This is a genomic window from Thioclava sp. F42-5 (assembly GCF_002213195.1).
GTDB lineage: Bacteria > Pseudomonadota > Alphaproteobacteria > Rhodobacterales > Rhodobacteraceae > Thioclava > Thioclava nitratireducens.
Window position 1 is genome coordinate 1 of sequence record NZ_NBNZ01000010.1, and the last position, 93,815, is coordinate 93,815.

Annotated in this window: 92 protein-coding genes and 2 tRNA genes; 54 read left to right on the top strand and 40 right to left on the bottom strand. The window is 64.5% G+C overall.

Going from position 1 to position 93,815, the window contains the following annotated elements:
- Positions 1-557 precede the first annotated feature (557 nt).
- From B6V74_RS17805 to B6V74_RS17815, 3 genes are all read right to left on the bottom strand, one after another.
- Positions 558-631, bottom strand: a tRNA-Gly gene (locus tag B6V74_RS17805).
- 155 nt (positions 632-786) lie between these two features.
- A complete protein-coding gene (locus tag B6V74_RS17810; RefSeq protein WP_075775733.1) occupies positions 787-1,341 on the bottom strand; it encodes a fasciclin domain-containing protein in 555 nt (184 codons plus the stop codon).
- Between the two features lie 175 nt (positions 1,342-1,516).
- Positions 1,517-3,535, bottom strand: a complete 2,019-nt coding sequence (locus tag B6V74_RS17815) for an ASKHA domain-containing protein (protein ID WP_088723583.1) — start codon at positions 3,533-3,535, stop codon at positions 1,517-1,519.
- A gap of 159 nt (positions 3,536-3,694) precedes the next feature.
- Between B6V74_RS17815 and B6V74_RS17820 the strand changes: the two genes are divergently transcribed.
- The 6 genes from B6V74_RS17820 to B6V74_RS17845 all read left to right on the top strand — a co-directional run bounded on the left by B6V74_RS17820 (position 3,695) and on the right by B6V74_RS17845 (position 9,329).
- The gene (locus tag B6V74_RS17820) at positions 3,695-4,510 is read left to right on the top strand and encodes a TIGR00282 family metallophosphoesterase (protein ID WP_088720254.1); all 816 of its coding nucleotides are present in this window, start codon (positions 3,695-3,697) and stop codon (positions 4,508-4,510) included.
- A 133-nt stretch (positions 4,511-4,643) separates the two neighbouring features.
- Positions 4,644-6,422 (top strand): SLC13 family permease, encoded by a 1,779-nt coding sequence (locus B6V74_RS17825; protein ID WP_075775551.1) that lies wholly within the window; start codon positions 4,644-4,646, stop codon positions 6,420-6,422.
- A gap of 12 nt (positions 6,423-6,434) precedes the next feature.
- Positions 6,435-6,830 (top strand): hypothetical protein, encoded by a 396-nt coding sequence (locus B6V74_RS17830; protein WP_088723584.1) that lies wholly within the window; start codon positions 6,435-6,437, stop codon positions 6,828-6,830.
- 108 nt (positions 6,831-6,938) lie between these two features.
- A complete protein-coding gene (locus B6V74_RS17835) occupies positions 6,939-7,679 on the top strand; it encodes a YebC/PmpR family DNA-binding transcriptional regulator (RefSeq protein ID WP_075775549.1) in 741 nt (246 codons plus the stop codon).
- Between the two features lie 193 nt (positions 7,680-7,872).
- Complete coding sequence (locus B6V74_RS17840; RefSeq protein ID WP_075775548.1) at positions 7,873-8,304, top strand: peptidylprolyl isomerase; 432 nt, start codon at positions 7,873-7,875, stop codon at positions 8,302-8,304.
- Positions 8,305-8,555: 251 nt separating this feature from the next.
- Positions 8,556-9,329, top strand: coding sequence for a transglutaminase family protein (locus B6V74_RS17845; protein WP_075775547.1), 774 nt, complete (start codon positions 8,556-8,558; stop codon positions 9,327-9,329).
- Between the two features lie 10 nt (positions 9,330-9,339).
- Here B6V74_RS17845 and B6V74_RS17850 read toward each other — a convergent pair whose 3' ends face one another.
- Both B6V74_RS17850 and B6V74_RS17855 read right to left on the bottom strand, forming a co-directional pair.
- Entirely contained in the window at positions 9,340-9,675 is a 336-nt protein-coding gene (locus B6V74_RS17850) for a cupin domain-containing protein (RefSeq protein ID WP_088723585.1), read from the bottom strand.
- A 135-nt stretch (positions 9,676-9,810) separates the two neighbouring features.
- Positions 9,811-10,665, bottom strand: coding sequence for a LysR family transcriptional regulator ArgP (locus tag B6V74_RS17855; protein WP_088723586.1), 855 nt, complete (start codon positions 10,663-10,665; stop codon positions 9,811-9,813).
- A gap of 95 nt (positions 10,666-10,760) precedes the next feature.
- Here B6V74_RS17855 and B6V74_RS17860 point away from each other — a divergent pair, with 95 nt between their 5' ends.
- Together B6V74_RS17860 and B6V74_RS17865 are read left to right on the top strand one after the other, a co-directional pair.
- A complete protein-coding gene (locus B6V74_RS17860; RefSeq protein ID WP_088723587.1) occupies positions 10,761-11,372 on the top strand; it encodes a LysE/ArgO family amino acid transporter in 612 nt (203 codons plus the stop codon).
- Positions 11,373-11,425: 53 nt separating this feature from the next.
- Positions 11,426-12,331 carry a DMT family transporter gene (locus tag B6V74_RS17865; protein WP_075775544.1) on the top strand — a complete coding sequence of 302 codons (906 nt, stop codon included), beginning with the start codon at positions 11,426-11,428 and terminating at the stop codon, positions 12,329-12,331.
- Between the two features lie 117 nt (positions 12,332-12,448).
- Here the strand turns inward: B6V74_RS17865 and choV are convergent, their stop codons facing one another.
- The 4 genes from choV to B6V74_RS17885 are packed head-to-tail and all read right to left on the bottom strand — an operon-like array spanning position 12,449 to position 15,974.
- Complete coding sequence (gene choV, locus B6V74_RS17870) at positions 12,449-13,501, bottom strand: choline ABC transporter ATP-binding protein (protein WP_075775543.1); 1,053 nt, start codon at positions 13,499-13,501, stop codon at positions 12,449-12,451.
- Entirely contained in the window at positions 13,498-14,334 is an 837-nt protein-coding gene (gene choW / locus B6V74_RS17875) for a choline ABC transporter permease subunit (RefSeq protein ID WP_075775542.1), read from the bottom strand. The genes choV and choW overlap by 4 nt, the downstream gene beginning before the upstream one ends.
- Before the next feature lie 18 nt (positions 14,335-14,352).
- The gene (locus tag B6V74_RS17880) at positions 14,353-14,994 is read right to left on the bottom strand and encodes a hypothetical protein (RefSeq protein ID WP_088720258.1); all 642 of its coding nucleotides are present in this window, start codon (positions 14,992-14,994) and stop codon (positions 14,353-14,355) included.
- A gap of 35 nt (positions 14,995-15,029) precedes the next feature.
- A complete protein-coding gene (locus B6V74_RS17885) occupies positions 15,030-15,974 on the bottom strand; it encodes a choline ABC transporter substrate-binding protein (RefSeq protein WP_075775540.1) in 945 nt (314 codons plus the stop codon).
- 118 nt (positions 15,975-16,092) lie between these two features.
- Here B6V74_RS17885 and betI point away from each other — a divergent pair, with 118 nt between their 5' ends.
- The 3 genes from betI (at position 16,093) to betA (ending at position 19,881) form a co-directional block, all read left to right on the top strand.
- Entirely contained in the window at positions 16,093-16,674 is a 582-nt protein-coding gene (gene betI / locus B6V74_RS17890; protein WP_075775539.1) for a transcriptional regulator BetI, read from the top strand.
- Entirely contained in the window at positions 16,671-18,122 is a 1,452-nt protein-coding gene (gene betB, locus B6V74_RS17895; protein WP_088723588.1) for a betaine-aldehyde dehydrogenase, read from the top strand. Before betI ends, betB begins: the two co-directional genes overlap by 4 nt.
- 103 nt (positions 18,123-18,225) lie before the next feature.
- Positions 18,226-19,881: a choline dehydrogenase gene (gene betA, locus B6V74_RS17900; protein WP_088723589.1), complete on the top strand. Its 1,656-nt coding sequence runs from the start codon at positions 18,226-18,228 to the stop codon at positions 19,879-19,881.
- 1 nt (position 19,882) lies between these two features.
- On the opposite strand, the gene B6V74_RS17905 is transcribed toward betA, so the two are convergent.
- Positions 19,883-20,266, bottom strand: a complete 384-nt coding sequence (locus tag B6V74_RS17905; RefSeq protein ID WP_088723590.1) for a DoxX family protein — start codon at positions 20,264-20,266, stop codon at positions 19,883-19,885.
- 79 nt (positions 20,267-20,345) lie between these two features.
- Between B6V74_RS17905 and B6V74_RS17910 the strand changes: the two genes are divergently transcribed.
- Both B6V74_RS17910 and B6V74_RS17915 read left to right on the top strand, forming a co-directional pair.
- Positions 20,346-20,984: a thermonuclease family protein gene (locus tag B6V74_RS17910; protein ID WP_088723591.1), complete on the top strand. Its 639-nt coding sequence runs from the start codon at positions 20,346-20,348 to the stop codon at positions 20,982-20,984.
- A 71-nt stretch (positions 20,985-21,055) separates the two neighbouring features.
- On the top strand, positions 21,056-21,301 hold the full coding sequence (locus tag B6V74_RS17915) for a YdcH family protein (protein ID WP_075775534.1): 246 nt from the start codon (positions 21,056-21,058) through the stop codon (positions 21,299-21,301).
- Between the two features lie 61 nt (positions 21,302-21,362).
- On the opposite strand, the gene B6V74_RS17920 is transcribed toward B6V74_RS17915, so the two are convergent.
- Positions 21,363-22,757: a helix-turn-helix transcriptional regulator gene (locus B6V74_RS17920; RefSeq protein WP_075775533.1), complete on the bottom strand. Its 1,395-nt coding sequence runs from the start codon at positions 22,755-22,757 to the stop codon at positions 21,363-21,365.
- A gap of 236 nt (positions 22,758-22,993) precedes the next feature.
- Here B6V74_RS17920 and B6V74_RS17925 point away from each other — a divergent pair, with 236 nt between their 5' ends.
- The 5 genes from B6V74_RS17925 to B6V74_RS17950 all read left to right on the top strand — a co-directional run bounded on the left by B6V74_RS17925 (position 22,994) and on the right by B6V74_RS17950 (position 29,056).
- Positions 22,994-24,526: an acyl-CoA carboxylase subunit beta gene (locus tag B6V74_RS17925; protein WP_075775532.1), complete on the top strand. Its 1,533-nt coding sequence runs from the start codon at positions 22,994-22,996 to the stop codon at positions 24,524-24,526.
- 8 nt (positions 24,527-24,534) lie between these two features.
- On the top strand, positions 24,535-25,056 hold the full coding sequence (locus tag B6V74_RS17930) for a DUF6497 family protein (protein WP_240497143.1): 522 nt from the start codon (positions 24,535-24,537) through the stop codon (positions 25,054-25,056).
- Between the two features lie 895 nt (positions 25,057-25,951).
- Entirely contained in the window at positions 25,952-26,344 is a 393-nt protein-coding gene (locus B6V74_RS17940; RefSeq protein ID WP_088723593.1) for a hypothetical protein, read from the top strand.
- 349 nt (positions 26,345-26,693) lie between these two features.
- Positions 26,694-26,900 (top strand): hypothetical protein, encoded by a 207-nt coding sequence (locus tag B6V74_RS17945; RefSeq protein ID WP_075775530.1) that lies wholly within the window; start codon positions 26,694-26,696, stop codon positions 26,898-26,900.
- A 152-nt stretch (positions 26,901-27,052) separates the two neighbouring features.
- A complete protein-coding gene (locus tag B6V74_RS17950; protein ID WP_088723594.1) occupies positions 27,053-29,056 on the top strand; it encodes an acetyl/propionyl/methylcrotonyl-CoA carboxylase subunit alpha in 2,004 nt (667 codons plus the stop codon).
- A 98-nt stretch (positions 29,057-29,154) separates the two neighbouring features.
- On the opposite strand, the gene B6V74_RS17955 is transcribed toward B6V74_RS17950, so the two are convergent.
- The gene (locus tag B6V74_RS17955) at positions 29,155-29,631 is read right to left on the bottom strand and encodes a DUF4174 domain-containing protein (RefSeq protein ID WP_075775528.1); all 477 of its coding nucleotides are present in this window, start codon (positions 29,629-29,631) and stop codon (positions 29,155-29,157) included.
- A gap of 378 nt (positions 29,632-30,009) precedes the next feature.
- On the opposite strand from B6V74_RS17955, the gene scpA reads away from it, so the two are divergent.
- From scpA to B6V74_RS17975, 4 genes are all read left to right on the top strand, one after another.
- Positions 30,010-32,139, top strand: a complete 2,130-nt coding sequence (gene scpA / locus B6V74_RS17960; RefSeq protein WP_088723595.1) for a methylmalonyl-CoA mutase — start codon at positions 30,010-30,012, stop codon at positions 32,137-32,139.
- Positions 32,140-32,347: 208 nt separating this feature from the next.
- The gene (locus tag B6V74_RS17965) at positions 32,348-33,034 is read left to right on the top strand and encodes a TerB family tellurite resistance protein (RefSeq protein ID WP_075775730.1); all 687 of its coding nucleotides are present in this window, start codon (positions 32,348-32,350) and stop codon (positions 33,032-33,034) included.
- On the top strand, positions 33,034-34,041 hold the full coding sequence (locus B6V74_RS17970) for an endonuclease/exonuclease/phosphatase family protein (protein ID WP_075775526.1): 1,008 nt from the start codon (positions 33,034-33,036) through the stop codon (positions 34,039-34,041). The genes B6V74_RS17965 and B6V74_RS17970 overlap by 1 nt, the downstream gene beginning before the upstream one ends.
- A 45-nt stretch (positions 34,042-34,086) precedes the next feature.
- Positions 34,087-34,515 carry an AAA+ family ATPase gene (locus B6V74_RS17975; RefSeq protein WP_240497144.1) on the top strand — a complete coding sequence of 143 codons (429 nt, stop codon included), beginning with the start codon at positions 34,087-34,089 and terminating at the stop codon, positions 34,513-34,515.
- Here B6V74_RS17975 and B6V74_RS17980 read toward each other — a convergent pair.
- The 4 genes from B6V74_RS17980 to B6V74_RS17995 are packed head-to-tail and all read right to left on the bottom strand — an operon-like array spanning position 34,512 to position 40,137.
- Entirely contained in the window at positions 34,512-36,062 is a 1,551-nt protein-coding gene (locus tag B6V74_RS17980; protein ID WP_075775524.1) for a Ppx/GppA family phosphatase, read from the bottom strand. The genes B6V74_RS17975 and B6V74_RS17980 overlap by 4 nt on opposite strands.
- 39 nt (positions 36,063-36,101) lie before the next feature.
- Positions 36,102-38,267: an RNA degradosome polyphosphate kinase gene (locus tag B6V74_RS17985; protein ID WP_075775523.1), complete on the bottom strand. Its 2,166-nt coding sequence runs from the start codon at positions 38,265-38,267 to the stop codon at positions 36,102-36,104.
- 50 nt (positions 38,268-38,317) lie between these two features.
- A complete protein-coding gene (locus tag B6V74_RS17990; RefSeq protein WP_075775522.1) occupies positions 38,318-38,992 on the bottom strand; it encodes a DnaA/Hda family protein in 675 nt (224 codons plus the stop codon).
- 2 nt (positions 38,993-38,994) lie between these two features.
- The gene (locus B6V74_RS17995; RefSeq protein WP_088723596.1) at positions 38,995-40,137 is read right to left on the bottom strand and encodes an AI-2E family transporter; all 1,143 of its coding nucleotides are present in this window, start codon (positions 40,135-40,137) and stop codon (positions 38,995-38,997) included.
- A gap of 235 nt (positions 40,138-40,372) precedes the next feature.
- On the opposite strand from B6V74_RS17995, the gene proS reads away from it, so the two are divergent.
- The 5 genes from proS to B6V74_RS18020 all read left to right on the top strand — a co-directional run bounded on the left by proS (position 40,373) and on the right by B6V74_RS18020 (position 44,655).
- Positions 40,373-41,710 (top strand): proline--tRNA ligase, encoded by a 1,338-nt coding sequence (gene proS / locus B6V74_RS18000; RefSeq protein ID WP_075775521.1) that lies wholly within the window; start codon positions 40,373-40,375, stop codon positions 41,708-41,710.
- Positions 41,697-42,221, top strand: a complete 525-nt coding sequence (locus B6V74_RS18005; RefSeq protein WP_088723597.1) for a hypothetical protein — start codon at positions 41,697-41,699, stop codon at positions 42,219-42,221. The genes proS and B6V74_RS18005 overlap by 14 nt, the downstream gene beginning before the upstream one ends.
- Positions 42,222-42,366: 145 nt before the next feature.
- Complete coding sequence (locus B6V74_RS18010; protein ID WP_088723617.1) at positions 42,367-43,659, top strand: lipoprotein-releasing ABC transporter permease subunit; 1,293 nt, start codon at positions 42,367-42,369, stop codon at positions 43,657-43,659.
- A complete protein-coding gene (locus B6V74_RS18015) occupies positions 43,652-44,335 on the top strand; it encodes an ABC transporter ATP-binding protein (protein WP_075775518.1) in 684 nt (227 codons plus the stop codon). Before B6V74_RS18010 ends, B6V74_RS18015 begins: the two co-directional genes overlap by 8 nt.
- Positions 44,332-44,655 (top strand): ArsC/Spx/MgsR family protein, encoded by a 324-nt coding sequence (locus B6V74_RS18020; protein ID WP_075775517.1) that lies wholly within the window; start codon positions 44,332-44,334, stop codon positions 44,653-44,655. The genes B6V74_RS18015 and B6V74_RS18020 overlap by 4 nt, the downstream gene beginning before the upstream one ends.
- Before the next feature lie 92 nt (positions 44,656-44,747).
- Here B6V74_RS18020 and B6V74_RS18025 read toward each other — a convergent pair whose 3' ends face one another.
- The 5 genes from B6V74_RS18025 to phaC all read right to left on the bottom strand — a co-directional run bounded on the left by B6V74_RS18025 (position 44,748) and on the right by phaC (position 50,499).
- On the bottom strand, positions 44,748-44,954 hold the full coding sequence (locus tag B6V74_RS18025) for a cold-shock protein (RefSeq protein WP_075775516.1): 207 nt from the start codon (positions 44,952-44,954) through the stop codon (positions 44,748-44,750).
- A 228-nt stretch (positions 44,955-45,182) separates the two neighbouring features.
- Positions 45,183-47,132 carry a threonine--tRNA ligase gene (thrS, locus tag B6V74_RS18030; RefSeq protein WP_075775515.1) on the bottom strand — a complete coding sequence of 650 codons (1,950 nt, stop codon included), beginning with the start codon at positions 47,130-47,132 and terminating at the stop codon, positions 45,183-45,185.
- A 281-nt stretch (positions 47,133-47,413) separates the two neighbouring features.
- Positions 47,414-47,962, bottom strand: coding sequence for a polyhydroxyalkanoate synthesis repressor PhaR (gene phaR, locus B6V74_RS18035; protein ID WP_075775514.1), 549 nt, complete (start codon positions 47,960-47,962; stop codon positions 47,414-47,416).
- A 150-nt stretch (positions 47,963-48,112) separates the two neighbouring features.
- Positions 48,113-48,562, bottom strand: coding sequence for a phasin, PhaP (locus B6V74_RS18040; RefSeq protein ID WP_075775513.1), 450 nt, complete (start codon positions 48,560-48,562; stop codon positions 48,113-48,115).
- A gap of 143 nt (positions 48,563-48,705) precedes the next feature.
- A complete protein-coding gene (gene phaC, locus B6V74_RS18045; protein ID WP_075775512.1) occupies positions 48,706-50,499 on the bottom strand; it encodes a class I poly(R)-hydroxyalkanoic acid synthase in 1,794 nt (597 codons plus the stop codon).
- Between the two features lie 110 nt (positions 50,500-50,609).
- Here phaC and phaZ point away from each other — a divergent pair, with 110 nt between their 5' ends.
- On the top strand, positions 50,610-51,920 hold the full coding sequence (gene phaZ, locus B6V74_RS18050; RefSeq protein WP_075775511.1) for a polyhydroxyalkanoate depolymerase: 1,311 nt from the start codon (positions 50,610-50,612) through the stop codon (positions 51,918-51,920).
- Positions 51,921-52,014: 94 nt separating this feature from the next.
- Entirely contained in the window at positions 52,015-52,662 is a 648-nt protein-coding gene (locus B6V74_RS18055; protein ID WP_146694580.1) for a hypothetical protein, read from the top strand.
- A gap of 97 nt (positions 52,663-52,759) precedes the next feature.
- Here the strand turns inward: B6V74_RS18055 and B6V74_RS18060 are convergent, their stop codons facing one another.
- The 6 genes from B6V74_RS18060 to pepN all read right to left on the bottom strand — a co-directional run bounded on the left by B6V74_RS18060 (position 52,760) and on the right by pepN (position 60,228).
- Positions 52,760-53,470 carry an alpha/beta hydrolase gene (locus B6V74_RS18060; RefSeq protein WP_075775509.1) on the bottom strand — a complete coding sequence of 237 codons (711 nt, stop codon included), beginning with the start codon at positions 53,468-53,470 and terminating at the stop codon, positions 52,760-52,762.
- 97 nt (positions 53,471-53,567) lie between these two features.
- Positions 53,568-54,311 (bottom strand): alpha/beta hydrolase, encoded by a 744-nt coding sequence (locus B6V74_RS18065; protein WP_088723599.1) that lies wholly within the window; start codon positions 54,309-54,311, stop codon positions 53,568-53,570.
- Positions 54,312-54,383: 72 nt separating this feature from the next.
- The gene (locus B6V74_RS18070; protein WP_088723600.1) at positions 54,384-55,355 is read right to left on the bottom strand and encodes a DUF808 domain-containing protein; all 972 of its coding nucleotides are present in this window, start codon (positions 55,353-55,355) and stop codon (positions 54,384-54,386) included.
- A gap of 143 nt (positions 55,356-55,498) precedes the next feature.
- Positions 55,499-57,016 carry an Asp-tRNA(Asn)/Glu-tRNA(Gln) amidotransferase subunit GatB gene (gene gatB / locus B6V74_RS18075; protein WP_088723601.1) on the bottom strand — a complete coding sequence of 506 codons (1,518 nt, stop codon included), beginning with the start codon at positions 57,014-57,016 and terminating at the stop codon, positions 55,499-55,501.
- A gap of 86 nt (positions 57,017-57,102) precedes the next feature.
- Entirely contained in the window at positions 57,103-57,516 is a 414-nt protein-coding gene (locus tag B6V74_RS18080; RefSeq protein ID WP_075775505.1) for a hypothetical protein, read from the bottom strand.
- A 141-nt stretch (positions 57,517-57,657) separates the two neighbouring features.
- The gene (gene pepN, locus B6V74_RS18085; protein WP_088723602.1) at positions 57,658-60,228 is read right to left on the bottom strand and encodes an aminopeptidase N; all 2,571 of its coding nucleotides are present in this window, start codon (positions 60,226-60,228) and stop codon (positions 57,658-57,660) included.
- Positions 60,229-60,546: 318 nt separating this feature from the next.
- On the opposite strand from pepN, the gene B6V74_RS18090 reads away from it, so the two are divergent.
- The 9 genes from B6V74_RS18090 (at position 60,547) to B6V74_RS18130 (ending at position 69,376) form a co-directional block, all read left to right on the top strand.
- The gene (locus tag B6V74_RS18090; protein WP_088723603.1) at positions 60,547-60,885 is read left to right on the top strand and encodes a hypothetical protein; all 339 of its coding nucleotides are present in this window, start codon (positions 60,547-60,549) and stop codon (positions 60,883-60,885) included.
- A 208-nt stretch (positions 60,886-61,093) separates the two neighbouring features.
- A complete protein-coding gene (locus B6V74_RS18095) occupies positions 61,094-63,259 on the top strand; it encodes a malate synthase G (protein WP_088723604.1) in 2,166 nt (721 codons plus the stop codon).
- Positions 63,256-63,678 carry a heme-binding protein gene (locus tag B6V74_RS18100; protein ID WP_075775501.1) on the top strand — a complete coding sequence of 141 codons (423 nt, stop codon included), beginning with the start codon at positions 63,256-63,258 and terminating at the stop codon, positions 63,676-63,678. Before B6V74_RS18095 ends, B6V74_RS18100 begins: the two co-directional genes overlap by 4 nt.
- Positions 63,679-63,823: 145 nt before the next feature.
- Positions 63,824-65,569 carry an arginine--tRNA ligase gene (gene argS, locus B6V74_RS18105; protein ID WP_088723605.1) on the top strand — a complete coding sequence of 582 codons (1,746 nt, stop codon included), beginning with the start codon at positions 63,824-63,826 and terminating at the stop codon, positions 65,567-65,569.
- A 74-nt stretch (positions 65,570-65,643) separates the two neighbouring features.
- A complete protein-coding gene (locus B6V74_RS18110; RefSeq protein WP_075775499.1) occupies positions 65,644-66,708 on the top strand; it encodes an SPOR domain-containing protein in 1,065 nt (354 codons plus the stop codon).
- The gene (locus B6V74_RS18115) at positions 66,708-67,709 is read left to right on the top strand and encodes a glycoside hydrolase family 3 N-terminal domain-containing protein (protein WP_088723606.1); all 1,002 of its coding nucleotides are present in this window, start codon (positions 66,708-66,710) and stop codon (positions 67,707-67,709) included. The genes B6V74_RS18110 and B6V74_RS18115 overlap by 1 nt, the downstream gene beginning before the upstream one ends.
- Positions 67,702-68,484 carry a ScpA family protein gene (locus B6V74_RS18120; protein WP_088723607.1) on the top strand — a complete coding sequence of 261 codons (783 nt, stop codon included), beginning with the start codon at positions 67,702-67,704 and terminating at the stop codon, positions 68,482-68,484. The genes B6V74_RS18115 and B6V74_RS18120 overlap by 8 nt, the downstream gene beginning before the upstream one ends.
- Entirely contained in the window at positions 68,481-69,146 is a 666-nt protein-coding gene (gene scpB / locus B6V74_RS18125; protein ID WP_075775496.1) for an SMC-Scp complex subunit ScpB, read from the top strand. The genes B6V74_RS18120 and scpB overlap by 4 nt, the downstream gene beginning before the upstream one ends.
- 14 nt (positions 69,147-69,160) lie before the next feature.
- On the top strand, positions 69,161-69,376 hold the full coding sequence (locus B6V74_RS18130) for a hypothetical protein (protein ID WP_075775495.1): 216 nt from the start codon (positions 69,161-69,163) through the stop codon (positions 69,374-69,376).
- A 68-nt stretch (positions 69,377-69,444) separates the two neighbouring features.
- Here B6V74_RS18130 and B6V74_RS18135 read toward each other — a convergent pair whose 3' ends face one another.
- The gene (locus tag B6V74_RS18135) at positions 69,445-70,446 is read right to left on the bottom strand and encodes an aldo/keto reductase (protein WP_088723608.1); all 1,002 of its coding nucleotides are present in this window, start codon (positions 70,444-70,446) and stop codon (positions 69,445-69,447) included.
- A 61-nt stretch (positions 70,447-70,507) separates the two neighbouring features.
- Complete coding sequence (locus B6V74_RS18140) at positions 70,508-71,350, bottom strand: MoxR family ATPase (protein WP_088720281.1); 843 nt, start codon at positions 71,348-71,350, stop codon at positions 70,508-70,510.
- Between the two features lie 238 nt (positions 71,351-71,588).
- On the opposite strand from B6V74_RS18140, the gene dksA reads away from it, so the two are divergent.
- Together dksA and B6V74_RS18150 are read left to right on the top strand one after the other, a co-directional pair.
- The gene (gene dksA, locus B6V74_RS18145; protein WP_075775492.1) at positions 71,589-72,011 is read left to right on the top strand and encodes an RNA polymerase-binding protein DksA; all 423 of its coding nucleotides are present in this window, start codon (positions 71,589-71,591) and stop codon (positions 72,009-72,011) included.
- Positions 72,012-72,134: 123 nt separating this feature from the next.
- Positions 72,135-73,307, top strand: coding sequence for an FAD-dependent monooxygenase (locus tag B6V74_RS18150; protein ID WP_088723609.1), 1,173 nt, complete (start codon positions 72,135-72,137; stop codon positions 73,305-73,307).
- 146 nt (positions 73,308-73,453) lie between these two features.
- Here the strand turns inward: B6V74_RS18150 and B6V74_RS18155 are convergent, their stop codons facing one another.
- The 8 genes from B6V74_RS18155 to B6V74_RS18190 all read right to left on the bottom strand — a co-directional run bounded on the left by B6V74_RS18155 (position 73,454) and on the right by B6V74_RS18190 (position 79,397).
- Positions 73,454-74,536, bottom strand: coding sequence for a 2'-deoxycytidine 5'-triphosphate deaminase (locus B6V74_RS18155; protein WP_075775490.1), 1,083 nt, complete (start codon positions 74,534-74,536; stop codon positions 73,454-73,456).
- A gap of 61 nt (positions 74,537-74,597) precedes the next feature.
- Positions 74,598-74,675: transfer RNA gene (locus B6V74_RS18160), tRNA-Pro, on the bottom strand.
- 87 nt (positions 74,676-74,762) lie between these two features.
- Entirely contained in the window at positions 74,763-75,740 is a 978-nt protein-coding gene (locus B6V74_RS18165; RefSeq protein ID WP_088723610.1) for a MerR family transcriptional regulator, read from the bottom strand.
- A 27-nt stretch (positions 75,741-75,767) separates the two neighbouring features.
- Positions 75,768-76,067 carry an integration host factor subunit alpha gene (gene ihfA, locus B6V74_RS18170; RefSeq protein WP_075775489.1) on the bottom strand — a complete coding sequence of 100 codons (300 nt, stop codon included), beginning with the start codon at positions 76,065-76,067 and terminating at the stop codon, positions 75,768-75,770.
- 145 nt (positions 76,068-76,212) lie between these two features.
- Complete coding sequence (locus B6V74_RS18175; protein WP_075775488.1) at positions 76,213-77,187, bottom strand: beta-ketoacyl-ACP synthase III; 975 nt, start codon at positions 77,185-77,187, stop codon at positions 76,213-76,215.
- A complete protein-coding gene (gene plsX / locus B6V74_RS18180) occupies positions 77,184-78,305 on the bottom strand; it encodes a phosphate acyltransferase PlsX (protein ID WP_088723618.1) in 1,122 nt (373 codons plus the stop codon). Before plsX ends, B6V74_RS18175 begins: the two co-directional genes overlap by 4 nt.
- Positions 78,306-78,383: 78 nt before the next feature.
- On the bottom strand, positions 78,384-78,590 hold the full coding sequence (gene rpmF, locus B6V74_RS18185; protein WP_075775487.1) for a 50S ribosomal protein L32: 207 nt from the start codon (positions 78,588-78,590) through the stop codon (positions 78,384-78,386).
- A gap of 216 nt (positions 78,591-78,806) precedes the next feature.
- Entirely contained in the window at positions 78,807-79,397 is a 591-nt protein-coding gene (locus B6V74_RS18190) for a DUF177 domain-containing protein (protein ID WP_075775486.1), read from the bottom strand.
- A 170-nt stretch (positions 79,398-79,567) separates the two neighbouring features.
- On the opposite strand from B6V74_RS18190, the gene bamE reads away from it, so the two are divergent.
- The 9 genes from bamE (at position 79,568) to proB (ending at position 88,242) form a co-directional block, all read left to right on the top strand.
- Complete coding sequence (gene bamE / locus B6V74_RS18195) at positions 79,568-80,020, top strand: outer membrane protein assembly factor BamE (RefSeq protein WP_088723611.1); 453 nt, start codon at positions 79,568-79,570, stop codon at positions 80,018-80,020.
- Between the two features lie 49 nt (positions 80,021-80,069).
- Positions 80,070-80,786, top strand: a complete 717-nt coding sequence (locus B6V74_RS18200) for a GNAT family N-acyltransferase (protein WP_088723612.1) — start codon at positions 80,070-80,072, stop codon at positions 80,784-80,786.
- 141 nt (positions 80,787-80,927) lie between these two features.
- Positions 80,928-82,757 carry an ATP-binding cassette domain-containing protein gene (locus B6V74_RS18205; RefSeq protein WP_088723613.1) on the top strand — a complete coding sequence of 610 codons (1,830 nt, stop codon included), beginning with the start codon at positions 80,928-80,930 and terminating at the stop codon, positions 82,755-82,757.
- Between the two features lie 154 nt (positions 82,758-82,911).
- Complete coding sequence (locus B6V74_RS18210) at positions 82,912-84,030, top strand: CaiB/BaiF CoA-transferase family protein (RefSeq protein ID WP_088723614.1); 1,119 nt, start codon at positions 82,912-82,914, stop codon at positions 84,028-84,030.
- A 192-nt stretch (positions 84,031-84,222) separates the two neighbouring features.
- Entirely contained in the window at positions 84,223-84,855 is a 633-nt protein-coding gene (locus tag B6V74_RS18215; protein ID WP_075775481.1) for a 50S ribosomal protein L21, read from the top strand.
- 12 nt (positions 84,856-84,867) lie between these two features.
- The gene (gene rpmA, locus B6V74_RS18220) at positions 84,868-85,137 is read left to right on the top strand and encodes a 50S ribosomal protein L27 (RefSeq protein ID WP_075775480.1); all 270 of its coding nucleotides are present in this window, start codon (positions 84,868-84,870) and stop codon (positions 85,135-85,137) included.
- A gap of 209 nt (positions 85,138-85,346) precedes the next feature.
- A complete protein-coding gene (locus B6V74_RS18225; RefSeq protein ID WP_075775479.1) occupies positions 85,347-85,883 on the top strand; it encodes a GNAT family N-acetyltransferase in 537 nt (178 codons plus the stop codon).
- 224 nt (positions 85,884-86,107) lie between these two features.
- The gene (gene obgE / locus B6V74_RS18230; protein WP_075775478.1) at positions 86,108-87,136 is read left to right on the top strand and encodes a GTPase ObgE; all 1,029 of its coding nucleotides are present in this window, start codon (positions 86,108-86,110) and stop codon (positions 87,134-87,136) included.
- On the top strand, positions 87,124-88,242 hold the full coding sequence (gene proB / locus B6V74_RS18235; protein ID WP_075775477.1) for a glutamate 5-kinase: 1,119 nt from the start codon (positions 87,124-87,126) through the stop codon (positions 88,240-88,242). Before obgE ends, proB begins: the two co-directional genes overlap by 13 nt.
- Before the next feature lie 6 nt (positions 88,243-88,248).
- Here the strand turns inward: proB and B6V74_RS18240 are convergent, their stop codons facing one another.
- Positions 88,249-89,037, bottom strand: coding sequence for an enoyl-CoA hydratase (locus B6V74_RS18240; RefSeq protein WP_088723615.1), 789 nt, complete (start codon positions 89,035-89,037; stop codon positions 88,249-88,251).
- A gap of 63 nt (positions 89,038-89,100) precedes the next feature.
- Between B6V74_RS18240 and B6V74_RS18245 the strand changes: the two genes are divergently transcribed.
- The 3 genes from B6V74_RS18245 to rpsI all read left to right on the top strand — a co-directional run bounded on the left by B6V74_RS18245 (position 89,101) and on the right by rpsI (position 90,734).
- On the top strand, positions 89,101-89,529 hold the full coding sequence (locus B6V74_RS18245) for a PaaI family thioesterase (protein WP_088720288.1): 429 nt from the start codon (positions 89,101-89,103) through the stop codon (positions 89,527-89,529).
- A 240-nt stretch (positions 89,530-89,769) separates the two neighbouring features.
- A complete protein-coding gene (gene rplM / locus B6V74_RS18250; protein ID WP_075775474.1) occupies positions 89,770-90,231 on the top strand; it encodes a 50S ribosomal protein L13 in 462 nt (153 codons plus the stop codon).
- Positions 90,232-90,233: 2 nt separating this feature from the next.
- Positions 90,234-90,734 carry a 30S ribosomal protein S9 gene (rpsI, locus tag B6V74_RS18255; RefSeq protein ID WP_075775473.1) on the top strand — a complete coding sequence of 167 codons (501 nt, stop codon included), beginning with the start codon at positions 90,234-90,236 and terminating at the stop codon, positions 90,732-90,734.
- A gap of 155 nt (positions 90,735-90,889) precedes the next feature.
- On the opposite strand, the gene bfr is transcribed toward rpsI, so the two are convergent.
- The gene (gene bfr / locus B6V74_RS18260) at positions 90,890-91,375 is read right to left on the bottom strand and encodes a bacterioferritin (RefSeq protein WP_075775472.1); all 486 of its coding nucleotides are present in this window, start codon (positions 91,373-91,375) and stop codon (positions 90,890-90,892) included.
- On the bottom strand, positions 91,359-91,616 hold the full coding sequence (locus tag B6V74_RS18265) for a (2Fe-2S)-binding protein (protein ID WP_075775471.1): 258 nt from the start codon (positions 91,614-91,616) through the stop codon (positions 91,359-91,361). The genes bfr and B6V74_RS18265 overlap by 17 nt, the downstream gene beginning before the upstream one ends.
- 178 nt (positions 91,617-91,794) lie before the next feature.
- On the opposite strand from B6V74_RS18265, the gene B6V74_RS18270 reads away from it, so the two are divergent.
- Both B6V74_RS18270 and pssA read left to right on the top strand, forming a co-directional pair.
- The gene (locus B6V74_RS18270; RefSeq protein ID WP_088723616.1) at positions 91,795-92,493 is read left to right on the top strand and encodes a phosphatidylserine decarboxylase; all 699 of its coding nucleotides are present in this window, start codon (positions 91,795-91,797) and stop codon (positions 92,491-92,493) included.
- Between the two features lie 21 nt (positions 92,494-92,514).
- On the top strand, positions 92,515-93,261 hold the full coding sequence (pssA, locus tag B6V74_RS18275) for a CDP-diacylglycerol--serine O-phosphatidyltransferase (protein ID WP_075775469.1): 747 nt from the start codon (positions 92,515-92,517) through the stop codon (positions 93,259-93,261).
- Positions 93,262-93,815 lie beyond the last annotated feature (554 nt).

Sequence of the window (93,815 nt, forward strand, 5' to 3'; positions counted from 1 at the left end):
ACAGGCAGGATCAAGGCATTGACGCCACCCGCGAACAGCAAAAACGCTGAACCCAGAAACAGGGCGCCGAGAGAGAACAAGCTCTTCACCATGCGACGGAACTGCTCCTTCTTGGTTCTTCATTGAAAATCTGGATTCGAAGGGGCCAACGTCAAGAAATTCGGTGCTTTCCGGAGAAGAATATCTCCAAATTTGAGAACTGCGCCAGTGCAGGCATGACGGACAGTCTGCCGGTGGCCACGTCGACCTGTCGGCACGGCATCCTAGGTCATCTCGGGGTCAAACCAGATCGTCAGCGAACCCCGCGACCATCGCGACCGCCGGTAGGCTCAACCGAGCGACGCTGCCACCGGCTTACTGTAGGCTGGCCAGCTCTTGGTTTTGTAGGTCGGGCGCATGGGGTCCATCCGCTTCGGGAGTTTCTTCGGGACTCTTCGGGAATTTCCGTCGTTTTATGTCCTGAATTGGCTTCTCAGTCAGCAAAACAGTCGAAAGCTCTTCTCCGCCGTAGAGCGGGGATAGCGCATTCAAAACAGCAGCTTATCGTCTCGGAAGCTTGGAGCGGGTAGCGGGAATCGAACCCGCGCGTTCAGCTTGGGAAGCTGACAGGCTACCATTACATCATACCCGCATGGTGCGAACGCAGAGGTATTCCAGCCGAAAGCCACGGTCAAGAGGGATCGCGCGGGGCCTCGCGCCCTCCCATGAAAAAGCGCCCGGCGAGGATCGGCTCACCGGGCGCCAGGCGCCGCGCGAAAAAAGGGAGACGAGGCGCGCGGGGGGTAGTTACATCTTCGGCTGAAGCACCGTGTCGATCACGTGGACCATACCGTTCTTCTGTTTCACATCGGCGGTCTGAACCGTCGCGACATCGCCTTTCGGGTCCTTAAGCATCACCATGCCGTCCTTGACCATCGCGGTCAGATCACAGCCGCCGAGCGTCTTGATCGTGGCCATGCCGTTACCCTTCTGAACGGTCGCGATGATATTCTCGGCGGTGATCACGCCCTTGGCGACGTGGCAGGTCAGGATATGCGTCAGCATCTCCTTGTTCTCCGGCTTCACCAGCGTGTCCACGGTGCCCGCGGGCAGCTTGTCGAAGGCCGCGTTGGTCGGCGCGAAGACGGTGAACGGGCCGGGGCCCGCCAGCGTGTCGACGAGCCCTGCGGCTTTCACGGCTGCGACGAGCGTCGTGAGGTTCGGAGCGGCCGAAGCGTTCGCCGCGATCGGCTTGCTCTCATACATTTTCGCGCCACCGACCATCGGGTTCGCCAGCGCGGGCAGGGCGAGGCCCAAGGTTGCGGCTGCGGTGAGCGACGCGGCGAATGCGCGGAATTTCATGGACATAGGTTTTCCTTCCCTGTTGAGCGACGGTTGTCCCCGCCAAAGCAAGAGGGTTACGGCGCGCCGGGGGCGAGCCGATCACTTACGTCTCATCACGAAATCGTGTGCAAGCCGATCCGGCCCGAAATCGGGCCGCTCGCAGCGCGGCTGAAGCGAGGCCCGCAGGCCTGCCTCAGCCGCGCCTGCGCCGTCTGCGCCCGCCATCCTCGCCCGAGCCGCCGGTGTTGAAGCTGACCTCCGGAAGCGGCGCAATCTTGCGCAGCTCGGGGAAGGGGGCGGTGGCGTGCGGCAGCGCGTTCGCGGCCACGAAATGCTCCTGGAAGCGCGGCTCGATCGCGGTCTCGACCTTGGTGATCTGATGCACCTGCGCCTCGATCTCGCGCCGCGCCTTCACCGAGCACAGCGCCATATGCGCGCCGGTGCCCGCTGCGTTGCCCGCCGAGGTGACACGATCGAGCGGCGCATCCGGGATCATCCCCAGCACCATCGCGTGTTTCGGAGAGATATGCGCGCCGAACGCACCCGCGAGCACCACGCGGTCGACCGTGTCCACGCCCATCTCGTCCATCAGCAGACGCGCGCCCGCGTAGAGCGCGGATTTCGCCAGCTGGATCGCACGAATATCGCCTTGGGTGACGGTGATGCGCGGGCCTTCCTCACCACCGTTGTAGATCACGTATTCATGGGTGCGCCCGTTTGGCTCGCAGCGCGGGGTACCGACCTGCTCGGCCGAACCGATCAGCCCTGATGTGTCCACGATCCCGGCCGTCCGCATCTCGGCCACGGCCTCGATGATGCCCGAGCCGCAGATGCCGGTGATCCGCGGAGTGCCGAATTCGGGATCGGTCGACCAGTGATCGTTGCCGATGATCTTGAAGCGCGGCTCCTTGGTCTCCGGGTCGATCTCGATACGCTCGATCGCGCCTGGCGCGGCACGCTGACCGCTGGAAATCTGCGCCCCCTCGAAAGCGGGGCCGGTGGGTGAAGAACAGGCCAGAACCCTTTGTTTATTCCCGAGAATGATCTCGGCATTGGTGCCGACATCGACGATCAGCGACAGGTCGTCGCGCTTCTGCGGAGCCTCGGACAGCGCCACCGCCGCCGCATCCGCGCCGACATGGCCCGCGATCAGCGGCAGGATATAGGCGCGCGCGCCAGCGCTGGCCTCGATGCCGATCTCGCGTGCGGCGAATTCAAGGCTCTCCGAGGTCGCGAGCGCAAAGGGCGCCTGACCCAACTCCACCGGATCGATGCCCAGCAACAGGTGGTGCATCACCGGGTTGCAGACGACGACCGCCTCGACGATCTCGCACGTCTCGACCTTCGCCTCTTCCGCCAGTTGCCGCGCCAGATCGCCCATCGCATCGCGCACGGCGTTGGTCATTTCCTGATCGCCGCCGGGGTTCATCATCACGTAGGAGACCCGGCTCATCAGGTCTTCTCCGAAGCGGATCTGCGGGTTCATCACGCCCGCGCTCGCCAGCACCCGCCCGTCGTCGAGCGCGACCAGATGCCCCGCAATCGTGGTCGAGCCGAGGTCGATCGCCAGCCCATACAGCGGCACTTCGCGCACGCCGGGGAAGATGCCCGTCACGCGCGGCCCGTCGCCCGCATCGTGGATCGCGACCGTGACCTTCCAATCGGCCTTGCGAAGCGCGGGCTGCAGGATTCGCAGAACATCAAGATCGGCGCGCACGCCTTTGATCTGCCATTGCTTTTCGAGGGCCTGCGAGAGCCGCTGCAGGTCGCCCTCGGGGCGGTGCATATCCGGTTCCGCGACTTCGACATAGACCGGGCGCGTCGCCGGATCCATCTCCATCACGCGTTCGGAAGCCGCCTTGCGCACGACCTGTTTGTGCACCTGACTTTCGGGCGGCACGTCGATCACCACGTCGTCGAGGATTTCGGTCTGGCAGCCCAGCCGCCGCCCCGGTTTCAACCCGCGAATCCGGTCATAGCGTTCCTCGACCGCGTTGATCGGGCTGACCGCGCCGGGCTCCACATGCAGGCCGAGTTTAGGGAAATCGCCGAAGGACGGCGTGCACTGGCATTTCGAGCACACGCCGCGCCCGCCGCAGACGGAATCGAGATCGACACCCAGCTTGCGCGCCGCCGCGAGCACCCTTGTGCCACGCGCCACGCGCCCCCGCTTGCCAGAGGGGGTGAAGATTACCTGCACGTCTTCGGTCATATCGCGCTCCCGTTTTCCTTGCCCCTCGTTCTAGGGCCCATGCGGGGCAGAGCAAAGCCCGCAACCGACGCGCCTGCATGAGAAATCGTCATCATCATCATGCAGCCGATGCGCGCCGCCCATTGCTCTCGCTGGCGCCGCGCTCTATCTAATCGGGCCATGAAGATACTCTTTCTAGGCGATGTGATGGGCCGCGCGGGCCGCGCCGCGATCACCGAAACCCTGCCGAAACTTCGCGAGGAGTGGCGCCTCGATTTCGTCGTGGTCAATGGCGAGAACGCCTCGGGCGGCATGGGGCTGACCGGCGATCACGCGAAGCTTCTGCTGGATGCGGGCGCGGACGTGGTGACGCTGGGCGATCACGCCTTCGATCAGAAAGACATGCTGCGCTTCATCGAGAGCGAGCCGCGCATCATCCGCCCCGTGAACTACGCCAAGGAAGCGCCGGGCAAGGGCGCGCGGGTGTTCCAGGACCGGCGCGGGCGCAAGGTGCTGGTGGCGCAGGTGCTGGGCAACGTGTTCATGAAACGCGCCTTCGACGATCCCTTCTCGGCCATCGAGGCGGAACTGAAACGCTACCCGCTGGGCGGGGCGGTGCAGGCCGCGCTGGTGGATGTGCATTGCGAGGCGACCTCGGAGAAGATGGCGATGGGCCATTGGTGCGACGGGCGTGCGAGCGTCGTCGTGGGCACCCATACCCATGTCCCCACGGGCGATGCGCAGATCCTAGAGAAGGGCACGGCTTATCTCAGCGATGCGGGAATGTGCGGCGATTACGACTCCGTCATCGGCATGGCCAAGGCCGAACCGATGCGGCGCTTCGTGACCGGCATGTCGAAGGAACGCTTCTCGCCGGCGCGCGGTCCGGTGACGCTCTGCGGCTTCTATGTCGAGACCGACGACAAGACCGGCCGCGCCACCCGCTGCGAAGCGGTGCGCACCGGCGGCAGGCTCGCGCAATCGGTGCCGCTCTGAGCGCCGTTCGCGTCCCGATTTGCCCGAACCTCATGCCGTTGCGTGCAAATTTCCTTTGCTGCGGGCAGAGCGCGCTTGCTCGTGCATCGCGTGTCGATAGTATCGGCCCGATGCGCCTTCGCGAGAGCCTGACATGATCCAACTGCCCTTCACCGGCACCGAGACGGCAGTCGCGGCCCTTCTCGTCGTGGGCTGGATGTTCGCGATGTTCGTCCGCGAGACTTGGCCGCCAGAGGTCACCGCGATCGCGGGCGCGGCGCTGATGCTGATCTTCGGCTTCGTCCCCTACGAGAACGCGGCCGCCATCCTGTCGAACCCGGCGCCCTGGACCATCGCCTTCATGTTCCTGATTGTGGGGGCCTTGGTGCGCACCGGCGCGCTCGACGCGATGACGCGCTACGCGGAATCGCGGATCGACCAGAACCCGAAGCTCACCGTGCTTCTGATGTTCGCGATCACCATGTTCGCCAGCGCGGTGATGAACAACACGCCGGTCGTTGCGGTGATGATCCCGGTCTTCATTCAGGTCGCGCGCAAGCTGAACCTCTCGCCGTCGCGCCTGCTGATGCCACTGAGCTACGTCACGGTGATGGGGGGCATGATCACCCTGATCGGTACCTCGACCAACATCCTCGTCGACGGCGTCGTGCGCGGCCGCGGCATGGAGCCCTTCACCATCTTCGAGATCGCGCCGTTGGGCTTCGCGATCTGCCTGGTCGGCGGGGCGTTCCTGATGATCTTCGCGCCGAAACTGATCCCCGAGCGGCAATCGCTGTCCTTCATGCTCGGCGATCGGCCGAAGATGAAATATTTCACCGAGGTCGCGATCCCGGAGGAGAGCGGCTTGATCGGCGAGAAAGTGCAGGAGGCCGACACTTTCAAGCGCGAGGGCGTACGGGTGATCGACGTGCTGCGCGGCGATGCCTCGCTGCGCCGAGATCTGGCCTCGGTCGAGCTGATGGCGGGCGACCGCGTCGTGCTGCGCTCCGAGATGGAAGAACTGCTCGGGATGCAGAAGAACCGCGACCTTCGCATGGTCGACAAGCTGTCCTCGGTGCAGACCGAGACGGTGGAAGTGCTGATCTCGCCCGGCTGCCGGATGATCGGGCAGCGTCTGGGCGACATGCGCCTGCGCCGCCGCTATGGCGTCTACACGCTGGCCGCGCACCGCCGGAACCAGAATATCGGTCGCCAGCTCGACGATCTGATCGTGGTGGTGGGCGATACGCTGCTGCTTGAAGGCGCGCCCGAGGATATCGCGCGTCTGGCCTCTGATATGGACCTTGTGGACGTGTCGAAACCGCAGGCGCGCGCCTATCGCCGCTCGCATCTGCCGCTCGCGATGGGTGCTTTGAGTGCGGTGGTTATCTTCGCAGCGCTTGGCGTGGCCCCAATCCTCGCGCTCGCGATGGTGGCGGTGGCGGGCATCCTCGTCAGCCGCTGCATCGATACCGACGAGGCCTTCACCTTCATCGAGGGCCGCCTGCTCGCACTGATCTTCGCGATGCTCGTGGTCGGCGCGGGGCTCGAGCATTCCGGCGCAGTCGAACTGATCGTCTCGGGCGTGGCGCCCTTGCTGAAGATGCTGCCGCCGCAGCTTGCGCTGTTCGTGGTCTATTTCCTCGGCCTGTTCATGACAGAGCTGCTGTCGAACAACGCCGTGGCGGTGATCTACACCCCGATCGCGATCTCGCTGGCCGCCGCTCTCGGGCTCGATCCGCGGCCCTTCGCCGTGGCTGTGATGTTCTCCGCCTCGGTGGCTTTCGCGACCCCGATAGGATATCAGACCCATATGATGATCTATGGCCCCGGTGGCTATAAGTTTACCGATTTCCTGCGCGTCGGCATCCCGATGGATATCGTGACCGGGGTGACCGCCTGCCTGCTGATCCCGCTGATCTGGCCCTTCTGAGGAGGTTCCCCCATGCGCTTTGCCGCTCGTCTCGCCGCCCTGTCGCTTCTCGCGCCGCTCGCGCTCGCCGCATGCGTGCCGGGACCGGGGACCCGCGCACCGTCCTGGCCGGACAAGATCAGCTTCCGGGGTACGGTGATGCAGGTGTCGTTCAATGACGGCACAAACTGCCAAGCCAATATCTCGGGCCAGTATACCGGCGATCTTGTGGATTGCCCCTATCCGATGCGCTACCAAGTGACCCGCTTCGAGCCGAGCTATCTCGCGGGCAGCGGGGTGGGGGACCTGTTCCAGCCCTATGCCGAGGTGACGCTGAAAGACGCGGCCGGTCGGCGCTGGCACTTCAAGACGCCTCGTGACGTGCCGCCGCATGCCCGCGGCGAGGGCCAGATCCAGCTGCCGCAGTAACCTCGCCCCGGCGGGCACGGAGCCGGCCCGCATCCATCGATCTTGAATAATCCCCCCGTTGCGCACTATACGGGGTCGATTTCGCGACTATTCCGAACGGAGATACCCATGGCAGGCCACTCAAAATGGGCCAACATCCAGCACCGCAAGGGCAAGCAGGATGCGGCGCGCTCGAAGATGTTTTCCAAGCTCTCGAAAGAGATCACGGTTGCCGCGAAGATGGGCGACCCCGATCCCGAGAAGAACCCGCGCCTGCGCCTCGCCGTGAAAGCGGCCAAATCCCAGTCGATGCCGAAAGACGTGATCGACCGCGCGATCAAGAAATCTCAGGCGGGCGACGGCGATGACTATACCGAAATCCGCTACGAGGGCTACGGCCCCGAGGGCATCGCGGTGATCGTCGAGGCGATGACCGACAACCTCAACCGCACCGCGTCGAACGTGCGCTCCACCTTCACCAAGAACGGCGGCAATCTGGGCACTACCGGCTCGGTGTCCTTCATGTTCGACCGGATGGGCGAGATCATCTATCCCGCGTCCGTGGGCGATGCCGAGACCGTGCTGATGGCCGCGATCGAGGCGGGCGCCGAAGACGTCGAGAGCGACGAGGAAGGCCACTGGATCTACTGCGCGATGGAAGACCTCTCGGATGTCTCCGACGCGCTGGAGAAGGAGCTGGGCGAGGCCGAGGAGGCCAAGTTGATCTGGAAGCCCCAGAACCGCACCGAGGTCGATCTGGAGACCGCCCAGAAGCTGATGAAGCTGATCGACACGCTCGAAGACGATGACGACGTGCAATCCGTCACCGCCAATTTCGACGTGCCCGAAGATGTTGCAGCGCAGCTGTAACGCGTTTCGCCGAAAAAATAGGAAAAAGCGCCCTCCGGGGCGCTTTTTGCATGAAAAACGCGTGAAATTGCGCCTTTTCCCGTGCCCCGGTTTACATTCCGGGCCATAACCCCCACGTTGTCGCGTGACGCTCCGAGCACCCGCGAACCCCCGCGGCCTCGGCAAATTCATCTGCCCGCGAAAGGATATCACCATGACCCAGGCAAAGGCTGGCGACACCCTGCATCTGCATTACACCGGCAAGCTCGATGACGGCTCCGTCTTCGACAGCTCGCAAGGCCGCGAGCCGCTCTCCTTCACGCTCGGCTCGGGGCAGATCATTCCCGGCCTCGACAAGGGCGTGACCGGCATGGAAGAGGGCGAAAAGCGCACCGTGCGTGTCGAGCCCGAAGAAGCCTATGGCGAGCACCACCCCGAGCGCATGCAGGCCGTCGACCGCGCGAACATTCCCGACGACATCCCGACCGAGCCGGGCACTCAGCTTCAGGTTCAGACCCAGGACGGCCAGACCGTGAACGTGACCGTCGCCGAGGCGAACGAGAAGGAACTCGTCCTCGACGCGAACCACCCGCTCGCCGGCAAGGCGCTGACCTTCGACGTGGAACTCGTCAAGATCGACGCGTAAGTCGGCACGCACCTGGCGTGACTTCAACGGCGGCTGTGCCTTCCCGGCGCGGCCGCCGTTAATTTTATCCGGAGCAGGGCGGACGGTCGCTCCGACCACGATACGTCCCTTGCGACAGGCAATTCGCTGCGGGCGCATCCTGCGCCGGAACCAAACACTCTCCGCCCCCCCCTTTTCCCATCGACGTGTCTCTGTTACGCGGCGCGCTCCATCCCAGTGACACCACCTGAAACCCGAGAGAAGGAGCCGCCATGCGCATTTCCGTCGACGTGCAGATGCAATACCAGTTCCCGCAGCCCAATACGGTCGCGCTGGTGCTCGAAGCGGCGCATGCTCCGGGGCAGGAGATCGTCAGCGCGTCGATGAACCTCGGCGATGCGACCGTCGACCGGATCGCGGGCGATTGCGGCGTGGGCGAGCGGATCTGGGCCCGGGTCGGCACACAGATGACGCTGCATTATCAGGCGCTGATCGACATCACGCGCCCGGCGATCGACCTCAGCCAGATGCGAGCCGCGCAGCTGCACGAACTGCCCGCCGAGGCCGCCCCCTATATCCGCCCCTCGCGCTACGTGCAGTCCGACAAGTTCGTCTCCTTCGTGGGCAAGCGCTTCGGCGATCTGCAGGGCGGCGCGAAAGTGGCCGCGATCCGCGACTGGATCGAGAAGAACCTCTCCTACGTGCCCGGCGCGTCGGACAGCGACACCAATGTGCTCGAGACTTTCGCGGGCCGGGCAGGGGTTTGCCGCGACTACGCGCATCTGTTTTGCGCGATGGTGCGTGCGGCGCAGATCCCGGCGCGGATGGCTTCATCCTACGGGCCGGACGTGAGGCCGCAGGATTTCCACGCCGTGGCCGAGGTCTGGCTCGATGGCGCGTGGCATATGGTCGATGCGACCGGCATGTGCGGGGCCGAGAACATGGCGCTGGTCGCGGTGGGGCGCGACGCCTATGACGTGGCTTTCATGGAATCGCAGGCGCCCGCCACGCTGATCAACCAGAGCGTCTCCGTAATCCGGGTCTGAGCGCGTTCCTTCAGCGCTTCAACGGATAGCGATCGGCCTCTTCGAAGACGTCGATCACTTTCGTTCCGGCCTTGAGCCGCGCGGAATGTTCCGCGCCCGAAGGGATGTTGTAGGTCTCGCCGGGGCGATAGACCCGGGTCTCGCCTGCGATGGTCAGCTCCGCCTCGCCTTCGATCACGGTGCCCCACTGGCCCTTGTGGGAATGGGCCGGAAGGTCGAAATCGGTGAGGAAGTGCAGAAACACCACCAGCCCCGTCTCCGAGCGGACCGCGTGGCTGCGCACCTGATCTTCGGGAAACGGCAGATCGAGGGCGGGGAAGGCCTGAATGAAATCGGGTAGCTCCATGGGTGTCTCTCCTCCTGACGGGCCTGCGGGACATGCGTCACTATGCGCGCCGCGCAGGCCGCGGGCAATGCGCGCTCAGCCCGGGGAGCCGCTCAGACCGGAACAAGTCGCGCGCGACGCCCTGTTCCCGGCCCCTTACAGCAACACCACCTTCGCCGCCTTCCGCAACGCTTTGGTCAGCGGCGCGAGCGGGGCTTTCAGCCGCCTCGCGCTTTGCCAGTAGAGCGGCACGTCGATCGGCGCCGGGCCCAGCTGTTCCAGCGCGCCGCTTTCTAGATGCGCCTGCACCAGCACCTCGGGGTTCAGCCCCCAGCCCATGCCGCGCAGACAGGCCTCTACGAAGCCTTCGGTCGAGCCGATACGATGCGCCCGCAACCCCATCGGCATGCCCGCGATCATCGAGGCCCAGCGGTCCTGCAAGCGATCCTTCGCGTTGAACTGCAGAGCAGGGGCCGCGCGCAAGCTGTGCCGGTCGATCCGGTTCGGAAAATACCGCGCGACGAAGTCCGGACTCGCCGTCGCGATATAGCGCAGCCGCCCGAGGCTCACGCTGTCGCAGCCCGCGATCGGCCCCGCGTCGGCGGTGATCGCCCCCACGACCTCGCCGCGCCGCAACAGCCCCGCCGAATGGTCCTGATCGTCGATCACCAGATCGAAACGCACGCCCTCCACCTCGGCCAGCGCGGGCAGCACCCATGTCGCGAGACTGTCGGCATTGACGGCGATACGCAGAACCGGCGGGGTCTCGGAGGGCGCAAGCTCGGTCTCCAGAAGCGCCACCTCGCGCAGATGGGCGATCAGCCGCGCCCCATCCTCGGTCGCGCGGCAGGGCGTGGCGCGGATCACCAGAACGGCGCCCATGCGTTCCTCCAACTGGCGGACGCGTTGCGAGACGGCCGATTGCGACACCCCGAGCCGTGCGCTCGCGGCCTCGAAGCTTCCGGTCTCGATCACGGTGGCGAGCGCATCCAGCGCGGCATAGTCGAACATAAGTTTTACTTATACAGAGTTAGTTTAATTAAGTTGAACTTATACGCGCGCCCCGGCACTGAGAAGCGTCTCCGAGCAGACTGGGGGTGAGGCGGATGGAATTGTCGGCATTCTGGGCAGGGCTGAAACTGGGCCTCGGGCTGATCGTGGCGATCGGCGCGCAAAACGCTTTCGTGCTGCGTCAGGGGCTGCGGCGCGAGCATGTCTTCGCGGTGGCGCTGTTCTGCGCGCTTTCCGACGCGGTGCTGATCGCCATTGGCGTGTCGGGCTTCGCCGCCGCGTCCACCGCACTGCCATGGCTGGCCGAGGCGCTGCGCTGGGGCGGTGTCGCCTTTCTCAGCTGGTATGCGATCCGTTCCGCTTTGGCGGCGATCCGGGGCGGCGAGCATCTCGACCCGAGCGCGGGCAGCGCGCCATCCTTGCGCGCGGTCCTCGTGACGGTGGCCGCTTTCACATGGGCGAACCCCCATGTCTGGCTCGATACGGTGGTGCTTCTGGGCGCGGTCTCGGCGCAGTTCGCAGGCGCGCGGATCAGCTTCGCCACCGGCGCGATCGTGGCCTCCTTCGTGTTCTTCTTCGCGCTGGCCTATGGCGCGCGGCTGCTGGCGCCGCTTTTCGCCAAGGAGAGCGCCTGGCGCGTGCTCGATGCGCTGATCGCGGTGCTGATGGGGTCGATCGCCTGGAAGCTCGCCGCGGGCGGATTATAACCGACACAAAACCGCCCCTTGCGCGCGGTGCCGATCCAGCGTCCAAGAGAGCCATGACCGCGCAAGACAAACCTAACAAACCGCTGATCGGCATCCTGTGGATGCTCGCCACCACCGCCTGTTTCGTCATGGTGAATATCATCGTCCACTGGCTGGGCGATCAGGTACCCGCCGCGCAATCGGCCTTCGTGCGCTTCACCTGGGGGCTGATCTTCTTCGCGCCGGCACTGGCCCGCATCCTGCGCCAGAACTTCCCGCCGCAGGTCTGGGCGCTGTTCGGTGTGCGCGGGGCGCTGCATGCGGTGGCGGTGGGGCTGTGGTTCTTCGCGATGAGCAATATCCCGATCGCCGATGTCACCGCGATCAACTACCTCAACCCGATCGTGGTGACGGTGGGCGGTGCGCTCCTGTTGGGCGAGGGGCTGGCGTGGCGGCGCGTGACGGCGGTGATCGTCGCGCTGATCGGGGCGCTGATCATCCTGCGCCCGGGGATGCGCGCGATCGAGCCCGGCCATATCGCCCAGCTTGGCGCGGCGCTGTTCTTTGGCGGCGCCTATCTCGCGGCGAAGCGGCTGACCGATTACGTGCCCGCGGGCACGGTGGTGGCGATGATGACGCTGGTAGTGACCGTCGCGCTCGCTCCGGTGGCGATCTGGAAATGGGAGCCGATCACGCTGTCCGAGACGCTCTGGCTGGGCGCGGTCGCGGTGTTCGCCACCGGCGGGCATTACTGCATGACGCGGGCCTTCGCCGCGGCGCCTGTGACGGTGACGCAGCCGGTGATCTTCCTGCAACTGGTCTGGGCGGCGATTGCGGGCTGGACGATTTTCGGCGAGCGTCCGGACCCTTACGTGATCCTGGGCGGTGCGATCATCATCGGCGCGGTGAGCTACATGACCATCCGCGAGGCGCAGCTCAAACGCCGGGTGACGCCGCCTCCGCCGGCCACCAAGATCTGACAGCGCCGCACTTTTCTGCAAATGTCGGATGCCTCCGGCGGGGATATTTGAGCCAAGCCGAAGGGGCGCGCGCGCCTTGGTTTCGGCTTGGTCAAAATATCCTCCGCGAAGCGTCCCTCAGCTCGCCTCGGCGCTGCGCTGGGGGTCGATGAGCCGCGTGATGACCCCTTCGCGGGTCACGACGCGGCCATCGGTGAGCGGGACGGCAGGCTCGTGGCGCAGCCGCTCCATCACGTCGCGCACGGGGGCGTCGGCGGGCATCGGTTCACCCGTGGCATCGCCGGTCGGCGTGCCGACGGGATCGGCGATATCCTCGGCGGTCAGCACGCCGAGCGGGTTCATATGGGCCACGAAATCGGCCACATAGCCGTTCGCCGGTTTGGCGATGATGTCGCGTGCCGTGCCGCATTGCACGATCCGCCCGCCTTCCATCAGCGCGATCCGGTTGCCGATCTTGAACGCCTCGTCGAGGTCGTGGCTGACGAAGATGATCGTACGCTTGAGCTTGGTCTGCAGCTCCAGCAACTCGTCCTGCAGCTTGGTGCGGATCAGCGGGTCGAGCGCCGAGAAGGGCTCGTCCATCAGCAGGATCGGCGCGTCGGTGGCGAACGCCCGGGCGAGGCCCACGCGCTGCTGCATGCCGCCCGAAAGCTCTGCCACCTGACGGTCGGCCCAGTCCGACAGACCCACCAGTTCGAGCTGGGTGTCGACCTTCTTGCGGCGTTCCGCCTTGCTCATGCCGGCGAGTTCGAGGCCGAGGCCTACATTCTCGCGCACGGTCCGCCAGGGCAGCAGGCCGAATTGCTGGAAGACCATCGCGATCTTGTTCAGGCGCATTTTGCGCAAGGTCGCGGGGTCGGCATGGGTGACGTCGACGAGACGCTCGCCGTCATGCACCTCGACCTGCCCGCGCACGACCGGGTTGAGCCCGTTCACCGCGCGCAGCAGCGTAGATTTGCCCGAGCCCGAGAGGCCCATCAGCACGAGTATTTCGCCCTCGGGCACCTCGACCGAGCAATCATGCACGCCCAGAACCTGATCGGTACGCTCCTGAATCTCGGGGCGCGACAGGCCTTCATCCATCAAGGGCAGGGCCTCTTGCGGGCGGTCGCCGAAGACGATGGAGACATTGTCGAATTTGACGGCGGTTTTGGCTTTGGTCTGGGTCATTTCGAACCTCCGCGGCGCAGCATGCGGTCAAGGATGATGGCGACGACGACGATCACGAAGCCGGATTCGAAGCCGAGCGCCGTGTTCACGGTGTTGAGCGCGCGCACGACCGGCACGCCGAGCCCGTCCGCGCCGACCAGCGCGGCCACCACGACCATCGAGAGCGAGAGCATGATCGTCTGGTTCAGACCGGCCATGATCTGCGGTGTGGCGTAGGGCAGCTCGACTTTCCACAGAAGCTGGCTCTTGGTTGCGCCGAAAGATTGGGCGGCCTCGGTCAGCGTGTCCGGCGTTGAGGAGACGCCCAGATGGGTCAGACGGATCGGCGCGGGCAGAACGAAGATCACGGTCGCGATCAGGCCGGGCACCATGCCGATGCCGAAGAAGACGATGGCCGGGATCAGGTAGACGAAGGCCGGCAGCGTCTGCATCAGGTCCAAGACCGGTTGCAGCACTGAATACAGCCGTGGGCGATGGGCGGCGGCGATGCCGATCGGCACCCCGATCCCCATGCAGACCACGCAGGCGGCGATCACGAGGGTGAGGCTCTCGGTCGTCTCTTCCCAGTAGTCCTGATTGAGGATGAACAGGAAGCCCACGATCACCAGCAGGGAAATCTTCCAGCTGCGCTGCAGCAGGTAGGCGATCACCGCGAAGGCGAGGATCACGAGAAGGGGCGGGGGGCCTTGCAGCACCCAGAGCGTTGCGTCGATCAGCGCTTTCAGCGCGACGGAGAGGGCGTCGAAGAGCGGCGCTGCATGGTCCTGCAGCCAGTCGATCACGATCTTGGCCGTCTTGCCCACGGGGATTTTGGTTTCGGTCAACCAGTTCATAACTGTCCTTGCGAGTTGTTATTTCTGGCGCGTTTCTATGCGGTCGAAGGCGACTTGCGATTGCGCCTTGCCGGTTTCGGGGTCGAGCTTGGTCACGCGCAGGACCAGCCCGGCCTTGGGGGAAAATTCCTTGAGGAAGGCGGTGCGCAGCTTGCCCATCGCGATCCGTTCGACGACCTGCCAGACATCGTAGCGGCACGCACCGATCAGCACCGAGCCAGGGCCGCGATAGGCGTAGGAGATGGTGCCGCGATCCTTGGTCTCGCCGTCGACTTTCAGCGTCACCGGAGTGCGCCAGTTGCCCAGCTGCGGCAGTTGGTCGAGCCGCGCGGGGTCCTCGTCATAGATGAGCGCGAAACTGCGCCCGTCCATTTCCTGCAGGCTCACCGCCAGCGGATGGTCGTAGCGCTCGCGCTTGGGCGGGCGGCCGAGCTCGGGATCGTCGACCCGGTAGGAGGTCAGCGTGCCGTTTTCGTAGCGATAGGCCTGCGCCATTTTCGGGGTGTTGCGGGTGAGCGTGACGCCCGCCGCGTGCAGGGCCTCGGCCTCCGGGCAATCGGCGGCGCGCGCCGGGGTCACGGGCGCGCTCAACATCCCTGCGAAGAGAAGGGCCGCGCCGGTGAGGGCGCGGACCGAGGGGAAGCGGGGGCGGAGGGCCATGCCCTGCCGCCCGCGCGAATATTGCGCCCGAAGGCTCACGAGTTCAGCGCTTTCTCGACCGCTGCCTGCGCGTCGCCGCCGTCCTTCGTGGTCACACCGTCGAGCCAGGGCTTCCAGCTGTCCGGGTTGGCCTTGAGCCATTCCTTCGCGGCCGCCTTGGGATCCTCGCCATCGTCGAGAATCTTGCCCATGATCTCGTTTTCCATCGCGAGGGTGAACTTCAGGTTGGAGACGAACTTGCCCGGGTTCGGGCACTCGTCGACATAGCCCGCGCGGACGTTGGTCATGACCGTCGCACCGCCGTAATCGGGGCCGAAGAAGTCATCGCCGCCCGACAGGTAGGTGATGTCGAAGTTGGAGTTCATCGGGTGGGGTTCCCACGCGAGGAAGATGATCGGTTTGTCGGCTTTGTCGGCACGCGCGACCTGCGCGAGCATGCCCTGCTCGGAGCTTTCCTTCAGGTCGAAGTTCTTCAGGCCGAACGCGTCCTTGTCGATCATGTCGAGGATCAGCGCGTTGCCGTCATTGCCCGGCTCGATGCCGTAGATCTGGTTGTCCAGTTCGTCGGCGTGCTTGGCGATGTCGGAGAAGTCCTTGATGCCGAGTTTGGCGCCAGCGGGGTTGGTCGCCAGCGTGTATTTCGCGCCGGTCAGGTTGGTGCCGAGCGTCTCGACGGTGCCGTCCTTGGTGTAGGGATCGACGTTGGCGGCCATCGAGGGCATCCAGTTGCCCAGGAACACGTCGACGTCGCCTTTCGACAGCGCCTCGTAGGTCACCGGAACCGAGAGAACCTTGGTGTCGGTCTCGTAGCCGAGCGCTTCGAGGATGGTGGTCGCGACCGCGGTGGTCGAGGTGATGTCGGTCCAGCCAACATCGGAGAAGGTCACTTTCGAGCAATCGGCGGCCTGAGCGGGCGCGGTGCCTGCCAGTCCGAACGAGAGCGCGGCCCCCAGTGCGAGGAGCGTGGAACGAAGTTTCATGCTTTTTTCTCCCTGTGCAGCGTTAAGAAAAACCGCGGGATGCGGTTGTTGATTGACGAGTCAATAAACATGTTCTAGCTCGACATGCAAGCAAGCCACCCGGAAGGAGGCCGATCACATGCCGAAGCTTGGAGCAGAGCCTATACGGCGCGCAGCCTTGGTCAAAGCGACTATTGAGACAGTGGGCGAGGCGGGGTCGCTCGACGTGACGGTCGCGCAGATCGCCCGGCGCGCGGGCATGTCCTCGGCGCTGGCCCACCATTATTTCGGGTCGAAAGACCGGATTTTCCTCGCCGCGATGCGCTCGATCCTTTCGATTTACGGGGCCGAAGTGCGCGGTGCGATGGCGATGGCGCATTCCCCGCACGAGCGTGTTCGCGCAGTTGTGATGGGCTCTTTCGCGGCGGGCTCGTTCCGTCACGAGGCGATCGCCGCGTGGCTGAACTTCTACGTTCTCGCGCAGTCGAGCGCCGAAGCGCGGCGCCTGCTGCATATCTATCAGCGCCGTCTGCGCTCCAACCTCATGCACGGGCTGCGGCCGCTGGTCGGCGACCGTGCGGGCTCCGTGGCCGAGGGTTTGGGCGCGATGATCGACGGCGTCTACATCCGCGCGGCGCTTGTCGCGGGCGAGCCCGACCGCGAGGCCGCCTGCGAACTGGTGCTGGCGCATCTGGAAAAGGAATTGGAGGTCCACCAATGAGGGCACAGCCGAAAGCAAGCCATTTCGTCAATGGCGACTGGATGGAAGATACGGACGGCGACGCGCTGATCGTCACCTATCCCGGCACCGGCGAGGTGATTGCCAAGCTGCATGCGGCGACCCCTGCGGTGATCGACGCCGCGATTTCGGGGGCGGTTGAGGCGCAGAAGGACTGGGCCGCGCTGCGCCCGGTCGAGCGGGGCCGTATCCTGACCCGTGCCGTCGCGATCATCCGCGAGCGCGGTGAGGAGTTGGCGCTGCTGGAAACGCTCGACACCGGCAAGCCCATTCAGGAAACCCGCGAGGCCGACTGGCCCTCGGGCGCCGAGGCGCTGGAGTATTTCGCGGGTCTCGCGCCCACGCTGACCGGAGAGACGATGCCGCTGGGCGGCGATTTCGCCTATACGATCCGCGAACCGCTGGGCGTCTGCGCAGGGATCGGCGCGTGGAACTATCCCAGCCAGATCGCCTGCTGGAAATCCGCGCCTGCGCTGTCGACCGGCAACGCGATGGTGTTCAAACCTTCCGAGATGACGCCGCTGGGCGCGCTGAAGCTCGCCGAGATCTTCATCGAAGCCGGGATGCCCGCGGGTATCTTCAACGTGGTGCAGGGCTTCGGCCCGGTAGGGGCGGCGCTCTCGACCGATCCGCGTATCGCGAAAGTCTCGCTGACCGGGTCGGTCCCGACGGGTCAGAAGGTCTATCAGGCGGCATCGGCGGGCATGAAGCACGTCACGATGGAGCTTGGCGGCAAATCCCCGATGATCGTTTTTGATGATGCCGATATCGAAAGCGCAATCGGCGCGGCGATGCTGGGGAATTTCTATTCCTCGGGTCAGATCTGCTCGAACGGGACGCGAGTCTTCGTCCAGAAGGGCATCAAGGAGAAATTCCTCGCCCGTCTGAAAGAGCGCGCGGAAACCATTGTCGCGGGCGATCCGCTGGACGAGGCGACGCAATTCGGTCCGCTGATCTCGAAGGCGCAGTTCGACAAGGTGATGTCCTATGTCGAGAGCGCGAAATCCGAAGGCGCGCGACTGGTCTGCGGCGGCTCGGCAGGCAATGAGGGGCCGCTTTTCGTGCAGCCCACCGTTTTCGCCGATGTCACCGACGATATGACCATCGCGCGGGAAGAAATCTTCGGCCCGGTCATGTCCGTGCTGGATTTCGAGACCGAGGAAGAGGCGATCGCGCGGGCCAATGACACGCAGTTCGGCCTCGCCGCGGGTGTGTTCACCGGCGATCTGGCGCGCGGCCACCGTGTCGTGAGCCAGCTGCAGGCGGGTACGACCTGGATCAACGCCTACAACCTGACACCGGTGGAAATGCCCTTCGGCGCGGTGAAGCAATCGGGCTTCGGGCGCGAGAATTCGCGCGCGGCGGTGGAGCACTATACGCAGCTCAAATCCGTCTATGTCGGCATGGGGCCGGTCGAGAGCCCGTACTGAATTTGAATTTGGGGAGGCTGGGGGCGCTGCCCGTCGCCGGTTGGTCCTCGGACCGATGGCGCACCAACCGGCGCCCCCCGGGATTTTCCGCCAAGGGGAAGATATGAGTGTTTCGGCAGAATATGTAATCGTAGGCGCAGGCTCGGGTGGCTCGGCGCTGGCTTACCGGCTCGTGGAAGCGGGCCGCGACGTGGTCGTAATCGAGCATGGCGGCTCGGATGCCGGGCCGTTCATCCAGATGCCCGGCGCGTTGAGCTATCCGATGAATATGGGGATCTACGACTGGGGCTTTCAGTCGGAACCCGAAGAGCATCTGGGCGGACGCCGTCTGGCGACCCCGCGCGGCAAGGTGCTGGGCGGCTCGTCGAGCATTAACGGCATGGTCTATGTCCGGGGCCACGCGCGCGATTTCGACCATTGGGAAGAAAGCGGCGCGCGCGGCTGGGGCTACGCCGATGTGCTGCCCTATTACAAGCGGATGGAGCATTGGCACGGCGGCGAAGAGACCGAATGGCGTGGCCGCTCGGGGCCGCTGCATGTGACCCGCGGGCCGCGCTCCAACCCCCTGTTCGACGCCTTCGTCGCTGCGGGCGCGGCGGCGGGCTATCCGGTGACCGAGGATTACAACGGCCGGCAGCAGGAAGGCTTCGGGCCGATGGAGGCCACGATCTACAAGGGGCGTCGCTGGTCGGCGGCCAATGCCTATCTGCGCCCCGCGCTCAAGACCGGCAAGTTGCGGATCGTGCGCGGTCTGGCGCGGCGCGTCGTCTTCGAAGGCAAGAAGGCCGTCGGCGTCGAGATCAAGCGCAAGGGGCAGATCGAGGTGGTCCGCGCGACGTCCGAGGTCGTACTGGCGGCAAGCTCGATCAATACGCCGAAGCTTCTGATGCTCTCGGGTGTCGGCCCGGCAGAGCATCTGCGCGAGCATGGCATCGAGGTGCTGGCAGATCGTCCCGGCGTGGGCGGCAACCTGCAGGATCACCTTGAGATCTATATGCAATTCGCCGCGAAACAGCCGGTGACGCTGTTCAAGTACTGGAACCTCTACGGCAAGGCCCGTGTGGGCGCGCAATGGCTTTTCACCAAAAGCGGGCTCGGCGCGTCGAACCAGTTCGAAAGCTGCGCCTTCATCCGGTCGGAGGCCGGGATCGATTACCCGGACATCCAGTATCACTTCCTGCCGATCGCGGTGCGCTATGACGGCAAGGCCGCCGCCGAGGGGCACGGCTTTCAGGCACATGTCGGGCCGATGCGTTCGAAGTCGCGTGGCCATATCCGGCTGCGCTCGGGCGATCCCGAGGCCAAGCCCGAGATCAAGTTCAACTACATGAGCCATCCCGACGACTGGGCCGAATTCCGCAAATGCGTGCGGCTGACCCGGGAGATTTTTGCGCAAGCGCCGATGGCCGCCCATGTGAAGCACGAGATCCAGCCGGGGGCCGACGTGGAGACGGATGAGCAGATCGACGCCTTCATCCGCGAACATGCCGAGAGCGCCTATCACCCATGTGGCACTGCGAAGATGGGGGCGGCGGACGATCCGAGTGCCGTCGTCGATCCGGAAGGCCGCGTGATCGGGGTCGAGGGGCTGCGGGTCGCCGACAGCTCTGTCTTCCCGCGCATCACCAACGGCAACCTGAACGCGCCCTCGATCATGGTGGGCGAGAAGATGGCCGATCACCTGCTGGGCCGGGCACCGCTCGCACGCGAGAACCTCGAGCCGTGGGTGGCGCCGAACTGGCAGGTGGCGCAGCGCTGAGTTAGCGGCCTTCGCGGCGCGGGAGGCTGAGGGCATAGCGCCCCGGCCCCTGCGCCGCGAGGATCAAGAGGCCGCCCGCGATCGCCCAGTTCTTCACGAAGATCGTCACCTGCCACGGGTCGGCGCGCAGCTGCCAGTGAAACCAGCTGGTGAAGATGCAATAGGCGGCGAGGATGAGTGCCCAGGCCCGCACCTTCGGACCGAAGATCAGGCCAAGCGCCGCGATCAGGTTGAACAGCGCGACGGGCCAGACCAGCCAGCCGGGCAGGCCAAGCCAGCCGATCATTTCCTGCACCATCCGCGGCTCGCTGACTTTCTGCGCCGCGCCGCCGAGGAACAGCAGCGCGATCAGGATGCGGCCGATCAGGTTGAGCGCGTCGGACATGCGGGGCTCCCAAGTTTCGGTTTACCTTTCAGCTACGAAATCTGTTGCGTGCGAGATCAGTCCCACCGATATCTAGGGAATGTTAAGGCTTTGTTCACTTCTGGTTCTCATCGCCTCGCCCGTTTTCGCGGCGACGGTCACGGGCATTCCACGCGTCGTCGATGGCGATACGCTGGTGGTTGCGAATACGCGGGTGCGGCTGTTCGGCATCGACGCGCCGGAGGCGAAGCAAAGCTGCAAGACGACGCAAGGCGTGCGCTGGGCTTGTGGACAGGCCGCGACGGCGGAACTGCAGCGGCTCGCGGGGCGGGGAGTGCGGTGCACGGGTAACGAGCAGGATCGCTACGGGCGGCTGATCGCTATTTGCCGCGCCGGCGGGCGCGATCTCAACGCCGAGATGGTGGCCCGCGGCGCAGCCTTCGCGTACCGAAGATACGCGCTCGATTATGTCGGGCAGGAGGAGAGCGCGCGCCGCGCGGGTCTCGGCATATGGCAGGGCGAAGCAAGGCGCCCAGCAGCGGTCCGCGCCGCGACCAAGGTACAAACCCCGCCGGGTAATTGCGCGATCAAGGGCAATATTTCCAAGCGCGGGCGGCTCTATCATCTGCCGGGCACGGGCTCTTATGCCGCGACGCGGATCAATACCGCCAAGGGCGAGCGATGGTTTTGCACCGAGGCCGCGGCAAAAGCGGCCGGATGGCGTCGCGCAGGCGGCTGACTTGATGCGCATCAAGGTGGCGCGAGTCGCGGTGGCCTAATGTCGGTCCGACAGCAAGGAAAGGGAGCGACATGGCCAATACGCCGCACACGCTGCAAGACGAATTCCCGACGAAACTCGATCGGATCCACGAGTTGAAAATCTCCAACGCGCATTTTGCAAAGCTGTTGGACGATTACGACACGCTGAACGATCGCGTGCACCGGGCCGAGACGAATGTGGAGCCGATGGACAGCCTCGCCGAGACCGACCTGCGCAAGCAACGCGCCGCGGTGAAGGATGAGATCGCGCGGATGCTGGGTACCGCCGACGCCTGAGTTGTATGGTAACGAGTGATTTTGGTGGGACGCCTCGGGGCTTCGGCCCCGGGGCGTTTTTCTATGCGATGTCGTAGGGCAGAAGGCCGCGATGGTCGGGATCGACATGCAGGCGGCGTTCCAGCGGCGGAACCGAGCGCTGGTGGCAATCCTTACGCTCGCAGATTCGGCAGGAGATCCCGATCGGCTGGTAGGCCTTGGGATTGCCGAGCTCCATATCGTCGGCATAGACGAGCCCCTTCGCGTGGCTCACCTCGCAGCCCAGACAGATCGCGTAGCGGCGGACTGGCGCGGTGAAGCTGCCGCCCGATTTCGAGACGTCTCGCGCGAGGCAGAGATAGCGAACGCCATCGGGGGTCTCTGCGAGTTGGCGCAGGAACTTAGTCGGAGTTTCAAAGGCTTGGTGGACGTTCCAGAGCGGGCAGGCGCCACCGAATCGGGCGAATTGCAGTCGCGTGGCAGAGTGGCGCTTGGTGATGGTGCCGGCTTGATCGACGCGGACGAAGAAGAAGGGAATACCCTTCGCGCCGGGGCGCTGCAGGGTCGAGAGACGGTGGGCGACCTGCTCGATCGAGGCGGTGAAGATGTCGCAGAGTCGCTCCAGATCGTGGCGGGTGTCCTGCGCCGCTTCGAGGAAGGGGCGGTAGGGCAGCAGCGCCGCGCCCGCGAAGTAGTTGGCGAGCCCGATCTTGGCGATCGCCCGGGCCGTGTCGGATTGGAAGCGCGCGAGGTCGAGCGTCGCATCCAGCAAGTCGTTCTGGGTCAGCAACGCCACTTGGTGCAGCAATTGGAAGGCCTGCGTCGGCCGGCCCGCATGGGCGTTGATCAGAAGCCGGTTGCCGTCGCGCTCGCGCAGTTGCGAAATGTCGGAGAACTGCACGTCGAGACCGCGTTTCGCGAGGGTATCGATCGCATGAGGAATGGGCTCCAACCGCTTGCCATCACGACAGGAAAAGCGTTCGGCGGCACGATCGACGGCGTCGATGTAATTGTCGCAATAGTGAAAGAAGTCGCGGACCTCTTCCCAGGGGGAGACCACCGTCTGTGCCCCCTCGCGGCCCAGGGCTTCGTCGAGCGAGGCGAGGCGTTCATGGGTCTGGCGGTAGGCGCGGTGCAGTTCGAGGAAGGACCGGGCGAGTGCAGGGGCGTTGGAGGCCGCGAGCCGCAGATCGGCCAAGGGCGGCGCGCCATCGGAGAAGATCGGGTCGGCCAGTGCCTCACGCATGTCCGAGACCAGCCGCTCCGCATCGCCCGCCGAGAGCTCGGTCACGTCGAGGCCGAATTCGCTCGCCAGCGCCAGCACGACCTGCGCCGAGACCGGGCGGTGGTTGTTCTCCATCTGGTTGAGATAGGGCAGCGACACGCCGAGCCGCTCGGCGAAGGCTTTCTGGGTCAGGCCGAGCCGCGTGCGGGTTTCGCGCAGTTTCACGCCGGCATAGAGTTTCTGAGTCGCCATCTGCCCCTCCTTTTTGCAAAGAGATTTTTAGCTTTGCAAAAACCCTGCGTCAAATTTTGCCGGTTCTGAGCCGGTGTCATTGGATCAATCGGTGATGGTCTGCGATCGGTAGCGGGCTTCGCAGTTATGCAATTCGCTATCGCAGGCTTGCCAATAATTTGCAAATTTTCTCGAATCCCCTTTGTAAGATTGTTGCCTTCGGAATAGGGTGCCGAGAAATTATGCGGAGGACCCTCATGAGAGACATCCTGAAGGAGCTGGAGCATCGGCGCGACGAAGCCCGCCTTGGTGGCGGCGAGAAACGCATCGAGGCGCAGCACAAGAAGGGCAAGCTGACCGCGCGCGAGCGGATCGAATTGCTGCTCGACGAGGGCTCTTTCGAAGAGTTCGACATGTTCAAGACCCATCGCTGCACCGATTTCGGGATGGAAGAGAGCAAGCCCTATGGCGACGGCGTCGTCACCGGCTGGGGTACCGTGAACGGGCGCATGGTCTATGTGTTCAGCCAGGATTTCACTGTCTTCGGTGGCTCGCTGTCGGAAACCCACGCCGAGAAGATCTGCAAGATCATGGATATGGCGGTCCAGAACGGCGCGCCGGTGATCGGCATCAACGATTCGGGCGGGGCGCGGATTCAGGAAGGCGTGGCGTCGCTTGCAGGCTATGCGGACGTGTTCCAGCGCAACATCATGGCCTCGGGCGTCGTGCCGCAGATCAGCCTCATCATGGGTCCCTGTGCCGGCGGTGCGGTCTATTCGCCCGCGATGACGGACTTCATCTTCATGGTGAAGGATACGTCTTACATGTTCGTCACCGGCCCCGACGTGGTGAAGACGGTTACGAACGAGCAGGTGACGGCCGAGGAGCTTGGCGGGGCCGCGACCCACACCAAGAAAAGCTCGGTCGCCGATGGCGCCTACGAGAACGACGTCGAGGCGCTGTTCGAGACCCGACGCCTGATCGACTTCCTGCCGCTCTCGAACCGCGAGAAGGCGCCCGTGCGGCCCTTCTTCGACGAGGTGGACCGGATCGAGGCGTCGCTCGACACGCTGGTGCCCTCGAACGCGAACACCCCCTACGATATGAAGGAATTGATCCTGAAGATCGCCGACGAGGGCGATTTCTTCGAGATCCAGAAGGACTTCGCGGGCAACATCATCACCGGCTTCATCCGTCTGGAAGGTCAGACGGTCGGCGTTGTCGCGAACCAGCCGATGGTGCTGGCGGGCTGTCTGGATATCGATTCCAGCCGCAAGGCCGCGCGCTTCGTGCGCTTCTGCGACGCGTTCGAAATCCCGATCCTGACGCTGGTCGACGTGCCGGGCTTCCTGCCGGGCACGAGCCAGGAATATAACGGCGTCATCAAGCACGGTGCGAAGCTGCTGTTCGCCTATGGCGAGGCGACCGTGCCGAAGGTCACGGTTATCACCCGCAAAGCCTATGGTGGCGCCTATGACGTCATGTCCTCCAAGCACCTGCGCGGCGATTTCAACTACGCCTGGCCGACTGCGGAAATCGCGGTGATGGGCGCGAAGGGTGCGGTCGAAATCCTCTATCGCTCGGAACTGGGCGACCAGGAGAAGATCGCCAAGCGCACCGCCGATTACGAGGACCGTTTCGCGAACCCGTTCGTGGCGGCCGAGAAGGGTTTCATCGACGAGGTGATCCAGCCGCGTTCGACGCGTCGCCGGGTGGCCCGCGCCTTCGCGGCACTGCGCTCGAAGAAGCTGTCCAACCCGTGGAAGAAGCACGATAACATCCCGCTCTGAGGAGGCGCATGACGGGCAGGTCGAAGATCGCGACGCTCTTGCCCGGCGCTCTCGCCGGGCTGGCGCTGGCGTCTTCGGCGCCCGCCCAGGAGCTGCGGGAGGTGACGCCAGTGCCCGATTACGGTGCGGTCATGCATCCGGGCAACCTGGGGGAGGATCTAGGGCCCGGCGACGGGCCGGAGGGGACGAAGGGCGATGCGATCCCGGTACCGTCCGGGCAGAAGGTCTGGTGGGTCGACGTGATCCACAACGAGGCCGGACCGGACGGGCTGACCTATCGCTTCCGCTTCCTCGCGCCGCAGATCGGAGGGCCGAGCCCGATCTCCTCCGATATCGCGCTGAAGGATATCGAGGCGCTGTGCAACGGGTGGGTGGTGCCGCGCCTGCCGCAGCCCGGTCCGGAGCCCGCACAGGTGATGGTGAGCCTGTCGGACCAGATCGTGCCGTTCGGCGAAGCCGCACCAGAGGTGGTGCAATATTTCGACAGCTTTTCCGTCGAGGATGGAAAATGCGTTTGGGAGTTTTTCTGATGGCCGTGGCCAGACCCGCAGATCACAGCTTGGAAGGCAGGATGCCGGAGCGCGCGTTTGTGCGGACGCTCACGGCAAGATCGCGCTTTCGTGAGCGGGATTTGCGGGCTAACCTGCCCTTGGGGAAAGCGATTTCGGTCCCCGCGTTGAAACGGGTCGTGCCGAACCTCGCCCAGATCGGGGCGCGCGCCCCCCTGGACAGGAGAACGACATGTCGAAAGCTCTCATCGCGCTTGGCCTCGTGGCCTTCATCGCAGCCTGCGCGCCCAAGCCCGAGCCGATGCCGGTGGCCGTTACCACCGAGCCGACCTATACCGGCAAGTACAAGTGATCTGCGTGCGGGGCAGGGCGGCAGCCACCGCCTTGCCCCCACGATCCCTGCCGAGAGGGTGGCGTTTTGCAATACGCCATACGGTTACCTAGCGGAAATTTCCCTTCGGGAGTACGCTCTTAGCCATTCGATAACAGAATGGGGGAGAGTGAAATGGTCCGAATTTCTCTGGGCGCCGTCGCCTGTGCGGCTCTGCTTGTGGGCTGTGCGCCCAAGCCGGAGCCTGCGCCTGTCACCGTGGAACCGGTCTATACCGGCAAATATGGCGGTCCCGTCGCAAGCGGGAGCAGTTGCCGACCGACCGGACGGCTCGTCGACTCGCAATACCCGGCTTCCGTGCCCGACTGTCCGCTGCAATGCGGACCGTTCGAGACGGCGGTGGCAGCGACAACGCAGCGACCGGCGCAATGCGTCCCCGAGCAGCGCGGTGGCTCGAGCGAGCGCCAGCCGACGCCTAGCAGGGACCCAACCGGCGGGAACCAGACCCGAACGGGTCAATAATGAGGGCGTAACGCAGAAACTCAGCGCGCGCCGTCCCAGCAACTTCAAAGCGGAGGGCGCGTCATGCTGAAGCATCGCGGTTTCCCGTCGCGGCTACCCTCGACGGATTATCAATTCACCATTCGCCGGGCCAACAAGAAGGGCGCGACGAAGATCATTCGGCGTGAACGCTACGCCGATCGCGGTCATGCCGATCGCAAGGCCGATGCGGGCTTCATGGCCGCGCTCTGGGCGCATTTCGGCGAGGAGCCGTTCGAGCGCGGCAATCTCGATGCGGGCCGGTTGAGCTGGCTCTTCGGGCGCGAAGTCGTGCCTGCCGAGGACCCGTTCGACCCCGAAAGCTACGAGGCGCTTCTCAAGATCGACGTGAAACGCGCTCAAGCCTCCTTCCCGGAGGTCTTCGCCGATCCCGACGCCTTCACCTTCGACGATGACGAGGATGAGGATTGGGCATGATTTCGCTGATGTCCTGCGCGAAATGGCGGCATGCCGCCGAATCTCGGAATTGCAGGGATTTCGCCTTTGCAATCCGCGATATGCGCAGTCACATTGAGGGGGCAAGCCGTACTGTCCCCAACACCCGCGGCTTGTGTAATATCCCTACCCCTTCCCTATTCCTGCGGCCTGATCTTATGGTCGGGCCGCAGTTTTTTCCTTCGGAAGGTCAAGGGGCTGCCTGCAGAGATGTGAAGGGCAGTGGCGATAGCTCGCCGATGGGGTCGGACCTCGCGTTTTCGCCGTTGGCTTTTCACGGGGCCGCGATAAACTCGCGTCCAATCATAACCGCTATTGGAGGCAGTTTCCCATGCGCAAAACCCCGATCCTTCTTCTCCTTGCCGGTCTCGCCCTCGCAGGCTGCATGCAAACCGACGGTCAGCGCGCCCTCGCCGGTGCGGCCGGCGGCGCGATCATCGCGGACGCGACCGACAACAACGCGCTCACCGGTGCGGCTCTCGGCGCGCTCGCGGGCACCTATTGCGACGACGCCGGCGTCTGCCAGCGCTCCTACTAAGCACATCCGCGCGGCTCTGTCCGCGCCCGATCGCTATCCGACCGCCATCGGGGCTGCTCGCCCCGGTGGCGGTTTTTCTTTTGTCTCACATCATGAACACGACACGCGGGGCGGGGGGATGCCCCTCCCGCACCGGAAGGGAAGGGCCTGACATGTTCAAGAAAATCCTGATCGCCAACCGTGGCGAGATCGCCTGCCGCGTCATCAAGTCGGCGCAGAAGATGGGGATCAAGACGGTCGCCGTCTATTCCGATGCCGATGCGCAGGCGCTGCATGTCCAGATGGCCGACGAGGCGGTGCATATCGGTCCGCCGCCCGCGAACCAATCCTATATCGTGATCGACAAGATCATGGATGCGATCCGCCAGACCGGCGCCGAAGCGGTTCACCCGGGCTACGGCTTCCTGTCGGAGAACAAGAAATTCGCCGAGGCGCTGGAAAAAGAGGGCGTCGCCTTCATCGGCCCGCCCTCGGGCGCGATCGAGGCGATGGGCGACAAGATCACCTCGAAGAAGCTCGCGAAAGAGGCCGGCGTGTCGACCGTGCCCGGTTACATGGGGCTGATCGCGGATGCCGATGAAGCGGTGAAGATCTCCGACGAGATCGGCTACCCGGTGATGATCAAGGCCTCCGCTGGCGGCGGCGGTAAAGGCATGCGCATCGCGTGGAACGCCGAAGAAGCGCGCGAGGGCTTCCAGTCGTCGAAGAACGAGGCCGCGAACAGCTTCGGCGACGACCGCATCTTCATCGAGAAATTCGTCACCCAGCCGCGCCACATCGAGATTCAGGTGCTCGCCGACAAGCACGGCAACTGCGTTTATCTGAACGAGCGTGAATGCTCGATCCAGCGCCGCAACCAGAAAGTCATCGAAGAGGCGCCGTCGCCTTTCCTCGACCCCGAGACCCGCAAGGCGATGGGCGAGCAGGCTGTCGCCCTGTCGAAAGCGGTGGATTACTGCAGCGCGGGCACGGTGGAATTCATCGTCGATGGCGAGAAGAACTTCTACTTCCTCGAGATGAACACCCGTCTTCAGGTGGAACACCCGGTCACCGAACTGATCACCGGCATCGACCTCGTCGAGCAGATGATCCGCGTGGCCGACGGTGAGAAGCTTCCGATGAAGCAGGAAGATATCGGCATCAACGGCTGGGCGATCGAGAGCCGCCTCTATGCCGAAGATCCTTACCGCAACTTCCTGCCCTCGATCGGGCGTCTGACCCGCTACCGTCCGCCGGTGGAAGGCAAGACTGCGTCGGGCGGCATCGTGCGCAACGATACCGGCGTCTTCGAGGGCGGCGAGATTTCGATGTTCTACGATCCGATGATTGCCAAGCTCTGCACCTGGGGCGAGACCCGCGACGCGGCCATCGAAGAGATGCGCCTCGCGCTCGACAAGTTCGAGGTGGAAGGCATCGGTCACAACCTGCCGTTCTGCGCCGCGGTGATGGATCACGAGCGCTTCACCTCCGGCAACATCACCACCGCCTTCATCGAAGAGGAATATCCCGAGGGGTTCGCGGGCGTCACGCTCGACGAGGGGATGCTGCGCAAGGTCGCGGCGGCCACGGCGGCGATGGAGCGCGTGGCCGAGATTCGGCGCACGAAGATCTCCGGCACGCTCGGCAACCACGAGCGCAAGGTCGGCGTGGATTGGGCGGTCTCGCTGCAGGATGAGGATTTCAAGCTGAAGGTGAATGCGGATCGCAACGGCTCCACCATCGTCTTCGAGGATGGCGAAGAGATGCGCGTCGAGAGCGACTGGACCCCGGGGGACCCGCTGGCCGAACTGACCGTGAACGGTGCGCCGCTGGTCCTCAAGGTCGGCAAGATCCCGATGGGCTTCCGCATCCGGGTGCGAGGCGCCGATCTGAAGGTCCATGTCCGCACGCCGCGCCAGTTCGAGCTTGCGCAGCTGATGCCGGTGAAACTGCCGCCGGATACGTCGAAATTCCTGCTCTGCCCGATGCCGGGTCTCGTCGTGAAGATCTCGGTCGAGGAAGGCGCGGAAGTGCAGGAGGGTCAGCCGCTGGCCACTGTCGAGGCGATGAAGATGGAGAACATTCTGCGCGCCGAGAAGAAGGGCACCGTGAAGAAGATCAACGCCGAGGCGGGCGCGAGCCTTGCCGTCGACGACATCATCATGGAGTTCGAATAAGTGACGCCCGCGCCGTGGCATAGGGAGGCCGGGCGACCGGCTCACCCCGCCACGGCGGGGCACGATCTATTGGCGCGCGGTGGTGTGCGGGTATGTGGTCAGAAACCGCGCTCTTCGCGGATCTCGTCGCGCCGGATTGGCATCTTGTCGATCGAGCGGATGATCTCGCGCGCGTCCCACGGGGCGGGCTTGCGCAGGTTCACCGTGCCGTCCTTCGCTATGATCACGAGGGAGAACCCGCGCGGGCGCAGCTTGCGCCGAACGTCGCTCGCCGGATCGGGCGTGGTGTCGGTGATGACGACGACGTCGCGCTGGGCCAGTTCCGACCAATGCTCTTCGAGGTACCGGATCTGTTCCTTGAAGGCCGGGTCGAGCGGGCTGTCGGCGAAGACCACGATGGGCCGCTTCTGCCAGACGAGCGCATCCAGATCCGCGTCCGCCCCATCGACCGGCGCGAAGGGGGGCGTGACCTCGGGCTCTGCCACGGCAAGATTGACGGTGCTGTCCTGGGCTGCGACCGCGAAGGGCGTCAGCGCAAGAAATGCAGCGAGTCCAAGGGATAATAAGCGGGTCATGGGCTCCTCTCTCGTTCCTGATATATGCGCGGCGGACCTCTCGCACCATGGCGGGCGCTACGAATTTTCGCGAAATGCGGCCTTTAAGCGCGCCGCTAGGAACAGCGGTGCCGACTGGCGCCGGGGGGCGGGGCGTGCGGCGGGGTGCCGCTTGGGCCTGCTGTCGTGGGAAGCGGATATGCGAAACGCCGACGCACCGGAGGCGGGCGAGGCGCGCCGGATGCCTTTCGATAGGGTGCCGTGCGCGGATGGACACCCGCGATCTGGGACATATGACCGGGCTGCGCCACGCGCCGCCGGGACTGAATTTCGTGGAAATGACGGCCGAAGATGCGGGGAAGACACCCGCCGCGGCGACAGTGGAAGAAGGATTTGGCCATGACGGACAAGAAAGAGGACTGGCGCAAGCTCGCCGAGAAGGAACTGCGTGGCAGGCCGTTCGAGGACCTGACCTGGAACACGCTCGAAGGGATCGCGGTCAAGCCGCTTTACACCGAAGAGGACGTGGAGGGGCTCGACCATCTGGGCACCATGCCGGGCCTGTCGCCCTTCACGCGCGGGCCTCGTGCGACGATGTATGCGGGCCGTCCGTGGACGATCCGGCAATATGCGGGCTTCTCGACCGCCGAGGAGTCGAACGCCTTCTATCGCAAGGCGCTCGCCGCCGGGCAGCAGGGTGTGTCGGTGGCCTTCGACCTGGCGACCCACCGTGGCTATGACAGCGATCACCCGCGCGTCGAGGGCGATGTCGGCAAGGCGGGTGTCGCGATCGATAGCGTCGAGGACATGAAGATCCTGTTCGACGGCATCCCGCTCGATCAGATTTCGGTCTCGATGACGATGAACGGCGCGGTGATCCCGATCCTCGCCAACTTCATCGTCACCGGCGAAGAGCAGGGCCATGACCGCAGCGTTCTGTCGGGCACGATCCAGAACGACATCCTCAAGGAGTTCATGGTCCGCAACACCTACATCTATCCGCCCGAGCCCTCGATGCGGATCATCGCGGATATCATCGAATACACCTCGAACGAGATGCCGCGGTTCAACTCGATCTCGATCTCGGGCTACCACATGCAGGAGGCCGGCGCGAACCTCGTGCAGGAGCTGGCCTACACGCTGGCCGACGGGCGCGAATATGTTCGCACGGCGATCAAGGCGGGGATGGATGTCGACAAGTTCGCAGGCCGTCTGAGCTTCTTCTTCGCGATCGGGATGAACTTCTTCATGGAGGCCGCCAAGCTGCGCGCGGCGCGCCTGCTGTGGAGCCGGATCATGGAAGAGTTCGAGCCGAAGAAGCCGCAAAGCTCGATGCTGCGCACGCACTGCCAGACTTCGGGCGTCTCGCTGGCGGAGCAGGATCCCTATAACAACGTGATCCGCACGGCGTACGAGGCGATGTCGGCAGCGCTGGGCGGCACGCAGTCGCTGCACACCAATGCGCTCGACGAGGCAATTGCGCTGCCCACCGAGTTCTCGGCCCGGATCGCGCGCAACACGCAGCTGATCCTGCAGGAAGAAACGGGGATCACCAATGTGGTCGATCCGCTGGCGGGCTCCTACTACGTCGAGAGCCTCACGGCGGAACTGGCCGAGAAGGCCTGGGAGCTGATCGAGGAAGTCGAGGAGATGGGCGGCATGACGAAGGCCGTGGCCTCGGGCATGCCCAAGCTGCGCATCGAGGAAACGGCCGCCCGGCGTCAGGCGCTGATCGACCGGGGCGAGGACGTCGTGGTCGGTGTGAACAAGTATCGCCGTGAGACCGAGGATGAGCTGGATATCCTCGACATCGACAACGCGAAAGTGCGCGACAACCAGATCGCGCGGCTCGAGAAGATGCGCGCAACCCGCGACGAGGCAGCCTGCGAGGCGGCGCTGGCCGAGCTGACGCGCCGCGCCTCTGAAGGTGGCAACCTGCTCGAAGCGGCGGTGGAAGCTGCCCGCGCCCGGGCCTCTGTGGGAGAGATTTCAATGGCGATGGAAAAGGTGTTCGGACGTCACCGCGCCGAGGTGAAGACGCTCGCAGGTGTCTATGGCGCGGCCTATGACGGCGACGAGGGCTTCGCACAGATCCAGAAGGACGTTGAGGCCTTCGCCGAGGAAGAGGGCCGCCGCCCGCGGATGCTGGTGGTGAAGATGGGTCAGGACGGCCACGACCGCGGCGCCAAGGTGATCGCGACGGCCTTTGCCGATATCGGCTTCGACGTCGATGTGGGCCCACTGTTCCAGACGCCGGAAGAAGCCGCGCAGGATGCGATCGACAACGATGTCCACGTGGTCGGGATTTCGTCGCAGGCGGCGGGTCACAAGACCCTCGCGCCGAAGCTGATCGCGGCGCTGAAAGAGAAGGGCGCCGAGGATATCATCGTGATCTGCGGCGGCGTGATCCCGCAGCAGGATTACGACTTTCTCAAGAAGGCGGGCGTGAAGGCGATCTTCGGGCCGGGGACCAATATCCCGTTGGCCGCGCGCGAAATTCTCGACATCGTGCGGCAGGCGCGGGCCTGAGGGCGAGGGGGCTCTGCCCCCGCGCTGACGCGCCCCCCGGGATATTTGGTCAAGCCCGAACTTCGACCTTGATCGGTCTCAAGCGGCGCGCGGGGGAACTCTGCGCGCCGCCGTTCATTCAAAATATTACAACGATTTAATCACAGGCCGGATTTGCGCGGGTGCATTTCCGCCGCAGCGCGGCTAAACTTGAACCATGGACAGGCCCATTTCTCTCTGGTCGCGCATCGCGCAAGCACTCTCCGCTCTCGGGCGGGGCGAGGCGTTGTCGACCGTTTTCGACAATCTGCGCCAGCCGCCGGAGCGTTCTGTCGCCTTCACCATCGCGGTGATCGCACTCGGTGCGAAGATGGCAAAGGCGGATGGGCAGGTGACTCGCGACGAGGTCGCGGCGTTCCGGCGCATCTTCCAGATCCCGCCGGAAGAGGAAGCCAATGCTGCGCGCGTCTTCAACATGGCGCGCACCGATGTGGCGGGTTTCGACGCCTATGCCCGCAAGATCGCCAACATGTTTGGTCCCGGCGCGGACGTTCTGAAAGACGTGCTCGAAGGGCTGTTCTTCATCGCGCTGGCCGATGGCGATTACCACGAGGGCGAGGATGCCTTCCTGCTGGAAGTCGCGCGGATCTTCGGGCTGGAGGAATGCTGTTTCCGTGCGATGCGTTCCGCCTTCGTGGAGGATGCCGATCCCGATCCGTGGTCGGTGCTCGAGGTCGAACCGGGCACGCCGCTGCCCGAGGTGCGCAAGGTCTGGCGCAACAAGGTGCGCGAGGCCCATCCCGACCGGGCGATTGCGCGTGGCCTGCCGGAAGAGGCGGTGCAGCTGTCGCAGGCGCGGGTGATCGCGCTCAACAAGGCCTGGGAGGAAATCCGCGCCAGCCATGCGGACGCCTGATGCGGATCGCCACTTGGAATATCGAGTGGTTCAACAGCCTTTTCGATCGCAACGGGGCGCTTCTCGACGATGATCAGTGGTCGGCGCGCTACAATGTGACGCGCAGCCAGCAGACCGGGGCGATCGCGATAGTGATGAGCGCGCTGGAGGCCGATGTGCTTCTGGTGGTCGAGGCGCCCGACGACAACCACCGCCACAAGACGGTCGATATGCTCGAAGCCTTTGCGGAGCGCTTCGGGCTGCGTCAGCGGCGCGCGCTTCTTGGCTTTTCCAACGACACACAGCAGGAACTGGCGTTGCTCTACGACCCCGATGTCGTGACGGCGCGGCATGATCCGCAAAGCTCGGAGGCGTGGCCGCGTTTCGACGGCAGTCTCCGGATCGACCTCGATATCGATGCGCGGATGGATACGGTCACCTTTTCCAAGCCGCCCCTGGAAGTCGTTCTGGGGACGCGGTCCGGGGAGGTGATGCGGATGATCGGCGTGCATGTGAAGTCGAAAGCTCCGCATGGCGCGACGAGCCTGGAGACGGCGACCCGCATGGCGATCGAGAACCGGCGCAAGCAGCTGGCACAGTCGATCTGGATCCGGGGCCGCGTGGAGGAGCATCTGGCGGCGGGCGACAGCCTGATCGTGCTCGGCGATTTCAACGACGGTCCGGGGCTCGACGAGTACGAGAAGCTGTTCGGGCGCTCGGGCGTCGAGATCGTCGCGGGCGAGGGTGGGCCCGACGCGGTGCGCCTGCGCGACCCGCATGCGCGGCTGTCGAAAGCCCATCATACGGCCGCCGCGCCCAGTTCCGCGCGGTTCTATCTCGTGGATCAGAAGCAGTATTTCTCGGCCATGCTGGATTACGTGATGCTCTCACCCGATCTGGCGGCGCGGGCGACGGCGTGGAGAATCTGGCACCCGTTCGACGATCCGCATATCTACCGCGTGCCCGAGCTGCGCGAGGCGCTGTTGCAGGCCTCCGATCATTTTCCCGTCTCGGTCGATATCGACTGAGCGAGGGGCGTGATTTTCGTCCCGCTTCCGCGTAGGATCGGAGCCATGAAACAGCCGCTCGTCATCGCTCTCTCGTTCGCCCTTCTGGCCACGCCCGTCTCCGCGCAGGATGAAGGGGCCGACGCTGGCGGCGATGTCGATCGCGGATTCTCCTTGTTGCAGGAAGGGGCGCAGACGCTGTTTCGCGGGCTGATGGGAGAGATGAAGCCGCAGCTCGACGAAATGCAGAAAGGCTTGGGGGAGGCCGCGGCCCAGTTGGGGCCGAAGCTGCGCCAGTTCCTCGCGCTGGTCGACGATATGGCGAATTACGGCGCGCCCGAGCGGCTGCCCAATGGCGATATCATCATGCGGCGCGACCCGGATGCACCGCCGCCGCCGCCCCTGATGACCGAGCCGCCGGAGGATGCGCCGCAAAAAGACGACCCGGAGCAAGGCGGGCCGATTGAGATCCCGGAGGGCGGGATCGAGCTTTAATCCGTGATGATCGGATCGGCCTTCAGCGCGCCCGCGAGCGAGCGGAAGCGCGACTCGGCGACCTCGCCCATGAGCGCTTTGCCGCGCTTGGTCAGCTTCAGCTCCAAAACGCCCTTCTTGGCGGAATATTTCAACTCGCCCGCATCGGCGGGGCTGTGGGTCGCGAACATCGCGCCGAAGCGCATCGCCTTGCCCAGAACTTCCGCCTCCTGGATCTGCTCTTCGGTCAGCAGCGGCAGGAACGGCTCCAGCCGCGAGCCGTTGCGCGAGTTCTTGTAGCGGTGCAGGAGCGCCACGCCGAGCCAGATCCGCTCGGGGTGGGACATGGCTGAATAGTTCGCTCGGGTGACGTTCTCGAAACAGGCCTCGGCGCGGTAATCGGGATGGGTGCGCCACGTCGTGTCATGCAGCAGGCAGGCCGCGCGCACGAGGCGGAATTTCTCGGGTGGGAGCGGCCCGAAGATCGGCTCGATGAAGGCGTGGAGCTTCTTGCCGAAGCCGGGCATCCGGCTCATCACGCGCTCGGTATGGCGCGCGGCCTCCACCAGCGGATCGCGGCGGCGCAGGCGTTCGGGCATCTGCTCGTAAAGCAGCCCTTCGCGGATCCCGTAGGCGGAGACGTCGATCTCCTTGGGCTGGAAGGTCGCGATCAACTCGCGCAGCACCTGGCTCGCGAGCGGGACCAGTTCCATCCGCGCGGCGGAGGTGCCGGTATTGGCGCGCAGCTTCTCGAGGTCGGACTTGCCGATCCAGTCGATCGTCTCGCCCAGCTCGTCGGGCTTCATCCGGTATTCGTGCATCACCAGCAGCGGATAGTCGCGCCGTTCCATGTCGAGACGCGCGATGGCGCGCCACGAGCCGCCGACGAGGTAGATGCGTTCATGCTCGGTCCCGACCTTCTCGGCCAACTCCTGCATCGTCGCCTGAATATGCGCGGTGATGGCCTTCTTGCCGCCCGCGATCTGCTGCAGGCGGAAGGGGCCGAGCTGCGAGGTCGCGCGTCGCCAGACCTTGCCGCCGCGAATCTCGGCCAATTCCATCGAGTTGCCACCGATATCGCAGACGAGGCCTTCGGCCTCGGGCCAGCCAAGTAGCACCCCTTGCGCGGAGAGGCGCGCCTCTTCGAGCCCGTCGACGATATGGACCTTGAGGCCGGTCTCTTTCTCGATCTTGCGGTGAAACTCGGGGCCGTCCTCGGCGTCGCGCATCGCGGCGGTCGCGACGCAGGTGAGCGGGCCGATCTCCATCCCTTCGGCGAGCGCGGCAAAGCGTTTGAGCGCGATCAGGCCGCGCTCGCGCCCCTCGGGGTTCAGCTGGCCAGTCTCTGCGAGACCTTGACCGAGACCCGCCATGACCTTCTCGTTGAAGAAATAGGCCGGGCTGCGCGCCGCGCCGTCGAACACCACCATCCGGATCGAGTTCGAGCCGATATCGACGACGCCGACGCGCGAGAGCGCGCGCACGGACGGATCGTCGAAGAGAGGTTGGCCGAACGGGTCCCAATCGTCGCTGTCATCGAGTGCCGGCGCCGCTTTGTCTTTGCTCATGTGCCCGTCCGTTCGAGTCGTTCGACCCCAAAGCTAGGGCTAGTCGAAGCTATGGGCAAGTTCGGGAACATCGCTTGCCCCAGCGGAACCGCGGCCAGAGAGCGAGGGGTATTCCATGAAGAACCGGTGGCAGGAGAACAGGTCCTCGCGGTCGTCGGGCAGGTGGCGGATGAACTTGCCGTCGGGCTGCAAAATCCAGCTTTGCGCCTCGTCGGCCATGTTCGCCGCCATGATCTGGCTGACGATCTGCGCCTTCACCGTGGGGTTCTTGGCCTCGACCAGCGTCTCCACCCGGCGGTTGAGGTTGCGCCCCATCCAGTCGGCGGAGGAGAAGAACACGCGCGCGTCGTTCGACGGCAGGGCATGGCCATTACCGAAGCACACGATGCGCGAGTGTTCGAGGAACCGCCCGACGATGGATTTCACGCGGATATTCTCGGACAGGCCCTTGATGCCGGGGCGGATGCCGCAGATGCCGCGGATCACGAGAGAGATTTTCACCCCCGCCTGCGAGGCCTTGTAGAGCGCGTCGATCACGTCGGATTCGATCAGCGAATTCATCTTCGCCCAGATCGCGGCGGGTTTTCCCGCCTTGGCGTGTTCGATCTCGCGGTCGATCAACTGCAGCAGGCGCGGCTTCAGCGTGATTGGCGAGATCGCGATGTTTTCGAGACCCTCGGGCTGCACATAGCCCGAGAGGTAGTTGAAGACCTTGGTCGCATCGCGCCCGAGCGCGGCATCGCAGGTAAAGAAGCTCAGATCGGTGTAAATCTTCGCCGTGATCGGGTGGTAGTTGCCGGTGCCGTAATGCGTATAGGTCACGAGATGGTCGCCCTCGCGGCGCACCACGGTCGAGATCTTGGCGTGGGTCTTGTAGTTGATGAACCCGTAGACGACATGGGCGCCTGCGCGCTCCAGCCGCCGCGACTGGCGGATATTGGCGGCCTCGTCGAAGCGGGCCTTCAACTCCACGAGCGCGGTCACGGATTTGCCATTCTCCGCCGCCTCGCAGAGCGACGACACGACGGGGCTGTCTTTCGACGTCCGATAGAGCGTCTGCTTGATCGCCAGCACGTTGGGATCGTTTGCCGCCTGATCGATGAAGCGCACCACCAGATCGAAGGTCTCGTAGGGATGGTGCAGAAGGATATCCTTCTGCTTGATCGCGGCGAACATGTCGCCTTCGTGGTCCTGCACGCGTTCGGGCACGCGCGGCATGAAGGGCGGCCAGAGCAGATCGGGGCGCTCGCCGAGGATCAGTTCCTTCACATCGGCGATGCCCACTAGGCCCTTTTCCTCGACCACCTCTTCGGGATCGACATGCAACTCGCGCATCACCAGCGCCTGCAGGTCTTCCGGCGCGCCCGGCGAGACCGACATGCGGATGACCTGACCGCGGCGGCGGCGCTTCAGCGCGGTCTCGAACTCGCGCACGAGGTCTTCGGCCTCGTCCTCGACTTCCAGATCGCTGTCTCGCAGCACCCGGAACGAGCACGAGCCCACATCCTTGTAGCCCGGGAAGAGCGAGCTCAGATGCAGCATCAGAAGCTGCTCGAGCGGCAGGAACCGCGCCTCGCCCGGCAGGCGCACGAAGCGGTCGATCTGGGCCGGGATCGGCAGCAGCGCCTGCAACCGGCGCTGGTCGCTTTCGCGCTCCAGTTCCAGCGCGAGGCAGAAGCCGGTATTCGGGATGAAAGGGAAAGGGTGGGCCGGGTCGATCGCCAGCGGCGAGAGCACCGGGAAGACGTTGTTGAGGAAGTGATCCGACAGGAAGTCGAGATCACGCTTGGTCAGACGCGAGCGGGTGACGACATGGATGCCCTCGTGATCCATCTCGCGCTTGAGCGCTGACCACGTCGCCTGCTGCGTGTCCATCAACCGCCGCGCGTTGGCGTTGATCTTCTCCAGCTGCTCGGCGGGGGTGAGCCCGTCATCGGAGGGGTTCACGTTGCTCTCGCGCACAAGCTCCATCAGGCCCGCGACGCGCACGGTGTAGAATTCGTCGAGGTTGGTGGCCGAGATCGACAGGAAACGCACGCGCTCCAGCAGCGGCACGCGCGGGTTGCGCGCCTCTTCCAGAACCCGCCAGTTGAACGCCAGCCAGCTCAGTTCCCGGTTGAAGAAACGACCGGGGCCGCTGATCTCCGCCTCGGGCAGCGTGATCGGCGTGGGGAAGGGGGTCTTGAGGAAATCTGCTTGGGTCATGGCGCGCTTATCGTTGGATTTTGTAATGGCTCCATGACAGTTTGCGCGGCTCAATCGAGACTGTCCAGAACCTCGGCGGCTAGTCTTTGCGTGATCGCGCGGCGCTGTGCGAGTGCCTGCCGATCGAGCGCCGCGACCAGTTTGCGCGCGGTCGCGAGAGAGCGGTCCATCCGCGTCACCAGCCAGCCGATCAGGTTCGGGGGCACGGTCAGTTGCCGGTCGGAGAACAGCTTCACCAGAACGGCCGCCAGCAGCGCGTCATCGGGCGGCGTGATGCGCACCGTCGCCGTCGCTTCCATCCGGCTGATCAGGTCGGGCAGGCTCAATCCCCAGTCGCGGGGCGGTGTGCGCGCGGTCAGAAGAAGCCGCCCGCCTTCGGCCTGCATCAGGTTGTGCAGGTGAAAGAGCGCGCGTTGCCCCGCCTCGTCGGCGCCGAGCGTTTCGGCCCGTTCGATCACGGCGGCGCCCTTGGCGACCAGCGCGGGGGCCATATCTTCGGTGAGATTACGGGCGGGCAGAATCTCCGCGCCCTGTTCGTCGGCCCAGATCGTCGCGAGATGCGTCTTGCCCGCGCCCTCCGGCCCGATCAGGATCATCCGGCCCAGCGGCCATGTTTCGGGCGCGTCGAGGGTCGTCACGGCCAGCGCATTGGCTGGGGAGATGAAGAAGTCTTCACGCCCCTGCGCGGAACGCAGGTGAAGCGGGAAGGTCAACTGCTCGGCCATTCTCAGTTCTCGTGTTCGGTCGTCTCGGTCGCGCCCGTCACTTCCCCGGTCTCCTCGTTGATCAGGGAGATCGGCGGATGGGCTGTTGGCTCGCGCTCCGTTTGCCCTCGGTAAAGCGCCCCTTGCAGATATTGGTCGATGAAGAAGCGCGCAACCACTCCGATCACCGCAGCGACGGGAACGGCGACCAACATGCCCACAAAACCGAACAAAGTGCCGAAAGCGGACAGCGCGAAGATCAGCCAGAGCGGATGCAGCCCGACCGAATCGCCCACGAGTTTGGGAGTGACGAAATTGCCTTCGAGAAACTGGCCGAGCACGAAGATGCCTGCCACGATGCCGATATTGAACCACTCGCCCCAGAACTGGAACAGCGCGAGGCCGATGGCGAGCGTTCCGCCGATGATCGCGCCGATATAGGGGATGAAGGTCAGCGCGCCGGCGACCGACCCCACCAGCAGCCCGAAATCGAGCCCCGCCGCCATCAGCGCGATCGCGTAGAAGCCGCCGAGCACGAGGCAGACCGTGACCTGGCCGCGCACGAAGCCCGAAAGCACCCGGTCGATGTCGCGCGCGATGGTGCGGATCGTCTGGACGTGATCGCGCGGCAGCCAGCCATCGATCTTGGCCACCATCCGGTCCCAGTCGAGCAGCATGTAGAAGGCCACGACCGGCACCACGACGATGAAGACGACGACGTTGACCAGCGTCATCGCCGAACTCAGCAGGGTCGCCGCCAGCTCGCCGCCCCGCGCCTTGATTGCGCCGCCGAGGCTGTTGAGCGTGTCGTTCACGACCGAGTTCTGCAGGAGGTTGGGGAACCGCTCGTTCAGGAAGGCCTGCAACGACGACAGAAGATCGGGCGCCAGCGCAACCAGCTGCGCCAGCTGACGCGCCAGCATCGGCACCACGGCCAGTGCAAGGATCACGAAGATCAGCACCGTCACCAGCCCGATGATCGCGGTGGAGGCCGCGCGGCTCAGGCCAAGCTTCTCCAGCCGGTCGGCCAGCGGGTCGAGGAAATAAGCGATCGCGCCGCCCATGATGAACGGCAGGATGACATTTCCCAGCCACCACAGCGACAGGACCAGCACCAAGGCGGCGACGGACCAATAGGTGACTTGCTGGCGGGCAGGCAGGGCCATGCGTGGTCCTTCTCGGCGATGCGTTCGCTCTAACGTGGCGAAATGCGGTGGGAAATCAAGGCTTGGGCGCGCGTGCCCCTTCCTCTTGGCGGAAATATCCCGGGGGAGGCGCGGATGCGCCAGGGGCGGAGCCCCTCATATGCGACACCCGCGTCCGACGCCACCATCTTGCCCAACGCCCCCGTTTCCTCTAGGCCAAACGCAACGTCTGACACCAACCCTCGAAGGACCGCTCATGCGCCTGTCCCGCTATTTTCTTCCCGTTCTCAAGGAAACCCCCGCCGAGGCGCAGATCGCCTCGCATCGGCTGATGCTGCGTGCGGGTATGATCAAGCAGCAGCAGGCCGGGATCTATTCCTGGCTGCCGATGGGCTTCAAGGTGCTGCGCCGGATCGAGCAGATCGTGCACGAAGAGCAGGCGCGCGCCGGCCACCTCGCAATCCAGATGCCGACGCTGCAATCGGCCGATCTGTGGCGCGAGTCGGGCCGTTATGACGGCTATGGCGAAGAGATGCTGCGGATCACCGACCGGCAGGGCCGCGATATGCTTTACTCGCCCACCGCCGAGGAGATGGTGACCGACATCTTCCGCGCCCATGTCTCTAGCTACAAGCAGCTGCCGCTGACGCTCTATCAGATCCAGTGGAAATTCCGCGACGAGATCCGCCCGCGCTTCGGCGTGATGCGCGGCCGCGAATTCCTGATGAAGGACGGCTACAACTTCGATCTGTCGAAGGAAGACGCGCTGCACGCCTATAACCGCCACCTCGTCAGCTACCTGCGCACCTATGAGCGCATGGGCCTGCAGGCGATCCCGATGCGCGCCGATAGCGGCCCGATCGGCGGCGATTACACCCATGAATTCCTCGTGCTGGCCGAAACGGGCGAGTCGGAGGTGTTCTACGACAGCGAGATCACCGATCTGACCTTCGGCGACCGCGAAATCGATTATGACGACGTGGCGCAGTGCCAGGGCGTGCTGGAGGAATTCACCTCGCGCTATGCCCGCACCGACGAGACCCATGACGAGGCGGTCTTCAACGAGGTCCCCGAAGAGCGTCGCCGCGTCGCGCGCGGGATCGAGGTCGGCCAGATCTTCTATTTCGGCACGCAATATTCCGAGGCATTGGGCGCAACCGTTCAGACCCCGGATGGCGCGAAGGTGCCGGTCCATATGGGCTCGCACGGGATCGGCGTGAGCCGTCTCGTCGGCGCGCTGATCGAGGCGAACCACGACGACAAGGGCATCATCTGGCCCGAGGGCGTGACGCCGTTCCATGTTGGCATCGTCAACCTCAAGCAGGGCGATGTCAGCTGCGACAGCGCCTGCGAGGCGCTCTACCGCGCGTTCCTCGACCACGGGCTCGACCCGCTCTATGACGACCGCGAAGAGCGCGCGGGCGCGAAATTCGCCACCATGGACCTGATCGGCCTGCCGTGGCGCATTACCGTCGGTCCGCGCGGGATCGCGGCCAACAAGGTTGAACTGACCTGCCGCCGCACCGGCGAGAGCGAGGAGATGCCGGCTGAAGAGGCGGTCGAGAAGATCGTGGGCATCTATGAAGGGCTTTGATCTGATCCTTGCCGCCAGCGCGGTCGCGGCGGGCTTGCTCGCCGGGCCCGCTCTGGCCGAAGGCAAGGGGCAGGGCGCCGACCAAGGTCTTGTGCCGTGGTCGAGCGATTCGCTCGGTATTTCGGCCAGGGTGCCGAAGGGCTGGACGTCGGACGAGATGCCGGGCGGCGGCATCCTGTTCTCCGCGCCCGATATCGACCCGCACAAGACCGCCCATGTCGCGCTGCGTGCCCATGCCGATGCGGGCGCGGACCTTACGGCCGCGCATGAACAACTCCTGCACACGATCCTGCTCGATGGCGATACGGTGCTGTCGGACGAGATGACCGAAGACGGGTTTGCGATCCGCTCCAAGGACGTGTTCGGCAAGGTGACGCTGCGCAAGACGCAGCGGCTCGAGTGCGCGGGCGAGGCGGTGCTTGCCTCGGTGCAGACGGATTACCCCGCCGATCTGGCCGAGGCGATGGCACCGCTTCTGGCGGATGTGCCCGGCACGCTGGGCTGCAAATAGGGGGCTCTGCCCCCGCCCGTTCCGGGCGCCCCCGGGATATTTCGACCAAGCCGAAGAGGCGCGCTCTCGCCGCTATGACCGGGCGCAGGCTTGACCTTTCGACCCCGCCGCGCCAGCTTGCGCCGAATTTTCGTGGATGGAGCCGATGGCCGCACGCACTGCCCCGTTTTCCCGTTTCGAGTTCATGATCGCATGGCGCTACCTGCGCGCGCGCCGCGCCGAAGGCGGCGTCTCGGTCATGACATGGATTTCCCTGATCGGCATCGCGCTTGGCGTGGCCGCCCTGATCGCGACCTTGGCCGTGCGCGCGGGCTTTCGCGCCGAGTTCGTCTCGACCATCGTCGGTTCGAATCCGCAGATCACCGTCTATTCCGCACCGATGGAAGTGGCGGAGGGCTCGGGCGTCTATTCCAAGCTGATCCGCGACTATGCCGAGCGCACCGATCGGATCAAGGCGATCCCGGGCGTGGTGAGCGCCGCGCCGGCGGTGCGCGGTCAGGCGATGGTCAGCTTCGGCGATCGTTCCAACGTGGCGGATGTCTACGGTCTGGCGCTGTCGGATCTGAAGAACATCCCCAATATCGCGCATTCCGAAGATGCGCAGGGCGATATCTACAATTACGGTGAAGGCATCGCGATCGGCATCGGCATGGCGCGCGATCTGGGCGTGACGGTGGGCGACACGGTCAAGGTGATTTCGCCCAATGGGGCGAAGACTCCGTCGGGCACAAGCCCGCGCGTGAACGCCTACAAGGTCTCCTACGTTTTCTCGGCCGGGCGTTACGACATCGACCAGACGCGGCTTTATATGCCCTTCAAGGAGGCGCAGAGCTTCTTCAACCGCGAGGGCGGGGTCGATGAGATCGACGTTGACGTGGCCGATCCCGAGCGCATCGCCGAATGGGAGCCCGCGATCATGGATGCGAGCGGCAAGGGCACGCTTTTGTGGACATGGAAGGACGCATCGTCGAGCTTCCTGCGCGCGCTGACGGTCGAAGACAACGTAATGTTCATCATCCTCTCGATCCTCGTGCTGATCGCGTCGATGAACATCACGTCGGGACTGATCATGTTGGTGAAGAACAAGGGCCGCGACATCGGTATCCTGCGCACGATGGGGCTTAGCGAGGGTTCGATCCTGCGGGTCTTCTTCCTTTGCGGCGCGTTCACCGGGGTGATCGGGACGCTCGCGGGGCTGGCGATCGGGGTGCTGTTCTCGGTGAATATCGACCACGTCATGGGCTTCGTGAACTGGCTAAATGGCGGCGATGCATGGGATCCGTCGATCCGCGGCATCTACCATCTGCCCGCGAAATTGCAGCCCTGGGACGTGACCAAGGCGGTGACGCTGTCGCTGGCGCTGAGCTTCATCGTGACCATCTTCCCGGCGCGCCGTGCCGCGCGCATGAACCCGGTGGAGGCGCTGCGCTATGAATGACGTGCTGATCTGCGAACAGTTGGAAAAGTGCTACAACCGGGGCAAGCCTAACGAGATCACGGTGCTCAAAGGTCTGGATCTGACCATTCCGAAAGGGCAGGTCGTGGCGCTGGTCGCGCCTTCGGGGGCGGGCAAGTCGACGCTTCTGCATATCGCGGGGCTGCTGGACACGCCCGATTCCGGTCGGGTGTTGATCGATGGCGAGGATCTGACCGGCGCGCGCGACGGCAAACGCACTGCGGCGCGGCGCGAGAAGCTGGGCTTCGTCTACCAGTTTCACCACCTGCTTCCGGAGTTCTCGGCGGTGGAGAATATCGTGCTGCCGCAGCTGGCCAATGGCGTCAGCCGCAAGGCCGCGGAAGAGCGGGCGAAGGACCTCTTGAGCCGCGTCGGTATGGCGGGCCGGATGGATCACCGCCCCTCGGCGCTATCGGGTGGCGAGCAGCAACGTGTGGCGTTCTGCAGGGCGCTCGCGAACGGGCCGAGCCTGTTGCTGGCCGACGAGCCTACCGGCAACCTCGACCCGACCACCTCGGACACGGTGTTCGACGTGCTGATGGGGCTGGTGCGCGAGACGGGCCTGTCGGCGCTGATCGCGACGCATAACATGGAGCTCGCCGCCAAGATGGACCGCGTGTTGCACCTGGAGAACGGCGCGCTGGAGGAGGGGATATGATCGTTTATGGGATTTCGACCTGCGACACGGTGCGCAAGGCGCGCAAGGCCTTGGAAGCGGCCGGGCGCGACGTGGAGTTCCGCGATGTGCGGGCAGAGCCTTTGACGGCGGCTGAGGTCGCAGAATTCGAAAGCGCGTTCGGCGACAAGATCGTCAACCGTGCATCGACGACGTGGCGCAATCTGCCCGAGAGTGAGCGCGAAAAGCCTGTCGCCGTTCTGCTGGGCGAACATCCCGCGCTGATGAAGCGCCCGGTGATCCGCGAGGGCGACAAGCTGACGCTGGGCTGGGCGAAGGCCACACAGGCCGAATGGCTCTGACTGCGCCCTTGCGCACTTATCGCTGACATAAGAAAAACGGCGCGCACCCCGTGATGCGCGCCGTTCCAAATCCTTGCCGTCCGATCGCCCGATCAGAGTAGGACCAGATCCGATGCCGAGGAGCGGCCGTCGCGACCCGACTGCAGCTCATATTGGATCTTCTGATTGTCATCGAGCCCCTTGAGACCCGCACGTTCGACAGCAGAGATGTGCACGAACACGTCCTTGCCGCCTTCGTCAGGCGCGATGAAGCCATAACCCTTGGTGGAATTGAACCATTTCACGGTGCCAGTGGCCATTACCGTCTTCTCCTTCGTAGTCTCCCGGCGCGATATTGCGTCCGGGCCGTGCAGCCAGTCTCTTTCGGGTCTTCCGGCTGCCTTTTTCAGAAGCGAGGCGGTAGGAAAGTCTGTAACACACGCGTATTCAAGTCTCTCCGAGAATTGCGAAAATGCAATGACATTCCATGAGGGGCGTAAGCCCCTCACAGGTCTGTGAAAATTCGAGATAGGCCGTTGAATTGGCGATTATTCGCGCAAATCGGGCGGCGTCGATTCGGTGATCAGCTGTGCCACGATCTCGTCGATCGCCACCGTGGAGGTGCGGGTATCGCCGAGCTTGCGGACCGAAACCGTGCGCTCCTCGACCTCTTTCATCCCGATCGCGAAGATATAGGGAACCTTGCCGAGCGAGTGCTCGCGGACCTTGTAGTTGATCTTCTCGTTGCGGGTGTCGGCCTCGGCGCGGATACCGGCGGCGCGCAGCTTCGAGGTCACTTCCAGCACGTAATCGTCGGCGTCGGATACGATCGACGCGACGACCACCTGACGCGGCGCGAGCCAGAGCGGCATCTTGCCGGCGAAGTTCTCGATCAGCATGCCGATGAAACGCTCGAACGAGCCCAGCACCGCGCGGTGCAGCATCACGGGGCGGTGGCGCTCGCCATCCGAGCCCACGAATTCCGCGTCCAGCCGCTCGGGCAGGTTGGTGTCGACCTGCAGCGTGCCGCATTGCCAGTCGCGCCCGATCGCGTCGGTCAGCACGAATTCCAGTTTCGGACCGTAGAACGCGCCTTCGCCTTCGAAGATCTCGTAGTCGTAACCGGCGGCCTTACAGGCGTTGCCGAGCGCGGCTTCGGTGTAATCCCAGCTCTCATCGCTGCCGATGCGCTTTTCGGGGCGCGTCGACAGCTTGATGCGCCAGTCGGTGAAGCCGAGATCGTCGTAGATCCCCGAGAGGAACTTGATGAATTTCTCGGTTTCCGCCTCGATCTGATCTTCGGTGCAGAAAATATGTGCGTCATCCTGCGTGAAACCGCGCACGCGCATGATGCCGTGCAGCGCGCCGGACGGTTCGTAGCGCGCGCAGGAGCCGAATTCGGCCATGCGCAGCGGCAGGTCGCGATAGGATTTGACGCCCTGATTGAAAATCTGGACGTGGCACGGGCAGTTCATCGGCTTGAGCGCGTTGACCGTCTTTTCGCGTGCATGATCCTCGTCGACTTCGACGATGAACATGTTCTCCTGATAATTCTCCCAGTGGCCCGAGGCTTCCCAGAGCCTGCGGTTCACCACCTGCGGCGTGTTCACCTCGACATAGCCGTCATCGCGCTGCTTGCGGCGCATATAGTCCTGCAGCGCGGTGTAGATCGTCCAGCCGTTCGGGTGCCAGAAGATCTGGCCCGGTGCCTCTTCCTGCATGTGGAACAGGTCCATCTCGCGGCCGAGCTTGCGGTGGTCGCGCTTGGCGGCCTCCTCCATCATCGTGACCCAGGCGTTTAGGTCCTTCTTGGTCTTGAAGGCCACGCCGTAGATGCGCTGCAGCATCGGGCGGCTCGAGTCACCCAGCCAATAGGCGCCGGCCACATGGGTCAGCTTGAACGCATCCGCCGGAACCTGACCTGTATGCTGCAGGTGCGGACCACGGCAGAGATCCTGCCAGTTGCCGTGCCAATACATCCGGATGTCCTCGCCTTGCGGAATCCGGTTGATCAGTTCGACCTTGTAGGGCTCGTTCGTCGCCAGATAATGGTCGATCGCGTGTTTGCGGCTCCAGACCTCGGTCTTGATGGCGTCGCGCGCGTTGATGATCTCGCGCATCTTCTTTTCGATCGCGCCGAGGTCTTCGGGCGTGAAGGGCTCTTCGCGGTCGAAATCGTAGAACCAGCCATTGTCGCGGACCGGGCCGATCGTGACCTTCACACCGGGATAGAGCTCCTGCACGGCGCGGGCCATGATATGGGCGAGGTCGTGGCGGATCAGCTCCAGCGCGGGGCCGTCATCCTGCATCGTGTTGATGGCGATCTGCGCGTCTTCCTGGATCGGCCATTGCAGATCCCAATGCGCGCCATTGACCTGTGCGGAGATCGCTTTCTTCGCCAGCGAAGGTGCGATGGAGGCGGCCACTTCGGCCGGCGTCACGCCTGCGTCGTAGTCGCGCGAATTGCCATCGGGAAAGGTGAGGGAGATCTGGGACATGTCGTCCTCCTCGTCGGTTTGGCGCCCACGGAACGCCCGGTTGCGGGATATATGGTTCCAGAGCCTTTTGCGCGGGCAGGGCGCGGCTGTCAATGGGGAGGGGGTGGGGGAGACGTCGCAGGGGGGTCTGACCCCGCCCTGCGAGCCCCGGGGATATTGCGACCAAGGCGAGGACCAGAGGCGGCTGCCCCTTCGTGTTGGCGAAAATATCCCGGGGGTGAGGCGCGACGCGCCGAGGGGGCAGCGCCCCCTTGCGCCGGATAGGAAAAAGGCGCCTCTCCTTACATCTTGTTGAGCTTGCTCTGCAGATCGGCGAGCTGTTTCTTGATCGCGTCCAGCTCGCCGCGATCGTCGCCACCGTCCGGCGCGGGGCCGGACGAGCCGGCGGTTCCCCAGCCCGCCATCATGTTCTGCAAGAAGGCCTGTTGCTGCGCCTGCAGCGCCTCGAAACCCGGCATCGAGCTCATCGGATTCGGCATCTTGTTCATGTTCTCGAGCATCTGCGAGTGCCCCTCGCGCAGCATCTCGAAAGACGCGGCGAGGAATTGCGGCACCACCGATTGCGCGGCGCCGGTATAGGAGCGCACCAGATCGGTCAGAACATCGACGGGCAGAACGTTCTCGCCGCGGCTCTCGTGCTCGGCCACGATCTGCAGCAGATATTGCCGTGTCAGGTCGTCGCCCGATTTCAGATCGACGATCTGCACCTCGCGCCCCTCGCGGATGAATTTCGCGATGTCTTCGAGCGTCACGTAATCGCTGGTCTCGGTATTATAGAGACGGCGGCTGGCGTAACGCTTGATCAGCAAGGGCTTTTCGTCTGCGGCCATGTGATGCGATCCTCCCCGGATTATGCGTGTGCAGCGATTGTGAGACGCCGCGCTGCCAAAATCAACAAAAGAAAAAGGGCGCGCCGCGAAGGCGCGCCCGAGATACGCAGGGCCGGCTGGGAGGAGGAGGCCGGTGCCCGCGTTGAGGTCTTATTTCGCAGCCGTTGCGGCTTTCTTCGACGCAGCGGTCATGTCGGCGGTCGCCTTCTTGACGGTGGCGGACGCTTCTTCCGACATGTCCTTGCCAGCGGCCATCATCAGCTCGACGGTGTCCATCTGAACCTTTTTCGCGATTTCAGCGAAGGCAGCCATGTTCTCGGCAGCCATCTCGGCGGAAGCCGACGCGAAGTCGCTCATCGCCTTGGCGTAATCGGCGGGCTCTTCCTTGGTCTTGGTCAGGTCGCCCATCTTGTCGAGGGTGCCCTTGGTCCATTTGGTCGAGATTTCGGTCGACTTGCCGGCAGCTTCAAGCGCCACTTTCGACATCTTCTCGCCGAGGGCAGCTTGCGATTTGAACGCATCCTGGAATTTCGAGGTGTCGACGGGGAAGGACGCCATCATGTCCTGCATGATCTTGGTGTAGTCTTGGGTCTTGGCCATGTGAGTGCTCCGTTGGGTTGGGGCCCGTGGTCTGGAACGTTGGCGGGGCCCTTTGGGTTACGCAACGTATATACATGCTGCGGCGCAGCATTTCAAGAGAAGAATTGCTGCGCCGCAGAAAATTCACAACCCAAGCGGGAAGGTTATATCTTTACCATCTCTTTGACGTAAGTGCCGGGCGCGTCTGCCAAAATCGGGTGATCGGCATCGCCGGGCTGGCGTGCGGGCACCATCGCACCGGACTTCTTGGCCAGCCATTCGCCCCAGCGCGGCCACCAGCTTCCCTCGTGAAACTCGGCTTGCGCTTTCCACTCGTTGGGATTCGCGACCGGCGCCTCGGAGGTGTAGTGGCCGTATTTCTTCTTGCTGGGCGGATTGACGATTCCGGCGATGTGGCCCGATTGCGACAGGATGAAGCTCTTGTCCTTCGAACCCATCTTCGCGACCCCGTTGAACGAGGCGACCCAGGGCGCGATGTGGTCGGTCTCGCAGGCGATCGCCATCAACGGCACGTTGACGTCGGAGACCTTGACCGTCTCGCCCAGCACCTCGAAGCCTTCGCGCGCGAAGCGGTCCTTCTGGCAAAGGCCGCGAAGATATTCGACCGCCATCTTGCCCGGCAGGTTCGTCGAGTCGCCGTTCCAGAACAGCAGATCGAAAGCGGGCGGGGATTCCCCCATCATGTAGCTGCGGATCGCAGGCCGATAGATCAGGTCGTTCGAGCGCAGGTAGGAGAAGGTGCGCGACATGAAATAGCTGTCGAGCACGCCGTCGGCCTTGCACTGCCGCTCGATCCCGTCGACGAAATCGTCCTGCAGGAAGACCGCGAATTCGCCCTGATCCGAGAAATCGGTGAGCGTGGTGAAGAAGGTGGCCGAGTTGATCGACTTGTCCTTGCGCTTGTTCAGCAGGCCCAGCGTCAGCGACAGCGTGGTACCCGCGATGCAATAGCCGACCGCGTTGACCTTCTTCTCGCCGGTGATCTTCTTCACCTCGTCGATCGCGGTGAGGTAGCCCTCCTGCACGTAGTCATCCATGCCGACATCGGCATAGCTCTTGTCGGGGTTCTTCCAGCTGACCACGAAGAGGGTGAAGCCCTGATCGACGATCCAGCGGATCAGCGAGTTCTGCGGCTTCAGGTCCATGATGTAGAAGCGGTTGATCCAGGGCGGGAAGATCAGAAGCGGCGTCTTGTGTACCTTCTCGGTGGTCGGCGTATACTGGATCAGTTCGAACAGACGGTTGCGGTAGATCACCGAACCCTCGGCGGTGCCGATATTCTCGCCCACGGTGAAGGCGTCCTTGTCGGCCAGCGTCACGAGCAGGTCGCCGCGGTTCGCCTCGATGTCGCGCACGAGGTTCTCGAGCCCTTTCACGAGGCTCTCGCCCTCGGTCTCGATCGCCTTTTCCAGCGCATCAGGGTTGGTCGCGAGGAAGTTGGTCGGCGCCATCAGGTCGATGATCTGGCGCGAGAAATACTGGAGCCGCTGACGGTCCACCGGATCCAGGTCTTCGAGCTTGTCGACCGTCTCGCGCACGCCCTGCGCCGCGATCTGATATTGTTGTTTGATATAGTTGAAATAGGGATGGCTATCCCAGAGCGGGTTGGCAAAACGCGGGTCGGAAGGGCCCGTGTCCTCGGGCGGGCGGAACGCGCCCTTGGCGAGCGCCTCCTGCGCTTCGAGGTAATGCTTCATCGCCTGACCCCAGTAATTCACCTGGGCTTCGAGGATCTTTGACGGTTTCTCCAGCCATTCGTTCATCATGGCCGCGGAGGAGGAGAAATAGAGATCGGCGCCGGGGCCTTCGAGGGCGGGATTCACGGGGCGCTTCTGAGCGATCGCATCGACCATCCGCTCTGTCAGTTCCTCGATGCGGGCGAGGTTCTCCTGCATCTTCTGCGATGCAGCAATTTTGTCCGTCTCCTCGGTTGTCATGAACGATAATCCTCCCTATCCTCTGAACCAGCATAATATCGCCGCAGTCTTGGGGTAAAGCGGCGTTTCCGTTGCCGAGTGTGCGCGTGGCCGGCCCCGAGGAGTTGCATATGAAAACGATCATGTCCTACGACCTGATGGAAACCTTCAGGAACACGAACGAGTGGATGGGCGCCTCGGCGCGCGCCATGGCGTCCTACCCGGTCTGGGGCCTCGCCCCGCATCCGATGTTCAAGATCATGTCGGCCTGGGGCCGGGTGACGGAACGCTCTTTCGCGCGGATGGTGATCAAGCCCGATTGGGGCATCCATTCGATCGCCGCCGAGGACGGGCGCGATCACCTCGTCGAGGTCGAAACGGTGCTCAACAAGCCCTTCGGCAGCCTCGTGCATTTCAACGTCCACGGCCGCGAGCCGATGGAGCGGCGCATCCTTCTGGTGGCGCCGATGTCGGGCCATTACGCTACGCTGCTGCGCTCCACCGTGGCCTCGCTGCTGCCCGACGCCGATGTCTGGGTGACCGATTGGCATAATGCGCGCGATATCCCCGTCTCCGAAGGCAAGTTCGATATCGAGGACTATACACTCTACCTTGTCGATTTCATGAAAGAGATGGGTCCTGATACCAACGTGATCGCGGTGTGTCAGCCGGCGCCGCTCGCGCTGGCCGCGACCGCCTATCTCGCCGCCGAGGATCCGGCCGCGCAGCCGCGCACGCTGACCCTGATCGGCGGGCCGATCGATCCCGACGCCGCCGCCACCGAAGTGACCGATTTCGGCCGTCGCGTCACGATGGGCCAGCTCGAGCAGATGGTGATTCAGCGCGTGGGCTTCAAATACAAGGGCGCGGGGCGCCTGGTCTATCCGGGCCTGATGCAGCTCGCCTCCTTCATCTCGATGAACATGGACAAGCACGCGCAGGCCTTCCAGGACAAGATCTGGAAAGAGGCCTCTGGCGAAGGATCGGAGCACGACAAGCATTACCGCTTCTACGACGAATACCTTGCCGTGATGGACATGACTGCCGAGTTCTACCTCTCGACGGTTGAGCGTATCTTCAAGGGCCTCGAGATCGCCAAGAACCGCTTCGAGGTCGGCGGCAAGATGGTCGATATCTCGAAGATCACCAAGGTCGCGGTGAAGACCGTTGAGGGCGAGAAGGACGACATCTCTGCCCCCGGCCAATGCGTCGCCGCGCTCGGCCTTTGCTCCGGCGTGCCGGATTCGATGAAGCAACAGCACCTCGAGCCCGGCGCGGGCCATTACGGCATCTTCGCAGGCTCGCACTGGCGCAACAACATCCGCCCGCTCGTGCTCGATTTCATCGACGAGAACGCCGACAACCCGGCACCCGGGAAGGGCAAGCCCGCGACGGTCACCCCGATCCGGAAAAAGAAGGTGAAGACGGCCGAGGCTGGGTGAGTTTGATCGCCGTTTGGAATTGAAAACGCCGCTCCGAGGGGGCGGCGTTTTTTGTATAATGCCGATCGCGGCGATTGGCCGTTTCGAGCCCAAGTTGACCGATTATGATTTGTGGATGAAGGTCTCCTTCTCGAGAGTTCGGATCGATGAAATGCGCAAAAATTTTCTTGTGCCAAAGCGCTTTGCTACGTTTCTGGTGGCGTTTTCTTTTTGGGGCAGTTCAGGCGATGCACAAGGCTTGTTGCACGACTTCGCAAGCCTTTTCGAACGCTGTCGCGTGTCTATCGAAATGAACTCGGAGTTTAACCGCGAGGGGCTGGAAGAGAAGAGCGTCGCAGAGCGCCATGCGCGGGATTGGGGAATGCATTCTAACCAGAGGGCGTGGATGCGCCCGGGTTCAGAGCTTTATGTAGTGCTTACCGGATGGAGTTCTCGAGAAGGCACCACCCGGCATTTGTGCGAAGTTAGATTGGCCGATGAAGGGCGTGCCTTGGATGCGGTGGAGCAAGCGCTGCTGCTGCGTCACTTTCTGATCGAACAAGTCGGGTTGATCGGTGCAGGAACTCACGAAATTGACAAGAAACTGTCTCCGATCCCGCCTCTGGTGAGTGAAGCGTTTTTGCTTTCTGAAAGAAATCCAAATGGCTGCCGAGTGAGCAGCAATCTCTCCTTCTCACCCGATGGAACATTCTTTTCAGCAGGGACCGGCGAACAGGCAATTAGTTCGTGCAGGGCCGAATAGATTCCAAGACTTTGGAAAAATCTGCGTGAAAAATCAGAAGCAGGCATTCGGCTTAGAACCTCGAATGGCAAGTTTGTCCGCAAAGCAGCCCTTTCCGTCACGCCAACAATAACGGCGCCTCCAGCCAGTCGCGCAGGTTCTGGGTGATCTTCTCGGGTTGTTCCAGCGGGCTCAGGTGGCCCGCGCCGAGGATCAGGCGGAACTCGGCGTGGGGCATCAGCTCGGCGAGGAATTCGTGCCGGCGGGGCGGGCAGATCTTGTCGTATTCGCCGCACATCAGCAGCGCGCGGGTTTTCGTGGCGCGCAGCGTGCGTTGCAGGTCGGGGCGGCGCATCAGGGCGCGGGACTGCGCCTCGAACGTGTTGGCGCCCAAGCCTGCCGCCATCTCCAGCAGCATCGCCTGAATTTCAGCGCGGCCGGGATCGGGGGCTAGGCTGTCGGCGGGGATTTCCTCCAGCATCATCTCGTCGAGCCGCCCGGTGAGCGCCTTCACGATCCGGGTTTCGCGCGCGGCGGCGATCTGCGGCATCTCGGGCAGGGGGGAGACGTCGAGTAATGCGACCTGGGTCACCCGGTCGGGCGCGCGGCGCAGGATCTCGATCGCGACGACCGCGCCCAGCCAATGCCCGACCAGCGCGAACTGGGGCGGCGCCTCGTCCAAAACCGCCTGTGCCATCTCCTCGATCGTCGTGCCGCGCAGCCGCGCCACCATCACCGAACGCTCGGAAGACAGCTCTTGCAGCGGGTGCCAGAACAGCCGCGCGTCGCACATGAAACCGGGAAGAAAGACCAGCGGATCGCTTGGCATCGCTCGAAACCTCAATCGCGGCGCGTTTTCGCGCTTCTCGCGTCGAGTGTGCCGCAAGGGCCGAGGTCAAGCAAATCGAAATGCCGCAAGCAGCGGATCACAGCCGGGCCAGCACCTCCGCCAGCGCGGTCTCGATCAGCGCGAGGCAATCCGGATCCGAGAAGCGGTGATCGGCGCCTTTGACCAAGGTCAGGCGCATGTCCGCGCCCTCGGCATGCTCCAGCAGCCGAATCGCGGTCTCGGTGCTCACGGCCTCGTCGGCGGTGCCTTGCAGGAAGCGTGTGGGGAAGGGCAGCCCCAGCGGGCTGCGCAGCACCAATCGCTCGCGACCCTCGTTGATGAGGCGGCGGGTGATGACATAGGGCTCGCCGTAATCCGACGGGACCGCGATGGAGCCTTCGCTTTCCAGCTTGTGCCGGGTTTCCTTGTCGAAGCTCGCCCAATAGCCGTCCTCGGTGAAATCGGGGGCCGCGGCGATGGTGACGAGGCCCGCGACTTTCTCGGGGTGTTCGCGCGACATCAGGAGCGAGATCCAGCCGCCCATCGAGGAGCCCACGAGGATCTGCGGGCCTTCGGTCTTGGCCATGATCACGTCGCGCGCATCCTCAAACCAGTCGCCGATCGCGCCGTCCTCGAATGCGCCGTCCGAGACGCCGTGGCCGGAATAGTCGAAGCGCAGGAAGGCGCGGCCCTCGCGCTTTGCCCAGTCTTCCAGCGCCAGCGCCTTCGTGCCTTCCATGTCGGATTTGAACCCGCCGAGGAAAACTACGCCCGGCCCTTTGCCCGGCGTCAGGTTATAGGCGATGCGGCGGCCTTCTTGGGTCTCGAAATACTCGGTCATCTGCGGTTCCTGCGATCTGTTCGCGCCCAGCCTATAGGGCGGCGCGGATGGCCTCAACCTGTCCGCTTGCGCTCAGTGAGCGGGTTTTTCCTTGCCGGTCACGGCGCGGTAGATCGGCTGGATGATCCGGGTGACGACCGGGATCAGGACCAGCCCGTAGATCAGTCCGAAGACACCGTCGAAGAACGCGGTGACGGCCCAGCTGACGACGCCTTCCGCCGTGCCTGCCGCATGGGCGGCGGCTTCGGCCTGATGGTGAATCCAGTCGTAGGGCGCGTGCCAACCAAGCTCCGCCAGCCCGTGCAACACGATATTGCCGCCGACCCAGATCATCGCGGCGGTGCCGACGATCATCAGCAACTGCATCAATCTGGGCATCACATGCACGATGCCGCGCCCGAACGTACGCGTCGGCCCGAGCTTGCCGTTCTCGGCCAGCCATAGCCCCGCGTCGTCGGCTTTCACGATCAATGCGACCGAGCCATAGACCACCACCGTCACGCCGATCCCGATGATGGCGAGCGCGATAGCCTCCATCCAGATCGGCTGGCCCGAGGGCAGGGCGGCGAGGCCGATGGTCATGATCTCGGCGGAGAGGATGAAATCGGTCTTCACTGCGGATTTCACCCGTTTTTCCTCGAGATGGTCGGCGGTCTCCGCCGCGACATGGCCCTCGGCATCGGGCTCATGCGGTTTGAACAGGTGATAGACCTTCTCCGCGCCTTCGAAACACAGGTACGACCCGCCGAGCATCAGCAAGGGCGTGATCAGCCACGGCGCGAAGGCAGAGAGCAGCAGTGCCGCAGGCAGCAGGAATACCAGCTTGTTCCTGATCGAGCCGAGCGCGATCTTCCCCACGATCGGCAATTCGCGGGCGGGCTTGAAGCCGTGGACATATTTCGGGGTCACCGCCGCATCGTCGATCAGCGCGCCAGCCGCCTTCGAGCCCGCCTTGGCCGCCTGACCTGCCGCATCGTCGATCGAGGTCGCCGCCACCTTGGCGATCCCCGCCACGTCATCGAGAAGCGCCAGCAGTCCGCTCATGGATCGGTCCTTTCCGTGTCACGCCCTCGTGAACCTACGGGGCGCGACCCCAAGCCACAAGCCGCAAAGCTGTTCCCGAAAACCGTCGGCGTGAAATGAAAAAAGGCGCCCGAAGGCGCCTCGTTTCGGATCTTCAGGATGGCTTAAAGACCCAGCTTCTGCGCCACGATCTGGTTCACCGCCTTCGGGTTGGCCTTGCCGTCCGAAGCCTTGATCACCTGACCGACGAACCAGCCGGCGAGCTTCGGGTTGGCCTTCGCCTTCTCGACCTGCTCAGGGTTCGCGGCGATCACTTCATCCACGGCGGCCTCGATGGCGCCGGTATCGGTGACCTGGATCATGCCGCGCTCTTCCACGATCTTCTCGGGGTCGCCGCCTTCGGTGTAGACGATCTCGAAGAGGTCCTTCGCGATCTTGCCCGAAATCTTGTCGGACTTGATCAGCCGGATGATCGCGCCAAGCTGCGCGGCATCGACCGGGCTCGAGGTGATGTCGTGGTCTTCCTTCTTCAGGCGACCGAACAGCTCGTTGATGACCCAGTTCGCGGCAAGCTTGCCGTCACCGGCCTCGGCCACCACGGCCTCGAAGTAATCCGCGTTCTCGACCTCTGCGGTCAGCACCGAGGCATCGTATTCCGACAGTCCCAGCTCCTTGACGAAACGCGCTTTCTTCGCGTCCGGCAGTTCGGGCATCGAGGCGCCGATATCGTCGACCCAGGCCTGCTCGATTTCCAGCGGCAGCAGGTCGGGGCAGGGGAAGTAGCGGTAATCATGCGCTTCTTCCTTCGACCGCATCGAGCGCGTCTCGCCCTTGTCGGGATCGTAAAGGCGGGTTTCCTGCACCACTTCGCCGCCGTCTTCGACGATGGCGATCTGGCGACGGGCCTCGTATTCGATGGCCTGCTGAATGAAGCGCATCGAGTTCATGTTCTTGATCTCGCAGCGCGTGCCGAGATGGCTGAAATCCTGCGTTTCCTGATATTTCTCGTAAGCGCCCGGCTTGCAGATCGAGACGTTGACGTCGGCGCGCAGGTTGCCGTTCTGCATGTTGCCGTCGCAGGTGCCCAGGTAGCGCAGGATCTGACGCAGCTTGCCGACATAGGCCGCAGCCTCTTCCGGGCCGCGGATGTCGGGGCGCGAGACGATCTCCATCAGCGCGACGCCGGTACGGTTGAGGTCCACGAAGGACATATGCGGGTCCATGTCGTGGATCGACTTGCCCGCATCCTGCTCGAGGTGGATACGCTCGATCCGGACCTTGCGCGCGACGCCCGGACCCATATCGACGATGATTTCGCCCTCGCCCACGATGGGGTGGTAGAGCTGCGAAATCTGGTAGCCCTGCGGCAGGTCGGGGTAGAAATAGTTCTTCCGGTCGAAGGCCGAGCGCAGGTTGATGTCGGCCTTGAGGCCGAGGCCCGTGCGCACGGCCTGCGCCACGCAGAACTCGTTGATCACCGGCAGCATCCCCGGCATCGCCGCGTCGACGAAGGCCACGTTCGAGTTCGGCTCTGCGCCGAACTTGGTCGAGGCGCCCGAGAACAGCTTGGCTTTCGAGGCCACCTGCGCGTGGACTTCAAGCCCGATCACCAGCTCCCAATCCGATTTGGCACCGGCAATGACCTTGGGTTCGGGGGCTTGGAATTCGAGATGGTCGAGCATGTCCACATCCTGTCAGTAAAGGCTTGGGCAAGCTTCTAGGACAGGGCAGGGGCGGGGGCAAGAGGGCGACCGCCCCGCAGCGGACATCAGACCAGCGGCACCCCGTAGGATTCGAAAATCGCGCTGAGCCGGTCGAGCGGCGGCGTCGCCTCGCGCGGCAGGTAGGCGCGGCGACCGTCGCGCAGCGTGACCATGCATTCGTCGCCTGCGAGCTTGCGCCGTCGCAGCCGCGCCGAGTCGATCTGTGCGAGCGGGAACGTGCCCAGTTGCCGCCCGTTGCGGTAGACTTCCATTCGCGCAGGCGTGATCCGCAGCAGCCCCGAGCGATTGCGCATCAGCTTGTACAAAGTGAGGGCGAGATAGATCCACGCGGCGACATGAATCCATGTCGTCGCGGTCAGTTTCATTGCGCCGTAGAGCAGCGCCATCCCGAAGGCGAGCGCAAGATACCCTCCCGCCCGGCGGGCCTGGTGTCGGTATTCAAATTCATTGTCGTCCATGGTCGAGCCTGTTCGCGAAACTGCCCAACGCCCGCAAGTCGCGAGCGTCCGCCTTTCGTAGCGCGAGAACCCGGCACGGATGGGCCGAGAATGCGGCCAATCCGTGGTCTTCCGGGATCGCGCGCAGGCGCCGAGCGGAAATCAGCCCAGTAGACGCTGCGTCATCTCGGACAGGTCGCGACTGAGACCCGGTTGCGCGGCGATGCGCTCCAGTTGGTCGCGCATCTTGGCGCGCCGGTCTTCGTCGTAGCGCGTCCACGTCTCGAAGGCGGTGGACATGCGGGCGGCGACCTGCGGGTTGACCGGATCGAGCTTGAGCAGCCAATCGGCATAGAAGCGATAGCTCGCCCCGTCCGCACGGTGGAAGCCCGCGTGATTGCCTGACAGCCCCGCCATCAGCGCCCGGAAGCGGTTCGGCGTCTTCCATGTGAAGAGCGGATCGCCGGTCAGCGCCTCGGCGCGCTCCAGCGCCATCTCTGGCGGGCAGTTGGCGAGCTGGACGAGGAACCACTTGTCCATCACCAGCCGGTCGCCCTGCCAGCGGTCGCGGAATTCGGCCATGGCGCTCGCATCCTGTCCGGTCTGCACCAGCGCCGCGAGCGCGCCGAAGCTTTCGGTCATGTTCTCGGCCGAGGCGAACAGGGCACCCGCGCGGGCTCCGCCGTCGATGCGGTTCAAAAGCCGCAGAACGGCAAGGCGCAGCGCCCGCGGGCCAGCCTGCTCCGGGTCGGAGCTGTAGGGCGCCGTCGCTTCGGTTTTGGTGAAAATCTCGGCCAGAAGCGTCTTATGCGCAGTCGCAAGATCGCGGGCGAGCGCTTCGCGCGCCTCATGGATCGCCGCAGGATCGGGCGTCTCGCCCTGATCGTAGAGCGCCTGCGCGATGCTGTCCTCGGAGGGCAGGTTCAGACACAGCGCGCGGAAGGCCGGATCGGCGGATTCGTCGCGCAACAGCGCACCCATCGCATCGGAGAAGGATCGGTCACCCTCTTGTCCCAGAACGCGCCCGATCAGCATCTTCTGGGCCAGCGCACGCCCCGCTTCCCATCGGTTGAACGGGTCGCGGTCATGGGTCAGCAGGAAGGCAAGCTCGGACGTGTCGGCGTCGCGCTCCAGCCGCACGGGGGCGGAGAAATCGCGCAGGATCGAGGGCACCGGGCGCGTCGCGAGCCCGTCGAAGGTGAAGCTCTGCCTCGCCTCTGTCATCTCAAGAACGGTGGATGGCACGACCTCGTCGCCATTCTCGTTGAGCAGCCCAACTTCGATCGGGATGTGGCGCAACGGCTTTTCTTCCTGACCGGGCGTGGGGCGCGTTTCCTGTTCGAATTCAAGCGTGTATACGCCGTCCTTGAAGCTGTCGCGCACCCGTAGCGTCGGCGTGCCCGCATCGGTATACCAGCGCTTGAACTGGCTCAGGTCGCGGCCCGAGCTGTCCTCGAACACCTTCAGCCAGTCCTCGATCGTGCAGGCCTGCCCGTCATGGCGCTCGAAATAGAGGTCGAGCGCGGCGCGATAGCCGTCGGGCCCCAGCAGGCGGTGCAGCATGCCCACGATCTCGGCGCCTTTCTCGTAGACGGTCGCGGTGTAGAAGTTGTTGATCTCGCGGTAATGATCGGGGCGCGGCGGGTGCGACAGCGGACCGCGATCCTCGCGGAACTGCCGCCCGCGCAGCGCCAGAACGTCGTCGATCCGCTTCGTCGCGTGTCCGCGCATGTCGCCGGTGAACTGTTGGTCGCGATAGACCGTCAGCCCCTCTTTCAGGCACAGCTGGAACCAGTCGCGGCAGGTGATGCGGTTGCCGGTCCAGTTGTGGAAATATTCGTGCGCGATGATGCCCTCGATACGCTCGTAATCGGCATCGGTCGCGGTCTCGGGCGAGGCGAGAACCCATTTGGAGTTGAAAATGTTCAACCCCTTGTTCTCCATCGCGCCCATATTGAAGTCATCGACGGCGACGATGTTGAAGATGTCCAGGTCGTATTCGCGGCCGTAAACCTCTTCGTCCCAGCGCATCGACCGATGCAGCGCCTGCAGCGCGAAGTCGCAACGGTCTTCGTCGCCCGGACGGACCCAGATATTCGTGGCGACCTCTCGGCCCGACATCGTGGTGAATGTGCCCGAATGCGCGCGAAGGTCACCCGCGACCAGTGCGAAGAGATAGGCGGGCTTGGGCCACGGATCGACCCATTCGGCATAGCCGTCGCGGTTCGCGACCAGATCGCCATTCGACAGCAGAACCGGCTGATCGCCCGTAATCGTGACGTGGAAGCGCGCCATCACGTCGGGGCGGTCCGGATAGAAGGTAATCTTGCGGAAGCCCTCGGCCTCGCATTGCGTGCAATACATGCCGTTCGACATGTAAAGCCCTTCCAGCGCGGTGTTTTTCGAGGGTGCGATCCGCGTCACGGTCTCCAGCGTGAAGCCTTGTGCCGGCAGAATATCCGGCGGGAGCGTAAGGCCGGTCTTGCTGAGTTGGTATTCGCCGGAGGCCAGCTCGCGCCCGTCCAGCGCGATCGAGACAAGCTCCAGCTCCTCCCCATCGAGATGCAGAGCCGCTGCCGCTTCCCGCGGAGAGAAGGCTAGGCGCGCGCGTACTTCTGTCGCGTCCGGATCGAGCGTGAAATCGAGTCCCACGCTCTCGAGCGTGAAAGGATACGGGCGGTAGTCGATCAGGCGCTTGGGAAGGGCTTGGGTAGCCGTCGTGTCGGCGGGCATTCTTGCGATATTCCTCGTTATTCTCGGCTTGTGTGACGTGGAGCGTTTCGGCGCGAAGGCAAGCGCGCCTTCCGGGGATCGCCTCCTGTTTCGGGCGGGCGCGATCCGGTTTCGCCTCAGTCACGCAGTTCAGTGCCAAGAGTATCCGTCCCGCGCGCCGTTTTCAAAGCGGTTTCGCCGGCAGGGCCAGGCGGTTCGCTGCCGACGGGCTGAACCCGAACCGGGACGACCGCGTTACCCGAAGTGAAGGGGGCCGGATCGATGCGCTCTGCGCCACGGCCCCGACAGGACACTATCGAAGATGGAAGGAGCAATCCGATGTCCGCACCGAATACGAATACAAATGGCGAGAAGAAGAGGCATGCCCCCGCCCTGATCGGCATGGCCATGGTCGTGATACTGGGCGTGGCGGTGATCCTCGTATGGATCGCGATGGCCGCAAATTCCCCGCAACCGACCGGGGCGGGTGCAAACCAGACAGAGGCGCCCGCCGCGACGCAGAACGCCCCGAAAACCGAAGGCGTCGTGCGCTCCGAGCCGCCATCGGCGCCGCTTGACGGGCTTGGTACCTCGACGACCCAGGCGCCCGCGACGACCGGGGTCGGCGAAGGCGGGGTCAATGGTGAGGCAACGCCGGGCGATACGATACAGCAGTAACTCCGGGGCGACGACTGTCGCGCCACAACGGTGATATCAGCGCCGATGCCTCGGCGGGCGGGGTTCGAAAAGCCCCGCCTGCCGAGGCATGCGCGGTTCTCCTGACCGCTTTTCCGTCTCCGCGCCTTCCCGCGTGCTTTCCGTAATCCGCTGGACATTCGCGCCCAGCGGTTTCATCTAATACGCGTCTGAGAAAACGGGAGGCATCATGGCACAGCGGGTCGCGCGAAACGAACTGCAGGTGGCGGTCGAACTGGCCGCTTTCATCGAGGATCAAGCTTTGCCAGGGACCGGCGTCGCGCCGGAGCGCTTCTGGGAAGGGCTCTCGGAACTGTTGCATACGCTGGGGCCGAAGAACCGTGCGCTGCTCGAGACGCGCGAGTCGATCCAGTCCAAGCTCGACGATTGGCATTCGCATCGCCGCGCCGAAGGCTTTGATTTCGAAGACTATAAATCCTTCCTGCGCGAGATCGGCTATCTCCTGCCCGAAGGCGACGATTTCAAGATCGAGACCCCCGAGACCGATCCCGAATTCGCCACCGTCTGCGGTCCGCAGCTCGTCGTGCCGATCACCAATGCCCGCTACGCACTCAACGCCGCGAATGCCCGCTGGGGCAGTCTCTATGATGCGCTTTACGGCACCGATGCGCTTGGCGATCTGCCGCAGGGCAAGGGCTACGATCCCAAGCGCGGCGCCCGCGTGATCGAGCGTGCCAAGGCATTTCTCGACGAAGCCGTGCCGCTTGCGGGCGGAAGCTGGACAGACGTCACCGCGCTGCGCGTGGAGAACGGCGTGTTCTTCGTGGAGAACGCGGTGGGCGAGACGGGGCTGGCCGATCCGGCGCAGTTCCTCGGGTTCAACATCTCCGACGAGGGCGCGCTGTCCGAAGTTCTTTTGGAAAACAACGGGCTGCATCTCGTGATCGAGATCGACCCGACCACCGAAGTCGGTCAGGCCGATCCTGCCGATATCGCGGATGTCATCCTGGAGGCCGCGGTCAGCACGATCATGGATTGCGAGGACTCGGTGGCTTGTGTCGATGCCGAGGACAAGGTTCTCGCCTATGGCAACTGGCTGGGCCTGATGAAGGGCGATCTGCGCGAGAACGTCGTGAAGAACGGCGAGAAGACCGTGCGGCGGCTCGAAGGCGATTATCAGTTCACCGGGGGCGGTGGCGAGAAGATCACGCTGAAGGGCCGCTCGCTGATGCTGGTGCGCAATGTCGGCCACCTGATGACCACGCCCGCGATCCTGACCCGCGACGGCGAAGAGGCCTTCGAGGGGCTGATGGACGCGATGGTCACCACGCTTTGTGCGATGCATGACCTCAAGAAGACCGAAGGCCCGCGCAACTCTGTCACCGGCTCGGTCTACGTGGTGAAGCCGAAGATGCACGGCCCCGAAGAGGTCGCCTTCGCGACCGAGATTTTCGACAAGGTCGAAGAGGTTCTGGGCCTGCCGCGCTACACGGTGAAGCTTGGCATCATGGACGAGGAGCGCCGCACCTCGGTCAACCTCAAGGAATGCATCCGCGCCGCGAAGAACCGTGTGGCCTTCATCAACACCGGTTTCCTCGACCGCACCGGCGACGAGATCCACACCTCGATGCAGGCCGGTCCGATGCTGAGCAAGGGCGAGATGAAGTCTCAGCCCTGGATCGAAGCCTACGAGGATCGCAACGTCGATATCGGTCTGGCCTGCGGGCTCGCCGGCAAGGCGCAGATCGGCAAGGGCATGTGGGCGATGCCCGACAAGATGGCCGATATGCTCGAGGCCAAGGTGAACCATCCGCTCGCGGGCGCGAACTGCGCCTGGGTGCCGTCGCCGACCGCTGCCACGCTGCACGCCACCCATTACCACAAGATCGACGTGAAGCGCCGCCAGCAGGAAATCGCCGCGATGAACCGTCCGGCGCGTCTCGACGATCTGCTGACGATCCCGCTCGCGCGTGGGAAGAACTACTCGGAGGAGGAAATCCGCACCGAGATCGAGAACAACGCGCAAGGCATCCTCGGCTATGTCGTGCGCTGGGTCGATCAGGGGGTGGGCTGCTCCAAGGTGCCCGACATCCATGACGTCGGCCTGATGGAAGACCGTGCGACCTGCCGGATTTCCAGCCAGGCGATCGCGAACTGGCTCGAGCATGGGCTGGTGAGCGAAGGCCAGGTGATGGAGGCGCTACGCAAGATGGCCAAGGTCGTCGACCGTCAGAACGAGGGCGATCCCAACTACCGCCCCATGGCGCCCGGCTATGACGGCTTCGCGTTCCAGGCGGCCTGCGATCTGTGCTTCCTCGGCACGGTCCAACCCTCGGGATATACGGAACCGGTGCTGCATCAGCGCCGCTTGCAAGAGAAGGAGGAACGCGCATGATCACGCTCGAACAGGCGCAGAAGATGATCGAGACCGCGCTGGCGCAAGGCGCGGAGGACGGGCTGAAACCGCTCTCGGCGATCGTGCTGGATGCGGGCGGCCACCCGCTGGCCTTCGCGCGCGCCGATGGCGCGGCGCCGGGCCGCTTCGATATTGCGCAGGCCAAGGCTTACGGCGCGGTGATGCTGGGGATGGGCGGCAAGGCGCAGATGGCGCGGGCCGAGGCGCAGGCCTATTTCATGGCCGCGGTGAACGGCATCTATGACGGCAAGACCTGCCCCGTGCCCGGCGGCGTGCTGATCCGCGACGAGAGCGGCGCGGTGATCGGTGCAATGGGCGTGACAGGCGATACCTCGGACAATGACGCCAAGGTGGCCGTGGCCGGGATCGAAGCCGCGGGCTTCACCGCCGAGGACTGATCACCCTGCCAAGGTTTGATTTCGGGCGGTCCGGCAGGCGATGCCGGGCCGCCCGCGCCGTCTCGGTCCCCGCTTGACCCCCGCTCGGGCCATTGACGCGACCTGCGCGCTCTGGCAGGGGAGAGCGCAAATAAGGACAATGAGAATGCACCTGTTTTCCGACATCCGCGCCGCGGTGATTGCGGCACTCGATCAGATGGTTTCCGAAGGCGCGCTGCCCGAGGGGCTGGACTATGCAAACGTCGCGGTGGAACCCCCGCGCGATCCGCTGCATGGCGACATGGCGACCAACGCCGCGATGGTGCTGGCCAAGCCCGCCAAGTCGAAACCGCGCGACATCGCCGAGGCGCTGGCGGCCAAGCTGGCCGCAGATGACCGGATCGTCAGCGCCGATGTCGCCGGTCCCGGTTTCATCAACCTACGCCTCGATCCGAAGGTCTGGGCTGATGTGACCCACGCCGTTCTGAAAGAGGGTGCGGATTACGGGCGCTCCGATCTGGGCCGCGGCGTGAAGGTGAACGTGGAATATGTCTCCGCGAACCCGACCGGCCCGATGCATGTCGGCCATACCCGCGGCGCCGTCTTCGGCGATGCGCTGGCAAGCCTGCTGGATTTCGCGGGCTATGACGTCACGCGGGAATATTACATCAACGATGGCGGCGCGCAGGTCGATGTGCTCGCCCGCTCCGCCTATGAGCGCTATCGCGAAGCCTGTGGCCTCGAGCCGGAAATTCGCGAGGGGCTCTATCCCGGCGATTACCTGATCCCGGTCGGTGAGGCGATCAAGGCCAAGTATGGCGAGAGCCTGCTCGACAAACCCGAGGAAGACTGGCTCGAAGATATCCGCGAATTCGCGACCGAGCAGATGATGGAGATGATCCGCGAGGACCTCGCCTGTCTCGGCGTGAAAATGGATGTCTTCTCCTCCGAGAAATCGCTCTACGGCACCGGCCAGATCGAGGCGGCGCTGAATCGGCTCGAGGATCTGGGCCTGATCTACGAGGGTGTGCTCGACCCGCCGAAGGGCAAACTGCCCGAGGATTGGGAGGAGCGCGAGCAGACCCTGTTCCGCTCGACCGAATATGGCGATGACGTGGACCGCCCGGTGAAGAAGTCGGACGGCTCGTGGACCTATTTCGCCCCCGATATCGCCTATCACTGGACCAAGATCGATCGTGGCTACGATCTGCTGATCGACGTCTTCGGTGCCGACCATGGCGGCTATGTGAAGCGGATGAAGGCAGCCGTGGCTGCGCTGTCGGATCGCAAGGTGACGCTTGATATCAAGCTGATCCAGCTGGTGAAGCTGTTCAAGAACGGCGAGCCCTTCAAGATGTCGAAGCGCGCGGGCACTTTCGTGACGCTGCGCGACGTGGTGGAGCAGGCGGGCGCGGATGTGACCCGCTTCCACATGCTCACCCGCAAGAACGACGCGCCGCTGGATTTCGATTTCGACAAGGTGCTCGAGCAGTCCAAGGACAACCCGGTCTTCTACGTGCAATATGCCCATGCCCGGGTCTGCTCGGTGCTGCGCAAGGCGGCGGAAGCGGGCTGGGACATGTCCGATGCGCGTCTCGCCGAGGTCGATCTGTCCGGCGAGTGGCATCCGTCCGAGCTGGAACTGGTCAAGAAGATCGCCGAATGGCCGCGTCTTCTGGAGATCGCGGCGCGCGCGAACGAGCCGCACCGGGTGGCTTTCTACCTCTACGATCTCGCCTCGGATCTGCACAGCCTGTGGAACCGTGGCAATGACGAGCCGTCCCTGCGCTTCCTGCAGGAGGGCGACGAGGCCGCATCGGCGGCGAAAATCGCCCTCGCACGAGCCTGTGCCGTTGTCATTTCCGCCGGTCTTGGTATTCTTGGCGTGACCCCGGCTGAAGAGATGCGCTGAACGCACGCCGCCGGGAACAGGCAAATTCCGGGTCAACCGGGCAAGGCCGGGCAACCGGCGGCGAGGCGACGAGCATGACGACCTACGACTACCGCGAGAGTGGGGGTTACGGGCATGAACACCCGCAGCCCCATTACGCGCATCCCGAAGATCCCGTTCCAGAGCGTGCGCCGCGTGTCGTGTCGCGCTGGGTCAACGTGGCCGGGGCACTGACTTCGGTCGCGATGATCGCGGGTCTGGTGGTCTGGGGGTACAAGCTGGCGATGCGCGATCTGAACGGCGTGCCGGTGATCCGCGCGATGGACGGGCCCGCCCGGATCGCGCCCGAAGACCCGGGCGGCGAACTTGCGCGCCATACCGGTCTGGCTGTCAACGACGTGGCCGGCACGGGGCAGGCGGCACCTGCACCTGAGAAAGTGACTCTAGCGCCAAGCCCGGAAGGGTTCACCGACGAAGACAAGCCGATGGGCGAGCTGGCGGCGGAAACGCAGGTCGCGAGCGATGCGTCTGGCGCGGGTGACGGATCCAACCCAGCGTCCAACCCTGCCGTGGAGGCGGCGATTGCGGCGCTCGAGCCTGCCGCGCTCAATGCCGATCCGTCGCAGGTGAAGGATGCGCCCGACATTCCCGTCGAGCCTGCATTGATGAGCCCGGCCATGCCCGAGACGCGCCCCGATGCGGTCGCGCAGGACGCAGCCCCCGAGAGCGACGCAGTCAGCGGTGTGATCCCGGCCTCCGTGCCGGGCGTCTCGCGCTCGCCGCGCCCGCAGTCCAAACCGATGCGCGATCAGCTGCTGGCGGCGGCGCTGGAGCAGGCGGTGACGAAGCAGATGTCGGCCGGGCAAGCGGAGGCTGGCGTCGTCGATCTCGACCCGTCCGAACTGTCGGCGGGCACGCGCCTCGTGCAGGTCGGCGCCTTCGATACGGCAGCGGCGGCGAAGGGCGAATGGGACCGGATCGCCAAGCGCTTCGACGCGCTGATGACCGACAAGAAGCGCGTGATCCAGAAGGCGAGCTCCGGCGGGCGCGATTTCTATCGCCTCCGCGTCGCGGGCTTCGACGACGTGACCGAAGCGCGCCAGTTCTGCGCGGCCCTCGTGGCCGAGCGGCAGAACTGCATCCCGACGCAGGCACGCTGATGGGCGTCGCGGCGATCTTCGGCTGCGAGGGGACCGAGCTCTCCGCGCGTGAGCGGGATTTCTTCCGCGAGGCCGATCCGTGGGGCTTCATCCTGTTCTCGCGCAATATCGATACGCCCGAGCAGGTCACGCGTCTGACCGACGCTCTGCGCGGGGCGGTGGGGGGCGATGCGCCGGTTCTGATCGATCAGGAAGGCGGGCGGGTGCAGCGGCTGCGCGGGCCCCAGTGGCGCGAATGGCTGCCGCCGCTGGAGCAGGCGAAGCAGGCAGGGGCGCAGGCACCGCGCTCCTTCTGGCTGCGCTCGCGGATCATGGCCGAGGAGCTGCGCGCGGTCGGCATTGACGTGAACTGCGCGCCCACCTGCGATATCGCGGGGCTTCTGACCCATCCCTTCCTGCAAAACCGTTGTCTGGGCAAGGATGCGGCGACAGTGATCGCCAATGCCCGCGCCACGGCCGAGGGGCTGCTGGCGGGCGGCGTGCTCCCGGTGATCAAGCATATTCCGGGCCACGGTCGGGCGATTTCGGACAGCCACAAGGATTTGCCGGTGGTCGAGGCCTCGAAGGCCGATCTGATCGCGACTGATTTCGCGCCGTTCAAGGCGCTTTCCGATCTGCCACTGGGCATGACGGCGCATATCCGCTTCACCGCGCTCGACGCGGCTCCCGCGACGCAGAGCGCGAAGATCATCAAGATGATCCGTGAGGAGATCGGCTTCGGCGGGCTCCTGATGAGCGACGATATCGGGATGGAGGCGCTGGCAGGCGGCTTCGGGACACGCACGGCTGCCGCGCTGGCGGCGGGCTGCGATCTGGTGCTCCATTGCAAGGGCGACATGCCCGCGATGGAAGAGGTGGCGATGGCCGCCCCGGCGATGAGCGAGGCCGCACAGGCCCGCGCCGAGGCCGCGCTGGACCGGCGCTTGCCGCCCGAGACAGTTGACATGGCCGCGCTCGATGCCGAACTTGAGGCACTCTTGAGCGGCGGCATGGATGAGTGACACCGAAAATCTGTTCGACTCGCAAACGGTCGCGGATCGGCTTCAGGCCGAGGCGCTGATCGTCGATGTCGACGGGTTCGAAGGCCCGCTCGACCTGCTGCTGACGCTCTCGCGCAGCCAGAAAGTCGATCTGCGCAAGATCTCCGTGCTGCAACTGGCAGAGCAATATCTGGCCTTCGTCGAACGCGCCAAGGCGCTGCGCATCGAACTGGCCGCCGATTACCTCGTGATGGCGGCCTGGCTCGCCTTCCTGAAATCGCGGCTTCTGCTGCCGCCCGATCCGGAGTCCGAAGGCCCCTCGGCGGAGGATCTGGCCGAGCACCTCGCCTTCCAGCTGGAGCGCCTGCAAGCGATGCGCGAGGCGGCGGCGCAGCTGATGGCGCGCGACCGGCTGGGGCGCGACACCTTCGCGCGCGGCATCTCGGAAGAGGTCGAGCGCGTCCGCAAGGTCACCTATTCGGCCTCGCTGATGGACCTGATGCAGGCCTATGCGCGCATCCGCACGCGCGATGAATTCCGCCCCTATGCGTTCGATCGGACCAATGTCTTCACGATGGAGGAGGCGCTGGACCGGATGCGCAGTCTGATCGGTTTCGCCGGTGGCTGGTCGGAGCTGACCACCTTCCTGCCCGACGGGTGGACCGCCGATCCCAAACGCCGACGCTCGGCCACTGCCGCGACTTTCGCGGCCTCGCTGGAGATGGCCAAGCAAGGCCAGATCGAGCTGCGCCAGAGCGATACCTTCCAACCCATTTCGATCCGGAAGAAGACATGAACGACGAGCCGGAACAGACCGAAGAAAAAGAAGAAACCCTCTTTGCCGCGCCGCCCATTGCCGAGCAGGAGCGGATGGTCGAAGCGATCCTCTTCGCCTCTGCCGAACCCGTCCGCATCCGCGAGATGGAAGAACGGATGCCGCATGGTTGCGACCCCGCTGAGGCGCTGGTGCACCTGCGCAAGCGCTACGAGGGGCGCGGCGTGCGGGTGGTGAAGGTCGGCGACGCCTGGGCCGTGCGCACCGCGCCCGATCTCGCCTTCCTGATGCAGAAAGAGACGGTTGAGGAGCGCAAGCTTTCCCGCGCCGCGGTCGAGACGCTGGCGATCATCGCCTATCACCAGCCGGTCACCCGCGCCGAGATCGAGGAAATCCGCGGCGTCGCCGTCTCGCGCGGCACGATCGACCAGTTGCTGGAAATGGAATGGATTCGCTTCGGTCGGCGCCGCATGACGCCGGGCCGACCCGTCACCTTCGTCGTGACGCAGGAATTCCTCGACCAGTTCAGCCTCGAGAGCGCCCGCGACCTGCCGGGTCTCAAGGAGCTGCGCGCCGCAGGCCTGCTGGACTCGCGCCCCCTTCCGGGTGCAGGCTCGGACGACGACGAGGAGGGCGAGGAGGACGAGGTCCAGACCGGCCAGTCCGAATTGTTCGAGGATTGACAGGGGGATATCCGATGAACTTCAACCAGATCATCAACATGGTCATCCGGATGTTCCTGCGCCGGGGGATCAACTGGGGGATCAACAAGGGCATCGGCATGGCTTCGAAGCGCGGCGGCAAGGGCAAGAGCGCGAGCCCGATGACGGCGCAGGAGCGCAAGCAGGCCCAAACCGCACGCGAGGCGGTCAAACGCGCGCGCAAAGCGGCGCGGATCACGCGGCGCATGTGATCTCATGGAAAAGGGCGCCGCCGGATCAACCCGCGACGCCCTTCTTCGTGCTTTCCTCTATTCACGCCTTAGCCGGGTACCGGCGCATCCTTGTGGATCAGCCCGGCCCCGCGCAGGTCCTGCCAGAACTCCGCCGGGATCGGCATGTTCATTGCCGCCACGTCGTCGATCGCCTCGTCGGGACGTCCAAGCCCCACCACCACCGTCTGTACCACATCCGGCGCTTTCGCGAATTGCAACGCGGCCGCGAGCAGATTCACCCCATGATCGAAGGCCACCTCTCTCAGGCGATCGCGCTTCTCCATCCGCTCTTTCGCGATGACACTGTTCTTGTCGCCATAATGGTAACGGTGCAGCCCCGCGAGGAAGCCCGCATTCAGCGCCGAGCCGATGACGAAGCTGTTGCCGTGCTTGCGCGCCGCCGGGAAGACCGTCTCGATCGCGTGGTCATGCTCTACCAGCGAATACTGGCTCGCCATCAGGTGCAGGTCCGGATCGCTGTCTTCCATCGATTTGAGGATCGGCTCGGGTCGGTTCACGCCCATGCCCCATGCCTTGATGACCCCTTGGTCGCGCAGCTCGCTCAGCGTCGCGAAACAGCCCTCGACCGCCTCGGGCCACAGCTCCAGCCAGTCCTTCGGCAGCGCGCCGTTATCGGGCGAGAGGTCGTGCACGAAGACCACGTCGAGACTGTCGAGCCCGGTGCGCTGCAACGTGTCCTCGATCGAGCGGAGCGTGCCCTCGCGGCTGTAGTCGTAGACCTCGATATTGGGCGAGGGGGAGTAGGGCATGAGCTGCTGATTGCGATGCTCGGGCCCCGCTTTCAGGAGCCGCCCGACTTTCGAGCTGAGCACGAAGCTTTCGCGCGGCTTGTGATGCAGGAACTGCCCGTAGCGGCGCTCGGCCAAGCCGACGCCGTAATGCGGCGCCACGTCGAAATAGCGGATGCCCGCTTCCCACGCGGCCTCGAGCGTGTCCGCCGCCTGCCGGTCTGTCGTGACGCGGAACTCGTTGCCAAGCGCAACGCCCCCCATGCCGATCGGGTGCGGGAGTTCGTATCTGTCGGTCATGGGGTCTCCTTTCTGGTGAGCAGGTGGGGCAACGTGAGCGGGGTGATCGGGTTCCGGGGCGCTAGCGCCCCTGCCGCCGCGCCATGAAAGCCAGTCGCTCGAACAGGTGTACGTCCTGCTCGTTCTTCAGAAGCGCCCCGTGCAACTTCGGCAGCAGACTCGCGCCTTCGCGTTTGAGGTCTTCGGGGTTCAGGTCCTCGGCGAGCAGGAGTTTCAGCCAGTCGAGCACCTCGGAGGTCGAGGGCTTCTTCTTGAGGCCCGGTGTTTCGCGGATCTCGTAGAACTGGCTCAGTGCCTCGGTCAGCAGCCGGTCCTTGATGTCGGGGAAATGGACGGCGACGATTTCGCGCATGACCGCGGGTTCCGGGAACCGGATGTAGTGGAAGAAGCAGCGGCGCAGGAAGGCGTCGGGCAGTTCCTTCTCGTTGTTCGAGGTGATGATGACGACGGGGCGGTGTTTCGCGCGGATCGTCTCGCCGGTTTCGTAGACGTGGAACTCCATTTTATCGAGTTCCTGCAGCAGGTCGTTGGGGAACTCGATATCGGCCTTGTCGACCTCGTCGATCAGTAGCACGACCTTCCGGTCCGCCTCGAAGGCCTGCCAGAGCTTGCCCTTGCGGATGTAGTTCTTAACGTCGTTGACGCGTTCGTCGCCCAGCTGGCTGTCGCGCAGACGGCTGACGGCGTCGTATTCGTAAAGGCCCTGCTGCGCCTTGGTGGTGGATTTGATGTTCCACTCGACCATCTCCATCCCGAGGCTCTGTGCCACCTGCCGCGCGAGTTCCGTCTTGCCGGTGCCCGGCTCGCCCTTCACCAGAAGGGGGCGCTCCAGCGCCACTGCGGCATTGACCGCGACGGTGAGATCGGGCGGGGCGACATAGCTGTCGGTCGATTGGAATTGCACGGGGGATACGCTCCGGTTTCGAGATCGCTACGCAATGATCTTGCGCAAATCGTTTGCAACCTATCTGCGCCAAAATGCTGCCGCAACCCAGGCGTAAGAATTGATGAGGAAACGCGCAGTGATGGTGAATGCGGACGTGACAACCCTGTGTTCTTGGGGTATTGGAGCGCCCGAGGAGAGTTGGCCGATGGCGAATGACGATCATGGTGGCGCCCCCGGCCCGGAAGAGAGGGCAGGTATGAGAGCAGAAGTTTTCCTTCCGGATGATTATCGTCCGGCCGAGAATGAACCCTTCATGAATGACCGGCAGCTGGAATATTTCCGCAGAAAGCTTCTGGCGTGGAAGGCCGAACTTCTCGAACAATCCGCTGAAACGCTGGAAGGTCTCGCGGAATCGGCGCGCAACGTGCCCGATATTGCCGACCGCGCCTCCGAGGAAACCGATCGTGCGCTGGAACTGCGCACCCGCGACCGGCAGCGCAAGCTGGTCAGCAAGATCGACTCGGCGCTGCGCCGTATCGAGAATGGCGAATACGGTTATTGCGAAAAGACCGGGGAGCCGATCTCGCTCAAGCGTCTCGATGCGCGTCCGATCGCGACGATGACGCTGGAAGCGCAGGAGAAGCACGAGCGCCGCGAGCGGGTGCATCGCGACGACTGATCCCACGCGCGGATTGCGCGTGTCGGAGAACGAAACGCGCGTTGCCTTCGGGCGGGAAGGCGCGCAAAACATTTCGACACCGGCACCGCCAAGGTGCCGGTGTTCGCTTTTCAAGGAGGTCCCATGCTGATCGGGCGCAAGGTTACGGTTCTGGGTGCGGGGATCGCGGGGCTGACAGTGGCGCGGGCCTTGGCGATGCGCGGCGCGGATGTCGAGGTGCTCGAACAGGCCGAGGCGATCCGCGAGGTCGGCGCCGGGCTGCAGGTTTCGCCCAACGGGGCGGCTGTGCTGCGCGCGCTGGGGCTGGGCGAGGCGCTGGAGGCGGCGGGGCCGCGCGCAGAGGCGGTGCGGCTCGTCGATGGCGAGACCGGGAGCCAGGTGGCCAAGCTCGACATGGCGCGGTTGCGGCCCGATGCCGATTACCATTTCGTTCACCGCGCCCGGCTGATCGAACTGCTGGCCGAAGGCGCGCGCGAGGCCGGTGTAAAGATTCGTCTTCTGCAACAGATCGAGCGGGTGGACCTGTCGGGGCCGCATCCGGTCTTGCACACCAAGCAGGGTGCACAGATCGAAACCGACCTGCTGATCGGCGCGGACGGGCTGAATTCCAAGGCGCGCGAGGCGCTCAACGGGCGGGTGGCGCCCTTCTTCACCCATCAGGTGGCGTGGCGCGCGCTGGTGCCGTGCGACGATGCCGAGCCGAAGATCGCGCAGGTCTTCATGGGCGCAGGCAAGCACCTTGTGAGCTATCCGCTGGGCCGGGGGCTGCGCAATATCGTGGCCGTCGAGGAGCGGCATCGCTGGGTCGAGGAGAGCTGGGCGCTCGAGGATGATCCGATCAATCTGCGCACCGCCTTCGAGGATTTCTGCCCGACCGTGCGCGGCTGGCTCGATCAGGCCGAGAAAGTTAACCTATGGGGCCTGTTCCGTCACCCTGTGGCCGAGCGCTGGTTCGCGCCCGGTATCGCGATTCTGGGCGACGCCGCGCATCCCACTCTGCCTTTCCTTGCGCAGGGTGCGGTGATGGCGATGGAGGATGCCTGGGTTCTGGCCGAGGCGCTTGCCAATCACGAGACCGACGAGGTGGCTTTCGCGGCCTATCAGAATGCGCGCTGGGATCGCTGTGACCGGATCGTGGCCGCGGCGAACAAGAACGCGCGGAATTATCACCTGTCAGGAGCTCCGCGCACCTTGGGTCATCTCGCTTTGCGTGCCGCCTCCCGGTTCACTCCGGAGCGGCTGGTCGGGCGTTTCGACTGGATTTATGGCCACGACGTGACGCAGCAGGCCGGGTAGGGCGGTGGTGCCTGTCTGAGGGCGCGGGGCGACCAGCCCCGGGCCGCGCCCGACCCTCAGTCGACACAGAGACGCTGCCCCGGCCCTTCGCTTGCGCTTCGGGCGTTCGCCGGGCGTCCTTCCACTGGAAGGCCGCTTTTCCCGGCTCACCCCATCCGGAAATGCTTGGCGAGCTTCAGGCCCTGGCCCTGGTAGTTCGAGGCGATGTCCTTGCCGTAAAGCTGGCGCGGCTCCTCGGCCATGCGCTCATAGACGAGACGGCCCACGACTTGCCCGTGCTCGAGCGCGAAGGGGGCCTCGTGGCAGCGCACCTCCAGCACCCCGCGCGACCCGGTGCCGCCCGCAGCCCCATGCCCGAAGCCGGGATCGAAGAAGCCCGCGTAATGGACGCGGAACTCGCCGACCATCGCCAGATAGGGCGCCATTTCGGCGGCGTGGTCGGGCGGGATCGTCACCGCCTCGCGGCTGACGAGGATGTAGAACGCGCCGGGGTCGAGGATGATGCGGCCATCGGAGGCGCGCACCTCTTCCCAGAAGTCGCGGGCCGGGTAATGGCCGATCTTGTCGATGTCGATCACCCCGGTGTGGGGCTTGGCGCGGTAGCCCACCAGATCGCCCTCAGAGGGCTTCAGATCGACCGAGAAGCCCAGACCCTCGTCGATCACGGCGGGGCCATCCACGAGCGGCTCCTGCTGGTGCAGGATCTTCAACTCGGCATCGCTGAGCACCGCCTGACCTGCACGGAATCGGATCTGGTTGAGGCGCATGCCGGGCCGTACCAGAACCGAGAAGCTGCGCGGGCAGATCTCGGCATAAAGCGGGCCGCTATAGCCTTGGGGGATTCGGTCGAACTCGGTGCCGTCATCGGTGATTAGCCGCGTCAGCAGATCGAGCCGTCCGGTGGAGCTTTTGGCATTGGCGACCGCTGTGACGCCCTCAGGCAGCGCGAGGCTCTCCATCAGCGGCACGAGATAGACGCAGCCCTTTTCCAGCACCACGCCGTCATCGGTCAGCGCCATGCGGTGCATCTCGAAGTCATGCAGGCGATGCGAGACCTTCTGGCCTTTGCCCGCAAGGAACGAGGCGCGCAGCCGGTAGGCCACGGTGCCAAGCCGCAGGTCGAGGCTCGCAGGTTGGATCTGTTCGGGAATGATGGCCGGATCCGCAGCGATCTCTCCGCGCGTGATCATCTCTTGCAGCATCGTGTCGGGCAGCACGCCGATGGTCATCCGATCCCTCCTCCGGATACACGAACGCCCACCCCGATGAAGAGGTGGGCGTTTGTCGAATTGGTCGGGCTGGCGAGATTCGAACTCACGACCTTCCGTCCCCCAGACGGACGCGCTAACCAGGCTGCGCCACAGCCCGACGAGGGGGATATAGTGCGAACCGGGCGGCGGGTGCAAGCAGTTAGTGAGAGAAATTTCACGCCAATTCGTCCGGGGTTGCGATCACTCATTCCGCGCGCGCGGAGCCATGCTGCGCGAGCCTCAGCTGAAGGGCCTGCGCACGCAGACGCAACATGCGCAGATCGCCTCGATCGGCAGGGCTGAGCCGCGCCGGATCGAGGGTGCGCAGCCCGTGCAACAGCTTGGCCAGATCGGCCCGCGGGGCGCTTTTCGCGGCGCGGTCCTGCCCCCCGCGATCGATCGTCATCGCCACGACAGGAGCCAACGGTTCCGGCTCGGGTTCGACATCGAGCGCCATCGGGGCCTCTGCGTCATCCTCCGACTCGTCCAGTTCGGGAGATTCGCGGGAAGCGGTTTCCGACTCGTCGAAGAACGAGGGCTGCGAGGCGCCGGGAAAGGGGGTGACAGAGCCGCTCTCACGGGCCTCGATCGGCGCCTCCACGGAGGCGTTGAGGTCGAGCAGCTCCTCGGGACGCTCGGGCAGCGCTTCGCTTGGCGCGCTGCTCTCGGTGGCGTCTTCAGCCGCCGCCTGCACGACGTCCTCGTGGGCCGCCGCCTCTCGCGGGGCGTCCTCCTGCGGAGAAGCGTCTGTCGCGGCCGCGTCGACCGTCTCGGGCGCAGGTTCCTGCGGCGCGGGTTCTTGCGTCTGGGTGTCCTCTTCGGGGGCCGGGCTGGGCTGGGGCGCGGCAACCGGGGCGATTGGCTCCGGAGTGCTCTGCGTGGCCTCACCGGTCTCGCGCTCATCCTCGAGGCTGACTTCCGCCCGCGCGGCCACCTCGCGGATACCTTCCTCGCGCAGCAGTTTCTGCACGCCGCGGATGGTCATACCCTCGTCATGCAGCAGACGCTTGATGCCGCCCAGAAGTGCGACGTCAGCGGGCCGGTAATACCGCCGCCCGCCCGCGCGCTTCACCGGCTTCACTTGGGTGAACTTGCTCTCCCAGAACCGCAGAACATGGGTCGGCGTGTCGAGAAGGTCTGAAACCTCAGAGATCGTCCGAAACGCGTCGGCGGATTTACCCATCGGTAGGACCTGTCACTTGTTGTCGGGTTACTTCGAATTGCCCGCCGCCACGCGGTCCTTCATCAGATGCGAGGGACGGAAGGACAGCACGCGACGCGGCGAGATCGGAACCTCTTCGCCGGTCTTGGGATTGCGGCCCATGCGCTTGGCTTTCTCGCGCACCGAGAAGGTACCGAAAGAGCTTATCTTGACCGTCTCTCCCTCCACGAGGGCGTCGGACATATGCTGCAGCACGCTTTCGACGAGCTGCGCCGATTCATTGCGCGACAATCCAACCTCGCGGAACACCGCTTCGCTGAGATCCATGCGCGTCAGGGTCTTCGACATCCTATCCCCCCGGATAAAGAATTTCGCTAACAGTGACCGACCGTAATTCCCGAGTCAATATCAAGCACTTGGCGGACGGGCTTGATGCGCGGGCTCACGCGCGTTTGCGCGGGCGACGCTTAAAACGAATGCAGAGAGGCCGCGCTTACCAGCGCAGAACCACCGAGCCCCATGCCAGACCGCCGCCGATCGCCTCGGTGACCAGAACCTGGCCTTCCTTGATCTGGCCGCGTTGCTTGCCGACCGAGAGGGCCAGCGGGATCGAGGCCGCGGAGGTGTTGCCGTGGTCCTGAACCGTGACGATCACGCGGTCCATCGGCAGCTGCATCCGCTCGGCCGTGGCTGCGATGATGCGCAGGTTCGCCTGATGCGGCACGATCCAGTCGACGTTCTCGCCGGTGAGCCCGGCCTTATCGAGGGCTTTGTGCGCAGTCTCGGCCAGCTTGGTGACCGCGTGTTTGAAGACCGCGTTGCCCTGCATGCGCAGATGACCCGCCGTGCCGGTGGTCGACACCCCGCCGTCGACATAGAGCAGGTCCTTGTAGCGCCCGTCGGAATGCAGGTCCGACGACAGGATCCCGCGATCGGTCGACGTGCCGGTGCCCTCGGCGGCTTCGAGGATCAGCGCGCCCGCGCCATCCCCGAACAGCACGCAGGTGCCCCGGTCGGTCCAGTCCATGATCCGCGAGAAGGTCTCGGCGCCGATCACCAGCACGCGCTCGGCCTGACCCGAGAGGATGAGCCCATTCGCATTGGTAAGCGCGAAGATGAAGCCCGCGCAGACCGCCTGCACGTCATAGGCAAAGCCCGTGGTCGAGCCCAGCCCCGCCTGAACCATCGTGGCGACGGAAGGGAAAGTGCTGTCGGGCGTCGAGGTCGCGACGACGATCGCGTCGATCTGGTCGACGCTCATATTCGCGTCTTCGAGCGCGGCTTTCGCGGCCTTGATCGCGAGATCCGAAGTGTATTCCCCCTCGGCGGCGATGTGGCGGCGTTCGATCCCGGTGCGGCCGCGAATCCATTCATCCGTGGTATCGAGCGTTTTCTCGAACTCGGCGTTCTCGACAACGCGCTCGGGCAGGTAATGGCCCACGCCGCGCACCACGGATCTGATCGTCATTGGCTGCTCTCGCTTTTCTCGGCGGCAGATGGCGCGCCGGATTTGGCCTCATCCTGCCCCGAGGGAAGGGCAGTGGCAACCCGTGCGGCAAGCTTCGCGCCGAAGCCCGAGCGTGCCAGTCGGGCGGCCAGTTCGATCGCGGCGGCGAAGCTGGTGGCATCCGCCGAGCCGTGCGATTTCACGACCGTGCCGTTGAGGCCGAGGAAGACGCCGCCATTGGCGCGGCGCGGATCGGTCTTGTGCCGCAGGCGCTTGAGCGCGCCCATCGCCAGGAGTGCGCCCAGCTTCGACATGACGGAAGAGGTCAGCGCCTCGCGCAGCAGTTCGGCCACGAATTTTGCCGTGCCCTCGCCGGTTTTCAGCGCGACATTGCCGGTGAAGCCGTCGGTCACGATGACGTCAGCACGGGCGCCGGCAAGCTCGTTGCCCTCGACGAAACCCGCGAAGTCGAACTGTCCCGCCTCCTGGGCGTTGCCGATCAGCTCATGGGCTTCTCTCAGCTCGGGGCGGCCCTTGTGCTCTTCGGTGCCGATATTCAACAGACCCACGCGCGGACGCTCCAGCCCCAGCGCGTTGCGCGCATAGGACGTGCCCATCAGGGCGTAGGTCAGCAGATCCTCCGCATCGGCTTTCACGTCGGCGCCCATATCGAGCATGACATTCCAGCCAGCAGGCCCACGCGACGGCCAGAAGGAGGCGATGGCCGGACGGTTCACGCCCGGCACCTTGCGCAGCCGCATCATCGAGATCAGCATCAGCGCCCCGGTATTCCCGCAGGAGACCGCGACATCGGCCTCCTTGTCGCGCACCGATTCGATGGCCGACCACATGGAGGTATCCTGCCCGCTGCGCAGAACCTGCGCGGGCTTGTCTTCCATCGTGACGGTCCGTTCGGCGTGGCGCAGGTCGATGCATTCGCCAAGATCATGCTTGGCGATCAGCGGTTCGAGCTGCGCGCGCGGGCCGTGGATGATGAAATGCAGATCGGGTTGGGCGTGGTGCGCCTTCGCGACACCGGCGATCGTGGCCTCGGGGCCAAGATCGCCGCCCATAGCGTCGATGGACAGAACGACAGCGCCGGCATTCGCCGGCGCTTTGCCCTTCTGGGCGGCCTGCATCTCTGCGGCCTTCATCTGCGATCCCGTCTGCGGCTGGTCTTGCGAGTCTTGCATGACGTGCGGCGCGGGTCGACGGGCTTACGCCGCGTCGTCGTCCAGGTCGACCTCTTCGGTCAGAGCGACGACCTCACGGTCGGCGTAGTGACCGCAGGACGGGCAGACGTGGTGCGGGCGCTTGAGTTCGCCGCAGCTGGGGCATTCCGCCGGGTTTGCAGCGGTAAGCGAGTCGTGGGCGCGGCGCATGTTACGGCGCGAACGCGTGACTTTATTCTGAGGGACAGCCATGTCTCAACCTCGGGGTTTCGGGGGCCAGTAGCCCGTGTTTGCGGCGTTACAGCCCTGATTTTCCTTGTGGTTTCGTCACTTGGCCGAAAGCGTCTCTCGGGGTGCGAAGCCAAACGTCGAATGAGGCCGGGAACATACTCGGATTCTTTTTCCGTGCAAGCCTTTTTTCCGGCCTTTTTTCAAGCGGTTTCGGGCGGTGCGAAACCGCGTCTTCCACTAGGCGTCGCCCTTACCGCTTTCGCCCTTGGCAAGCAAGTCGCGCAGATTGGCAAAAGGCTTCATCTGCTCATCGCTGAGCGGCTCCGCGCCGGGCTCGGTAACCTGCGCGCCTTCCAGCTCCGCGCCTTCCGCGCGCGGATAGAGCGGCAGGGCCAGCTCCATCGCCTCGAGCGCGACGACGCCGAGATTCACCGTCGCGGGCAGCGGCTCGGCGGTGTCATCCTCGGGCATCTCGACTTCTTCGGAGGTCGGCATCTCCATATCGGCGAGATAACGCCGTACCACTTCTTCGCGGATATCGGTCGTGACCGGGGCGAGGGTGATCACACAATCCTGAACCACGCGGGCCTCGAGGGTCGCGCGCAGCTCCCAGTCCGAGCGGCCCTTCGGCGCGAGCTCGCCTTTAAGCCGCAGCGCCTCGACGCCGCGAATATCCGCCCAGTCTGCAATCGCTTGCAGCCGCTCTCCCTTGGCCTCGATGTCGAAGCGCGTCGGCTTTCGGCTGGGCAGATCGGCCAGCCGCATCGGCTCGCTCCAGATCGTTTCGGGGGCGGCGGGCAGGTCGGGATCGACGGGGGTCTGTGTCATGTCCGGCTCCTTGTTTTGGGTCGCGCGGTGCTGTCTGGCGACCCTTTGCATGCGCCCGAGTGCCCTGTCGGCGCGCTCTAGCGCTTGAGGGCGGCGCAGTCATGATGTAAGCGTCACTAAAAGCCCGAAGTGTCAGAGGCAATAGGGGGTTGCAGGTGGGGATCGGTTCAATGATGCGCAAGGCCATGCTGTTAATCGCGTTCGGCGTGGTGCTTCTCGCGGGGGCCTGCTCTCCGATCTACCGCAACCACGGGTATGTGCCGATTGACGAAGACCTCGCCCAGATCGAGGTCGGCAAGAGCACACGCGACGATGTCGCCGCCGCGATCGGGCGGCCGAGCTCCACCGGGCTGCTGGAAGGCTCGGGCTGGTACTACGTCGGTTCGCGCTGGAAAACCGTGACCTGGCACGCTCCGCAGGAAATCAGCCGCGAAGTCGTCGCCGTGTCCTTCAATGACAATGGCGTCGTCTCGAATGTCGAACGCTTCGGCCTCGAGAAGGGTCAGGTCGTGACGCTGTCGCGCCGCGTGACCGAGAGCAAGGTCAAGGGCATCGGCTTCTTGCGTCAGCTGATGGGGTCGATCGGTCGCGTCAATGCGGGTCAGGTTCTCGGAAACAACTGATCGCAGCAGGGCGGCCCGAGGCGGGTGCCGTCATGATCTGCGAGGTCGCATGTCCCTGAGTTTCGCAAAAGGCGCCTATCAGGTCCGCGAGGCAGAGACCCCTGCGGATCGAGAGGCCGCGCTTGCACTGCGCGCGGCGGCGTTCCGGAGTGGCGCCTCGGATGCCGATCGCTTCGACCCGCTTTGCCGCCACATCCTGATTTGCGACGATCACGGCCCCGCCGCCGCCGCGCGGCTTTTGCTGTTGGGGTGTGGGGCGGTGCTGCCTGAGGGCTATTGCGCGCAGTTCTACGATCTCGCGCCGCTCGCCGCATGGTCCGGGCCGATTCTCGAACTGGGACGGTTCTGCACGCGTCCGGGCCTGCGCGATCCCGATGTGCTGCGTCTGGGCTGGGCTGCGATTACACGGATTGCCGAGGAGACCGGGGCAGAGCTTCTGATTGGCTGCTCCTCCTTCACTGGAAGCGACTGGCGGACGCATCGCTCAGGGCTCGCGCATCTCGCGGCTCGCGCGCTTGGCCCAGAGGCGTTGCGTCCGCGCCCCAAAGCGTCCGAGCGTGTGGACTACCCTGCTGCCCTGGCGGGGGAGGTTGGTGACGTCAGTGCCTTGCCGCCGCTGCTGCGATCCTATCTCGGGATGGGCGGATGGGTATCGGATCACGCCGTGATCGATCGCGACCTCGACACCTGTCATGTATTCACCGCACTGGAGATCGCCGCGATCCCCGAGGCGCGGCGGCGCAGCTTGCGGGCGCTGGCCGGGTAACACGGACGTTTCGGAGGGCTGAGAAGGCAGGAGCCTCCGGCGGGGATATTTGTCCCAAGGGGAACAGGACGCCTTCGCTCATAGGGGCGGCGTCGCGCATGGCCCATTGACCTTTCGCCAAGGCCCGCTTAGCTCGCGAGCATGGCACGCGCACCGCTTTTACAGCTTTCCGACATTTCGCTCACCTTCGGCGGCAATCCCGTTTTCGAAGGGCTCTCGCTCACCGTCCAGCAAGGCGACCGCGTCGCGTTGGTGGGCCGCAACGGCTCGGGCAAATCCACGCTGATGAAGGTGATGGCCGGGCTGGTGGAGCCGGATTCGGGCACGCGGGTCGTGCCGCCGGGCATCTCGGTGGGTTACATGGAGCAGGAGCCGGATCTCTCGGGCTTCGCGACCTTGGGCGATTTCGCCGCCTCCGAGCTGGATCCGGCCGAGGCTTATCGCGTCGAGATGGTCGCCGAAGGGCTGAAGTTCAAACCCGAGACTCCGGTGGAGACCGCCTCGGGTGGCGAGCGGCGGCGGGCGGCGCTGGCGAAGCTTCTGGCGGAGGGGCCGGAGCTGATGCTGCTCGACGAGCCGACGAACCATCTCGATATCGAGGCGATCGCCTGGCTGGAAAACCAGCTGAAGGAGACCCGCAAGGCGTTCGTGCTGATCTCGCACGACCGCGCTTTCTTGCGCGCGCTGACGCGTGCCACGCTCTGGATCGACCGGGGCGAGGTGCGACGCAACGAGCAGGGTTTCGAGACGTTCGAGGATTGGCGCGAGAAAGCCTGGGCCGAGGAAGACGAGGCCCGCCACAAGCTCAATCGCAAGATCAAGGCCGAGGCGCGTTGGGCGGTCGAAGGTATTTCGGCGCGGCGCAAGCGTAATCAGGGTCGGGTGCGTGCGCTGCAGGCGCTGCGCGCCGAGCGCGCCAGCCAGATCAAGCGGCAGGGCGTCGCGGCGATGGAACTCGACTCGGGCCAGCAATCGGGCAAGCGGGTGATCGAGGCCACGGGCCTGTCCAAACGTTTCGGCGACAAGCAGATCGTGAAGGATTTCGATCTGCGCGTGCTGCGCGGGGATCGCGTGGCCTTCGTCGGCCCCAATGGCGTCGGCAAGACGACGCTTCTGAAGATGCTGACCGGCGAGGTCGAGCCCGATGAGGGCGCGGTCAAGCTGGGCACGAATCTCGAGATCGCCGTCTTCGATCAGGCGCGCGCGACGCTCAATCCCGAGCAGACTCTGTGGGACGGGCTGGTGAACGACCCGGACATGGCGGTGAAGGGGCGCTCCGATCAGGTGATGGTGCGCGGCACCCCGAAACATGTCGTGGGCTATCTGAAGGACTTCCTCTTCGACGAGCAACAGGCGCGCGGCCCGATCCGGGCGCTCTCGGGTGGCGAACGCGCTCGGCTTCTGCTGGCGCGGATCATGGCGAAACCGTCGAACCTGTTGATTCTCGACGAACCGACCAACGATCTCGACGTGGAAACGCTCGACTTGCTGCAGGATTTGCTGGGCGAGTATGACGGCACGGTGCTGCTGGTCAGCCACGACCGCGATTTCATCGACCGAGTCGCCAGCACGACCATCGCGATGGAAGGCGACGGGCGCGCTACTGTCTACGCGGGCGGCTGGTCGGATTATCAGGCGCAGAAGGCCGAGGCCGCGCCCGAGGCCAAGCCTGCGCCGAAGAAGGACGCACCCAAAGCCGAGTCGAAACCCGCGGCAGCCCAGAAAGCTGCGCCGAAGAAAACCGGTCTCAGCTTTACCGAGAAACACCGGTTGGAAGAGCTGCCCGGCGTGATCGAGAAGCTCGAACATGAGATCTCCAAGATCAACGAGTTACTCGCCGATCCCGATCTCTTTACCCGCGAGCCGGTGAAATTCGCGAAGGCCACCGAGATGCTGAGCGACCGCCAGACCGCGCTCGACGCGGCCGAGGTCGAATGGCTCGAACTCGAGGAGAAGGCGCAAGAGGCCTGACCTTGGCGCTCGCCGTGAAGTCGGATGCCTCCGGCGGAGATATTTGATCCCAGCCAAAGGGAAGGGCATTCTCTTTCGGATTGGTGAAAATATCCCGGGGGCTGGCGGAGCCAGCGGGGCAGAGCCCCTCTGACGGGGCGATCAGGAGGGGCGTATGATCAAGCGAACCGGGGCCAAGGGCGCGGGGCCGCTCAGCGGGCTGCGCATTGTCGAGATTTCCGGGTTGGGGCCGACGCCGTTCGCGGCAATGTGTCTGGCCGATTTCGGGGCCGAGGTGATCCGCATCGCGCGGCCCGGCTCGGGCGGGGCGGAGAATCACGTTCTGGGGCTGGAGGTCGATGTGCTCGATCGGGGCCGCGACGTGGTGGAGGTGGATCTGAAATCCGACGCCGGGCGTGAGGCGGTGCGCACGCTGATCGCTTGCGCCGATGGGGTGATCGAAGGCATGCGCCCGGGCGTGATGGAGCGGCTGGGGCTGGGGCCGGACGATTTCCCCGATCATCCGTCGTTGGTCTATGGCCGGATGACCGGCTGGGGGCAGGAGGGGCCGCTGTCGCAGACCGCCGGGCATGACATCAATTACCTGTCTCTGACCGGCGCACTGCATGCGATGGGCGGAGAGGCGCCCGCGATTCCGCTCAACCTTCTGGGCGATTTCGGCGGCGGCGGAATTTATCTGGCCTTCGGGATGCTGGCGGCACTGTGGCGCGCACGGGAGACCGGGCAGGGTCAGGTCGTCGATTGTGCGATCACTGACGGGGTGGCACATCTGATGGCGATGATCACCGGGATGGCCGGGCAGGGGGCGTGGACGGATCGGCGGCAGGCGAATCTGCTCGATGGGGCAGCGCCGTTCTACACGGTCTATGAATGTGCCTGCGGCGGCCATATGGCGGTCGGCGCGCTTGAGCCGCAATTCTACACGGTGCTGATCGCGGGTCTGGGATTCGCGCCCGAGGCCTTGCCTGCGCGCGAGGCCCGTGCGAATTGGCCGGCCTTGCGGGATGCCTTCGCGGACCGCTTCGCGACTCGCAGCCGCGATGACTGGACTGAGGTTTTCGCAGGCAGCGATGCCTGCGCAACGCCGGTACTGTCGATCGCCGAGGCCATTGCGCATCCGCAGAACGCCGAACGCGGCGCCTATGTCGATCTCGACGGCCTCGCCCAGCCAGCCCCCGCGCCGCGGCTCTCGGCCACGCCGGGGCAGGCATGCGCGCAGGGACGGCGGATCTCTGCGGCGGAGGCGCTCGCCCGCTGGAGCGATTGCGTATAAAACCTCGATTTTCCTTGACAGACGGGGGCTGATCCCCGATATCGGCCCGACCCGGCGGAGAGTCCTCTTTCCGCCGGGCCTCGTTTTTGCAACTTCGCTCCCGTGAGGAGCGCGCAGTCCGACGGCGGGCCAACAGGTCCAACGAACTCCGATCAGGGGCCACAGGGCGCGGATGAAGAAAAGGAAAGACCCATGTTTGCGGTCCTCAAGACCGGCGGCAAGCAATACAAGGTTCAGGCGGGCGATCTGCTCCGCGTGGAACTGCTCGCAGCCGAAGCTGGCGACAAAGTCCAGTTCAACGAGATTCTGATGGTCGGCGGCGACAAGCCCCAGTTCGGCACCCCCTTCGTCGAAGGTGCGGCCGTGCAGGCGGAAGTCATCGACAACATCAAGGCCGACAAGGTCATCACCTACCACAAGCGTCGTCGTAAGCACTCGTCGCAGCGTACCCGTGGTCACCGTCAGCAGCTGACCCTGCTGCGCGTCACCGACGTCCTCGCCACCGGCGGCGACAAGTCGGGCGTGAAGGAAGCCGTGGGCACCGCGATCGCGCGTCGTGCAGCGCATGGTGGCAAAGGCGAAGCCGCTCCGGCCAAGCCCGCCAAGGCCGCTGCTGCTCCGAAAGCCGCGCCGAAGGCTGACGCCGCCGTCGCGGAAGCGGACGATCTGAAGGTCATCACCGGTCTCGGCCCGGCGGCCGAGAAGAAGCTGAACGAAGCTGGTATCACCACCTACGCCCAGCTCGCTTCGGTCGATCCCGAAACCTTTGAAGCTACCAAGGTCAAGCCCGACTGGGTCGAGCAGGCCAAAGAGCTCGCGAAATAAGGAGAGACACCCATGGCACACAAGAAAGCAGGCGGTTCATCCCGTAACGGCCGCGACTCTGCGGGTCGTCGTCTTGGCGTGAAACTGTTCGGCGGTCAGGCAGCGATCCCGGGCAACATCATCGTGCGTCAGCGCGGCACCAAGTGGTGGCCGGGTGAGGGCGTCGGCCTCGGCAAGGATCACACCATCTTTGCAACGGCTGAAGGCCGCGTCACCTTCCATAAAGGCCTCAAGGGCCGCACCTTCGTATCGGTCCTCCCGGCTGCGGAGGCCGCCGAGTAACCCGACCGACGAAAGTGTCACAAAATCGGGGGATCGGCTGAAAGGCCGGTCCCCTTTCTCGTTGCAGTGCGGCGCAAAGGTGTTTGCATTTGCAGCGAGGAAATTTACCGGGTCAGGGGATGTATCGTCATCTTGCTGTCCTATTTATTTACTAGGACCATGCGGCAGGAGGAGCCGCCGGTTCGTCCGCGTTTCGAGGAGGAGCGCCCATGTACCAGGAGACGATTTCCACCCAACCCGTGATCGAAACGGAGCGTTTCGTGCTGCGCCCGCTGCGCCGTTCGGATGCCGGTCTGATCGAGATGTATTCCGGCGACAAACGCGTCGCCGAAGGCACCCGTGCGATCCCGCATCCGCTACCGCCCGGCACAGCCGAGAACTTCATCACGCGCGCACAGGCCGACGACCGCGTCGAAGACGTCTGGGCGATCGATGGATCGCGCCATGGCATGGGCGAACTTCTGGGTGTCGTCTCGCTGACACGTCTCGACGACGATCAGTCCGAGATCGGCTATTGGGTGGGTCCGGGCTTCTGGAATACGGGTCTCGCCTCCGAGGCGGTCGCCGCCATCATCGAGGCCAATCCCCACAAGTCCCGCACCCTCTTCGCCGAGGTCTTTCAAGACAATCCGGGCTCTGCCCGTGTCCTGACCAATAGCGGTTTCGAATATCTGGGCGATGCGGAAAGCTGGTCGCTCGCGCGCGGGCGCCACGTTCCGACCTGGACCTATCTGCGCAAGATGTAAGCGCGCGGCCGGAGCCGCGGACGGGAGGGCGCAGCCCTCCCGGACCCTCGCGGGATATTTGGATCAGGAAGAAGAGGCAGCCGGGGCAAATTCCGCCTTCCTCGACCTATTCACCGTATTCTCTATGGAAATAACTCTGGGGTATGTGGAGCCGCGCCCCACGCGGCGCTTGATCCTGCGCGCGCAGGCGTCTATTGCGGCGCCTTGATGAAAGGGGCCAAGCCATGAAATTTCTCGATCTCGCCAAGGTCTATATCCGCTCCGGCGGCGGCGGCGCGGGCTGCGTCTCGTTCCGGCGCGAGAAATATATCGAATTCGGCGGCCCCGATGGCGGCGACGGCGGCAAGGGCGGCTCGGTCTGGATCGAGGCGGTCGAAGGGCTCAATACGCTCATCGATTTCCGCTACCAGCAGCATTTCTTCGCCAAATCCGGCCAGCACGGCATGGGCAGCCAATGCACGGGCAAGGACGGCGACGACGTCGTGCTGAAAGTGCCGGTCGGCACCGAGATTCTCGACGAGGATCAGGAGACGCTGATCGCCGACATGACCGAGGTGGGGCAGCGCGTGCTGCTCGCCAAGGGCGGCAATGGCGGCTGGGGCAACCTGCATTTCAAATCCTCCACCAACCGCGCGCCGCAACGGGCGAATCCCGGTCAGGAAGGCGTCGAGCGCACGATTTGGCTGCGCCTCAAGCTTATCGCGGATGCGGGGCTTCTGGGCCTGCCCAATGCGGGCAAGTCGACTTTCCTGGCTGCGACCTCGAACGCGCGGCCCAAGATCGCGGATTATCCGTTCACGACGCTGGTTCCGAATCTCGGCGTCGTCGGCATCGACGGGCGCGAATTCGTCGTGGCCGACATTCCGGGGCTGATCGAGGGCGCCTCTGAAGGGCGGGGTCTGGGCGATCAGTTCCTCGGTCATGTCGAGCGCTGCTCGGTGCTGCTGCATCTGGTGGATGGCACGGCGGAGCATCCGGTCGAGGATTGGCGCACGATCATCGGCGAGTTGGAGGCCTATTCGGAAATCCTCGCTCAGAAGCCGCGCGTCACCGTACTCAACAAGATCGACGCGATTGACGAAGAGACGTTGGCTGAGCGTAAGGCGGAGCTGGAAGAGGCGTCGGGTGGGCCTGTCATGCTGATGTCGGGCGTGTCGAAAAAAGGCGTGCCGGATGTGCTGCGCGCGCTCTGGGCGGAAATCGCCAAGGACAAGCCGAAGCCGGAGGATGAGGGCGGAGCATGGCATCCGTGAGCGCGCCCGCTCTGGCGCAGGCGAAGCGCCTGGTGATCAAGATCGGATCGGCGCTTCTCGTCGATCAGGGCGGCTTGCGCGCGGATTGGCTGCGCTCGCTGGCTGCGGACGTGGCGGCTTTGCGCGCACGCGGCACCGGCGTCGTGATCGTGTCCTCCGGGTCCATCGCCTTGGGGCGGCGGGTGCTCGGTCTTGCGGGCGGTACGCTGCCGCTGGAGCAGAGCCAGGCCGCGGCGGCGGTGGGACAGATCCGCCTCGCGCGGGCCTATGAGGAAGTTCTGGGCCCGCATGACGTCAGCACCGCGCAGGTTCTCGTCACGCTGGAAGATACCGCGGATCGGCGGCGCTATCTCAATTCGCGTGCCACGCTGGAGACGCTGCTGGGCCTCGGCGTCGTGCCCATCGTGAACGAAAACGACACGGTCGCGACCGACGAGATTCGTTTCGGCGACAATGACCGGCTGGCTGCCCAGATCGCAGTGACGATCGGGGCGGACCAGTTGCTGCTGCTGTCCGATGTCGACGGGCTCTATACGGCGAATCCGAAGACCGACCCGAGCGCCGAGCATCTGCCGGTAATCGAACACATCACCCCCGAGATCGAGGCGATGGCGGGCGATCCCGTGTCTGGCCTCTCGAAGGGCGGAATGAAAACGAAGCTGCTGGCGGCGAAAGTCGCGGTGGCGGGCGGCTGTGCGATGGCGATCGCGGAAGGCTTTGCCGATCACCCGGTCGGCGCACTGGAGCAAGGCGGGCGCTGCAGCTGGTTCCTGCCCGAGGGCGACCCGCAGGCCGCGCGCAAACGCTGGATCGCGGCGATGAAGCCGCGTGGCGAGCTGTTCGTCGACGAGGGCGCGGCGAACGCGCTGCGCTCGGGCAAGTCGCTGCTGCCGGCGGGCGTCACCAAGATCGTCGGCCGTTTCGGGCGCGGCGATCCCGTTACCATCGCGGGGCCGGACCGCGCTGTTCTCGGCAAGGGACTCGTGCGCTATACCGGCGACGAGGCGCGGCTGATCGCGGGGCACCGCTCGGGCGAGATCGAGGAGATCCTGGGTTATCCCGGCCGCGCGGCGCTGATCCATCGCGACGATATGGTGGTTGGCTGAGCCCGGTTACTCCGCCCAGTCCGGCTTGCGCTTCTCGATGAAGGCCTGCACGCCTTCCTCGGTGTCGCGCCAGAGCATATTCTCGACCATCACCGCCGCAGTGTGATCATAGGCTTTCGCGAGGTCCATGTTGGCCTGTTCGTAGAAGGCGCGCTTGCCGATCTTCACCGCGGCGCCGAGCTTGCCCGCGATCGTCTGTGCCAGCTTTTCGGTCTCGGCGCCGAGTTCGTCATGCGGGGCGACGCGATTCACCAGCCCGACCTCACGGGCGCGGGTGGCGTCGATGAACTCGCCCGTGGTCAGCATCTCGAAGGCGACCTTGCGCGGCACGTTGCGCGACAGCGCCACCATCGGGGTCGAGCAGAACAGACCGATATTCACCCCGTTCACCCCGAAGCGCGTGCCCTCGGCGGCGACCGCCAGATCGCAGGAGGCGACGAGCTGACATCCGGCGGCCGTGGCGATGCCATGCGCCTCGGCGATCACCGGCTGCGGCAGGGCTGGGATCATCTGCATCATCTCGGCGCAGCGGAAGAAGAGATCTGCGAAATAGGCGCGGCCCTTGTCCTCGACCTCGCGCCCGCGCTGCATTTCCTTGAGGTCATGGCCCGCGCAGAACGCCTTGCCCGCGCCGCGCAGCACGACGACCTTGATGCTCGTATCCTCGGTCAGCTCCGAAAACCGGGCCTTGAGCGCCGCGAGCATCGCATCCGACAGCGCGTTGAGGCTGCCGGGGCTGTTCATCGTCAGATGCGCCACCGCGCCTTTATCCTCGCGGATCACCAGATCTGTCATTGAAACTCCTCCTCTTTGTCGAAACTCTAGGGGCGAGAGAGGGACAAGGGAAGGGGAGGGCGCATGGCGCTGGTAATGGATCGCGACGAACTCGTGGAATTTCTCGACGAGGCGTTTCCGCAGGTGAAAGGCGACTTCGCGATCGACGCGCTCGACGAGGACGAGTTGGTGGTGCGGCTGAAAGTGGAAGAGCGTCATTTACGACCCGGCGGCACTGTCTCGGGGCCGAATATGTTCGCGTTGGCCGATGTCGGGATCTACATCGCGATCCTCGCCCGGATCGGGCGCGTGGCCTTGGCGGTGACCACCAATGCGAGCATGGATTTCATGCGCAAGCCAGCGGCTGGAGCCGACCTGATCGCGAAGATCCGGGTGCTGAAACTGGGCCGCGTCCTCGCCGTTGGGGATGCGCTGATCTACTCCGAGGGCGACGACCGGCCTGTCGCGCGTGCGAGCATGACCTATTCGATCCCGCCGAGGGCGATGGGGTAGGGCGGGGCTCTCGATGCGCCTTCGCCTTGGGCCAAATATCCCGGGGGAGGCGCGGATACGCCGGGGGCAGAGCCCCCTCCGGGTCGGAAAACCGCACGCAGTGATGGGGTATTTTGATACCTAATTTTTATCGCATTGTTTTTGCTGGTAAAATTAAGAAGCGCGCCACTTGAAAACGCTTCCGGAATCGCGCAAAAGCCCGCATCAGAATTCGAAATACCCCACAAGGGCAGATCACAGATGAAAACCTATACCGCAAAACCCGCGGAGATCGAGAAGAAATGGGTCATCATCGACGCTGAAGGCGTCGTGCTGGGCCGTCTCGCTTCGATCGTCGCAATGCGTCTGCGTGGCAAGCACAAGGCCACCTTCACGCCGCACATGGACATGGGCGACAACGTCATCGTCATCAACGCCGACAAGGTGCAGATGACCGGCAAGAAGCGTGACGACAAGACCTACTTCTGGCACACCAACCACCCCGGCGGGATCAAGTCGCGCACCGCGCGCCAGATCCTCGAGGGCGCGCATCCCGAGCGCGTGGTCATCAAGGCGGTCGAGCGCATGATCTCGCGCAACCGTCTGGGTCGTGCGCAAATGGCGAACCTGCGTGTCTACGCCGGTGCCGAGCATCCGCACGAAGCGCAACAGCCTGAAGTTCTCGACGTCAAGTCGATGAACAAGAAGAACACCCGGAGCTGATCATGGCCGACGATATCAAGACCCTCGACGATCTGAAATCGGTCGTGACCGGCTCGGACAACGCTGGCGCCACCGAAACCGAAACCTCCACGCCCCGTGAGCCCGTGCGCGACGCGCAAGGCCGCTCCTATGCCACCGGCAAGCGTAAAGACGCGGTCGCCCGCGTCTGGGTCAAGCCGGGCACCGGCAAGATCGAAGTGAACGGCAAGGCGATGGACAAGTACTTCGCGCGTCCCGTGCTTCAGCTGATCGTGAACCAGCCCTTCGGCGTGGCGAACGTGGACGGCCAGTTCGACGTCTACGCGACCGTCGCAGGCGGCGGCCTCTCGGGCCAGGCCGGTGCAGTCAAGCACGGCATCTCGAAAGCGCTGCAGCTCTACGATCCCTCGCTGCGTCCGGCTCTGAAAGCCGCTGGCTTCCTGACCCGCGACTCGCGCGTTGTGGAACGTAAGAAATACGGCCGCGCGAAAGCCCGTCGTAGCTTCCAGTTCTCGAAGCGCTAAACTTCGCGAGATACGATTTGGAAAGCGGCTCCCATACGGGGGCCGCTTTTCGTTTGGGGCTTCGCCCCCTGGCCCCCGAATTCCGACCGGTGCAAACGATGAAGGCGCCCCGTTCGGAGCGCCTTCGAGCCTGTCTGCCCTGAGAAAGGCGGGGATTATTCCGCCTCGTTCATCTTTGCGGCGTTGAGCAGGGCGTAATTCTGTGCGCCTACGCGGTCGTAGAGGTCGAGCTGGGTCTCGAGGAAATCGACGTGACCTTCCTCGTCGGCGATCAACTCTTCGAACAGATCCTTCGAGACGTAATCGCGCACGCTTTCGCAATGGTCGCGGGCCTCGCGGTAGAGGGTCAGCGCGTCATGCTCTCCCGCGAGGTCGCATTCGAGCGTCTCGCGCGGGCCCTCGCCGATACGCAGCGGGTCGAGCTTCTGCAGGTTCGGATGGCCTTCGAGGAACAGGATGCGTGCGATCAATTTGTCGGCGTGATGCATCTCTTCTATCGACTCCTCACGCGATTTCTTTGCCATCGCGGCAAGGCCCCAATCTTCCTGCATCCGGAAGTGCAGCCAGTATTGCGAAACGGCCGTCAATTCGCTGCGCAGAGCCGCGTTTAGATATTCGATGACCTTAGCGTCGCCCTTCATGTCGTCTTCCTTCCATTGGTGCCTGTCTCAGCCCGGTCAGTTCGACCGGCACTTTCAAATTGGTATTCTTGCGCATCGTGGAAAGAAAGAGCGGCATGCATCCGCCGCAATCGGCGCGTTTGCCGAGCGCGTGATAAATCTTGCCCGGCGTGATGATCGTGCTCGGGTCCGATTTTCGCATCCAGTCGATCGCCGCATGGATGTCGCGATCGGTAATGGTTTGGCAATGGCAAATGATCATGGTTGCGCGCCCTGATTCCGGGGGAGGTAGGTATCTGCCCCTATAGGTGAGTAGTTTTGTCAGAAAAGTCAATCCGACGGAAAGAGTCGGATATCGGGTCGCGCGGTACCATCTCCCGCCCCCGTTTCCATCGCCGTGCAACTGGGGTAAGCACGGGCAAACAGTTCAAGAGGCCCGTATGTCCGTCTCCATGCTCTCCACCTTCGTGAAACCGATGCATCCCGAAGGGCGCAAATTCGTCGCCATCTTCGCGGGGATCGCCTTCATCCTGTTCCTGATCTGGGAGCCGCTCGGCTGGATCGGGGTCGGGCTGACGGTCTGGTGCTATTACTTCTTCCGCGACCCGCCGCGGGTGACGCCTACCCGCGAGGGGTTGATGGTATCGCCCGCCGACGGGGTCGTCTCGTTGCTGGAACCGGCGGTGCCTCCGGCGGAGCTGGGGCTCGGCGACAAGCCGATGATGCGGATCTCGGTTTTCATGTCGGTCTTCAATTGCCATGTGAACCGGCTTCCCTGTGCAGGGCGTATCTCGAAGGTCGCCTACCGGCCTGGCAAATTCCTCAACGCTTCGCTCGACAAGGCCAGTTCGGACAATGAGCGCAACGGCCTTGCCGTGACCCTGCCCGATGGCCGCCAATACGGGGTGGTGCAGATCGCAGGGCTCGTCGCGCGCCGCATCATGTGCTGGTCGAAAGAGGGCCAGTCCTTGCTGACCGGCGAGCGCTTCGGTCTGATCCGGTTCGGCTCGCGCCTCGACATCTACCTGCCCGAGGGAGTGAACCCGTTGGTCTGTATCGGCCAGAACATGGTCGCGGGCGAAACCGTGATCGCCGATCTCGAGAGCACGGAACAAGCGCGCTCCGGCGGCATTCGGTAAGAGAGGCTCGGGGAGGGCGCGATGAAAGACCACGAAATCGATCCGCACGAGAAGGACCGGCTGCCGTTTCTGCAGCTGGTGCCGAACCTCGTCACGATCGCCGGGATGGGGCTGGGGCTGACCTCGATCCGTTTCGCGATGGATGACCGGTTCGAATCCGCGGTGGTGCTGATCCTGCTCGCGGCGCTGATCGACGGGATGGACGGGTTGCTCGCGCGGCGGCTCAACGCGTCCTCGGATTTCGGGGCAGAGCTCGACAGCCTGTCCGACTTCCTCTGTTTCGGGGTGGCACCCGGGCTTTTGCTGTATCGCTTCGCGCTGGGAGAGACTCATGCGTTCGGCTGGGTCTTCGTGCTGGTCTACACCGGCGCGGCCTGCCTGCGTCTCGCGCGGTTCAACGTGATGCGCGCCGAGCCCGACTCGATGCGCCATTTCACCGGGGTTCCCGCCCCGGCCGGGGCAGGGCTCGCGCTCCTGCCGATGTTCATCAGCTTTGCCGAACTGGGCGACGCGCGCGCGGTGCCGGTGGTCGTGGCCTTCTGGCTGGGCTTCGTCGGTCTGTTGATGATTTCGCGGATCAAGACCTTCTCGCCGAAAGCGATGCGCATTCCGCGTCGCGCCGTCGGTGTTCTCCTGATCGGGACGGTGATCGCGGTCGGCATGGTGTTCACGCGGATCTGGCTGCTGATGGTGATCCTTGCCGCGATCTACGCGGTGATGCTGATCCCGGCGATCTGGAAGGCACGGGGCCGGATCCTGCGCGCGTGACCCCGCAGCTTGATTGAGACGACCGAACGCCGCCCCTCCCCGGGGCGGCGTTTGCGATTCAGAACCGCTATTCAGGGGGGGGACGCTAGGGCAGGGGAGCGATTCATCAGGCAGAGATGCGATTCACCCGGGCGATTGGCGTGAATTCGGGTGATTTACGCGAAACGGAATCGGGTGCCCCAAGGGCAGGCGAAGGCGATTCTACCTGCCTCTCTCGGGGGCCATCCCCTCGACTTCGCTTTTTGCCGGTTTTTTGACCAACAAAATAAGGGTATCGAGAAAAAAGTGACGATCAGATGAAAAAAGCTGTTGCGGACCCCGGCGCCTATGCGTAGAACCCCCCTCACCGAAGCGGAACAAACGGAACGCAACGGGGCGCCGGAAGGGCCAGCGACGCTGACACGGAAGGCAACGAAAACTACTGAGGTTTGAGAGCGGGCTGCGCTTAAGGTAAGCGCTTCCGGTTCTTTTTGGCCTCGCGCTCTTTGACATTGATAGATATCTGAAGAGATATGCGGGCGGTTTGGTCGATGATCGATGCGGACCGGAGCATA

Coding starts and splice junctions, on each gene's coding strand:
- plsX (WP_088723618.1), bottom strand. CDS start 78,305: ATGCAGGCCGCCCAGAAGGGCAAAGCGCCGGCGAATGCCGGCGCTGTC.
- gatB (WP_088723601.1), bottom strand. CDS start 57,016: ATGCTCGACCATCTCGAATTCCAAGCCCCCGAACCCAAGGTCATTGCC.
- betA (WP_088723589.1), top strand. CDS start 18,226: ATGAGTGTTTCGGCAGAATATGTAATCGTAGGCGCAGGCTCGGGTGGC.
- B6V74_RS18240 (WP_088723615.1), bottom strand. CDS start 89,037: ATGACAGATCTGGTGATCCGCGAGGATAAAGGCGCGGTGGCGCATCTG.
- B6V74_RS18040 (WP_075775513.1), bottom strand. CDS start 48,562: ATGGCCAAGACCCAAGACTACACCAAGATCATGCAGGACATGATGGCG.
- B6V74_RS17810 (WP_075775733.1), bottom strand. CDS start 1,341: ATGAAATTCCGCGCATTCGCCGCGTCGCTCACCGCAGCCGCAACCTTG.
- B6V74_RS18080 (WP_075775505.1), bottom strand. CDS start 57,516: ATGGACGACAATGAATTTGAATACCGACACCAGGCCCGCCGGGCGGGA.
- B6V74_RS17930 (WP_240497143.1), top strand. CDS start 24,535: ATGACGGGCAGGTCGAAGATCGCGACGCTCTTGCCCGGCGCTCTCGCC.
- B6V74_RS18005 (WP_088723597.1), top strand. CDS start 41,697: ATGAAGGGCTTTGATCTGATCCTTGCCGCCAGCGCGGTCGCGGCGGGC.
- B6V74_RS17860 (WP_088723587.1), top strand. CDS start 10,761: ATGGAATTGTCGGCATTCTGGGCAGGGCTGAAACTGGGCCTCGGGCTG.
- B6V74_RS18270 (WP_088723616.1), top strand. CDS start 91,795: ATGTCCGTCTCCATGCTCTCCACCTTCGTGAAACCGATGCATCCCGAA.
- B6V74_RS17940 (WP_088723593.1), top strand. CDS start 25,952: ATGCTGAAGCATCGCGGTTTCCCGTCGCGGCTACCCTCGACGGATTAT.
- pepN (WP_088723602.1), bottom strand. CDS start 60,228: ATGCCCGCCGACACGACGGCTACCCAAGCCCTTCCCAAGCGCCTGATC.
- B6V74_RS17825 (WP_075775551.1), top strand. CDS start 4,644: ATGATCCAACTGCCCTTCACCGGCACCGAGACGGCAGTCGCGGCCCTT.
- B6V74_RS17835 (WP_075775549.1), top strand. CDS start 6,939: ATGGCAGGCCACTCAAAATGGGCCAACATCCAGCACCGCAAGGGCAAG.
- B6V74_RS17980 (WP_075775524.1), bottom strand. CDS start 36,062: ATGAGCAAAGACAAAGCGGCGCCGGCACTCGATGACAGCGACGATTGG.
- rplM (WP_075775474.1), top strand. CDS start 89,770: ATGAAAACCTATACCGCAAAACCCGCGGAGATCGAGAAGAAATGGGTC.
- B6V74_RS18205 (WP_088723613.1), top strand. CDS start 80,928: ATGGCACGCGCACCGCTTTTACAGCTTTCCGACATTTCGCTCACCTTC.
- B6V74_RS18010 (WP_088723617.1), top strand. CDS start 42,367: ATGGCCGCACGCACTGCCCCGTTTTCCCGTTTCGAGTTCATGATCGCA.
- scpB (WP_075775496.1), top strand. CDS start 68,481: ATGAACGACGAGCCGGAACAGACCGAAGAAAAAGAAGAAACCCTCTTT.
- obgE (WP_075775478.1), top strand. CDS start 86,108: ATGAAATTTCTCGATCTCGCCAAGGTCTATATCCGCTCCGGCGGCGGC.
- B6V74_RS17830 (WP_088723584.1), top strand. CDS start 6,435: ATGCGCTTTGCCGCTCGTCTCGCCGCCCTGTCGCTTCTCGCGCCGCTC.
- B6V74_RS18070 (WP_088723600.1), bottom strand. CDS start 55,355: ATGAGCGGACTGCTGGCGCTTCTCGATGACGTGGCGGGGATCGCCAAG.
- B6V74_RS17905 (WP_088723590.1), bottom strand. CDS start 20,266: ATGTCCGACGCGCTCAACCTGATCGGCCGCATCCTGATCGCGCTGCTG.
- B6V74_RS18020 (WP_075775517.1), top strand. CDS start 44,332: ATGATCGTTTATGGGATTTCGACCTGCGACACGGTGCGCAAGGCGCGC.
- choW (WP_075775542.1), bottom strand. CDS start 14,334: ATGAACTGGTTGACCGAAACCAAAATCCCCGTGGGCAAGACGGCCAAG.
- choV (WP_075775543.1), bottom strand. CDS start 13,501: ATGACCCAGACCAAAGCCAAAACCGCCGTCAAATTCGACAATGTCTCC.
- B6V74_RS18215 (WP_075775481.1), top strand. CDS start 84,223: ATGTTTGCGGTCCTCAAGACCGGCGGCAAGCAATACAAGGTTCAGGCG.
- B6V74_RS17885 (WP_075775540.1), bottom strand. CDS start 15,974: ATGAAACTTCGTTCCACGCTCCTCGCACTGGGGGCCGCGCTCTCGTTC.
- B6V74_RS18060 (WP_075775509.1), bottom strand. CDS start 53,470: ATGCCAAGCGATCCGCTGGTCTTTCTTCCCGGTTTCATGTGCGACGCG.
- dksA (WP_075775492.1), top strand. CDS start 71,589: ATGAGAGCAGAAGTTTTCCTTCCGGATGATTATCGTCCGGCCGAGAAT.
- rpsI (WP_075775473.1), top strand. CDS start 90,234: ATGGCCGACGATATCAAGACCCTCGACGATCTGAAATCGGTCGTGACC.
- B6V74_RS18065 (WP_088723599.1), bottom strand. CDS start 54,311: ATGACCGAGTATTTCGAGACCCAAGAAGGCCGCCGCATCGCCTATAAC.
- scpA (WP_088723595.1), top strand. CDS start 30,010: ATGACGGACAAGAAAGAGGACTGGCGCAAGCTCGCCGAGAAGGAACTG.
- betI (WP_075775539.1), top strand. CDS start 16,093: ATGCCGAAGCTTGGAGCAGAGCCTATACGGCGCGCAGCCTTGGTCAAA.
- B6V74_RS17955 (WP_075775528.1), bottom strand. CDS start 29,631: ATGACCCGCTTATTATCCCTTGGACTCGCTGCATTTCTTGCGCTGACG.
- B6V74_RS18190 (WP_075775486.1), bottom strand. CDS start 79,397: ATGACACAGACCCCCGTCGATCCCGACCTGCCCGCCGCCCCCGAAACG.
- pssA (WP_075775469.1), top strand. CDS start 92,515: ATGAAAGACCACGAAATCGATCCGCACGAGAAGGACCGGCTGCCGTTT.
- rpmA (WP_075775480.1), top strand. CDS start 84,868: ATGGCACACAAGAAAGCAGGCGGTTCATCCCGTAACGGCCGCGACTCT.
- B6V74_RS18265 (WP_075775471.1), bottom strand. CDS start 91,616: ATGATCATTTGCCATTGCCAAACCATTACCGATCGCGACATCCATGCG.
- B6V74_RS18095 (WP_088723604.1), top strand. CDS start 61,094: ATGGCACAGCGGGTCGCGCGAAACGAACTGCAGGTGGCGGTCGAACTG.
- ihfA (WP_075775489.1), bottom strand. CDS start 76,067: ATGTCGAAGACCCTGACGCGCATGGATCTCAGCGAAGCGGTGTTCCGC.
- thrS (WP_075775515.1), bottom strand. CDS start 47,132: ATGTCCCAGATCTCCCTCACCTTTCCCGATGGCAATTCGCGCGACTAC.
- B6V74_RS17850 (WP_088723585.1), bottom strand. CDS start 9,675: ATGGAGCTACCCGATTTCATTCAGGCCTTCCCCGCCCTCGATCTGCCG.
- phaZ (WP_075775511.1), top strand. CDS start 50,610: ATGAAAACGATCATGTCCTACGACCTGATGGAAACCTTCAGGAACACG.
- B6V74_RS17970 (WP_075775526.1), top strand. CDS start 33,034: ATGCGGATCGCCACTTGGAATATCGAGTGGTTCAACAGCCTTTTCGAT.
- B6V74_RS18150 (WP_088723609.1), top strand. CDS start 72,135: ATGCTGATCGGGCGCAAGGTTACGGTTCTGGGTGCGGGGATCGCGGGG.
- B6V74_RS18135 (WP_088723608.1), bottom strand. CDS start 70,446: ATGACCGACAGATACGAACTCCCGCACCCGATCGGCATGGGGGGCGTT.
- B6V74_RS18175 (WP_075775488.1), bottom strand. CDS start 77,187: ATGACGATCAGATCCGTGGTGCGCGGCGTGGGCCATTACCTGCCCGAG.
- proS (WP_075775521.1), top strand. CDS start 40,373: ATGCGCCTGTCCCGCTATTTTCTTCCCGTTCTCAAGGAAACCCCCGCC.
- B6V74_RS17985 (WP_075775523.1), bottom strand. CDS start 38,267: ATGACCCAAGCAGATTTCCTCAAGACCCCCTTCCCCACGCCGATCACG.
- B6V74_RS17995 (WP_088723596.1), bottom strand. CDS start 40,137: ATGGCCCTGCCTGCCCGCCAGCAAGTCACCTATTGGTCCGTCGCCGCC.
- B6V74_RS17950 (WP_088723594.1), top strand. CDS start 27,053: ATGTTCAAGAAAATCCTGATCGCCAACCGTGGCGAGATCGCCTGCCGC.
- B6V74_RS17920 (WP_075775533.1), bottom strand. CDS start 22,757: ATGGCGACTCAGAAACTCTATGCCGGCGTGAAACTGCGCGAAACCCGC.
- phaR (WP_075775514.1), bottom strand. CDS start 47,962: ATGGCCGCAGACGAAAAGCCCTTGCTGATCAAGCGTTACGCCAGCCGC.
- betB (WP_088723588.1), top strand. CDS start 16,671: ATGAGGGCACAGCCGAAAGCAAGCCATTTCGTCAATGGCGACTGGATG.
- B6V74_RS17990 (WP_075775522.1), bottom strand. CDS start 38,992: ATGGCCGAGCAGTTGACCTTCCCGCTTCACCTGCGTTCCGCGCAGGGG.
- B6V74_RS17815 (WP_088723583.1), bottom strand. CDS start 3,535: ATGACCGAAGACGTGCAGGTAATCTTCACCCCCTCTGGCAAGCGGGGG.
- B6V74_RS18015 (WP_075775518.1), top strand. CDS start 43,652: ATGAATGACGTGCTGATCTGCGAACAGTTGGAAAAGTGCTACAACCGG.
- B6V74_RS17855 (WP_088723586.1), bottom strand. CDS start 10,665: ATGTTCGACTATGCCGCGCTGGATGCGCTCGCCACCGTGATCGAGACC.
- phaC (WP_075775512.1), bottom strand. CDS start 50,499: ATGACAACCGAGGAGACGGACAAAATTGCTGCATCGCAGAAGATGCAG.
- argS (WP_088723605.1), top strand. CDS start 63,824: ATGCACCTGTTTTCCGACATCCGCGCCGCGGTGATTGCGGCACTCGAT.
- bfr (WP_075775472.1), bottom strand. CDS start 91,375: ATGAAGGGCGACGCTAAGGTCATCGAATATCTAAACGCGGCTCTGCGC.
- B6V74_RS18225 (WP_075775479.1), top strand. CDS start 85,347: ATGTACCAGGAGACGATTTCCACCCAACCCGTGATCGAAACGGAGCGT.
- B6V74_RS18100 (WP_075775501.1), top strand. CDS start 63,256: ATGATCACGCTCGAACAGGCGCAGAAGATGATCGAGACCGCGCTGGCG.
- B6V74_RS18120 (WP_088723607.1), top strand. CDS start 67,702: ATGAGTGACACCGAAAATCTGTTCGACTCGCAAACGGTCGCGGATCGG.
- B6V74_RS18025 (WP_075775516.1), bottom strand. CDS start 44,954: ATGGCCACTGGCACCGTGAAATGGTTCAATTCCACCAAGGGTTATGGC.
- B6V74_RS18110 (WP_075775499.1), top strand. CDS start 65,644: ATGACGACCTACGACTACCGCGAGAGTGGGGGTTACGGGCATGAACAC.
- B6V74_RS17845 (WP_075775547.1), top strand. CDS start 8,556: ATGCGCATTTCCGTCGACGTGCAGATGCAATACCAGTTCCCGCAGCCC.
- B6V74_RS17915 (WP_075775534.1), top strand. CDS start 21,056: ATGGCCAATACGCCGCACACGCTGCAAGACGAATTCCCGACGAAACTC.
- B6V74_RS17925 (WP_075775532.1), top strand. CDS start 22,994: ATGAGAGACATCCTGAAGGAGCTGGAGCATCGGCGCGACGAAGCCCGC.
- rpmF (WP_075775487.1), bottom strand. CDS start 78,590: ATGGCTGTCCCTCAGAATAAAGTCACGCGTTCGCGCCGTAACATGCGC.
- B6V74_RS18200 (WP_088723612.1), top strand. CDS start 80,070: ATGTCCCTGAGTTTCGCAAAAGGCGCCTATCAGGTCCGCGAGGCAGAG.
- B6V74_RS17910 (WP_088723591.1), top strand. CDS start 20,346: ATGTTAAGGCTTTGTTCACTTCTGGTTCTCATCGCCTCGCCCGTTTTC.
- B6V74_RS17865 (WP_075775544.1), top strand. CDS start 11,426: ATGACCGCGCAAGACAAACCTAACAAACCGCTGATCGGCATCCTGTGG.
- B6V74_RS17840 (WP_075775548.1), top strand. CDS start 7,873: ATGACCCAGGCAAAGGCTGGCGACACCCTGCATCTGCATTACACCGGC.
- B6V74_RS18245 (WP_088720288.1), top strand. CDS start 89,101: ATGGCGCTGGTAATGGATCGCGACGAACTCGTGGAATTTCTCGACGAG.
- B6V74_RS17880 (WP_088720258.1), bottom strand. CDS start 14,994: ATGGCCCTCCGCCCCCGCTTCCCCTCGGTCCGCGCCCTCACCGGCGCG.
- B6V74_RS17945 (WP_075775530.1), top strand. CDS start 26,694: ATGCGCAAAACCCCGATCCTTCTTCTCCTTGCCGGTCTCGCCCTCGCA.
- B6V74_RS18165 (WP_088723610.1), bottom strand. CDS start 75,740: ATGGGTAAATCCGCCGACGCGTTTCGGACGATCTCTGAGGTTTCAGAC.
- B6V74_RS18130 (WP_075775495.1), top strand. CDS start 69,161: ATGAACTTCAACCAGATCATCAACATGGTCATCCGGATGTTCCTGCGC.
- B6V74_RS18115 (WP_088723606.1), top strand. CDS start 66,708: ATGGGCGTCGCGGCGATCTTCGGCTGCGAGGGGACCGAGCTCTCCGCG.
- B6V74_RS17820 (WP_088720254.1), top strand. CDS start 3,695: ATGAAGATACTCTTTCTAGGCGATGTGATGGGCCGCGCGGGCCGCGCC.
- B6V74_RS18155 (WP_075775490.1), bottom strand. CDS start 74,536: ATGACCATCGGCGTGCTGCCCGACACGATGCTGCAAGAGATGATCACG.
- B6V74_RS18090 (WP_088723603.1), top strand. CDS start 60,547: ATGTCCGCACCGAATACGAATACAAATGGCGAGAAGAAGAGGCATGCC.
- B6V74_RS18210 (WP_088723614.1), top strand. CDS start 82,912: ATGATCAAGCGAACCGGGGCCAAGGGCGCGGGGCCGCTCAGCGGGCTG.
- bamE (WP_088723611.1), top strand. CDS start 79,568: ATGATGCGCAAGGCCATGCTGTTAATCGCGTTCGGCGTGGTGCTTCTC.
- B6V74_RS17975 (WP_240497144.1), top strand. CDS start 34,087: ATGAAACAGCCGCTCGTCATCGCTCTCTCGTTCGCCCTTCTGGCCACG.
- proB (WP_075775477.1), top strand. CDS start 87,124: ATGGCATCCGTGAGCGCGCCCGCTCTGGCGCAGGCGAAGCGCCTGGTG.